The 106122-nt window shown below is 63.8% G+C and carries 90 protein-coding genes, 1 tRNA gene and 2 rRNA genes (2 of these 93 cut by a window edge); 54 read left to right on the top strand and 39 right to left on the bottom strand.

Going from position 1 to position 106122, the window contains the following annotated elements; translation table 11 throughout:
• The 3 genes from B015_RS0119975 to B015_RS0119965 form a co-directional block, all read left to right on the top strand.
• Positions 1–2679, top strand: a 23S ribosomal RNA gene (locus B015_RS0119975) (it extends 133 nt beyond the left edge of the window).
• 124 nt (positions 2680–2803) lie between these two features.
• Positions 2804–2918 (top strand): 5S ribosomal RNA (rrf, locus tag B015_RS0119970).
• A gap of 201 nt (positions 2919–3119) precedes the next feature.
• A tRNA-Met gene (locus B015_RS0119965) sits at positions 3120–3196 on the top strand.
• Positions 3197–3791: 595 nt separating this feature from the next.
• Here the strand turns inward: B015_RS0119965 and B015_RS0119960 are convergent.
• The gene (locus B015_RS0119960; protein ID WP_018429512.1) at positions 3792–4649 is read right to left on the bottom strand and encodes a MurR/RpiR family transcriptional regulator; all 858 of its coding nucleotides are present in this window, start codon (positions 4647–4649) and stop codon (positions 3792–3794) included.
• Between the two features lie 289 nt (positions 4650–4938).
• Between B015_RS0119960 and B015_RS0119955 the strand changes: the two genes are divergently transcribed.
• The 8 genes from B015_RS0119955 to B015_RS0119920 all read left to right on the top strand — a co-directional run bounded on the left by B015_RS0119955 (position 4939) and on the right by B015_RS0119920 (position 14583).
• Positions 4939–6528, top strand: coding sequence for an ABC transporter substrate-binding protein (locus B015_RS0119955; RefSeq protein ID WP_081623508.1), 1590 nt, complete (start codon positions 4939–4941; stop codon positions 6526–6528).
• A gap of 18 nt (positions 6529–6546) precedes the next feature.
• Entirely contained in the window at positions 6547–7473 is a 927-nt protein-coding gene (locus B015_RS0119950; protein ID WP_018429510.1) for an ABC transporter permease, read from the top strand.
• On the top strand, positions 7470–8321 hold the full coding sequence (locus B015_RS0119945) for an ABC transporter permease (RefSeq protein WP_018429509.1): 852 nt from the start codon (positions 7470–7472) through the stop codon (positions 8319–8321). The genes B015_RS0119950 and B015_RS0119945 overlap by 4 nt, the downstream gene beginning before the upstream one ends.
• Position 8322: 1 nt before the next feature.
• Positions 8323–9276: an ABC transporter ATP-binding protein gene (locus B015_RS0119940; RefSeq protein WP_018429508.1), complete on the top strand. Its 954-nt coding sequence runs from the start codon at positions 8323–8325 to the stop codon at positions 9274–9276.
• A complete protein-coding gene (locus B015_RS0119935; RefSeq protein ID WP_018429507.1) occupies positions 9273–10262 on the top strand; it encodes an ABC transporter ATP-binding protein in 990 nt (329 codons plus the stop codon). Before B015_RS0119940 ends, B015_RS0119935 begins: the two co-directional genes overlap by 4 nt.
• Positions 10263–10274: 12 nt before the next feature.
• On the top strand, positions 10275–11657 hold the full coding sequence (locus B015_RS31250) for a serine hydrolase domain-containing protein (protein WP_157632788.1): 1383 nt from the start codon (positions 10275–10277) through the stop codon (positions 11655–11657).
• A 147-nt stretch (positions 11658–11804) separates the two neighbouring features.
• Entirely contained in the window at positions 11805–13295 is a 1491-nt protein-coding gene (locus B015_RS0119925) for a M81 family metallopeptidase (RefSeq protein ID WP_018429505.1), read from the top strand.
• A gap of 28 nt (positions 13296–13323) precedes the next feature.
• A complete protein-coding gene (locus B015_RS0119920) occupies positions 13324–14583 on the top strand; it encodes an FAD-binding oxidoreductase (RefSeq protein ID WP_018429504.1) in 1260 nt (419 codons plus the stop codon).
• A 138-nt stretch (positions 14584–14721) separates the two neighbouring features.
• Here the strand turns inward: B015_RS0119920 and B015_RS32260 are convergent, their stop codons facing one another.
• The 8 genes from B015_RS32260 to B015_RS0119880 all read right to left on the bottom strand — a co-directional run bounded on the left by B015_RS32260 (position 14722) and on the right by B015_RS0119880 (position 23394).
• Complete coding sequence (locus tag B015_RS32260; RefSeq protein ID WP_018429503.1) at positions 14722–16092, bottom strand: serine hydrolase domain-containing protein; 1371 nt, start codon at positions 16090–16092, stop codon at positions 14722–14724.
• Between the two features lie 16 nt (positions 16093–16108).
• Positions 16109–17680 carry an ABC transporter substrate-binding protein gene (locus B015_RS0119910; protein ID WP_018429502.1) on the bottom strand — a complete coding sequence of 524 codons (1572 nt, stop codon included), beginning with the start codon at positions 17678–17680 and terminating at the stop codon, positions 16109–16111.
• A 50-nt stretch (positions 17681–17730) separates the two neighbouring features.
• Positions 17731–18600: a MurR/RpiR family transcriptional regulator gene (locus B015_RS0119905; RefSeq protein ID WP_026227519.1), complete on the bottom strand. Its 870-nt coding sequence runs from the start codon at positions 18598–18600 to the stop codon at positions 17731–17733.
• Positions 18601–18880: 280 nt separating this feature from the next.
• On the bottom strand, positions 18881–20011 hold the full coding sequence (locus B015_RS0119900; protein WP_018429500.1) for a Gfo/Idh/MocA family oxidoreductase: 1131 nt from the start codon (positions 20009–20011) through the stop codon (positions 18881–18883).
• Positions 20008–21084, bottom strand: a complete 1077-nt coding sequence (locus B015_RS0119895) for a Gfo/Idh/MocA family oxidoreductase (protein WP_018429499.1) — start codon at positions 21082–21084, stop codon at positions 20008–20010. Before B015_RS0119895 ends, B015_RS0119900 begins: the two co-directional genes overlap by 4 nt.
• A 43-nt stretch (positions 21085–21127) precedes the next feature.
• On the bottom strand, positions 21128–21937 hold the full coding sequence (locus B015_RS0119890) for a 3-methyl-2-oxobutanoate hydroxymethyltransferase (protein WP_018429498.1): 810 nt from the start codon (positions 21935–21937) through the stop codon (positions 21128–21130).
• A gap of 43 nt (positions 21938–21980) precedes the next feature.
• A complete protein-coding gene (locus B015_RS0119885; protein WP_018429497.1) occupies positions 21981–22298 on the bottom strand; it encodes a MocE family 2Fe-2S type ferredoxin in 318 nt (105 codons plus the stop codon).
• 16 nt (positions 22299–22314) lie between these two features.
• Positions 22315–23394, bottom strand: coding sequence for a fatty acid desaturase family protein (locus B015_RS0119880; RefSeq protein WP_198292866.1), 1080 nt, complete (start codon positions 23392–23394; stop codon positions 22315–22317).
• A gap of 271 nt (positions 23395–23665) precedes the next feature.
• Here B015_RS0119880 and B015_RS0119875 point away from each other — a divergent pair, with 271 nt between their 5' ends.
• The 9 genes from B015_RS0119875 to B015_RS0119835 all read left to right on the top strand — a co-directional run bounded on the left by B015_RS0119875 (position 23666) and on the right by B015_RS0119835 (position 35466).
• Complete coding sequence (locus B015_RS0119875) at positions 23666–24661, top strand: LacI family DNA-binding transcriptional regulator (RefSeq protein WP_018429495.1); 996 nt, start codon at positions 23666–23668, stop codon at positions 24659–24661.
• 49 nt (positions 24662–24710) lie between these two features.
• Positions 24711–25775, top strand: a complete 1065-nt coding sequence (locus B015_RS0119870; protein ID WP_018429494.1) for a hypothetical protein — start codon at positions 24711–24713, stop codon at positions 25773–25775.
• A gap of 383 nt (positions 25776–26158) precedes the next feature.
• Positions 26159–27091 (top strand): substrate-binding domain-containing protein, encoded by a 933-nt coding sequence (locus B015_RS0119865; protein ID WP_245262348.1) that lies wholly within the window; start codon positions 26159–26161, stop codon positions 27089–27091.
• A 181-nt stretch (positions 27092–27272) separates the two neighbouring features.
• Positions 27273–28259 carry an ABC transporter permease gene (locus B015_RS0119860; protein WP_026227517.1) on the top strand — a complete coding sequence of 329 codons (987 nt, stop codon included), beginning with the start codon at positions 27273–27275 and terminating at the stop codon, positions 28257–28259.
• 3 nt (positions 28260–28262) lie between these two features.
• Complete coding sequence (locus B015_RS0119855) at positions 28263–29036, top strand: ATP-binding cassette domain-containing protein (protein ID WP_018429491.1); 774 nt, start codon at positions 28263–28265, stop codon at positions 29034–29036.
• Positions 29037–29060: 24 nt separating this feature from the next.
• On the top strand, positions 29061–30092 hold the full coding sequence (locus B015_RS0119850) for a hydroxyacid dehydrogenase (RefSeq protein WP_018429490.1): 1032 nt from the start codon (positions 29061–29063) through the stop codon (positions 30090–30092).
• A 503-nt stretch (positions 30093–30595) separates the two neighbouring features.
• The gene (locus B015_RS0119845) at positions 30596–31969 is read left to right on the top strand and encodes a glutamate decarboxylase (protein ID WP_018429489.1); all 1374 of its coding nucleotides are present in this window, start codon (positions 30596–30598) and stop codon (positions 31967–31969) included.
• 80 nt (positions 31970–32049) lie between these two features.
• Positions 32050–33750 carry a hypothetical protein gene (locus B015_RS0119840; protein ID WP_018429488.1) on the top strand — a complete coding sequence of 567 codons (1701 nt, stop codon included), beginning with the start codon at positions 32050–32052 and terminating at the stop codon, positions 33748–33750.
• Positions 33751–33780: 30 nt separating this feature from the next.
• Positions 33781–35466: a TrkA C-terminal domain-containing protein gene (locus tag B015_RS0119835; protein WP_018429487.1), complete on the top strand. Its 1686-nt coding sequence runs from the start codon at positions 33781–33783 to the stop codon at positions 35464–35466.
• Positions 35467–35470: 4 nt separating this feature from the next.
• On the opposite strand, the gene B015_RS0119830 is transcribed toward B015_RS0119835, so the two are convergent.
• Positions 35471–36718: a tetracycline resistance MFS efflux pump gene (locus B015_RS0119830; protein ID WP_018429486.1), complete on the bottom strand. Its 1248-nt coding sequence runs from the start codon at positions 36716–36718 to the stop codon at positions 35471–35473.
• A gap of 219 nt (positions 36719–36937) precedes the next feature.
• On the opposite strand from B015_RS0119830, the gene B015_RS0119825 reads away from it, so the two are divergent.
• Positions 36938–38386, top strand: coding sequence for an aldehyde dehydrogenase family protein (locus B015_RS0119825; RefSeq protein ID WP_018429485.1), 1449 nt, complete (start codon positions 36938–36940; stop codon positions 38384–38386).
• An 80-nt stretch (positions 38387–38466) separates the two neighbouring features.
• On the opposite strand, the gene B015_RS0119820 is transcribed toward B015_RS0119825, so the two are convergent.
• From B015_RS0119820 to B015_RS0119810, 3 genes are all read right to left on the bottom strand, one after another.
• Positions 38467–39138: an MBL fold metallo-hydrolase gene (locus B015_RS0119820; protein ID WP_051091984.1), complete on the bottom strand. Its 672-nt coding sequence runs from the start codon at positions 39136–39138 to the stop codon at positions 38467–38469.
• 50 nt (positions 39139–39188) lie between these two features.
• Positions 39189–40355 (bottom strand): diphosphate--fructose-6-phosphate 1-phosphotransferase, encoded by a 1167-nt coding sequence (locus B015_RS0119815; protein ID WP_018429483.1) that lies wholly within the window; start codon positions 40353–40355, stop codon positions 39189–39191.
• Positions 40356–40477: 122 nt separating this feature from the next.
• Complete coding sequence (locus B015_RS0119810; protein ID WP_081623568.1) at positions 40478–41173, bottom strand: L,D-transpeptidase; 696 nt, start codon at positions 41171–41173, stop codon at positions 40478–40480.
• A 226-nt stretch (positions 41174–41399) separates the two neighbouring features.
• Here B015_RS0119810 and B015_RS0119805 point away from each other — a divergent pair, with 226 nt between their 5' ends.
• From B015_RS0119805 to xylB, 3 genes are all read left to right on the top strand, one after another.
• Positions 41400–42023: a LysE family translocator gene (locus B015_RS0119805; protein ID WP_018429481.1), complete on the top strand. Its 624-nt coding sequence runs from the start codon at positions 41400–41402 to the stop codon at positions 42021–42023.
• Positions 42024–42038: 15 nt separating this feature from the next.
• Positions 42039–43358: a tetratricopeptide repeat protein gene (locus B015_RS0119800; protein WP_018429480.1), complete on the top strand. Its 1320-nt coding sequence runs from the start codon at positions 42039–42041 to the stop codon at positions 43356–43358.
• Positions 43359–43574: 216 nt separating this feature from the next.
• The gene (gene xylB, locus B015_RS0119795; protein ID WP_018429479.1) at positions 43575–45026 is read left to right on the top strand and encodes a xylulokinase; all 1452 of its coding nucleotides are present in this window, start codon (positions 43575–43577) and stop codon (positions 45024–45026) included.
• A gap of 14 nt (positions 45027–45040) precedes the next feature.
• Here xylB and B015_RS0119790 read toward each other — a convergent pair whose 3' ends face one another.
• Complete coding sequence (locus B015_RS0119790; RefSeq protein WP_018429478.1) at positions 45041–45400, bottom strand: nuclear transport factor 2 family protein; 360 nt, start codon at positions 45398–45400, stop codon at positions 45041–45043.
• A gap of 151 nt (positions 45401–45551) precedes the next feature.
• Here B015_RS0119790 and xylA point away from each other — a divergent pair, with 151 nt between their 5' ends.
• The 5 genes from xylA (at position 45552) to B015_RS34150 (ending at position 48649) form a co-directional block, all read left to right on the top strand.
• A complete protein-coding gene (xylA, locus tag B015_RS0119785) occupies positions 45552–46877 on the top strand; it encodes a xylose isomerase (RefSeq protein ID WP_018429477.1) in 1326 nt (441 codons plus the stop codon).
• Between the two features lie 124 nt (positions 46878–47001).
• Positions 47002–47487 carry a GNAT family N-acetyltransferase gene (locus B015_RS0119780; RefSeq protein WP_018429476.1) on the top strand — a complete coding sequence of 162 codons (486 nt, stop codon included), beginning with the start codon at positions 47002–47004 and terminating at the stop codon, positions 47485–47487.
• 112 nt (positions 47488–47599) lie between these two features.
• Positions 47600–47830 carry a hypothetical protein gene (locus B015_RS0119775; protein WP_018429475.1) on the top strand — a complete coding sequence of 77 codons (231 nt, stop codon included), beginning with the start codon at positions 47600–47602 and terminating at the stop codon, positions 47828–47830.
• A gap of 50 nt (positions 47831–47880) precedes the next feature.
• Positions 47881–48246, top strand: coding sequence for a hypothetical protein (locus tag B015_RS34155; protein ID WP_081623506.1), 366 nt, complete (start codon positions 47881–47883; stop codon positions 48244–48246).
• 145 nt (positions 48247–48391) lie between these two features.
• Positions 48392–48649, top strand: a complete 258-nt coding sequence (locus tag B015_RS34150; RefSeq protein ID WP_157632787.1) for an HAD hydrolase-like protein — start codon at positions 48392–48394, stop codon at positions 48647–48649.
• On the opposite strand, the gene B015_RS0119755 is transcribed toward B015_RS34150, so the two are convergent.
• The gene (locus B015_RS0119755) at positions 48646–49626 is read right to left on the bottom strand and encodes a GlxA family transcriptional regulator (protein WP_026227513.1); all 981 of its coding nucleotides are present in this window, start codon (positions 49624–49626) and stop codon (positions 48646–48648) included. The two genes, B015_RS34150 and B015_RS0119755, sit on opposite strands and share 4 nt — an antisense overlap.
• A gap of 78 nt (positions 49627–49704) precedes the next feature.
• Here B015_RS0119755 and B015_RS0119750 point away from each other — a divergent pair, with 78 nt between their 5' ends.
• The 6 genes from B015_RS0119750 to B015_RS0119720 all read left to right on the top strand — a co-directional run bounded on the left by B015_RS0119750 (position 49705) and on the right by B015_RS0119720 (position 57268).
• A complete protein-coding gene (locus B015_RS0119750; RefSeq protein WP_018429472.1) occupies positions 49705–50622 on the top strand; it encodes a 3-keto-5-aminohexanoate cleavage protein in 918 nt (305 codons plus the stop codon).
• A 31-nt stretch (positions 50623–50653) separates the two neighbouring features.
• Entirely contained in the window at positions 50654–51745 is a 1092-nt protein-coding gene (locus B015_RS0119745) for a carnitine 3-dehydrogenase (protein ID WP_026227512.1), read from the top strand.
• A 3-nt stretch (positions 51746–51748) separates the two neighbouring features.
• Positions 51749–52912, top strand: a complete 1164-nt coding sequence (locus tag B015_RS0119740; protein ID WP_018429470.1) for an acyl-CoA dehydrogenase family protein — start codon at positions 51749–51751, stop codon at positions 52910–52912.
• An 81-nt stretch (positions 52913–52993) separates the two neighbouring features.
• The gene (locus B015_RS0119735) at positions 52994–55180 is read left to right on the top strand and encodes an acetate--CoA ligase family protein (protein ID WP_051091983.1); all 2187 of its coding nucleotides are present in this window, start codon (positions 52994–52996) and stop codon (positions 55178–55180) included.
• A 116-nt stretch (positions 55181–55296) separates the two neighbouring features.
• Positions 55297–56079, top strand: a complete 783-nt coding sequence (locus B015_RS0119730) for a carnitinyl-CoA dehydratase (protein WP_018429468.1) — start codon at positions 55297–55299, stop codon at positions 56077–56079.
• Positions 56080–56326: 247 nt separating this feature from the next.
• Positions 56327–57268, top strand: coding sequence for an alpha/beta hydrolase (locus tag B015_RS0119720; protein ID WP_018429466.1), 942 nt, complete (start codon positions 56327–56329; stop codon positions 57266–57268).
• A 198-nt stretch (positions 57269–57466) separates the two neighbouring features.
• Here the strand turns inward: B015_RS0119720 and B015_RS0119715 are convergent, their stop codons facing one another.
• From B015_RS0119715 to puuE, 9 genes are all read right to left on the bottom strand, one after another.
• Positions 57467–59149 carry an ABC transporter ATP-binding protein gene (locus B015_RS0119715; protein ID WP_026227511.1) on the bottom strand — a complete coding sequence of 561 codons (1683 nt, stop codon included), beginning with the start codon at positions 59147–59149 and terminating at the stop codon, positions 57467–57469.
• Positions 59142–59972: an ABC transporter permease gene (locus B015_RS0119710; protein WP_018429464.1), complete on the bottom strand. Its 831-nt coding sequence runs from the start codon at positions 59970–59972 to the stop codon at positions 59142–59144. Before B015_RS0119710 ends, B015_RS0119715 begins: the two co-directional genes overlap by 8 nt.
• Positions 59973–59981: 9 nt before the next feature.
• Positions 59982–60941, bottom strand: coding sequence for an ABC transporter permease (locus tag B015_RS0119705; RefSeq protein ID WP_018429463.1), 960 nt, complete (start codon positions 60939–60941; stop codon positions 59982–59984).
• Between the two features lie 16 nt (positions 60942–60957).
• On the bottom strand, positions 60958–62541 hold the full coding sequence (locus tag B015_RS0119700; RefSeq protein WP_018429462.1) for an ABC transporter substrate-binding protein: 1584 nt from the start codon (positions 62539–62541) through the stop codon (positions 60958–60960).
• 140 nt (positions 62542–62681) lie between these two features.
• Complete coding sequence (locus B015_RS0119695) at positions 62682–64682, bottom strand: CocE/NonD family hydrolase (RefSeq protein ID WP_018429461.1); 2001 nt, start codon at positions 64680–64682, stop codon at positions 62682–62684.
• Positions 64683–64872: 190 nt separating this feature from the next.
• Complete coding sequence (locus B015_RS0119690) at positions 64873–65466, bottom strand: nucleoside deaminase (protein WP_018429460.1); 594 nt, start codon at positions 65464–65466, stop codon at positions 64873–64875.
• 3 nt (positions 65467–65469) lie between these two features.
• A complete protein-coding gene (locus tag B015_RS0119685; protein ID WP_026227510.1) occupies positions 65470–65970 on the bottom strand; it encodes an ureidoglycolate lyase in 501 nt (166 codons plus the stop codon).
• A gap of 21 nt (positions 65971–65991) precedes the next feature.
• The gene (locus B015_RS0119680) at positions 65992–66837 is read right to left on the bottom strand and encodes a bifunctional allantoicase/(S)-ureidoglycine aminohydrolase (protein ID WP_018429458.1); all 846 of its coding nucleotides are present in this window, start codon (positions 66835–66837) and stop codon (positions 65992–65994) included.
• Positions 66838–66854: 17 nt separating this feature from the next.
• Positions 66855–68288 carry an allantoinase PuuE gene (puuE, locus tag B015_RS0119675; RefSeq protein WP_026227509.1) on the bottom strand — a complete coding sequence of 478 codons (1434 nt, stop codon included), beginning with the start codon at positions 68286–68288 and terminating at the stop codon, positions 66855–66857.
• A 179-nt stretch (positions 68289–68467) separates the two neighbouring features.
• On the opposite strand from puuE, the gene uraH reads away from it, so the two are divergent.
• From uraH to xdhC, 4 genes are read left to right on the top strand one after another with little or no spacing between them, the layout of a single operon-like run.
• The gene (gene uraH / locus B015_RS0119670) at positions 68468–68833 is read left to right on the top strand and encodes a hydroxyisourate hydrolase (RefSeq protein WP_018429456.1); all 366 of its coding nucleotides are present in this window, start codon (positions 68468–68470) and stop codon (positions 68831–68833) included.
• A 3-nt stretch (positions 68834–68836) separates the two neighbouring features.
• The gene (gene xdhA / locus B015_RS0119665; protein WP_018429455.1) at positions 68837–70318 is read left to right on the top strand and encodes a xanthine dehydrogenase small subunit; all 1482 of its coding nucleotides are present in this window, start codon (positions 68837–68839) and stop codon (positions 70316–70318) included.
• Position 70319: 1 nt separating this feature from the next.
• Complete coding sequence (xdhB, locus tag B015_RS0119660) at positions 70320–72680, top strand: xanthine dehydrogenase molybdopterin binding subunit (protein WP_018429454.1); 2361 nt, start codon at positions 70320–70322, stop codon at positions 72678–72680.
• Positions 72677–73570 carry a xanthine dehydrogenase accessory protein XdhC gene (xdhC, locus tag B015_RS0119655; RefSeq protein ID WP_018429453.1) on the top strand — a complete coding sequence of 298 codons (894 nt, stop codon included), beginning with the start codon at positions 72677–72679 and terminating at the stop codon, positions 73568–73570. Before xdhB ends, xdhC begins: the two co-directional genes overlap by 4 nt.
• Positions 73571–73582: 12 nt before the next feature.
• On the opposite strand, the gene dps is transcribed toward xdhC, so the two are convergent.
• Both dps and B015_RS0119645 read right to left on the bottom strand, forming a co-directional pair.
• Positions 73583–74071: a DNA starvation/stationary phase protection protein Dps gene (dps, locus tag B015_RS0119650; protein ID WP_018429452.1), complete on the bottom strand. Its 489-nt coding sequence runs from the start codon at positions 74069–74071 to the stop codon at positions 73583–73585.
• 121 nt (positions 74072–74192) lie between these two features.
• Positions 74193–74708: a helix-turn-helix domain-containing protein gene (locus tag B015_RS0119645; RefSeq protein WP_018429451.1), complete on the bottom strand. Its 516-nt coding sequence runs from the start codon at positions 74706–74708 to the stop codon at positions 74193–74195.
• 128 nt (positions 74709–74836) lie between these two features.
• On the opposite strand from B015_RS0119645, the gene B015_RS0119640 reads away from it, so the two are divergent.
• Complete coding sequence (locus B015_RS0119640) at positions 74837–76174, top strand: serine hydrolase domain-containing protein (protein ID WP_198292865.1); 1338 nt, start codon at positions 74837–74839, stop codon at positions 76172–76174.
• 17 nt (positions 76175–76191) lie between these two features.
• On the opposite strand, the gene B015_RS0119635 is transcribed toward B015_RS0119640, so the two are convergent.
• The gene (locus tag B015_RS0119635; protein ID WP_018429449.1) at positions 76192–77112 is read right to left on the bottom strand and encodes a LysR family transcriptional regulator; all 921 of its coding nucleotides are present in this window, start codon (positions 77110–77112) and stop codon (positions 76192–76194) included.
• A gap of 145 nt (positions 77113–77257) precedes the next feature.
• On the opposite strand from B015_RS0119635, the gene B015_RS0119630 reads away from it, so the two are divergent.
• The 4 genes from B015_RS0119630 (at position 77258) to B015_RS0119615 (ending at position 81877) form a co-directional block, all read left to right on the top strand.
• Positions 77258–78481, top strand: a complete 1224-nt coding sequence (locus B015_RS0119630; RefSeq protein ID WP_018429448.1) for a urate hydroxylase PuuD — start codon at positions 77258–77260, stop codon at positions 78479–78481.
• An 87-nt stretch (positions 78482–78568) separates the two neighbouring features.
• Entirely contained in the window at positions 78569–79888 is a 1320-nt protein-coding gene (gene guaD / locus B015_RS0119625) for a guanine deaminase (RefSeq protein ID WP_018429447.1), read from the top strand.
• A 58-nt stretch (positions 79889–79946) separates the two neighbouring features.
• Complete coding sequence (locus B015_RS0119620) at positions 79947–80444, top strand: heme-degrading domain-containing protein (RefSeq protein ID WP_018429446.1); 498 nt, start codon at positions 79947–79949, stop codon at positions 80442–80444.
• Positions 80445–80611: 167 nt separating this feature from the next.
• The gene (locus B015_RS0119615) at positions 80612–81877 is read left to right on the top strand and encodes a glycerate kinase (protein WP_018429445.1); all 1266 of its coding nucleotides are present in this window, start codon (positions 80612–80614) and stop codon (positions 81875–81877) included.
• Between the two features lie 92 nt (positions 81878–81969).
• Here the strand turns inward: B015_RS0119615 and B015_RS0119610 are convergent, their stop codons facing one another.
• The 4 genes from B015_RS0119610 to B015_RS0119595 form a co-directional block, all read right to left on the bottom strand.
• On the bottom strand, positions 81970–83421 hold the full coding sequence (locus B015_RS0119610) for a UdgX family uracil-DNA binding protein (protein WP_018429444.1): 1452 nt from the start codon (positions 83419–83421) through the stop codon (positions 81970–81972).
• Positions 83418–84656 (bottom strand): putative DNA modification/repair radical SAM protein, encoded by a 1239-nt coding sequence (locus B015_RS0119605; protein WP_018429443.1) that lies wholly within the window; start codon positions 84654–84656, stop codon positions 83418–83420. Before B015_RS0119605 ends, B015_RS0119610 begins: the two co-directional genes overlap by 4 nt.
• A gap of 113 nt (positions 84657–84769) precedes the next feature.
• On the bottom strand, positions 84770–86158 hold the full coding sequence (locus B015_RS0119600) for a glutamine synthetase family protein (protein WP_018429442.1): 1389 nt from the start codon (positions 86156–86158) through the stop codon (positions 84770–84772).
• Positions 86159–86188: 30 nt separating this feature from the next.
• Entirely contained in the window at positions 86189–87571 is a 1383-nt protein-coding gene (locus B015_RS0119595; protein WP_026227507.1) for an aspartate aminotransferase family protein, read from the bottom strand.
• A gap of 245 nt (positions 87572–87816) precedes the next feature.
• On the opposite strand from B015_RS0119595, the gene B015_RS0119590 reads away from it, so the two are divergent.
• Positions 87817–88176 (top strand): hypothetical protein, encoded by a 360-nt coding sequence (locus B015_RS0119590; protein ID WP_157632786.1) that lies wholly within the window; start codon positions 87817–87819, stop codon positions 88174–88176.
• A 26-nt stretch (positions 88177–88202) separates the two neighbouring features.
• Here the strand turns inward: B015_RS0119590 and B015_RS0119585 are convergent, their stop codons facing one another.
• Positions 88203–88634 (bottom strand): MarR family transcriptional regulator, encoded by a 432-nt coding sequence (locus B015_RS0119585; RefSeq protein ID WP_018429439.1) that lies wholly within the window; start codon positions 88632–88634, stop codon positions 88203–88205.
• A gap of 75 nt (positions 88635–88709) precedes the next feature.
• Between B015_RS0119585 and B015_RS0119580 the strand changes: the two genes are divergently transcribed.
• The gene (locus tag B015_RS0119580; RefSeq protein ID WP_040456954.1) at positions 88710–89162 is read left to right on the top strand and encodes a hypothetical protein; all 453 of its coding nucleotides are present in this window, start codon (positions 88710–88712) and stop codon (positions 89160–89162) included.
• 2 nt (positions 89163–89164) lie between these two features.
• On the opposite strand, the gene B015_RS0119575 is transcribed toward B015_RS0119580, so the two are convergent.
• Together B015_RS0119575 and B015_RS0119570 are read right to left on the bottom strand one after the other, a co-directional pair.
• Positions 89165–90139, bottom strand: a complete 975-nt coding sequence (locus tag B015_RS0119575) for a WD40 repeat domain-containing protein (RefSeq protein ID WP_018429437.1) — start codon at positions 90137–90139, stop codon at positions 89165–89167.
• A gap of 218 nt (positions 90140–90357) precedes the next feature.
• Positions 90358–91467 carry a GTP-binding protein gene (locus tag B015_RS0119570; RefSeq protein ID WP_018429436.1) on the bottom strand — a complete coding sequence of 370 codons (1110 nt, stop codon included), beginning with the start codon at positions 91465–91467 and terminating at the stop codon, positions 90358–90360.
• Positions 91468–91649: 182 nt separating this feature from the next.
• Between B015_RS0119570 and B015_RS0119565 the strand changes: the two genes are divergently transcribed.
• The 4 genes from B015_RS0119565 (at position 91650) to B015_RS0119550 (ending at position 95305) form a co-directional block, all read left to right on the top strand.
• On the top strand, positions 91650–92378 hold the full coding sequence (locus tag B015_RS0119565; RefSeq protein WP_018429435.1) for an intradiol ring-cleavage dioxygenase: 729 nt from the start codon (positions 91650–91652) through the stop codon (positions 92376–92378).
• 194 nt (positions 92379–92572) lie between these two features.
• The gene (locus B015_RS0119560) at positions 92573–93088 is read left to right on the top strand and encodes a MarR family transcriptional regulator (RefSeq protein WP_018429434.1); all 516 of its coding nucleotides are present in this window, start codon (positions 92573–92575) and stop codon (positions 93086–93088) included.
• A gap of 179 nt (positions 93089–93267) precedes the next feature.
• Entirely contained in the window at positions 93268–94206 is a 939-nt protein-coding gene (locus tag B015_RS0119555; protein ID WP_018429433.1) for a DMT family transporter, read from the top strand.
• A gap of 64 nt (positions 94207–94270) precedes the next feature.
• Complete coding sequence (locus B015_RS0119550; protein WP_018429432.1) at positions 94271–95305, top strand: LacI family DNA-binding transcriptional regulator; 1035 nt, start codon at positions 94271–94273, stop codon at positions 95303–95305.
• Between the two features lie 132 nt (positions 95306–95437).
• Here the strand turns inward: B015_RS0119550 and B015_RS0119545 are convergent, their stop codons facing one another.
• Positions 95438–96211 (bottom strand): gamma-glutamyl-gamma-aminobutyrate hydrolase family protein, encoded by a 774-nt coding sequence (locus B015_RS0119545; RefSeq protein WP_018429431.1) that lies wholly within the window; start codon positions 96209–96211, stop codon positions 95438–95440.
• A gap of 300 nt (positions 96212–96511) precedes the next feature.
• Here B015_RS0119545 and B015_RS0119540 point away from each other — a divergent pair, with 300 nt between their 5' ends.
• Positions 96512–97621, top strand: coding sequence for a TRAP transporter substrate-binding protein (locus tag B015_RS0119540; RefSeq protein WP_018429430.1), 1110 nt, complete (start codon positions 96512–96514; stop codon positions 97619–97621).
• Between the two features lie 62 nt (positions 97622–97683).
• Here the strand turns inward: B015_RS0119540 and B015_RS0119535 are convergent, their stop codons facing one another.
• The 4 genes from B015_RS0119535 to B015_RS0119520 form a co-directional block, all read right to left on the bottom strand.
• Positions 97684–98049, bottom strand: a complete 366-nt coding sequence (locus tag B015_RS0119535) for a VOC family protein (protein ID WP_018429429.1) — start codon at positions 98047–98049, stop codon at positions 97684–97686.
• Positions 98050–98427: 378 nt separating this feature from the next.
• Positions 98428–100149 (bottom strand): TRAP transporter large permease subunit, encoded by a 1722-nt coding sequence (locus B015_RS0119530; protein ID WP_026227504.1) that lies wholly within the window; start codon positions 100147–100149, stop codon positions 98428–98430.
• Positions 100146–100730, bottom strand: coding sequence for a TRAP transporter small permease subunit (locus B015_RS0119525; RefSeq protein WP_018429427.1), 585 nt, complete (start codon positions 100728–100730; stop codon positions 100146–100148). The genes B015_RS0119530 and B015_RS0119525 overlap by 4 nt, the downstream gene beginning before the upstream one ends.
• A 206-nt stretch (positions 100731–100936) precedes the next feature.
• Positions 100937–101842, bottom strand: coding sequence for a branched-chain amino acid ABC transporter permease (locus tag B015_RS0119520; protein WP_018429426.1), 906 nt, complete (start codon positions 101840–101842; stop codon positions 100937–100939).
• 94 nt (positions 101843–101936) lie between these two features.
• On the opposite strand from B015_RS0119520, the gene B015_RS0119515 reads away from it, so the two are divergent.
• From B015_RS0119515 to B015_RS0119505, 3 genes are all read left to right on the top strand, one after another.
• A complete protein-coding gene (locus B015_RS0119515; RefSeq protein WP_026227503.1) occupies positions 101937–102536 on the top strand; it encodes a CGNR zinc finger domain-containing protein in 600 nt (199 codons plus the stop codon).
• On the top strand, positions 102529–103062 hold the full coding sequence (locus B015_RS0119510) for a hypothetical protein (RefSeq protein ID WP_040456320.1): 534 nt from the start codon (positions 102529–102531) through the stop codon (positions 103060–103062). Before B015_RS0119515 ends, B015_RS0119510 begins: the two co-directional genes overlap by 8 nt.
• A 132-nt stretch (positions 103063–103194) precedes the next feature.
• On the top strand, positions 103195–106122 hold the 5' portion of the coding sequence (locus B015_RS0119505) for an indolepyruvate ferredoxin oxidoreductase family protein (RefSeq protein ID WP_026227502.1). 549 nt of this gene lie beyond the right edge of the window; the window shows 2928 of its 3477 coding nt (coding positions 1–2928); the start codon lies at positions 103195–103197; the stop codon falls past the right edge of the window.

The raw sequence follows: 106122 nt of genomic DNA, 5'->3' as shown, positions 1-106122 counted from the left end.
TAAGGTACTTGTAAAATCAGAGCAGTCGGCAAGCTTATGTTTGGCGGCTGTTGTGGTTTACAAGTATCGCTAATAGGTAACTTACCCTGAATAAAATAGGGGTAAAGTGGCGAACGCGGGGAACTGAAACATCTAAGTACCCGTAGGAAAGGACATCAACCGAGACTCCGCAAGTAGTGGCGAGCGAACGCGGACCAGGCCAGTGGCTTACATGAGACAAGCAAAACGATCTGGAAAGGTCGGCCATAGTGGGTGATAGCCCCGTATGCGTAATGCGAATGTAAGTCCTTGAGTAAGGCGGGACACGTGAAATCCTGTCTGAACATGGGGAGACCACTCTCCAAGCCTAAGTACTCGTGCATGACCGATAGCGAACTAGTACCGTGAGGGAAAGGTGAAAAGCACCCCGACAAGGGGAGTGAAAGAGTACCTGAAACCGGTTGCCTACAAACAGATGGAGCCTGAAATGGTGACATCGTACCTTTTGTATAATGGGTCAGCGACTTAGTGTGTCGAGCAAGCTTAAGCCGGTAGGTGTAGGCGCAGCGAAAGCGAGTCTGAACAGGGCGTTCAGTTCGACGCATTAGACCCGAAACCGAGTGATCTAGCCATGAGCAGGATGAAGGTAAGGTAACACTTACTGGAGGTCCGAACCCATAACTGTTGCAATAGTTCGGGATGACTTGTGGCTAGGGGTGAAAGGCCAATCAAACTCGGAAATAGCTGGTTCTCCGCGAAATCTATTTAGGTAGAGCGTCGACCGAATACCCTGGGGGGTAGAGCACTGGATGGGCTAGGGGTCCTCACCGGATTACCAAACCTAACCAAACTCCGAATACCCAGGAGTACTAGTCGGCAGACACACGGCGGGTGCTAACGTCCGTCGTGAAAAGGGAAACAACCCTGACCTACAGCTAAGGTCCCCAAGTTATGGCTAAGTGGGAAAGGATGTGAGGATCCCAAAACAACCAGGATGTTGGCTTAGAAGCAGCCATCATTTAAAGAAAGCGTAACAGCTCACTGGTCTAAATAAGGGTCTTTGCGCCGAAAATGTACCGGGGCTAAAGCCATACACCGAAGCTTAGGGTTTGCAGCTTGCTGCAAGCGGTAGCGGAGCGTTCTGTAAGCCAGTGAAGCCGTACCTGTGAGGGGCGGTGGAGGTATCAGAAGTGCGAATGCTGACATGAGTAACGTAAGGGGTGTGAGAGACACCCCCGCCGAAAGTCCAAGGGTTCCTGCTTAAAGCTAATCTGAGCAGGGTTAGCCGGCCCCTAAGTCGAGGCAGAAATGCGTAGACGATGGGAACCACGTTAATATTCGTGGGCCTGTGGGTAGTGACGGATCGCACAAGTTGTCGGGTCTTATTGGATTGATCCCGGCAGCGGAGCGGTTCCAGGAAATAGCTCCCACTTATAGACCGTACCCGAAACCGACACTGGTGGACTGGTAGAGTATACCAAGGCGCTTGAGAGAACTATGCTGAAGGAACTCGGCAAATTGCACGCGTAACTTCGGAAGAAGCGTGACCCTTTTGCGGGCAACCGTAAGAGGGTGGCACAGACCAGGGGGTAGCGACTGTTTATCAAAAACACAGGGCTCTGCGAAGTCGCAAGACGACGTATAGGGTCTGACGCCTGCCCGGTGCTGGAAGGTTAAGAGGAGAGGTGCAAGCTTTGAATCGAAGCCCCAGTAAACGGCGGCCGTAACTATAACGGTCCTAAGGTAGCGAAATTCCTTGTCGGGTAAGTTCCGACCTGCACGAATGGCGTAACGACTTCCCCGCTGTCTCCAGCATAGACTCAGTGAAATTGAATTCCCCGTGAAGATGCGGGGTTCCTGCGGTTAGACGGAAAGACCCCGTGCACCTTTACTATAGCTTTACATTGGCATTCGTAGTGGCATGTGTAGGATAGGTGGTAGGCTTTGAAGCCAGGGCGCCAGCCTTGGTGGAGCCACCCTTGAAATACCACCCTTATCTCTATGGATGTCTAACCGCGGCCCGTTATCCGGGTCCGGGACAATGTATGGTGGGTAGTTTGACTGGGGCGGTCGCCTCCTAAAGAGTAACGGAGGCGCGCGATGGTGGGCTCAGAACGGTCGGAAATCGTTCGCTGAGTGCAATGGCATAAGCCTGCCTGACTGCGAGACTGACAAGTCGAGCAGAGACGAAAGTCGGTCATAGTGATCCGGTGGTCCCGTGTGGAAGGGCCATCGCTCAACGGATAAAAGGTACGCCGGGGATAACAGGCTGATGACCCCCAAGAGTCCATATCGACGGGGTTGTTTGGCACCTCGATGTCGACTCATCGCATCCTGGGGCTGGAGCAGGTCCCAAGGGTATGGCTGTTCGCCATTTAAAGCGGTACGTGAGTTGGGTTCAGAACGTCGTGAGACAGTTCGGTCCCTATCTGCCGTGGGTGTAGGAATATTGAAAGGATCTGTCCCTAGTACGAGAGGACCGGGATGGACGGATCTCTGGTGGACCTGTTGTGGCGCCAGCCGCATAGCAGGGTAGCTATATCCGGACGGGATAACCGCTGAAGGCATCTAAGCGGGAAACCCACCTTAAAACGAGTATTCCCTGAGAACCGTGGAAGACGACCACGTTGATAGGCCGGGTGTGGAAGTGCGGCAACGCATGAAGCTTACCGGTACTAATAGTTCGATAGGCTTGATCGTTCTCATTACTTATGTTCATCGCCAACGCGATCAACGGCACGACAAAGACCAGCGAATAGAGAGTAGAGACTACTCAAAAACCCTATTCGCTCCAAAAGCTTCTCGAATACATGCCTTTTGCCGACCTGGTGGTTATGGCGGAGCGGCTGCACCCGATCCCATTCCGAACTCGGCCGTGAAACGCTCCAGCGCTGATGGTACTTCGTCTCAAGACGCGGGAGAGTAAGTCGCTGCCAGGTCTGCCAAGGGCATGTAAAAACATCGCAACGCGATGTCGGTCAATCAATCTTCTCTTTACAAAATGGCCCGCCAACGGGACCAACGGGCCGCGTAAGCGGCCCTTTCTGTTGGCAAAGCACAGAAACAAGGACATTTTGCCCAAGGCAGAAGTCCGATAACGCCCAAACAAGGACATTTTGCCTCCGGCAAAAGTCCGATGGCGCGGGGTGGAGCAGCCCGGTAGCTCGTCAGGCTCATAACCTGAAGGTCGTTGGTTCAAATCCAACCCCCGCAACCAAATCATAAAACGCCCGCTTGGTGAAAACCACGCGGGCGTTTGACGTTGAAGACCACACCATCAACGCCACGACAAAATCAACGCCAAGATCACATCACACACCAGCCAGACACGACAGCAAAACACCGCACAACAAAAAAACCACAACACCAAGAAAAACATATGGTCGCCCACGGCTTGGAGCAGCTGCGGCGGCCGACGCTAAGGGGGTAGGGGACTGCGGCCCCTAAGACCAGCCCCTGACAGAGGCGACTGGTTGTCTGGCGTTGCTTACCTGGCTGGGCTTGTGATGAGCGTGGATCGTCAGGTTCACGTGTCTGCCAGAGATCAGCTCGCTGGCGCTCTGGCGGCCAATTGGGCGCACTGTTGCTGAAACCGCACCCAATATGGAGCCCGTTACGATTGGCTGGCTGGCATCATGTTCCAGAGCCTCAGCCGCTATTCAGGCGCGTCGACTGCCCTGCCGGATCGAGCTCCGCGCGATCTGCTCCGGTGGACGCATCCTCACCGCTTCGCGACTATCGCGGGGGCCTCGATCGTATCAACGCCGCTACCAAGATCGGGCAGCGTGGTTAGGGGGCTCCGTTGCGTCTGTTCAGTCGCCGACGTAGCCGGTGATCTTGCCGTGGAGTTCTGAAACCCTGTTCATCCGGTCTTCGATCGTGACACCGAGTTCATTGAACACGCCGTTGATCAGCAGGTTGCCGAGGCTGGCCATCTGGGCAGTCGATTCCCAGAACATGCCGAACTCGGTCGGCACGACGAACATTTCGTCGACGAGGTCACGGCCCCAGTCGCAGAAGGCGTCGGTGACAAGCGTGATCGGGATCTTCGCCTTCTTGGCTTCCTGCGCCAGGATCAGGTTCAGACGCGAATAGCGGCGCGCCTCGAATATCACAAGGCAGGTGGATTTCGGCGGGCTCAGCAGAATCTCACTGAAGTTGCCGCCTGCGATGTCGGCGAGTTGGATGCCGGGCCGCAGATATTGCAGCTGGTTGGCGAAATACTGAGCGATGCCGCGTTCTGTCTGGAAGCCGGCGACAAACACCTGAGGCACAGTTGCTAGGCGCTTGACCGCGCGGTGCCATTCCTTGGTGCGCGCGATCTCGTAGATCCTCAGCAGACCGGCGATCTCCAGTTCCAGGCTGCGTGCCAGCGCATCACCTTCGCGGCTGCTGTCGCGGAATTCCTTCAGCCTGTCGCCGGCGAGCCAGGGCTGGGTGCCGATATTGTCCCTGAGGTCCGTCTTGAGGTCCTTGAAACGAGCATAGCCCAGTGCCCGGCAGAAACGCCCGACCGTCGGCTCGCTGACACCGACCTTGCTGGCCAGCGTGGCTGACGTCTCGAACGGCAGCCCGCTCAGATTGGCCAGCATGTAACTGGCCAGCGCCTTCTCGGCGTTGGTGGCGTTGGCGAGGCTGTCGGCAAGCCGCCGGCGGACCGATTCTGTCATGCTGATCTCCGTGGCTAATGGGGGTGTCTTGTAAGAATTCTATCACAGATGTGATTGACGTTTGTTTTTTTTCAAAATAGCTTGCCTCTGTCTCGTAGAGGAACGAGGAAGAGGATCGCTGCGATTTTTCCGACACCAGTCGGATCGTTGCAGCAATCGGGAGGAAGTATGCCCTGGAGTGACAGCTCATCTGTCATTGCGGGCTCGTGATTTCTTGGCCGTTACATCCAAAATGCTGCCTCCAAGCGGCAAGGCGGAGCTTTGTCAATTTACCAAAGGGAGGGTGGACATGAATCGACGTGAGTTTCTTGCATCGGTATCGGCTGTTACGCTGGCAGCTGGGCTGGGCCTGGATGCACGGCATTCAGCGAGGGCTTCGGAGAGCGAGGCGGTGTTCGTGCTTGCCAGTGCCGAGGTCGGCGCGGCGTCCCAGGATCCGATCCGGGCTACCTTGCTGAGCACCGTGGCGACGCTGATCTATGACCGGCTTATCGAACAGGATGTCGACCAGTCCTATCATCCCCACCTCGCAGAATCCTGGGAAACCAGCGCTGATGGCATGAGCTGGATCTTCAAGCTTCGGCAAGGTGTTCGCTTCCATGATGGTGAACCGTTCAACTCGGCAACCATAGCGTGGTGGATACCCAAGTTCAAAGGTACGCCCAACGAGTACCTGGTCGACGCCATCGATCGTGTCGATGCGGTCGACGACCAGACGTTCAAGTTTGTGATGAAGCGGGCGGATCCGAACCTGATCTTCAATCTGGCATCCGCTTTCATGGGGATACCTTCGCCGAAGGCCTACGATGCGGCGGGTGACAGCTATGGCGTGACGGAGGCCGTCGGTACCGGTCCCTACAAACTCGAGAGCTTTGCCGTCGGCCAGGAAGCTGTGCTGGTCGCCAATGAGGAGTACACTTGGGGCAGCGACCTCTCGGAGAACAAGGGCGCGCCCCACATCAAGCGGTTGACGATGCGCGAAATTCCCGACGCGTCGACCGCCTTCCTCGAGCTCAAGACCGGCGGCGTCGGCATGCTGCTGGGCGTGCCCAGCCAGTTCCTGCCGCAACTGGAAGCGGACGACAACATCAGCTTCCGCAGCCTGCCCGGTATGGGCGTGACCTATCTCGGCTTCAACACCCGCAAGGAGCCGTTCGACGACCTTGCCGTGCGCCAGGCAACCGCGCTGGCCGTCGACCAGGCCGCCATCCACAAGAGCGTCTTTAATGGTGTCGGTCTGGAATCGCACCAGTTCCTGATCAGTTCGCTGGCGGAATCGAAGATCGACCCGGCGCTGGAAATCCACCATGACCTGGGCAAGGCCAACGAGATTCTCGACAAGGCTGGATGGCAGCGCGGCAGCGACGGTGTCAGGACCAAGGACGGCAAGCCGCTGAAGATCAAGTTGACGGCACAGTCGGAGACCTCGTTCAAGCGCACCGCCGAAGTCGTCCAGGCACAGCTCAAGGCGATCGGCATGGATGTCGAGATCGTCATCTTCGACAACACATCCGTTGTCGACCAGCTCAAGAAAGGCGAGCACCAGCTCGCCGTGCGCCACTATGACTGGAACAACGCCGACATTCTCGACTGGTTCTTCAGCACGACCAACATTCCCTATCCGAATTCCACCGCTTGGCAGGACGAGAAGTCACAGTCGCTGCGCGACATCGCGATGACGCAGTCGAAGACGCCCGAAGAGCGCGTCGTGAATTTCAGGAAGTACCAGGAGAACCTGATCGCCAACTTCCTGTTCGCGCCGATCCATGAGCCGGTACAGAACTACGCCTTCAACAAGACGCTGCTCGACGTGCCGGAAAAGCTGCGCGGCACACAATTGGTGCAGGCGACAGTCGTCGACATCAAGGTAGTGGACTAGGCAGCCAGGCATAACGAAATGATCGGCTTTACATTGAGGCGGCTGCTTTTGCTGCTGCCCGTATTCTTTGTCGTCTCGCTGGTGGTGTTCTTCATCATCCACCTCGTGCCGGGCGACCCCATCGACAACCTGATGCGGGCCGGCTCATCGCCTGAGCAACGCCTCCAGATCGCCGCGAAGTACGGCCTCGACCGCAGCCTGGTCGAGCAGTACCTGACCTGGATGGGGCGGCTCCTGACCGGCGACCTCGGCACCTCGATCATCCAGGGGCGCCCGGTCAGTGCGCTGATCGCCTACAACCTGCCCTACAGTCTCCAGCTGGGCGGTGCGGCGCTGCTGTTTTCGACGCTGACCGGCATCGCTGCCGGGGTGATCGCGGCGAGCTATCAGGGCACCCGCATCGACGATGCCATCACCGGCTTCATCCTGCTCGGCTCGACGGTGCCGAGCTTCTGGCTCGGTCTGCTTTTGATCCTGGTCTTTGCCGTCTGGCTCGGCTGGGTCCCGGTTTCGGGTGCACGCGGATGGAACTCTCTCATCCTGCCGGTCATTGCCGCAGGGCTGGGGGGCATAGCACTTGTGGCGCGGGTGACGCGGATCGCCATGATCGAGACGGCGCGGCAGGATTTCGTCATGCTGCTGCACGCCAAGGGGCTGCCGCCGTTCATCATCCAGCTGCGCCATGTCCTGCGCCACGCCATGGTTCCTGTCGTGACGATCCTCAGTCTGCGCATCGGCTGGGTGCTCGGCGGCGCGGTGACCATCGAATACGTCTTTGCGCGACCAGGTCTCGGTGCGCTTTTGATCCGGGCGCTGAACCAGCGCGACTATCCCCTGGTTCAGGGTTGCCTGCTGATGCTGGCCATGGCCGTCATCATTGGCGCCCTGATCGGCGACATCGTCCAGGCGGCGATGGATCCCCGCCAGCGTGAGGCACGGTCATGACAAGCTCTCGTATTCGGGCCCTTCTCAAGGCAATCTCCACCTTCAAGGGCGGTATCTCCGGTGCGTTCCTGCTGCTTCTGGTCATCGGCGCCTTGTTTGCTCCGTGGCTGGCGCCTTACCCTTATGACCAGCAGGACCTGGGGATCATGAACCAGGCCCCGTCGATGACGCATCTGTTGGGCACCGACGAGTTCGGTCGCGATGTGCTGTCGCGCATGATCACAGGCGCTCGCACCTCGCTTTCGGTCAGCATCACCGCGATCGGCATCTCCGTGCTGCTCGGTCTGGTGCTGGGGGCAACCTGCGGCTACTTCGGCGGTGCGTTCGACCGCATGGTCATGACTGTGGTCGATCTGACCTGGTCATTCCCCGAAATCCTGATCGCGCTGATGCTGGTCGCCATCATCGGACCCGGCCTGGAAGGCGTGGTCATCGCTATCGCCATCGCTTATCTCGCCCAGTTCACGCGGCTGACGCGCACCCAGATCATGTCGCTCAAGAACGAAACCTATGTCGAGGCAACGGTCAGCCTCGGCGCTGGCCATACCCACATCCTGTTTTCGCATCTTCTGCCCAATGCGCTGGCGCCGGTGCTGGTGGCGGCGATGCTGGCGACGGGCGATGCCATCATCCTGGAGGCGACGCTCGGCTTCTTCGGCCTGGGCGCGCAGCCGCCGACGCCGAGTTGGGGCGCGATGATGAGTTCCGGCACGGCCCAGCTGTTCATTGCGCCATGGGTGATCCTGCTGCCGGGGCTCGCAGTGGCGCTGACGGTGGTCTTTCTCAATCTGTTCGGCGACGCGGTGATCGCAGCGCTCGACGTCCGCACCAAGTTGAGGGAGGCGTAAGATGCTGCTGGATCTGGACAGACTGAAGATCAGGTTCGGCGCGTTTTCGCCGGTCGACGAGGTCTCGTTGAAGGTCGATCGCGGCGAGATATTGGGCATTGTCGGCGAATCCGGCTCGGGCAAGTCTTTGACCGCAACCGCGATCATGGGACTGCTGCCACGCATCGGCGGCCAGGTCGCCGCGGGCACGATCCGTTTCGACGGCACCGAGCTGGTCGGCCTGCCCGAACGGCAACTGCGCCGGCTGCGCGGCGGGCGCATAGCGCTCATTACGCAAAACCCGATGACCTCGCTCGATGCCCTGATGCGGATCGGACCCCAGATCGACCAGGCGGCTCGACTGCATCTCGGCCTCGACCGCAGTGCGGCGCGGACCCGGAGCCTCGAACTGATGGCCGACCTCAGGATCCCGGATCCGACATCGGTCTATGAGCTCTTTCCGCACCAGCTTTCCGGCGGCATGAAGCAGCGCATCGTCATTGCCATGGCACTGGCCGGAGATCCTGAGCTGCTGATCGCCGACGAACCGACCACCGCGCTCGACGTCACTGTCCAGGCTCAGATCGTGCAGATCCTCGTTGACCTCGTGCGGCAGCGAGGGCTTGGTCTGATCCTGATCACCCATGACATGGGTGTCGTCGCCCAAGCCTGCGATCGCGTCGCGGTCATGTATTGCGGGCGCGTGGTCGAGTTGTCGGAGGTCGATGCGCTGTTCGAGCATCCCCGCCATCCCTACACGCAGGCGCTGATCCGCTGCATTCCGCGCCGCGACATGGCACCCGGTACGATGAATGCCATCCCCGGCTTTGTTCCGACCGCGATGACGCAGCCGCCAGGCTGCCGGTTCAACCCGCGCTGCGCCCACGCCATGGACCGTTGCCGCGTGCAGGCGCCGGAGCTTCAGGTCGCGTCAAGCGGCAACGGCGTGGCCTGCCATCTGGCGGAGGCAGCATGAGCGATCTTCTTACCGTCACTGGTCTCAGCCGCCGTTTTGCCGATGGCGGGCTGTTTCGCAAACGTAAGGTGTTCCACGCCGTCAGCGATGTCTCGTTCAGCCTGAAACGCGGCCAGATCCTCGGTGTCGTCGGTGAGTCCGGATGCGGCAAGTCCACGTTGGCGCGGCTTGTGCTGCGCCTGATCAACGCCAGCGAAGGACAGGTCACGTTCGACGGCGTGGACATGGGCGCACTGTCGCGCGGCGACTTGCGCCGCCTGCGACAGCGCATGCAGCTGGTCTTCCAGGACCCATATTCGGCAATCGACCCGCGTTATTCGGTCCGGGACGCGTTGCTCGAGCCGTTCAAGGTGCAGGGGGTGAAGCTCCAGGCGGCCGACGAGACAGTGGCATCGCTGCTCGACATGGTCGGGCTGAACACCTCGCTCGCCGGGAGCTATCCGCATCAATTGTCTGGCGGCCAGAAACAGCGCGTCGGCATCGCGCGGGCGCTAGCGCTCAATCCGTCGCTGGTGGTGCTCGACGAGCCGACTGCGTCGCTCGATGTTTCGGTGCAGGCGCAGATCGTTTCACTGCTGGAGCGGCTGCGGCGAGAGCTTGGGCTGACATATCTCTTCATCTCGCACGATCTCGGACTGGTTCGCTATTTCTGTGACCAGGTGCTTGTCATGTATCTCGGCCGCGTCGTCGAGGTCATGCCAAGCGATGCCGAGCCCAGCCATCCCTATACGCGAGCGCTGCTCGACAGCACGTTCGAGCCCGATCCGCGCCAGCGCCGCACCATCACCCGCCTCTCTGGCGAGGTCCCGAGCGGCTACGACCTGCCGTCCGGCTGCGCCTTCGCCAACCGTTGCCCGCGAGTTTCCGAGCTGTGCCGGCGCGTCCTGCCGCCGCTGGCGATGCAGGGCAATGGCCAGCAGGTCGCCTGCCATCATCCGCTCGCGCCTGAGCTCGATGAGGGCGCAGAACGCAGGTCGGTGGCGTGAGGAGCTGAGGTGATGGACTTGAAAACCAGGGAAATCGACATGGACCTGACTGAAGAACTCGACCGGTATCTCCAGGCAGAGGTGGAGAGCAGCCAGGTTCCGGGCCTTGGCGTTGCTGTCGTTCGCGAGGGCGAGATCGTCCACCTTGCTGGCTATGGCCTTGCCAATGTCGAGAACCGGGTGCCGGTGACACCTGATACCGTTTTCCACTCCGGCTCGACCGGCAAGATGTTTACCTCGGCGTCGGTGATGTTCCTGCTGCAGGACGGACGCATCAAGCTCGACGACCCGCTGAACCGCTACATTCCCGAGGGGCCGGAGAGCTGGGCTGGCATCACTATCCGTAATCTGTTGTCGATGATGGCCGGCTTCGGCAATTTCGACATCGTCTTTGCATCCGGGGTTGGCGGGGAGGGCGGTGCCGTGCCGCTCAATTTGTGGCAGGACCACAGCGATGAGCAGCTGATCGACCTGGCGCGCCGTTCGCCGTTCATGTTCCGGCCGGGCGAGGGCTATCGGTACAGCAATACCGGTTACATCCTGGTCGGGCTCGTCGTCGCGCGCATCGCGGGCAAACCTTATTACGAGCTGCTTCGCGAACGGCTGTTCGAGCCGATCGGTATGGCGACAGCGCGCGAGGCGTCGTGGTTCGACATCGTGCCGAACCGTGCTGCCGGCCACTGCATACGCGACGGCAGTTTGGAGAACCGCTACTGGGCCGCGCCTACGCTGCAGCGCACCGGCGACGGCGGGCTCTATTTCTCGCCGCGCGACATTGCCCATTGGTTGCTAGAGCTGGACAGCCCGACGGTGCTGTATCCCGATAGTGTCGCGCTGATGTCCGAGCCGGTGCTGATGAAGAACGGCCAGCCGTCGTTCAACAACTATGCCTTGGGCTGGCAGAATTCCGCGATCCGCGGCCATCGCAAGATCCGCCATGGCGGGACCTGGGACGGGTTCCGCGCCGAGATCGCGCGTTTTCCTGAGCGCAAGCTGTCGGTCTGCGTGCTCGCCAACACGGATGAGGCCCAGGTCGCCCGGATCGGCCAGAAGATCGCCGGGATCGTCGATCCGGCGCTGGCGCCGTATGAGCCGATTGCGGACGGCAACGAAGCTGTGACCAGACGCGACCACGAGTTGCTGCAGGCCATCGTCGATCGCCGCGCGCCGCGCGAAGGCTTTGCGGATGAAGCCTGGCGCCTTTGGAGCAATGGCTGGTTCGAGCAGATCGCCGCAAGCGGTGTGGCGGTGGCCGGCGTGCCGCTCGAGCTGACCGATCAGGAAGGCGACGGCGGCAGGCGCTACCGGCTGGAGATGGGCGGTTACCATCTGCATTGGACGATCAGCCGCGACACCGAGGGCCGGGTGAGCGATATGCGCTTCCACATGGAGTAACCGTAACTGACCTGGAGCGGCCTCTGTTCCAGTACGTCAACCAACTGCTCAGCCTGGTCAGGTGCTGCGTGTCCCTCGGCGAGGGACGCCACGGCGACGTGCGCCCGATCTATCCGAAACGCCTGAACGACCCCATGGAGACCGACAATGACCTTTCGTGTTCTGACTGCCGAATTCGCGCATGAGACCAACACGTTCAGCGTCCGCAAGACCGACTATGACGCGTTCACCGTCGAAGGCGTGTTGTTCGGCGACGACGCCATTCGCGCGCGCGGCGAAGCGAACACCGAGATCGCCGGCTTCCTCGACATCGGACGCAAATATGGCTGGGCCATCGAGCATGTGCTGAGCACCGCGGCCGAACCGGCGGGGCCGGTGACGCGCGATGCGTTCGACCGCATCGGCGGCGCCATTGTCAAGGCGGCGGCCAACAACAAGGGCCAGATCGACGGTATCCTGCTCGGCCTGCACGGCGCGATGGTCACCGACTTCTCGCCCGATGGCGAAGGCGAGCTGCTGGAGCGGCTGCGCGCCGTGGTCGGGCCGGAGTTGCCGATCGCCGTCACGCTTGATCCGCATGCCAATGTGACGGCCAAGATGTGCGAACTCGCCGATATCCTGATCTCGTTCAAGACCTATCCGCATATCGACATGCGCGAGATCGCGCACCACGCGGGCGAGCTCCTGCAGCAGACGATGGTCGGCGAAATCCGTCCCAGAACGCTTCTGGCGCGTCGGCCGATGCTGGAAGAGGCCAATGCGGGGCGCACCGACATCGGCCCGATGGTCGAGTGGATCGCGCGGGCGCGTGCCTATGAAGAGACTGCTGGTGCGCTGGCGGTCAGCATCAACGGCGCCTTTCCCAACGCCGACATTCCTGAAGTTGGCCCGACGGTGCTCGTCACCTATGACGGCGACCCGGCGCGGCATCAGGCCTTTGCGGAAAGCATCGCCGACGAGATCTGGGACAACCGTTTCAACGTGCTGAACACTTTCCATACGGTGATGCAGGCGGCTGAAATCGCGCATGACTATCGCGGCGACCGGCCGTTGATCATTGCCGACTATGCCGACAATCCCGGCGCCGGCGGCTATGGAGACGCGACGGCGTTGCTCGGAGCCCTGCTGGACGTGGGGATCAGCGATGCCTGCTTCGGTCCGATCGTCGATCCGGAGACGGCCAACCAGCTTCACCGCGCCACCGTCGGTGACACCGTCAAGCTCAGGCTCGGCGGCAAGACCGATCCGCGCTTCGGCGGCGATCCGCTCGAGGTGACAGGCAAGCTGCTGGTCATCAGCGACGGCAAGCTCATCGGCGATGGCGAGCAGCTGGGTGGGTTGGAGTTTTCGTTTGGCCCGACGGCCGTCGTGCAGATAGACGGCATCGCCGTGCTCGTCGTCACCGAGCCGTCGCAGATGCGCGATCTCCAGCAGTTCCGGGCCTTCGGCATTGATCCGGCGCACTATCGCGTCGTCGGGCTCAAGTCGATGCAGCATTTCCGCGCCGCTTTCGAACCCATCGCCGGCAAGGTCATCGTCTGCGACAGTGGCGCGCTCTGCACCATGGACTATTCCAGGATGCCGTATCGCAACGTTGCACGCCCGATCTTCCCGCTCGACCGCGACATGACACTCTGAGCGCATGGCAATGACATCAAGGAAGCCGATGACCGAGCCACATATCCAGCGAGCCGACGTTGTCGTTCTCGGTGCCGGCATCATCGGCGTATCGGTCGCGCTGCATCTGCAGCGGCGCGGCCGTTCGGTCGTCCTCGTCGATCGGCGTGATCCCGGGGAGGAGACGAGTTATGGCAATGCCGGTCTGATCGAACGCTCGAGCGTCGTGCCTTATGGAGCGCCGCGCGAGTTCGCGAAGCTGCTGACCTACGCGCTGAACCGTTCGGCGGACGTGCATTTCGACTGGCTTCATATGCCTCAGCTGGCGCCATGGCTCTGGCGCTTCTGGCGGGAGTCGGCGCCGAAACGGCTTGCGCGTGCCGCAGCGGACATGCGGCCGCTGATCGAGAACTCGGTCAGCGAGCACGAAGCGCTGATGGCGGAGGCGGGCGTGCTGCCGCAACTGCGCAAGACCGGCTGGATTGAGGGCTATAGAAGCGCGCGGGCATTCGAGCGCGGTTGCGTGGATGCCGCAGCCCTTCACCCTTTCGGCCTGAGCTATGAGGTGCTCGACCAGAAGGCACTGCAACAGCGCGAACCGCATCTGTCCGATACGCTGGTGGGTGGGGTGCATTGGCTCGACCCGGCCACGGTGGCCGATCCAGGGGCGCTGGTAAAAGCCTATGCAAGCCATTTTGTGGATCGCGGCGGGCTGCTCCTGCGCGGCGACGCGCGTGGCCTCAGGCAGGACGATGGCCAGTGGAGTGTGGCGACCGACAACGGGCCTGTGTACGCATCGGAAGTGGTGGTGGCCCTGGGACCGTGGTCCGGCACCATCTTAAGCTCGTTTGGTTACAACGTTCCGCTTGCGATGAAGCGTGGCTATCACGTCCATTTCGAAGCCGACGCGAACGCCTCGCTCAATCACCCGGTCGTCGATGTCGAAGGCGGCTTCGTGCTCGCGCCGATGGCCCAGGGCCTAAGACTGACGACGGGCGTCGAGTTCGCCTCGCGCGACAGCAGGCCGAACCCGGTCCAGCTCGACATGACCGAACCTCGCGCCAGGGAGATATTGCCGCTCACGCGTCGTATCGAGCCGACACCCTGGATGGGATCACGGCCGTGCCTGCCCGACATGCGTCCGGCGATCGGGCCCGGTTTACGCCACAAGGGGTTGTGGTTTGCCTTCGGTCACAATCACCACGGCCTGACGCTCGGCCCGGTTACCGGGCGGCTGCTGGCCGAAATGATGACAGGCGAACCGACCTTCACCGACCCGGCGCCTTATGCCCTGGGACGTTTCAGCTAGGGCCTGGAGGCAGACCTGTTGCCTCTTGGCCCGTCGCGCTCGCGATCCCACGGGCCATGAGCGCATGCCTATCCCGGATGTGAGGAGGTGGCCGATCATCGACCGGCCACCTCGAGAAATCCGCATTGGATCTGCTGGCTATTCCATATGGAAACGCATCACCGCGATGCGGCCATCGCCCTGCCGGTCGATTGTCCAGTGCATGTGGTAGCGACCTGTCGCGAGGCGATAGCGCCGCCGTGTCCCGGCGTCTTCGACAAGCTCCATGGGGGCTGCGCCAAGATCGGATTCGCTTTCGGCGATCACCTGGTCGAACCATTTGTCGGACCATTGCCGCCAGCATTCCTCGCTGAAGGCGTCAGCAGGTGCGGTGCGCGCGGCAATTGCCCTGATCAATGAGCTGTCGAGCCTGGTGAGCGCGGGATTGATGTCGGCGACGGGCTCATATGGCGCGACCGTTGCATCGACGAAGCCGGCGACCTTATGGGCGATGCGGGCGACCTGGGCGGAATCGATGTTGGCCAGCACTGCCACCGAAAGCCGCTGGGCCGGGAAGCGGGCGAGTTCGGCGCGGAAGCCATCCCAGGTGCCGCCGTGCCTGATCTTGCGATGACCTCGAACCTCAGAGTTCTGCCAGCCCAAGCCATAGCCGTTGATGGCGAGGCGACCATCGGACATCAGCGTCGGCTCGAACATCAGCTCGATCATGTCCGGCTGGAAAACCTGCGCCTGGTCCAGCTCGACGAACCAGTGGGCAATGTCGCGCGGCGAAAAATGCAGCCCGCCATCACCGGTGCGCAGCATGGTCGGTGCTGTCCAGTGGCTGTTGCGCAGCTGGCCAGCATCGAGGCTGTATCCGCTGGCCCGGTTCGGCACGATGTCGCGACCGCTGGCTTCGCGTGCGCTTGCCATGCACGCAGGGGCAAACAGCCTTTCGCGAAGCAAGGCGTAATAAGGTTTGCCGGCGACGCGCTGGACCACAAGCGACGCGACGATGTAGCTGATGTTGGAATAGAGGTAGCTTTCGCCCGGTGCGAAGGCCAGCGGCGACAGGCTGGCCAATGCAAGCAGCTGGGCGTCGCTGTGGTCCTGCCACAGATTGACCGGAACGACGTTGTTTTCGATCGGCGACGGCGCAAAGACGTCGCCGAAGTTGCCGAGGCCGCTGGTCATCGACAGCAGGTGGCGGATGGTCATGCCCGCCCAGCTTTTCGGCACCTCGGTCAGGTAGCGATCGACGGGATGGTCGAGTTGCACAAGCCCATCCTGCACCAGAAGAAGTACGGCGGCTGCTGTGAACATCTTGCCGGTCGAGCCGGAGTGGAAAATGGTGTCGGGCGTCGCCCTGGCGCCATGTTCGACATTGGCCAGCCCGTAACCCCCGAGATGCAGAATCTCGCCGTCGCGCACGATTGCGACACCCAAGCCCGGGATTCCGTGCGCTGCGATTTCGGCCTCGAGATAATGGTCCAGCTTGGCGGTGGTGTCGGGGTCTTTCATCATGTCCATGGTTCTGGCCTTGCTGTTACTGCGCCGGCTTGATGTCGACGATCGAATAGGGCGCGCGGAACGACTGGGGCGCTGCGAGGCGGGTCTTGTTGAATGCCATCGTCTGCGCCGGTTCGTGCACCGGGGCGGCGACGAAATTGGCCAGCAGATGGGCGTGGTAGTTGCGGAAGTTCGCCACGCGCTCGTCCCAGGTCCTGGAGCTGTACATTGCGAGGTCGTGCAACTCTTCGGATTTGGCGTCGTCCCACATCGACAGATTCCACGAATCCAGTCGCTTGGCGCTGAAGAACCAGTCGAGAATATCGGCGTTCGTCCATGAATAGGGCTGCAGCACGAGCTCGCGCTCGGGCCTGCGGAACTGATCGCGATAGGTGCCGGCGTCGAAGACTGTGATTTCGGTGGCGATCCCAATGGCTTTCAGCTGCGCCTGGATGATCTCGGCCGTGCGGCGGTACTCGGTGTCGGCCCTGGCCCAAAGCTTGACCTGCAGCGGCTTGCCGTCCTTGCTGCGGATGCCGTCGGCACCTGGCGCCCAACCTGCCTCATCGAGCAGCTTTGCGGCCCGGGCAGGATCGGAGCGGATCTCAATGGCCGGATCGACCTTGGATTCCTGCAAGGTGCTGACCAGCAGCTGGTGCGCTTCCTTGCCGACACCGCCATAGACGCTCTTGAGGATCGCGGCCTGGTCGATGGCGAGCGCGGTCGCCTGCCGCACGCGGATGTCGGTGAACGGCGCGGCCTGGGTGTTGATCGCGACGAAAGTGATGCCGTAGCCGGGCAGGTCGCGCATGTCGATGTCGGCCTCGGACCGGATCTGCGGCAGGAAGTCGGTCGGCAGATCTAGCAGCATGTCGACGCCCCCGGTCCTGAGTTCGAGGAAGGCGGTGGATGCGTCGGGGAGCTCGCGCACCGTCAGGCGCTTGATATGCGGCGCGCCCTGGTTTTCCGACAGCGGGCTGCCCCAGGCATAGTCCTCGTTGCTGACCAGTACGGTCTCCTGGCCAACCACGAAGTTCTCGAGCTTGTAAGGCCCGGTTCCCACGGCCTGGATCACGCCATAGTTGGTGCCTGCCGCGTCGAACGCCTTCGGACTGGGGATGCCCATATTCATCATGGCCAGATTGAAGATCAGGTTCGGCTCGGGCCGCTTCAGCACGAAGCGCACTGTGTGCTCGTCCATGGCCTCGACGCGGTCGATGGCGTCGACCATGTATTCGTTTTCGGTGCCCTTGAACTTGGGGATCCACCAGACGATCGTTGCTGCGTTGAACGGCTCGCCGTCAGTGAAGCTGACATTCTTGCGGAGCTTGAAGGTCCAGCTCATGCCATCGGCGCTGGTTTCCCAGGATTCTGCCAGATGGGGGTGATAGGACTGGTCGACGGCCTGTTCGATCAGGCGGTCGTAGATGAGGCCGGCAGCCATGTTCAGGGTCACGGCGCGGATCGGATCGTAGCTGGCGGCCCCCTGTTCCTGCCGGGCCAAAACGATGACGGCTTCCGTTGCGCTTGCTTGGGCTGACGTCATCAGGCCCGTCGCCGCGACGAGCGAAAGCAGCGATGCCGAAACAATGAGTTCACGTCGGTTCATGTCAAATCCTCCCTGATTTGCTGTTATGTGTTGTCTGGAAAATGAGCGCGTCAGCGTTCGGGTCGGCCGGCATGGCCGACGAACTCGCCATAGAGCTCGGACATGCGGTCGAGCCGGGCCTCGACGTCGGCCCCGAGTTCGCCGATGACGCCATTCAATATGAGATGGACAAGCGAGAGCATCGGCCCGTTGGTGTCCCAGAACAGGTTGATCTCCGACGGCAGCGCGAAGACCTCGGAGGTGGCGCCATGGGCCCAATCGCAGAACTGGTCGGTGATGAGCGTGACCGGCATGCCGGCATCGGTCGCGCGGCGCGCCAGAACGGCGGCCTGGCGGGAATAGCGCCTCGCATCGAACATCACGAGCGCCGTCTTGCTGGGATCGGCGAGCAGCACTTCCGAGAAATTGCCGGCGGAAAGATCGATGAGATGCACGCCGTCGCGCACATATTGCAGCAGGTGCGCCATCGTGACGGCGATGCCGCGCTCGCTCTGGAAGCCGATGATGAAGATGCGCTGGCACGCAGTAAGCCGATCGACGACTGCCTTGAAATGCGCCGATCCGGCCAGCTCGTAGACCTTCACCAGTGCTGCCATTTCCAGCTCCAGGCTTCTGGCAAGGTCGCCGCCGCCCTTCTTGCTCGTCGCCTGGAACTCGCGCAGCCGGTCGCCGATCAGCCATGGAGTGTCGGCGATGTTGGTTCTCAGATCCGCCTTGAGGTCCTTGAAATGCTGATAACCCAGCGACCGGCAGAAGCGGCCGACGGTCAGCTCGCTGACCCCCACCTTCTCGGCCATGCTCGAAGCTGTCTCGAATGGCAGCTCGGTGAGGTTGGTGATCATGTAGGTGGCGATGGTTCGGTTCGAGCGCGATCCCTGCTTCAAAGCGGCAGTCAATCGCTCGCGCACGGTTCCTGTCATCGTTCCCTCCTCGTTTTCGTCATCTGACATATTTCTATCATCGATGTAAAGAATGATAGTTTATTGTCATTTGGCAATCGAGGGGAGAACAAGCCCGCGCGCAGAAATGGCGCGGGCGTCTTGTGTTGCCAGGCGCGGAAATAGACGCTCAGCCAACCCGGAGCGGCAGTTCAGCTGACAGGCGACGGGTGCACAGGGTCAATCGCCCGCCGCGCCTGACCGCGCGGGCTTGATGGGCAAGATCACAGGTTCAATTCAGCCAACTGTCATTGGCTCAGCCTCAGGCAGCAGGGCGCCTGGCCTCAGTCAGGCTGCGAACAGTGCCAGGCACCATCGCTGCGTTGCGATGCATCGATGCGATCGCCGCAAAGGTTAGTGCCAGGCTCTGCAAATTGCCCCGCGCGCCGTTCAACGGTTCGCGCTCCTCCTCGATCGAAGCCAAAAGCTCCCCCATCGTCCCGCCAAAACCATCGTTGAACCAGCTGCCTTCTAGCGAAGGCCGAGCCGATCCGGCGACGGTTGTCAGCTCGACAGACTGGCTGCCGAGGTCGGGGCCGATGCTCGAGAGGCTGCCTAACGTGCCTGATATGTAGGTGCGGTCCTGCGGGCCGAAAGCAGTGGCGCCGTCGAAGACAAGCGATGCTTGTCCGCCTGGGAATTCGACCAGTGCCTGGGCGAGCAGGGGAGGTCTTGCTTCCTGGCCGGCGGCGCGGGCGCGGGTGGCGTGGACCGAGGTGGCGCGATTGCCGATCAGGCTCGCTAGGAAGTCGAACCAATGGACGCCGAAATCGTAGAGGACAAGGTCGTCGATCTTGTCGAAGGGCGTGCCCTTGATCCAGCCGTGGTTCCAGTGGATCGAGACGTGGCAGGAGACGAGCTCGCCGATCAGGCCGGTGCGAACTGCCTCGCGCATCCAGGCGAGATGTGGCGCCCAGCGGCCGTTCTGGTTGATGGCGAGCTTGACGCCTTGGCGATCGGCGAGATCGGCGAGGCGTTCGCCGGTGTCGAGATCGAGCACATAGGGCTTTTGCGACAGGACATGCTTGCCAGCGCGCAGCGCGCGCTCGATCATGTTTTCGCGCTCGGCCGGGTGCGTGGTGATGTCGACCACCTCGATGTCGTCGCGGGAAAGCACGTTGGCCAGGTCGTCGGTGATCGACGCCTCGGGGAAGAATTCGTCGCGACGGTCGGCGGCTTTTGAGAGCGTGCGGTTGCAGATGACGGCTACGTCGAAGCCTGCCTTGCGGTAGGCGTCGAGATGGGCGAACGAAATTCCACCGGCGCCGACCAAGGCGATGCGCGGCGCGTAGGTCTTTGGACGGGGTGGGCGATAGGCGAGATCAGGGGCCTCGACCAGCCTGGTTTCGGCGGACTTCAGCGCATAGGCGTCTTCCCCGGGCGTTCCGCTCATGGCAGCAGCTCGACGGTGCGCTTGAGCTCGGCCGCAAGGGCAGCGCTATCAGTAATCTGCTGGCCGACCCGCGACATCGCAGGTGAGAGCGGGCCGGTGATGAGCGTGTTGTTTGCGAGGCAATCCAGCACATATTCGACCGGCGCGCGGCGGCCGAGGGGCAGAATGTCGACCGGGATCTGGTGTGCCTCGGGATGGGCACGGGTCTGCAAGGTGACGTGTGGCTCGTAGTCGTAGCTCGAGATCGTGCCATCGGTGCCCAGGATGACGAAGCCGCATTTCGGCTGAGGCTGCAGCGTCCACGGGTCGGTGAAGGTGCCCCAGCGCGTTTCGAATTTGGACAGGCCGTTGGCATAGCGGCAGACGGTGATCGAATGCTGGTCGACCTCAATGCCCGGCGTCTGGTCGACGACTGACGTCACTTCGATCGGCTTCTCGCCATTGCGGAACCACGTGGCGAGAGTGACGCCATAACCGAGATAATCGCGCAGGCTGCCGCCGCCCGATGCCTTCTTGTACCACCAGGAGGAAGGCTTGGCCGCTTCGACTTCCTCCGGCGTCACCTCGACCTTGTCGGCGAGGTGATAGAGCGGGCCGCGGTTGCCGTCGTAGTAGTGGACCTCGATGACATCGCCGATGGCGCCGTCGTCGATCAGGCGCTTGGCGGTGTTGTGGCTCGGGTACCAGGCGAGTGGCCAGTTGATCGCCATCTGGCGGCCGGCTGACTTCATGGCCGCGATCATGCGGTCGGCGTCGGCAAGCGAGGAGGCAAAGGGCTTTTCGACCAGGACATGCACGCCGTGGCGCGCCACGCGCTCGACATGGTCGGCGTGCTCTGCTGTCGCCGCGCAGACGACGACCAGGTCGGGCTTCGTCGCCTCGATGCAGGCGTCCAGGTCGGTGAAGACGCGCTCGGCCGGGATGGAAAAATTGGCGATCGCGCCTGCCATGCGCGCGAAGTCCTTGTCGTAGATGCCGACGATCTCGGCTTCGGGGTGCTGGTGCACCTCGCGCAACAGGTCACCCATATGCATGTGGTCGAAATTGATGCCGGCGACGCGCCATCTGGCCATTCTTTTCCCTCCCCAGTATCGGCTCTCCCAAGCCGTTTCCCGATCAGACCTGCGGTGTCCTTGCCATCTCCGCCAGGAAGCGATCCTGCTCTGCCGCGTCCATGCGGACAAGATGGCCGGCTGCCGGATAGGCGCCGCTTGCCACATCGGCGGCATACTCGCGGAAGGCTGAGATGCGCTCCTGCTGGAGGCGCTGATATTGCGAATGGAAGTCGCGATAGACCTTGGAGTGACGCGGATAGTGGCCGTTGTGCTCACCGAGCACGTCGGTGGCGAAGAGATATTGCGCGTCGCAGCCGGCGCCTGCGCCCATCGAGATCATCAGCAGGCTGGTGCGTTTGGAGATCGCCTCGGCAATGGCCGGCGGCACGACCTCGATCTCGGCGGCAAACGCGCCAGCGTCTTCCAGCGCTTTTGTCTGCTGCCAGACCATCATGGCGCTATCGTAGGTCTTGCCCACGGCCTTGAAGCCGCCGGTCCAGGTGCGACGCGACGGGACCAGGCCGACATGGCCGACGACGGGAATGCCTTCGTCGCGCAGGCGCCTGACGATGCCGAGGCTCGCACCGCAATAGACGGCATTGGCTCCCAGCTTCAGCAGGCGGAAGGCAACACGGAGATAGTCGTCCTCGGTGATGTAGGCGCCGGGCTCGAGACCGCCGACGACGAAGGGATTGGGGCAGACGGCACGGAAACCCTCGAGCGCAAGCACCTCAGGCGGCACCGACAGCATGTCGATGCCGGCAGCGTTGGCGGCCGCGGCCTCGTCGAGCGACTCGACCCTGAGCTTGGTGAGCTGGCGCTTGCTCTTGAGCGCAAGCAGGTCGGCGACGGTGGGCTGGGAAGACTGCATCTTTGATCTCGCGGCTGACGTTCGGGCTGGCTTGGAAAGTTGCTCAGGCGAGCATGATCATCACGCGTCCGTCCTCGACCTTGACCGGGTAGGTGGCGAGGTCGACGCAGACCGGAGCGCCTTTGGCCTTGCCCGAGGTGAAGTCGAAGCGGCCATTGTGCTTGGGGCACTCGATGATGGTGCCCATCACCAGGCCGCCTGACAGATGCACCTTTTCATGCGTGCACAGGCCGTCGGTGGCGAAGAAGCGGTCGTCCTCGGTGCGGTAGAGCGCGAAGGTGCGGCCATCGTGATCGAAGCGGATCACGTCGTCCTGGTCGATGTCGTCTGCGTCGCAGGCGTTGATCCATTGTTCCGGCATGTGGGTCTCCGAAGGCCTATTCGGCCGGATTGATGATGGCGCCATGGTTGTAGGGCACGGGCACCTTGCCGTCGGGCAGGCGCCTGATGACGTGGTAGGCGGGTTCGCGCACCTGCCTGAAAATGGTCGGGATGATCTCGCGGTAGGCTGCGATGGTGCTTGGATAAGGTTCGGGGCAATCGGCCTTGATCGCCTGATGCAGCCGGGGCAACGCGTGATAGGGCACCATCGGGAACATGTGGTGCTCCACATGGTAGTTCATGTTCCAGTACAGGAAGCGGAACAGCGGGTTCATGTAGATGGTGCGGGTGTTGAGGCGGTGGTCGAGCACGTCCTCGGCGAGGCCGGCATGCTGGGTCAGGCCGAAATAGATGGTCATGAAGCCGCCGTAGAGGCTGGGCAGGCCGACCAGCATGGCCGGCAGGATGCTGCCTATCCAGAAGCAGGCGACGATGACCGTGGCAAAGATCGCGAGATAGATGCGCGCCACCAGATAGACTTTCCAGCGCTCCATCTCGGGGATGAAGGTCGCTTCATCCGGCTTCAGCCGGCCGGCGGCATGGATGAACAGCGACTTCAGCGTCATAAGGCTGCTCTTCAGGGCAAAGATGTTGAGCAGCAGGCCGGCGACGTCAGGCGGACGGGGCACGGCGATCTCAGGGTCGCGGCCGACGATGATGGTGTCGGTGTGGTGGCGGGTGTGGCTCCAGCGCCAGACGGTCGGCTCGCGCAGGATCATGAAGCTGGCGACGTAATAGAGCACGTCGTTCATCCAGCGTGTCTTGAACGCCGTACCGTGGCCTGCCTCATGCCAGCGGCTGTCGCTCGATGAGCCGTAAAGCACGCCGTAGACCAGGAAGAAGGGGACGGCCCACCAGCTGCCCCAGAAATAGATGCCGCCAGTGGCCGACAGGACAAGGGCCGCCACCCAGATGGCGGTGTCGCGCAGGGCAGGGCCGTCGCTGCGCTTCATCAGCTCCTTCAGCTGCTTGCGCTCGATGGGGCAGGAATACCATTCGGCGGCGGCGATGCCGTTGGCTTCGGCCAGCGCCGCGTCGCGCCCGATCAGGCTGTAGTCTCTCGGTGTCGGCGTCATGGGCAGCTCGGCGGAACTTTGGACTTGATGCATCATTATGATGTTTCATTTTGATGCTATCGACTGGAAATAGTATGCGTCAAGCCTTGGTGGAGGCAATTGCGGCCATGTTTCGTTGGGATTCTCGTGCTGTCGCTCTCAAATCGTCATTCCTCATCAAAAAGCATCATTTTGATATGAAGGTGACGTTGACCCATCGAAATGGCCGCCATAGTTTGCGCCTGTTGCAATGCCGGTGAGGGAACATCAGTTGGCCAGTTCGCGACCGAAAATGGATGAAATCGCGCGGCTGGCCGGCGTCTCGAAGGCGACGGTCGATCGGGTGCTCAACAACCGCGCCGGGGTGCAGGATCATACGCGCAAGCACGTGCTGGCGATCGCCGCCAACCTGGCCGGCGAACCGGCGCCTTCGTCGTCGGGCACAGTCTGTCTCGATTTCGTGCTGCCTGGCGGCAGCAATGCCTTCATGGCGGATCTGGTCAACCAGATCGAGCGGCGGGCGGAACTGCGCGGCGATGTCGATGTCGTCATTCATCGTGTTGCCGGCGTCGATCCCGAGCAGACGGCTGCCGCGCTCGGCGGCCTCAGGGCCAATTGCCAGGGTGTCGGGCTGATCGGGCTGGACAGTCCTTCGGTGCGCGAGGCGGTGCGGCGGCTGATTGCATCAGAAGTTCCTGTTCTGACGCTGGTGTCCGACATCAGCCATGTCGGGCGGATGAATTATGTCGGCATCGACAATCGCGCGGCGGGTCGCCTTGCCGGCTATCTCATCGGGCGGTTCCTGCCGGGCGCTTCCGGCAAGGTGGCGCTGCTCGCCGGTGCGCTTGCCTATCGCGGCCATGAGGAACGCGAAATGGGCTTCCGTCACGTGCTGTCGGAGAGTTTTCCGAAGCTTGATGTCGTCGCCGTGCGCGAGGTGCACGAGGATCCCGACAAGGCGCATGACGAGGTGCGGGCGCTGCTCGACGAGCACGATGATTTGCTCGCGATCTATTGCATTGGAGCAGGTCAGGACGGTGTGGCGCGGGCGCTTACGGAAACGGGGCGGGAAAAATCTGTGATCTTCATCGGTCACGACCTGACCGACCAGACCCGGCAATATCTGCTGAGCGGGGTGATGGATGCGGCGATCGACCAGAACGCCCAGGTGGAGGCGCGCGAGGCGATCGACCGGCTGGTGCGGGCCGTGCACAACGAGCCGAACATCCCGACAACGACCATCCGCATCCAGTCGGTGTTCCGGGAGAATATCCCCAGCGAGGTCTGAGCGCTGGGCTCTGATTTCGGTGTGGTTTCAGGGTCATAGGGCATTCCACATGGATCTGATCTCGGCCGACGGCATCTCGTTGCATTTCAATCGCGAAGGCGGGGTGATCGACGATCTGGCGATCGTTTCAGGCGGGCGGACGGTCCGGCCGCTGCATCGCGCGCCATGGCTGGACAGCGCCGAGACGCTGCCCGACAGCGTGGCGCCGGTGGAGCGGCGGCTGGCCGGCGATTTCTTCTGCGCGCCCTTTGCCCGCAGCGAGCCAGGCGTGCCGATTCATGGCTGGTCGGCCAATGGCGATTGGGAAGGCGGCGAACAGGCGGTCGTGGCCGGCGCCGTCGTGGCGAGCTACCGGCTGAAGCAGCAAGTGTCTGGTGCGCGGCTCGAGAAGACGATTGCCCTGCGGCCCGGCGAGCCGGTGGTCTACCAGACCCATGTGTTCGAGGGCGGGGCGGGCAGGTTGCCGGTGGCGCATCATGCCATGGTGCGCGTGCCGGGCGGAGCGCGGCTGAGCTTTTCGCAGAAGTCCGGCGGCAGGACCATGGCCGCACCGCCCGAGACCGACCCGGCGCGGGGCCGCTCGATCCTGCTCTATCCGCAATTCTTCACCGATCTCTCCGCCGTCCGTCAGCAGGACGGCGCAGTGGCGGATCTCGGTCGCTATCCGTTCCACCGGGGCCACGAGGACATCGTGGTGCTGTCCGAGCAGCCGGGGCGTCGCGTCGGCTGGTCGGCTGCGCTGGCTGCTTCCGATGGCTTTCTGTTTTTTGCGCTGAAGGATGCGCTGATGCTGCCGCAGACCGTGCTGTGGATGAGCAATGGCGGGCGCAGCTATGCGCCCTGGAATAGCCGTCATGTCGCCGTGCTGGGCGTTGAGGAAGCCGCGACCGATATTCATCTCCAGCCAGGTGAGGATCGGCCTGACGGGGTGCCGACCGAAGTCGAACTTGGCGCGGGGTGCACGGTCATCCGCTATGCCTTCGGCGCCGTCGTGCCGCCCCAGGGGTGGAGCGAGATTGCCGACATCACCGTTTCCGGCGACACGCTGACGCTGGTGGATCGTGGCGGCGGGCGGCTGATGCTGCCGTTCGACGGCGGTTTCTTCGCCGTCTGATCGGCCGCTCGCGCAGCAACTGTCCAGACCAGGCGACGAGTGCTGTGCCTCAAAATGAGGCGTGGCAGCGCATCTGTGCGTGCCCATCAGCGGGCTGAAATCCCGGCTTTCCATCTCGAGCCATCAAAACGCCTGCCGCGCGGGATTCGCGCTTGACTCACATCTGACCTTACGCCACTTTTCTAACATCAAAATGATCGTAAAAAAGCATCATTTTGATCATTCGTCGTACCGGAGGAATTGTGCGGCGGTGGAGGGCCAATCCATCAACGACAGTGCAGGCGTCCTGATCTCGGGCCGCTCGGCGATGTCGTTGGATTGAGGAGTGGAGCGGGGGCATCCCGCCCCGGATGAGGAGGAGAATAACCGTGCTGAAAAGGACAATTGCCGTCGTCTCGGCGGCGCTGGTGGCGACCAGCCTCGGGCTGGCAACGACCGCTTATGCGCAGGCCAAGAAGACATATTACTGGGTGTCGCATGGCTCGCCCGCCGACCCTGTCTGGACCTATTTCCTGGCGGGAGCCAAGCAGTGGGCCGACGACACCGGCAACACCGTCAATACGTCGTTCCACAACGGCGACGTGCCGGCGCATCAGGAGGCCATTCGCGCCGCGATCGCGGCCAAGGCGGCCGGCATCGTGACCTCGAGCCCGGATCCGGGCAGCCTGGTCAAGGTGGCGGAGGAAGCCCGCGCCGCGGGCATTCCGATCATCAACATGAACACGCCCGATCCGACCGCCAACTTCAACGCCTATGTCGGCGGCAACAACGTCGCCTTCGGCAGAGGCTGGGCGCAGTACCTGGTCGACAAGAAGCTGGTGAAGGAAGGCGACTTCGTCTGGATGCCGGTCGAGGTTCCGGGCGCCACCTATGGCGTGCAGGAGGAAGAAGGCATCGCCAGCGTCTTCAAGCCGCTGAACATTACTTGGGAAGTTACTGACGCCACGCTCGACCAGGCGGAGATCATCACCCGCATGGCCGACTACCTGACCGCCAACAAGGGCAAGGTAAAGGCGATCATCGGTCTCGGCGACCTCGTCACCGGCTCGATCAAGCGGGTCTTCGACCAGGCTGGCGTCAAACCGGGCGAAATCCCCGTCGTCGGCTGGGGCAATTCGCGCGACACCACCCAGGAGGTGCTCGAAGGTTACGTGAATGCCGCCCAGTGGCAGGACCCGCAGGCAACCAGCTACATGGCGCTGTCCATGGCTGCGATGGCTGCCAGCAAGATCCCGCCCGGCTTCGACATCATCGTCGGCTCGCTCTACGAAAAGGACCGGGCGCAGCTCTACGACGACATCCTGTCGGGCAAATAAGGCCAGCCAAGCCTCCGGCCCGGATGTCCGGGCCGGAGGATCTCCGACGATGCCATTCGGTCTTGCTGCAGCCGTTCCAGTGCCGCTCCAGCCCTAGGGCATGTGTCCTGCGCGGTGCGCACCCCACGCCGCCCGCGGCCAGCCATTCCACCTGACGACCAACGTCTTTCACGGATCAGTCATGGACAATCGATCACTAGTGCAGCGCTTCGTCGCGAAGCCTGAATTCGGGCCATTGGTCCTGCTCATCCTGGAAATTGCGATCTTCTGGTCGATCAATCCGGACTTCCTGTCACCGCTGAACATCTCCAACACGCTCGCCTTCACGGTCGAACTTGGCCTGATCGCGCTGGCCATGACGCTCTTGATGACCTCGGGAGAGTTCGACCTGTCGGTCGGCTCGGTGTTCGGCCTGTCGGCCGTGGTGATGTGGACGGTGTTCAACACCGGCCTTGCGCCGCTGCCGCTGGCCTTCCTGATCGCCATCGGCCTTGCCATGCTGATCGGCTTCGTCAATGGCTGGTTCGTCACCCGCCTTGCCATCCCATCCTTCCTGGTGACGCTGGGCATGCTGTTGATCGCGCGCGGCTCGGCGCTCTACATCACCGACGGTTTCCCCCAGCGCACCTGGAACGCCGAGGGACAGTGGCTGGCGCAATTGCTGGTCGGCGAGTTCTATGTCGGCGGCTTCCGCGTCTACATGTCGTTGCTGTGGTTTGCGCTGTTTGCCTTCCTTGCCCACTACCTGCTCACCCAGACAAAGGCCGGCAACTGGATCCAGGCGTCCGGCGGCAACCCCAACGCGGCCAGGGCGCGCGGCGTCAACGTCAACCGCACCAAGGTCGCGCTGTTCATGCTGTCGTCGGCGATGGCGGCCTTTGCCGGCATCATCAGCTCGATCCGCACTTCGGCGGCCAACCCCAATAGCGGCACCGGCTACGAGCTCGAGGTCATCGCCATGGTGGTGATCGGCGGCACGGTGCTGACCGGCGGCCGTGGCACCATCATCGGCACCGTGCTCGGCATCTTCATCCTGCGCATCATGCGCAACGGCATCGTCATGATCGGCGTGCCCGGACTTGCCTACAACATCTTCATCGGCGCGATCATCCTTGGCATGATGGCGCTGCATTCCTGGCTCGAACGCCGACACAATGCGGGAACCTGAGCGATGACCGAAGAACTCGTCCGCATGCAGAACATCAACAAGTTCTACGGCCGCATCCACGCGCTCCGTGACGTCTCGCTGACCGTCAACACCCACGAGGTGGTGGGCCTTCTCGGCGACAACGGCGCCGGCAAATCGACCTTGATCAAGGTGCTGTCGGGGGCGGTGCCGATGACCAGCGGCCAGATCTTCGTCAAGGGCAAGGAGGTGCAGATGAAAAGCACCACCGACGCCATCGAGAACGGCATCGAGACGATCTACCAGGACTCGGCCTTGGTGCCGCAGCTGTCGATCGCCCGCAACCTGTTCCTCGGCCGCGAGCCGATCAAGGGCTCGGCCCTGTTCAACCGCCTCGACCACGAGACGATGAACGAGGTTGCCCGCACCCTGCTCAAGCGCGTCGGAATCAGCAAGAACATCCCGCCGAACACGCCGATCGGGGCGCTGTCGGGCGGCGAGCGCCAGGCGGTGGCGATTGCGCGCGCCATGCATTTCGACAGCAACCTCATCATCCTGGACGAGCCCACCAACAATCTCGGTGTCGCCGAGACGCAAGGGGTGCTGCGTTTCGTGCGCGAGGTGCGCGACACCGGCCATTCCTGCATCTTCATCGCCCACAACATCCACCATGTCTTCCAGGTGGTGGACCGCATCGTGGTGATGCGCGGCGGCCAGGTGGTGGCCGACAACATCGATCCGAAACAGTCGACCATCGAGGAGGTCGAGCGGGTGATCACGGGCGAGCACCTGATCGAGGCGCTGGGCCTCGAACACTGAGTGCATCGGGCGGGAGAGCAAAGCATGCCAGACAACAAGAAGCCGCTTGTCCTCTCAGCACCCTGGCCACGGACGCTGGAACTGCTCTTCACGGCTCCGGCGCTGGCGAAGCTCAGGGCCGAAAACGAGGTGCTGGAGGTCGAGCCCGAGGAGATCTCAAGGCTCGCGCCCGAGGTACTCGGCCGCGCGCGCTATCTGATCGGCCAGCCGGCGCTTTCGCTCGAGATCTTACAGGCAATGGCGTCGCTGCACTGCATCTTCAATGTCGAGAGCAATCTCCTCGACAACATGCCTTACGATCACCTGTTTGTGCGCGGCGTGCATGTGGTGACGACCGGTCAGGTCTTCGCCGAGCCGGTGGCCGAGATTGGCCTCGGGCTTGCGCTCGACCTTGCCCGCGGCATCACCGATGCGGACCTCGCCTTTCGCGAGGGCCGCGAACTCTGGGGTGCCGACGGCAACGTTTCGGCCAGGCTCTTGTCCAGGGCCGATATCGGCTTCATCGGCTTCGGCGATCTCGGCAAGGCGCTGAACCGGTTGCTTCTGGGTTTCCGCACCCGCGTCAAGGCGTATGATCCTTGGCTGCCACCTTCCGTGCTCAGGGAAAATGGCGTCGAACCGGCATCGCTCGACGAGGTCCTGTCGGGCAGCGACGTCGTCTTTGTGGTGGCGTCGGTCACCAGCGAGAACCAGGGTTTTCTCGACGCGCATTCCTTCGCCCGCATGCGCAAGGGAGCAGCCCTCATCCTGCTCAGCCGAGCCGGCGTGGTCGATTTTCCCGATCTGATCGAAGCCGTGCGCAGCGGTCACATCGTGGCTGCCAGCGACGTCTTTCCCGAGGAGCCGCTGGCGCTCGATCATCCGGTGCGCAGGCTCAAGGGCTTCCTGCGCTCCGCCCACCGGGCAGGTGCGCTCGACGTCGCCTTCAAGCGCATGGGCGACATGGTGCTGGAGGACATGGCGCTGATGGATCGTGGACTGCCGCCGATGCGTTGCAAGCGGGCCGAACGTGAAACCGTCTCGCGCATGCGCTCGAAGCCGGTCGAGCGGAACTGACCAGCGCGCTTGGGATCGCGCGCGATGCGGCTGCGCCACCCATTGGCCAGCCGCTTGGCCTCATATTCAAGCTCTCCTGGTTGTGACGAAAGTACCGGTCAGCGACCATCGTTGATCCGCCCATTTTCGCGTTGTAACGCCTGCCGTTGCCGGGAAGCGCGTCGTCCAAAATCGTCACATCGCTGTGGCGATGGATCGTTAAGCACAGGTCATGTCTGGTTAATTTGTGCTGGACAGCCCGGCTTTCGATGCGCAACATCGGGCCTGATCTTGGAAAGTTACGTGCTGGAATTCTAATCTTTCGACTTCTGTCGAACTGAGAGGAGGCTGCAATGATCAACTTCCTGCGTCATGTTCACTACCGTTCGCTCAAGGAGCGGCCAAGTTGAACCCCGCCGCCCGATCGGGCGGCCCCCCTGCCATTCTCTGAGGTTTTCAAGCGGCCTTCGCGGCCGAACCCTTTCGCCTGAGCGTCCTTCCGGCATCTGCAAAGGAGTAGTCTTATGAGCAACCGGTCCCCCTTTGAGCGGCTTTACGACGAGTTCAACGAAGAGATTTCCGAGGATCATTTCCCGCGCAATGGCATCTCGGCCTTCGCCGCCAAGGCGATCGTCAACAGCGAGGCCTGGTCCGACGCCAACCCGGTGATGAACCTGTCGTCTTTCGTCACCACCTTCACCGAGCCCGAGGCGCTTGAGATCGGCCGCGAGCATTTCCTCAAGAACTACATCGACCACGACATGTATCCGCAGCTGTTTGCCATGGAGCAACGCATGGTGCGCTGGCTGCATGAGCTGTGGAACGGCCCCAAGGGTGTCGAACCCTATGGTACCGCGACAGTCGGATCGTCGGAAGCCTGCATGCTGGCCGGGCTTGCGCACAAGTGGAACTGGCGGCAGGCGCGCGAGGCTGCCGGCAAGGACGCCACCAGGCCGAACATGGTCACCGGCGGCAACGTCCAGATCGTGTGGAAGAAGTTCCTGCGCTATTTCGACGTCGAGCCGCGCATCGCGCCGCTGAAGCCTGGCAACTACCGCCTGACCACTGAGCATCTCGACAAGCTGGTCGATGAAAACACCATCGCTGTCGTCGCCATCGCCGGCCAGACCTTCACCGGCGAGGACGACGATTTCCAGGAAATCCACGACTGGCTCGACGCCTATGAAAAACGCACCGGCATCAACATTCCGATGCATATCGACGGCGCTTCGGGCGGATTCGTCAATCCGTTCCTCTACCCCGACTACGAGTGGGATTTCCGCCTGCCGCGGGTGCAGTCGATCAACGCATCCGGCCACAAATACGGTCTCGTGCCGCCGGGGCTCGGCTGGGTGATCTTCCGCGAACGCTCCGTCTTCAACGAGGACCTGATCTTCTACGTCAATTATCTCGGCGGCGAGATGCCGACGGCGACGCTCAATTTCAGCCGCAACGCGGCCCAGATCGCCTATCAGTATTATGCCTTCGTCCGGCTTGGTTTCGACGGCTATCGAGAGATCATGCAGCATACGGTCGAAAACGCCCAGCATCTGCGCGATGCGCTGGTTGCGAGTGGCTATTTCGACATCATGAACGACACGCAACGCATTCCTGTCGTGGCGCTGACGCTAAAGGACAAGTTCAAGAACTTCAACGAGTTCGACGTCTCGTCCAAGGTGCGCGAGCGTGGTTGGGTGCTGTCGGCCTATTCGATGCCGCCCAATGCCGAGACGGTGAACAGCCTGCGCATCGTGGTGCGGCCGCATCTCAACCGCAACGTCATCAATGGGCTCGCCAAGGACATCATCAATGCCTGCAACTGGCTGAAGGAGCATGGCGGCACCTCGACGCCGCCCAAGCTGCATGAGCATCACACCGCGACGGTGAGCAAGTGCTAGGCGGTGCCGTCACCTGAGCTGAATGAAGCCGGCACGAGCCTGCGCGGTCCAAGCGCAGGCTCGACTGCGAGGGATGTGTTATGGTCTCTTTCCTGCAATATCTGGCGGCCAACCCGTTTGTGCTGCTGTTCCTGGTGGTCGGGTTGGCAGTGTGGGCCGGCGGCTTCACCATCAAGGGCTATGGGCTCGGCTCGGTGGCCGGCGCCATCGTGGTGGGAGCCGGCATCTCTGCGCTGGCGGCTTCCTTTGGCGTCACCTTCAAGCTCGACGATTTTGCCAAGTCGCTGTTCTACTATCTGTTCATGTACGGCGTCGGTTTGCGTGTCGGGCCGTCCTTCCTCAACTCGCTCAATGCCGATGCGTTCAAATATGTGACGCTGGCGGTGATCTCATGCGGCCTGGCACTGGCGATCGTTGTGTTCGGGGTGCGTTACCTCGACCTGCCGACGGGCACCGCCGGCGGCATCCTGGCCGGCTCCAACACCATGTCGGCAGCCATCGGCTCGGCCGAGCAGGCGGTGACCTCGGGCATGGTGGTGCCGCCTGCCGGCGGCAGCGCCCAGCAGGTGAGCGCGATGATCGCGCTGTCCTACGGCATCACCTATATCTGGGGCACTGTCGGTATCGTGCTTCTGTGCAAATACCTGCCGCGCTGGTGGGGTCTGGACGCCAAGGTCGAGGCCCGGAAATACGAGGCCGAGCATGGCGTCAGCAATGCCGACGATCCCGGCCTGACCGCATTCCAGCCTTATGGCACGCGCGCCTACCGCCTGGAAAACACCGGCACGGCTGGCGAGACCATCCGGCAGTTCCGCGCCAGATATCCCGAATATGCGATCCTCAACGTGCGACGGCAGGACGAATTGCTGGGCGCCGATCCCGAGCTCGTTCTCAAGCTCGGCGACATCGTCGCTCTGGGCGGCGCTGCCGAAAACCTGACCAGCAACATGGGGGTGATCGGTCCAGAGGTTCCAGGCAATCGTGTTCTCAACATTCCCATCGACCAGGCCGAGATCCTGGTGACCCAGAAGGACATGATCGGCAGGAAGCTGGGCGAGTTGCAGACCAACGATCTGGCCGGCCAGATCCAGCTGACAAGGCTGGAGCGGGCAGGCCATCCGCAGCCGATCGGCCGCGACGTCAAGCTGCAGCGCCGCGACGTGCTCTATGTGACCGGGCTCAGGCCGGCGGTGGACGAAGCGGGAAAGATCCTCGGCGTCATTGCCCGGCACAATACCTCGACCGATCTGGTCACGCTCTCGGTCGGCATGATCCTGGGCTTTCTCATCGGGGCGATACAGTTTCCCGCCTTCGGCGCCTCGGTCGGCCTCGGCAATGCCGGCGGCCTGCTGCTGTCGGGCATCGTCGTCTCGTCGATCTCGTCGCGGCTCCGCTATTTCGGCAACACGCCGAATGCCGCCCGCAACATCCTCGAGGACATGGGGCTGATCGTCTTCGTTGCCATCGTCGGGGTGAATGCCGGGGCCGGGCTGATGTCGGAAATCACTGGTGATCTCGCCCTCAAGATCCTGATCCTGGGTTTCCTTGCCTGCACCATCCCGCCGATCGTCGTGTGGATCGTCGGCTATCACGTCTTCAAGATGAATGCGGCGCTGCTGATGGGGGCGACGGCCGGCGCGCGCAGCCATTCGGGACCGGCGCGCGAAGCGGCCAAGGAGGCCGACAGCAACGTGCCATGGCTTGGCTTTCCGGTGGCCTATGCGGTGTCGGGCGTGCTGCTGACCGTCGGTGGCTATTTCGCCATGGTCCTTGCCCGATAGGGGCGTTCGGGTTTCGGGGCGGGGGAACCAATGCTGGAAGTGTTGCGGCCGATCGTGCAATCGCCCGAGGCCATGCTGTTTCTCACGGTTGCGTTGGGCGTTCGCCTGGGGCGCCTCAAGCTTGGCGATTTCTCCTTCGGCAATGCCGCCGGCACCTTGATCGTCGGGACAATTCTGGGTGCGATCCTCGGCGGGGCGGTACCGGAGCTTTCGCCGACGCTCAAGTCGGTGGCGTTCCTGCTGTTTGTCTTCGCCGTCGGCTTCCAGAGCGGGCCGCAATTCTTCTCCTCGCTCGGGCGTCGCACATTGCCGCTGGCCGCGATTGCTCTCGTCGTCACGGCCACCGGGCTGGTGACGGCGCTTTCCATGGGGCGGCTGCTCGGCCTCGACCAGGGCAGTACGATCGGGCTGGCGGCCGGCAGCCTCAGCGAGACGGCGATGCTGGGCACCGCCTATGGCGCACTGAGCGGTCTCGGGCTGTCGCAGGATGCGTTGCTCGATGCGCAAGGGCAGGCGGCGGTGGCGTTTGCGCTGACTTATGTGTTCGGCACCATCGGCGTCATCCTGTTCTGCTCGCAGCTTGGGCCGCGGCTGATCGGCATCGACCTCAGGGAGGAAGGCCACAGGTTCGACGCCGAGCAAGCGCAGGTGGCGGTCGGCGGCGGGCAGCTGCTCGACGTGCGTTCGCTCGTCGCGCGCGCCTTTCGCGTCGACGCAGCCGACGGGGCAACCATCACGCAATTGCGCGACCGCATCGGCTCGCTGGTTTCGGTCCAGCGCGTCAGGCGCCACGGCAAGGATGTGGAGCTGTCGCCCGACCTGGAGCTGAAACGTGGCGACCTGATCGCCCTGCAAGGCTACCGTCCGGCGATCGTCCGGGCGGCGCCGCGCATCGGCAAGGAGGTGGTGGCGGACGAGCTGGTGCGCGATCTCCTGGGCCACGGCGCCGAGGTGGTCATTGCCCAGCGCTTCGCCGGCAAGACGTTGGCCGAGGCGGTGCAGCTGCTCGGCGATGCCGGGCGCGGCATCTTCCTGCGCGGCATCAAACGCCAGACACAGGAAATCCCGGTGACGGCGCAAACTGTGCTGCTGCCGGGCGACATTCTGAGTCTTGCCGGCCCGCCGGAGCGGCTTGAGGAGGCGCTGCCGCATGTCGGCGAGAGCGTGAACACCGGAAAGCGCTCGGATATCTCGTTTCTCGCCGCCGGGCTTTTTTGCGGGGCGCTGATCGGCCTCGCCACACTGATGGTCAATGGGCTGCCGATCACCCTGTCCGCGGGTGGCGGTGCGCTTGTCGCCGGGCTGGTGTTCGGCTGGTGGCATTCGCGCCATCCGGAGCGCTCCAACGTGCCGCTGGCGGCGACCCAGATCATGTGGGACTTCGGACTGGCGACCTTCTGCGCGCTGGTTGGACTGACGGCCGGCCCGCAAGCGGTGGCCGCCCTTGCCGCCAACGGGGCTCTGCTTCTGGGCGCAGGCGTGGTGGTCACGCTTGTGCCGCAGCTGGTGGGCCTTCTGGTCGGGCACTACTTGCTGAAGGTCGACCCGGTGCTGCTGTTCGGCGCGCTGGCCGGTGCGCAGACGCAGGACGCGGCGATGCTTGCCGCCAGCGACGTGGCCGAAAGCTCGGCCCCGGCGCTGGGCTTCACCGTGCCCTATGCGATCGGCAACATCCTGTTGACCATCATGGGACCGATCATCGTGGCGCTGACCTGAGGCTTCAGACTGCTTCGGAGGTGGCCTCTTCGGCACGCGTGGCTTTGCGTGCCACGATCCAGCCGACAATGGCCGCAAACAGCAGGACGGCTGCGGCGATGTAGAAGGCGAGACCCGGGAAGGGCATCGGCGTGCCGTCGCGCACCGTCCAGGCATAGAGCGCGCCGAAGAACAGCGGCGAGGCGACGCCGGCGATGCTGGCGACGCTCATATTGGCGCCCTGCAACTGGCCCTGTTCGGATTCGGAGACACGCTGGGTCATCAGCGACTGGGTCGTCGGCATGGCCAGGCCCCACAGCGCGTTGGGGATCATCGCCACAGTGAACCAGATACCCGTCGGCGCAAAGCCCATAAGGGCGAGGCCGATGGCGCCGCCGAACAGGCCGAACACCATGGTCGCCCGGTCGCCGAAGCGCTTGACGACAGGGCCAACGATCAGGCCCTGGACGATCATGTCGAGCACGCCGACCATGGCAAGCAACACGCCCACTTCCCAGGCATGCCAGTTGTAGCGGAAGGCGGCATAAAGCACGAAAACCGCCGAGAAGACGTGGTGGGAGAAGTGCAGGAGGAAGGTCACCGAGGCGAGGCCGGTGAGCTCGGGATGCGAGCGCAGCAGCATCATCGCGCCGAACGGATTGGCGCGGCGCCATGCGAAAGGCATGCGCTTTTCGGGCGCGAGCGACTCCGGCAGGACGAAGGCGCCATACAGGAACGCAAGGCCGCTCATGGCAGCCGCCACCCAGAAGGGCGCGCGTGGCGAGATTTCGCCAAGGAAGCCGCCCATCAACGGGCCGGCGACGAAACCGGCGCTGAAGGCAGCGCCGATCAGGCCGTAGGCGCGGGCGCGGCCCTCCGGCGGGGTGATGTCGGCCATGTAGGCAAAGACCGTGGTGAAGCTCGACGAGGTGACGCCTGCGACGATGCGGCCGAGCGCCAGCCACCACAGGTTTGGCGCTACCGCCATCAGCACATAGTCGGCGGCGAGGCCCGCGGTCGACAACAGAATGACCGGACGGCGGCCGTAACGATCGGACAGCGAACCGATGATCGGCGAGCAGACGAATTGCATGCCGGCCCAAAGCGCCACGAACACGCCATTGATCCAGCCGGCATCGGCGTTGGAGCCGGCGAACTCCTCGATCAGCGAGGGCAACACCGGAATGATGATGCCCATGGCGACGATGTCGAGAACGGCGGTGACGAAGATGAAGGCGATCGCCGCCTGGCGACGCGAACCTGTGATGGACATGCAACTGGCCTCGATGGAGGGGGGCTTATAAGGGTAACGCTGCGTACGATCCACCCGGCGCCCCCAAGATTAGCAAAACCTACTGACATTGTGGCACCGGTTGGCAAACGCTGACCCAGGTCTTCCCGCTCGAAGGTTGCCGGCCTAAAAATGCGGTCGGATTCAGGACACGGCTGTCGCATGCGCCGGTCTAGAACACTGTCAAACAGGGAGCCTGCCATGCTGCGCAAGACGAAGTTCTTCATTGACGGAAAGTGGGTCGCGCCCGATGTGGCGAAGGAGCTCGAGGTTATCAATCCTGCCGACGAGCAGCCCTTTGCGGTGATTTCGTTGGGTTCCGCCGCCGATGTCGACAAGGCCGTTGAGGCCGCACAGCGCGCCTTTCCGTCGTGGAGCACGACGAGCCGCAAGGAGCGGCTTGCCCTGCTCGAAAAGCTGCTCGCCGCCTACAACAGGCGCATGCGCGACATGGCCAATGCCATCTCGGCCGAGATGGGCGCGCCGATGAAGCTGGCGCTCGAATCCCAGGCGGCCTGCGGAGCCGGTCACATCAAGAGCTTCATCGAGGTGCTGCAGAAGTTCGAGTTCGAGGAGGCGCTGGACGAGAAGAACCCCGGGGAGCGCATCGTGCGCGAGCCGATCGGGGTGTGCGGCCTGATCACGCCGTGGAACTGGCCGATGAATCAGGTGACGCTGAAGGTGGTGCCTGCACTTGCCGCCGGCTGCACGGTGGTGCTGAAGCCGTCGGAGATCGCACCGATGTCCTCCATCGTCTTTGCCGAGATGATGGAGGAAGCCGGCTTCCCGGCCGGTGTGTTCAACATGGTCAATGGCGACGGCCCGAGCGTCGGCGAGGCGATGTCGCGCCATCCGGGTATCGACATGATGTCGTTCACCGGCTCGACTCGCGCCGGCATCGCCGTGACCAAGGCCGCGTCCGAGACGGTCAAGCGGGTGACCCTGGAGCTTGGCGGCAAGTCGCCCAACATCGTCTTCGCCGATGTCGATCTGGTGGATGCGGTGACGCGGGGGCTCGCCCACTGCTTCGAGAACACCGGCCAGTCGTGCAATGCGCCGACGCGCATGCTGGTCGAGCGCCCGGTCTACGACAAGGCTGTCGACATCGCCGCGAAATACACCGCGACGGTCAAGGTCGGCGATCCCTCTGAAGATGGCGACCATATTGGCCCGCTGGTCTCGGAAATGCAGTTCGACAAGGTGCAGGGGTTGATCGAGGCCGGCATGAAGGAAGGCGCGCGTGTCGTTGCCGGCGGGATCGGCCGTCCCGAGGGCTTTAACCGTGGCTATTTCGTGCGGCCGACGGTCTTTGCCGACGTCAACAACGAGATGCGTATCGCCCGTGAGGAGGTGTTCGGCCCGGTGCTGGCCATGATCCCGTTCGAGACCGAAGAGGAGGCAATCGCCATCGCCAATGACACGCCCTACGGCCTGTCGGCCTATGTGCAGTCGGCGGACAAGGCGCGCGCCCAGCGTGTCGCGCGCAAGCTCAGGGCCGGCATGGTGCAGATCAACGGCACCGACCGCCCCTATGGCAGCCCCTTCGGCGGCTACAAGCAGTCGGGCCTCGGCCGCGAGGGCGGCAAATGGGGGCTTGAGGACTTCCTCGAGGTCAAGGCGATCAGCGGGTTCGAGGAGGGGCTGGGCTGACATCCAGCGGGTCGTTGATCTCTACCATGCAAGTAGGTCCCCCTCACCGGCGAGGGGGGCTTGGCGCAATTTGAAGACCCTTATTCCTCATTCCGTCTCAGATAATCCTCTGCGATCTCGCGCATCCTGGTTCCGTCGATGCTGTCGGCGTGGCCGCCGTGAGCGATGCGAACCGGCAGGCCAATGAGCCGGCGCATGGTGGCGCAATAGGCTGTGCGGTTGGAATCCGGCATGTCGTCGACCAGGAAGCCGCCATGGATGGCGTCGCCCGAAAACAGCGTGCCGTTAAGTTCGTCGAACAGGCCGATGGACCCGGGCGAATGTCCGGGCAGGTGCAGCACGGTGAAGCTGCGGTCGCCGAGATCGATGACGTCGCCCTCGTCGAGCAGGCGCTGAAGTGGCGCCGGCGCGATCATGTAGTCGGCCGAGTGCCAGTCCGGGCAAGGCAACTCCGAAACCGCACCGGGGAAGTTGCGGAACATGTTGGCGTAGGTGGCCTCGTCCGGCATCGTTTCAAAGAATGAAGCCTCGATGCGCGGGCCAGCCCGCCAGCCAAATTCATGCAGCGAGCCGACATGGTCGAGATGGACGTGGGTGGCGACAGCGAGCAGCGGCTTGCCCTGTGTCGTCTCGATTTCGGGCGCAAGCGGGCAGATGCCCATACCGGTGTCGACCAGCAGGTCAATGTCGCTGCCGCGCACATGCCAGATGTTGGCGCGGCAATAATCGGTGACGAATGGCTCGGTCAGCATCGTCGTCGTGGTGTCGACGATGCTTTTCGAGAACCAGCCGGGGCGGCGGATCAAACGAAAGGCCTGCCGATATTGAAGCGGCCGGGCACCAGCCGGCGCAGATAGTCCATGCCCTTTTCCGACAGGTGGTTGGTGTCTTTCAGCATGAAGTCGTTGGGCATGTGGCGCGTCTTGCCGGCGACATTGGCGAGCGGCACCAGGCGGATCACTGTCTTGCCGTTTTCATATTTCAGCGCCACCGAACCGCCGCCCTTGTCGGCCGCCTCGACGGCGAAGGCGCCAGCGTCGAAGGCTTCCTGTGCATCGACGGCGTTGACCGCGCCGATATAGCCACGCGGCATGTAGCCCAGCGCATCGACGCGGGCGCGCTTGCCGGGCAGGCCTTCGGCCAGCGCCTGTTCGAAGGCACGCGGCAGATCGCTGCCCGACAGCTTGATGTTGCCGTGGGCGTCGCGTTCCAGCTTGTCCGCCGGCACGATGCTCTCGACCAGCGCGCGGCCGTCCTCTGTCGTAACGCCTTCAGAGACGGCAACGACGCAGCGGCGGTGGCGGGCGAGCGATGCCTTCACGTCGTCGATGAAGCGCGGCACAGAGAAGGCGCGCTCGGGCACGTAGACGAGGTGCGGGCCGTCGTCGTCATCCTGGCGCCAGGCAGCGGCGGCGGCGGTGAGGAAACCGGCATGGCGGCCCATGACGATGCCGACATAGATGCCGGGCAGGGCGCGGAAATCGAGGTCGACCGACAGGAAGGCGCCGGCGACGAATTCGGCGGCCGAGATGAAGCCCGGCACGTGGTCGTTTTCCTCAAGGTCGTTGTCGATGGTCTTGGGCGCATGCACGAAGGCGATGCTGCCTTGGGCAGCATCGCTCAGGATCTGCTGGGTGCCGGCGGTGTCGTTGCCGCCGATATAGATGAAGGCCTGCGCGTCGGCCTTCTTGAGGCCTTCGAGGATCACGTCGCAATAGGCGGCGTCGGGCTTGTCGCGGGTGCTGCCGAGCGCGGCACTCGGGGTTGCAGCGATGCGCAGGAGCTGCTCCTCGGCAATGTCGGTGAGGTCGACATAATCGCCGTCGCGAATGCCGCGGACGCCGTGGCGAGAGCCCAGTATGCGCGCCTTGGGGTGGCGGCGACGGATTTCGAGCACCGCGCCCGCCATCGTCTGGTTGATGACAGCGGTGGGCCCGCCGCCCTGGGCTATCACGAATGTCGAGGGCATGATGGTCGTCCTCCCAAGGGTGCCGTTTTTCGGCACATTCGCCCTTCTTATCTCAGGACGCAATGGGCAGATCGAGCTAGATTGAAGCTGTTACGCCGGGAAACGGATTTCCCGGCACAGGCTCAGCCGACGACGACAGGGGTCTTGCCGTTGACGCGGCTGTAGAGGTCGATGATGTCCTGGTTGATCAGGCGCACGCAGCCCGAAGACATGGCCTGGCCGATGCTCCACCATTCCGGCGAGCCGTGGACGCGGTAGCCGGTGTCCTGGCCGTTCTGGAAGATGTAGAGCGCACGCGCACCCAGCGGATTGTCGAGGCCGCCGGGCTGGCCGCCGGCCCACTTCACGAGCTCCGGCTTGCGCGCGATCATCTCGCGCGGCGGTGTCCAGGTCGGCCACTTCTTGCCGTACTGGATGTTGGCGCGGCCGGACCAGCGGAAGCCGTCGCGGCCGATGCCGACGCCGTAGCGGATGGCCTCGCCACCGGGCTGGACGAGATAGAGGAAACGTTCGTCGAGCTTGACGACGATGGTACCAGGAGCCTCGCCAGTCGGATCGACCACGATCTGGCGGCGATATTTGGGATCGACCTTCTTGTAGGGCACCTCAGGCAAGGTGAAGCCCTCGTCGGTGAACGAGGCATACATCACCTCGGGGCCGGTGACCTGCTTGTCGACGCTGATCTGCGGACGGATCGAACCGGTTGACGTGGTGTCCAGGCCCATGGCCGGAAGTTCGAAATCCATGCTGCGGCTGCAACCGGCGAGCAGGCCGGCGGCGCCGAGGCCGAACAGCACCTTGCGGCGTGATGCGATCATGGGTTCGGGGCGGTCGTTCGGGCCGGAGACCGGCGAAGCAGGCGATTTCGACACGGCACAATTCCACTCGTTGTACAGGGATCGGATGCATGGCGAAGTCCGACCAATAGGCGGCATTTTCACCATTCATGGTTGAGAAAGAGTGAATATGACGTGCCGCCCGTTAAGGGCTTTACAAGCGCGCGGAGCCGGAGCTTGATCCCGCTTCCAATGAAGGAGAGTTGTCATGTCGTTTGAAAGCTGGGTCGCCTTCGCTGCTGCGTCCGCGGTGCTTCTCGTCATTCCTGGCCCCACGATCCTGCTGGTCGTATCCTATGCGCTCGGCCAGGGCTGGCGCACGGCGTTACCGATGGCCGTCGGCGTGGCGCTGGGCGATTTCACCGCCATGACGCTTTCGATGCTGGGCATCGGCGCGCTGCTTGCAGCCTCGGCAACAGTCTTCACCATCGTCAAGTGGATCGGTGCGGCCTACCTTATCTATCTCGGCATCAAGCTGTTCCGCGCCGGCGGCACGCTCGACGCCAAGCCGCGCACCGATGCCGCGTCCGCCGTCAAGATGATGGCGCATGCCTGGATCGTCACGGCGCTGAACCCCAAGAGCATCACCTTCTTCGTCGCGTTCCTGCCGCAGTTCCTTGACCGCAACGGCGATTTCTGGACGCAGATGCTGATCTTTGAGCTGACCTTCCTGACGCTCGCCTTTGCCAATGCCTTCGGCTACGCGCTGGTGGCAGCTCGTGCCCGCAGCGTGGTGTCCAATCCGCGTGCGATCCGCATCTTCAACCGCACCGGGGGCACGCTGCTAGTCGGCGCGGGCATTGCCGCGGCTGCCGCGCGCTCGGGGCACTGAGGATTATTGGCCGTGATGAAGGATCGGCTCGGGCTCACGCTTTCAGGGGCGGACGAGACTGCCGCCGCCCATTACGAGCGCGGGGTAAGCGAACTCCAGCGCTTCGTAGGCGATCCGGTCGGCTCGGCTGACAAGGCGATTGCTGACGCGCCCGACTTCGTCATGGCGCATGTGCTGAAGGGCTGGCTCTATGGCCTGTCCACCGAACGCGAGGCGATGGCGATCGCGCGGGACTGCCATGCAGTCGCTGCCGGGCTCGCGGCAACGGCCCGCGAACAGGCGCATGTCGCGGCCCTCGGCCGTCTTGTCGACGGGCACTGGCACGATGCAGGCCATATCCTCGCAGAATTGACGGCGGAGCATCCCACCGATGCCCTGGCGCTGCAGGCCGGACACCAGATCGACTTCTTCACCGGCAATGCCCCGATGCTGCGCGACCGTATCGCCAGGGCGATGCCCGCGTGGGACAGCGGCATGCCCGGCTATCACGCCATCCTTGGCATGCAGGCCTTCGGCTTCGAGGAGATGGGCGATTATGCGCGTGCCGAAGCGCTGGGGCGCGAGGCGGTCGGGCTGGAACCGCGCGACGGCTGGGCCCAGCATGCGGTGGCGCATGTGATGGAGATGCAGAGCCGCCAGCGCGATGGCATCGCCTGGATGCGTGGCAACACCGAAGCCTGGACGAAGGATAGCTTTCTTCAGGTTCACAACTGGTGGCACCTGGCGTTGTTTCACTACGACCTCGGCGAGACGGGCGAGGTGCTGGCGCTTTATGACGGGCCGATCTACGGCGCGCAGTCGAAGCTGGCGCTCAACATGGTCGACGCCTCGGCGATCCTGTGGCGGCTCAATCTCGGTGGCGTCGATGTGGGGGCGCGCTGGGCCAGTCTTGCCGCGAATTGGGCACCCAAGGCGGCCGCCGGCAACTACGCCTTCAACGATGCGCATGCGATGATGGCCTTTGTCGGCGCCGGGCTCGAAGCGCCTGCGAAGGCGATGCTTTATGCCCAGCGCGAGGCGATCGCCCGCGATGACGACAATGCCGCCTTCACAAGGGATGTTGGCCATCCCATTTCACTGGCGATCAAGGCCTTTGGTGAAGGGCGCTATGGCGAGACCGTGCGGCTGCTCGAGCCGGTGAGATCCATCGCCCACCGCTTTGGCGGCAGCCACGCCCAGCGCGACGTGATCGATCTGACGCTGATCGAGGCGGCATTGCGCGACGGCAACGATGCGCTTGCCGTGAAGCTCGCCTCCGCGCGCAACCACGCGCGGCCGGCAAGCCCGCTGTCAGGCCTGTTCGTCCAGCGCGCTGCACTTCTGGCGCATGGCTGACTGAGGTCGAAAGCGCGCCAGCGAGGCGTCCGATTTATTTTTTACGAGTTCCGAAATAAATATCGACCCGACCCCGCAATGTTTGCTAATAAGCAGCGTCCGTCGGAGGAACGGGAAGTTGGCTTAGCCGTTTTCACCTGTTGGTGATGAAGGCCGGCCAGTGCGTGAGAGGATGGGCGCAACCAGCGTCCGCGTCGCTCATTCGGGAGGAATGGCATGTATCTCGGGCTTGATCTCGGCACATCTGGCGTGAAGGCGCTGCTGATGGATGCCGACCAGAAGATATCAGGCTCCGGCCATGGTTCACTCGATGTCTCCAGGCCGCATCACGGCTGGTCCGAGCAGGAGCCTGCCGACTGGATCCGCGCCACCGAGGAGGCGATCGCCGAACTCAAGGCGGCACATCCGCGGGAAATGGCTGCCGTGCGTGGCATCGGCCTGTCGGGCCAGATGCATGGCGCGACGCTGCTCGATGTCGCGGGCAAGGTGCTGCGCCCCTGCATCCTCTGGAACGACATGCGCAGCTTTGCCGAGGCGGCCAGGCTCGACGCCGATCCACGTTTCCGCAAGATAACAGGCAACATCGTTTTCCCCGGCTTCACCGCCCCCAAGCTTGCCTGGGTGAAGGCCAACGAGCCCGAAATTTTTGCCCGGGTGGCGAAGGTGCTGTTGCCCAAGGACTATCTCAGGCTCTGGCTGTCGGGCGAGTACATTTCCGAAATGTCCGACTCCGCCGGTACCTCCTGGCTCGACGTGGCAGTGCGGCGCTGGTCGCCAGAGCTTCTGAGCGCCACAGGTCTCGGCACCGAGCACATGCCGTCGCTGGTCGAGGGCACTGATCGAGCCGGGACGCTGCGCAGCGAACTGGCGGCGAAATGGGGCATGGGGCAGGGCGTGGCGATCGCAGGCGGTGCCGGCGACAACGCGGCTTCAGCCTGCGGCATGGGCACGGTCAAGCCAGGTGCTGCCTTCGTGTCGTTGGGCACTTCTGGCGTGCTGTTTGCCGCCAACGGCGCCTACCTGCCCAATCCGGAAAGTGCCGTCCACACCTTCTGTCACGCGCTGCCGCAGGCCTGGCACCAGATGGGCGTTATTCTGTCGGCGACGGATTCGCTCAACTGGCTGAGCGTGATCACGGGCAAGGATGCGGCCGAGTTGACCGGCGAACTCGGCGACGAACTGCGTGCTCCCACCGGCGTCACCTTCCTGCCTTATCTGTCGGGCGAGCGCACCCCGTACAACGATGCGGCGATCCGCGGCTCGTTCATCGGTCTCGCGCACGAGATCGACCGCGCGGGCTTGACCCAGGCCGTGCTCGAAGGTGTGGCCTTTGCTTTCCGTGACAGCCTGGAAGCCCTGGCCACGGCCGGAACGACGCTGACACGCGTGACCGCCATTGGCGGCGGCTCGCGTTCGCGTTACTGGCTGAAGTCGATCGCCACCGCACTCGGCCTGCCGGTCGACATTCCTGCCGACGGCGATTTCGGCGCGGCCTTCGGGGCCGCGCGCCTCGGTCTCATCGCAGCCGAAGGCGCCGACCCGCACCAGGTCTGCACGCCGCCTGCAACTGCCGAAACCATCGAGCCGGTGGCGGCGCTGGCAGGCGCCTATGACGAGGCCTACCAGCGTTACCGCAAGCTCTATCCGGCGATCCGGGGGACGATGTGAACGCCCAGGCCAGATCAGCCCGGCACCTTGTCGAGGAAGCCGGTGATGAGGCTCAGGCGCCCGTCCTTCAGGGTGGCGAAGTCGGAGCCTTCGATCACGGCTTCCGCGCCGTCAGGGCCGAGGCCCCAGGAAAAGCGGATGTTGTCGCCGAAGCCATCGGCCTTGCCCTTCAGCTTGAAGCGGAAGCCGGGGAATTGGCTGTGCACGCCCGCGATCAGCGTATCGATGCCAGCGTGGCCGTCGCCCTGCATGATCGGGTCGCGATAGCTCACGCCCGGGGCGAAGGCAGCGTCGACAAGCGCCTTGCGGGCGGCCGCATCGGTTTCGTTCCAGGCGGCGAAGTAGGCTTCGGCGATTGCGTTGTAGTCGGTCATTTCTGCTCTCCGTCAGGTTCGTCTTTGACAACGCGACCCTTTTCGCAGCAGCTCCGACTGAAACCAATTACGTCTCAGGTAATCGAATACGGAAATTCGGCGACTGCCCCGTGAGGGGCGGTCATGCGTACTCACTGAAAGGAGTTCTCCCATGAGCACCGGCTATTTCGGCGACATCAAGCCTGTCCGCTACGAAGGCCCCGACAGCACCAATCCGCTGGCCTATCGCCACTACAACGCCGACGAGGTGGTGCTGGGCAAAAGGCTGGAAGACCATCTGCGCTTCGCCGTCGCCTATTGGCACACATTCGCCTGGCCGGGCGGCGATCCGTTCGGCGGCCAGACCTTCGAGCGGCCCTGGTTTGCAAAGACTGGGTTCGGCGAGACGATGGAGAACGCCAAGCTGAAGGCTGACGTCGCCTTCGAGCTGTTCTCGCTGCTCGGCGTTCCCTATTACTGCTTCCACGACGCCGACGTGCGGCCCGAGGGTGCCAACTTTACTGAGAGTGCAAAGCGCCTCGACGAGATCGCCGACCATTTCGAAGCCAAGATGGCCAAGACCGGCGTCAAGCTGCTCTGGGGCACTGCCAATCTGTTCTCCAACCGCCGCTTCATGGCTGGCGCCGCGACCAACCCCGATCCCGACGTCTTTGCCTATGCGGCAGCGACGGTGAAGCACTGCATCGACGTCACCAAACGACTCGAGGGCGAGAACTACGTGCTGTGGGGCGGCCGCGAGGGCTATGAGACACTGCTCAACACCGACATGGGCCGCGAACTCGACCAGCTCGGCCGTTTCCTCAACCTTGTCGTCGACTACAAGCACAGAAGCGGCTTCACCGGCACCATCCTGATCGAGCCGAAGCCGCAGGAGCCGACCAAGCACCAGTATGACTACGACGTCGCCACCGTCTACGGCTTCCTGAGGAAGTACGGGCTGGAGAAGGAGGTGAAGGTCAACATCGAGCAGGGTCACGCGATCCTGGCCGGCCACTCCTTCGAACACGAGCTGGCGACCGCCAATGCGCTCGGCATCTTCGGCTCCATCGACATGAACCGCAACGACTATCAGTCGGGCTGGGACACCGATCAGTTCCCCAACAACGTGCCCGAGATGGCGCTGGCCTATTACCAGGTGCTGCTGGGCGGCGGCTTCAAGACGGGCGGCACCAATTTCGACGCCAAGCTGCGCCGCCAGTCGCTTGACCCTGAGGACCTGCTGGTCGCCCATATCGGCGGCATGGACGCTTGCGCCCGTGGCCTCAAGGCAGCTGCCAGGATGATCGAGGACAAGGCTCTGTCAGGTCCGCTCGACGCCCGCTACGCCGGCTGGAACTCGACGGAGGCCAAGGCGATGCTTGCGGGCGAACGCAGCCTCGAACAGATCGCCGCGCGCGTGGTCACCGATGGCATCGAGCCGCAGCCGAAGTCGGGCCGGCAGGAATATCTGGAGAACGTCGTCAACCGCTACGTCTGACGGCTTCGAACCGCGATGAATGATGGCGCCGGCCCCAGGGCTGGCGCCATTTTTTGTACACGCTGTCCGATGTTCAAAGGCAGGGCCGATGCTAGACGGACGCCTCAAGAGCAGGAGCGACAGCATGGACAAGCGTAACATCCTGGTGCGGCCGGCGAAGACAGCTGATTTCGCCCAAGTGAAGCAGGTGTTGGCCGACACGTTCGAAAGCACCTGGCGGCCGGAAATCAGCGCGGCGTCGGCCGGGCGCTATCTCTCATCCGATATCGGCGGCCGTTATGTCGATCAAAATGGTCTCGCCTTCTGGGTGGCCGAAGTCGACGGCCGTGTCGCCGGCATGGTCCACTGGAGCGGCGACTTCATAGAGGCGCTGCATGTTGCGGGGGCCTATCAGCGCCTTGGCCTCGGCCGGCAGCTTCTGGCGCGGGCAGAGCAGGAGATCGGCAAGGCCGGCTTGGAAAAAGTGCGGCTTGAAACCGACACCTTCAACCAGCAGAGCCAGACCTTCTACCGCGCCATGGGTTATGCCGAGACGGCGCGTTATCCCGACGAGGAGTGGGACAGCGGGCTGACCACCATATTGTTTGAAAAACCGCTGGTTGCGGGCTGAGGAACCGGCCAGGACTCGGCCTGATTGAGCCCGGCGGCGGCGCACACGCATGCCCCTGAATTGCCTCTTTCTCGCCCTTAAGAGGCCCGTCGAATCAGTGACTTAGCGTCCCATGAGACGGGAACAAAAGACTTTCACCAAAGATATCCATGACCCGGCGATCGATGCCCTGTTGAACACATCAGGGGATGCTTCGTTCGTCGACAGGCTGATGGCGTTGCCGCCGCCACTGGAGCCTGAACTGTCCGACGAGTGGACCCGGGCCGTGACGACGCGGCTTGAGGCCGTGCTGGCGCAGAGCATGCGCGCGCATATCGATACCGATGGTCGCGCCGTGGCCTGATCCCGACAGAGTGGTTTGACTGAGGGGGCGGGGACCGCCATGCTCCTCGCATGATACGCGCGGTTCTGCTCGACCTCTCGGGCGTCGTTTATGACGGCGATAGACCGATCCCGGGTGCTGTCGCGGCCATCGGGCGGCTTCGCGCCGAGGGCCTGCCGATCCGCTTCGTCAGCAACACGACGAGGTCGCCGCACCGGGCGATCGTTGCCCACTCGCGAGCCTTGGTGTTGCAGTCGACCGCGACGAGCTGTTCACCCCGGCGCGTGCCGCGGTCGATTGGCTCGCACGCGAAGGCTGCTCGGCGTATCTCCTGGTGCATCCCGATCTCGTGCCCGAATTCGCCGGCAACAAGTTTGGTGACAGGAGGGCGGTGGTGGTCGGCGATGCTGCCGAGGCCTTCACCTATGCGGCGATGAACGCCGTCTTCCGGCAACTGATCGACGGTGCCGAATTCCTCGCGCTTGCGGTCAATCGCACCTTCAAGGATGCCGATGGCGGGCCAGTCTCGATGCCGGGGCTTTCGTCGCAGCACTGGAATTCGCTGCCGGCAAGCAGGCGACGGTGCTGGGCAAGCCGTCTCGCGACTTCTTCCATGCCGCACTGGCCGGGTTGGATTGCCCGCCTGGTTTGGCGGTGATGGTCGGCGATGACGCCGAAAGCGACGTGTGCGGTGCCTTGAAGGCGGGGATCGGAACAGCCCTTCTGGTGCGAACCGGCAAGTACCGCGCTGGAGACGAAAGCCGCTACGCGCCGCATCCGACCGCCGTTGTCGACGATCTCGAGGCGGCGGTCGAGTGGATCCTCGCCCGTAGAGGTTAGCCCTTGCGCATCCTCACCGGTGCGGTGCCGAAGGCTTTCGAAAAGCTGCGGGAGAAGGCCGCGGCTGATGAAAATCCAGTGCGCTCCGCAACCTCGGCCATGCTGACGCGCGTGTCGACCACGAGCCGGCGCGCGGCGCTCAATCTCAGCCTGAGATAATAGGCCCCCGGCGTCTCGCCAATCGAGGCGCGGAAGATGCTTTCGAGCGTGCGCGCCGTCACGCCGGCGCGTTTTGCAATCGCGGCAATCGTCAGCGGCTGGTCAACATGCGCTTCCATCAGCCGGATCGCCTGGGCGAGGCGCGGGTCGTAGCCGTCGAGCCGGCCGAGCGAGACCAGCGGCTGTGCGTCGGTGGCGGCGCGCGACTGGTCGTAAATGAAGACGCTGGCGACATCGAGCGCGGTCGCCATGCCCAATCGCGAACGCACCAGATGCAGCATCAGGTCGAAAGTGGGGGCGGCGCCGCCCGAGGTGAAGACCGGGCCGTCGATGATGTAGCGGTCGGGGCGAACCTCGACGTCGGGAAAGGCAGAGGCAAAATCCTCCATGTCTTCCCAATGGGTGGTGGCGGCGCGGCCTTCCAAGAGCCCGGCGCGAGCGACCAGCCACGTGCCGGCCTCGATGCCGCCTGCGGCACGCGCCTTGCGGGCGCAGCGCCTTATGCCGCCGAGCAGCTTTGACGTGGCGTAGCCTTGCGTTCCGAAGCCGGCGATGACCATCAGCACGTCGCAGGCCCCGTCGGGGTCGAAGGCACCGGAGACTGCCACCGGCAGGCCGCAGGTGGTGATGGCCGGCTCGCCGGTGCTCGACACCAGCCGGTAGTCGAACAGGATTTCGCCCGAGACACGGTTGGCGGCGCGCAGCGGGTCGACGGCCGACGCCACACACATGATGGACGCGCCGGAGAAGACCAGCATCGTCACCTTGAGCGGTGTACGTTCTTCGCGAAAGATTGTCGGCTTTTCGCTTTTTACCATTTGCCTTTCGTAAAACGCAAAACAAGCCAGCGCAAGCAGCGCAATCATGGGTTCGGAATTGCTGCTGGGAGGAATGCGATGCCGCTCGAAATGAACCGCGAGGTCTTCATTACCTGTGCCGTGACCGGGTCCGGCGGCACGCAGGATCGCAGCCGGCTGGTGCCGCGTTCACCCAAGGAAATCGCCGACTCGGCCATCGAGGCAGCCAAGGCCGGTGCGGCCATCGTCCATTGCCATGTCCGTGACCCCGAGACCGGCAAGCCTCGCCGGGACATCCATCTTTACCGTGAGGTGACCGAGCGCATCCGCGAGGCAGACGTCGACGTGGTGCTGAACCTGACCGCCGGCATGGGTGGCGACATGGTGTTTGGCGACGTCGAAAACCCGCTGCCGCTGAAGCAGGCCGGCACCGACATGGGAGGTGCCACGAACCGCGTCGAGCATGTGCGCCAGTGTCTGCCCGAGATCTGCACGCTCGACTGCGGCACGATGAACTTCGCCGAGGCCGACTATGTCATGACCAACACACCGGGCATGCTGCGCGCCATGGGCGGCATGATGACCGCGATGGGCGTGAAGCCGGAGATTGAGGCCTTCGACACCGGCCATCTGTGGTTTGCCAAGCAGCTGGTGGAGGAGGGCGTGCTGGCGCCCGACGCACTGGTGCAGCTGTGCATGGGCGTGCCGTGGGGTGCGCCGGACGATCTCAACACCTTCATGGCGATGGTCAACAACGTGCCGAAGAGCTGGACCTTCTCGGCCTTCTCGCTAGGCCGCAACCAGATGGCCTATGCCGCTGCCGCGGTGCTCGCCGGCGGCAATGTGCGCGTCGGCCTCGAGGACAATCTCTGGCTCGACAAGGGCGTGCTCGCCACCAATGCGCAGCTGGTCGAGAAGGCGGTTACAGTCGTCGAGACCCTGGGTGCCAGGGTCATCGGGCCCGAAGAGGTGCGCAAGAAGCTCAACCTCGTGAAGCGCGCGCCGCTGGCGGTCTGATCGCTGACAATCTGCCGGGAGGGGCATGCTCATGAACACAATTTCCAAAGCAGCCGCCATTGGCGGCGGGGTGATCGGCGCGGGCTGGGTGGCGCGGCTTTTGCTCAACGGTATCGACGTGTCGATCTTCGATCCCGATCCGGAGGCCTCACGCAAGGTCGGCGAGGTGATGAAGGGCGCGCGGCGCGCCTACAGGCAGATGGTGCCAGGCGGCCTGCCCAAGGAAGGCAAGCTGACCTACGCCAAGACCATTGCCGAGGCCGTGGCCGACGCCGACTTCATCCAGGAAAGCGTGCCTGAGAGGCTCGACCTCAAGCACAAGGTGCTGGCCGAGATCGACATGCACGCGCCGGCCAATGCGATCATCGGCTCGTCGACCTCGGGTATCAAGCCGTCCGACATGCAGGTGGCGATGAAGAAGCACCCTGAAAGGCTGGTGGTCGGCCATCCGTTCAACCCGGTCTATCTCCTGCCCATCGTCGAGATCGTCGGTGGTAGCAAGACCTTCCCCGAGGCCATCGAGGTGGCCAAGGAGATCTATTCCTCCATCGGCATGAAGCCCGTGGTCATCCGCAAGGAGATCGAGGCCTTTGTCGGCGACCGCCTGCTGGAAGCGGCCTGGCGCGAGGCTTTGTGGCTGATCAAGGACGGCATCTGCTCGGTCGAAGAGCTCGACGACATCATGCGCTACGGCTTCGGCCTGCGCTGGGCCCAGATGGGCATGTTCCAGGTCTACCGCATCGCCGGTGGCGAGGCGGGCATGCGCCACTTCATGGCCCAGTTCGGCCCGTGCCTGGAGTGGCCATGGACCAAGCTGATGGATGTGCCGGAGTTCAACGACGAGCTGGTCGACTTGATCGCCGGCCAGTCCGACGACCAGTCGTCGAAATGGTCGATCCGCGAGCTGGAAAAGATCCGCGACGACAATCTGGTCGCAATCATGGATGCGCTGTCGAAGCAGAACAAGGGCAAGGGCTGGGGCGCCGGTGCGCTCTACAAGGACTACACCAAGCAGCTCGCCTCCCAGGCCAAACCCAAGGTTTCGAAAGCTGCTGAAAAGGCCAAGGCGAGCAAGCCGGTGAAGAAGGCGGCGAAAAAGGCTTCGGCCAAGAAGAAGGGCTAAGCCATGCATTTCGGTCTGTCCGAAGAACAGCAGCTGATCGTCGACACGACGCGCGCCTTCGTCGAGAACGAGCTTTATCCGCATGAGCAGGAGGTCGAGCGCACGGGCCATCTCAGGCGCGAGCTGATCGAGGAGATCAAGGGAAAGGCGATATCTGCCGGGCTCTATGCAGCCAACATGCCATCAGATGTCGGTGGCGCCGGGCTCGATACGCTGACCTGGCTGCTCTACGAGAAGGAGCTCGGCCGCGCCAACTATGCGCTGCATTGGACCTGCGTGGCGCGCCCTTCGAACATCCTTCTCGCCGGTACGGCGGAGCAGCGCGAAAAGTACCTTTTCCCCTGTATCCGCGGCGAAAAATCGGACTGTCTCGCCATGACCGAGCCGGGCGCCGGTTCGGACTTGCGCGGCATGAAGGCGAGCGCCGTCGAACAGGGCGGCGACTGGGTGCTCAACGGCACCAAGCATTTCATCTCCCACGCCGATATTGCCGATTTCGCCATCGTCTTCATGGCCTCGGGCGAGGAGGACAGTCCCCGTGGCAAACGCAAGAAGATCACCGCCTTCTTCGTCGACAAGGGCACCCCCGGCTTCACCGTGCGGGAGGGCTACCGCAACGTCTCGCATCGCGGCTACACCAATTCGGTGCTGGAGTTCGACGACTGCCGGTTGCCGGCGAGCCAGATCCTTGGCGAGGTGCACAAGGGGTTCGAGGTCGCGAACTCCTGGCTGGGGGCCACCCGCCTGCAGGTCGGTGCAACCTGTCTCGGCCGTGCCGAACGCGCGCTTGGCCATGCCATCGAATATGCCGCCCAACGCGAACAGTTCGGCCAGCAGATCGGCAAGTTCCAGGGCGTGTCCTTCAAGCTCGCCGACATGGCAACCGAGCTCAAGGCGGCCGAACTGATGGTCATGGAGGCCGGCTGGAAATACGACCAGGGCACGGTCACCGACCAGGACATGGCGATGGCCAAGCTCAAGGCCACCGAGATGCTGGCCTTCGTCGCCGACGAGGCGATCCAGATCCATGGCGGCATGGGCCTGATGGACGACCTGCCGCTGGAGCGCATCTGGCGCGACGCCCGCGTCGAGCGCATCTGGGAAGGCACGTCGGAAATCCAGCGACACATCATTTCGCGCGCGCTGCTCAGAGCGGTGGGCGGATGATTTTGAGGCTGCGGAAGCGGCAGACAAGTTTGACCTTGCTCTTCGGGGCAGGGTGGCCCGCAGGGCCGGGTGGGGGTGGAAATGAGTAGCTCGACTTTGACCACCTCCACCCCGAAGCCTTCAGGGCGAACGCGGCTCGAGCGCCTGCTACGGCCGAAGTCGATCGCCGTGTTCGGCGGCTCGCAGGCGGCGGCGGTGGTCAAGCAATGCCTGAAGATGGGGTTTGCCGGTGACATCTGGCCGGTGCATCCGACTAAGGACGAGGTCGAGGGCATCAGGACTTACCGCTCGGTCGCAGAGCTGCCCGGTGCCCCCGACGCCGCCTTCGTCGGCGTCAACCGCTTCCTGACCATCGAGGTGATCTCACAACTCTCCGCACGCGGCGCAGGCGGGGCGATCTGCTTTGCCTCGGGCTTCCTCGAGGCTGGCAACGACGATGCCGACGGCGAGCGGCTGCAGGTCGAGCTGGTGGCGGCGGCCGGTGGCATGCCCGTCATCGGACCCAATTGCTACGGCCTGATCAACTATGCCGACGGCGCATTGTTGTGGCCCGACCAGCATGGCGGCCGGAGGCTCGCGACTGGCGGGCGCGGCGTTGCCATCATAACGCAGTCGTCCAATATCGCCTGCAACCTGACCATGCAGAAGCGTGGCCTGCCGGTGGCCTTCCTGATGACGGCCGGTAACCAGGCGCAGACCGGACTCTCCGAGATGGCGCTTGGGCTGATCGAGGACGAGCGCGTGTCGTGCCTCGGGCTGCACATCGAGGGGTTCGATACCGTCGACGGCTTCGAGCGGTTGGCGGCGCGGGCGCGCGAACTGAATAAGCCGATCGTCGCCATGAAGGTCGGCCGCTCCGAACAGGCGCGCAAGGCGACGATCTCGCACACCGCGTCGCTCGCAGGCTCCGACGCCGCATCGGATGCCTTCCTCAGGCGGCTCGGCATCGCCCGCGTCGACACCATCCCGTCGCTGCTCGAAACGCTGAAGCTGCTGCACGCGATTGGCCCGCTGCCCGGCTTCGCGCTGTCGTCGATGAGTTGCTCGGGCGGCGAAGCCTCCGTCATGGCCGACAGCGCCGAGGAGCGACGGCTGCGTTTCCCTGCACTGACGCCTGAGCACTATGCGAGGGTCAAGTCGACGCTCGGCGCCTTCGTGGCGGTCGCCAATCCGCTCGACTACCACACCTTCATCTGGAACGACGAACCGGCGATGACGGCCACCTTCACGGCGATGGCGTCGGGCGGCTTCGACCTCAACATGCTGGTGCTCGACTTCCCACGCAACGACCGCTGCTCGGATGCCGACTGGTGGCCGACCGTGCGCGCTTTCGAGGCTGCGCTGAAGGCCAATGGCGCGCGCGGCGCCGTGGTGGCGTCGATGTCGGAGAACCTGACCGAAGAGCATGCCGCCGACCTGTTTTCGCGCGGGATCGTGCCCTTGCAGGGGATATCAGAGGCAATGGACGCGGCGGAGGCGGCGGCGGCGATTGGCGAGGCCTGGGCCAGGCCGATTGCAGCATCGATTGGCGGTGGCACCTGCACACCTCTCTCCGGCAGGCCAGAGGGGGACGTTTCCCGAACCACCTTCGATGAAGCCGCCGCCAAATTCCTGTTGCGCGACGCCGGCCTTGCTGTACCGTCGGGCCGACGCGCGGCAAGCGTGACCGAGGCCATCTCAGCCGCCGAGGCGCTGGGATATCCCGTGGCGCTCAAGGCACTCGGCGTTGCCCACAAGAGCGAACTCGGTGCCGTCAGGCTGAATCTGAAAACCGCCGAAGATGTCGGCACGGCAGCGGCAGCCCTGCTGCCGCTCGGCTCCGGCCTCTATGTCGAAAAGATGGTCTCGGGCGGTGTCGCCGAGCTGATCGTCGGCGTCACCAGTGATCCGCTGTTCGGCCCTGTCATGACCATCGGTACCGGCGGCGTGCTGGTCGAAATCATCAAGGACAGCGCGACGCTGCTCTTACCGGCCTCGCGCAGCGAGGTGGAGGCGGCGCTGCAGGGGCTGAAGATGTATCCGCTGCTCGACGGCTATCGCGGCCGCGCGAGGGCGGATGTTGGTGCTGCCGTTGATGCGATCATGGCGATCGCCGGCTTCGTGTCCAATTATGTCGAGGCAATCGAGGAACTCGACATCAACCCGCTGATCGTCTGTGGCGAAGGGCAGGGAGCCTGGATCGCGGACGCGCTGCTGGTCGTGAATGGCCCCTCTGCCGGACTTTCTTTCGGTGAAGGACGGGGAGAGGCAAGCCGGCCGCAACGTTGACGCCTCCTTCGCCCCATTCTTCACGGCGAGAGGGCAAGGGCGAGGGGCTATCCCGCCCACGGCTTTGAAAGGCTTGCCCAGGCATAGGTCTGGGCAAGGGCAATGGAGGAAAAAAAATGTCCGACGTCGTGAAAACCCGCAGGGAAGGTGTGATCCTCGAGGTCACGCTCGACCGGCCCAAGGCCAATGCCATCGACCTTGCGACCTCGCGGCTGCTGGGCGAGACGTTCAAGGCCTTCCGTGACGATGACAGCCTGCGTATCGCCATCGTGAAGACGGCGGGCGAGAAGTTCTTTTCCGCCGGCTGGGACCTGAAGGCGGCGGCCAGCGGCGACGCGGTCGACGGCGACTATGGCGTCGGCGGCTTCGGCGGGTTGCAGGAGTTGCGTGACCTCAACAAGCCCGTGATCGCCTGCGTCAACGGCATGGCGGTCGGCGGCGGCTTCGAACTGGCGCTATCCTGCGACCTGATCTACGCCTCCGAGCATTCGAGCTTCGCACTGCCCGAGATCCGCGCGGGCACGCTGGCTGATGCCGCGACGATCAAGTTGCCCAAGCGCATTCCCTATCACGTGGCGATGGATCTTCTGCTCACCGGCCGCTGGATGGACGTGGCCGAGGCCCATCGCTGGGGCCTGGTCAACGAGGTGCTGCCGGCCGACAAGCTGGAGGACCGCGTCTGGGAGATCGCCCGCCTGCTCGCCGGCGGCCCGCCGCTGGTCTTCGCTGCCATCAAGGAGGTGGCCCGCGCCGCCGAGGTGATGGGCTTCCAGGAAACGATGAACCGCATCACCAAGCGGCAATTCGCAACCGTGGACGAGCTCTACGCCTCGGAGGACAATCTCGAGGGCTTCAAGGCGTTTGCCGAGAAGCGCGACCCGGTGTGGAAGGGGAGGTAGGGATAGGAGGCATGGTGGAGTTTCTTCGCGCCCCTTTCTGGTCTGCCGGCCATCTCCCCCATGAGGGAGGAGATCACTCGCGTTGGCCTCCCGCCATTTCCTGCGGCGCAAAAGGGCCTCGACTGGCTGGGAGACTTGCGATTGGACGAGAGGCCGATGGTGGCCTGATCTCCCCCCTCGAGGGGGAGATGGCCGGCAGGCCAGAGGGGGGCGTGACGAGGCGCGACCCCTGCCAAGGGCCCCTCCAATGACCGACTACGCCACGCTCATCGACGCCGAGACCTGGGCCTTCATCGAGCGGACCAATTCCTACTATCCGCCTGACACCATCGACTACACCATCGCCCAGCAGCGCGAGATCTACGACCGCATGTGCCGGGAGTTCTTCGCCGGCTACCCCGATGGCGTGACGGTCGAGACGACCGCCATTCCTGCGTCTGGGCGGGACGTGCCGATCCGCATCTACCGCCTTGCCGATAAGGCCCCGCAGGCGATGCTGCTCTATTTCCACGGCGGCGGTTTCATCCTCGGCGGGCTCGACAGCCATGATGACGTTTGCGCCGAGCTGTGCGGGCGCACCGGCTACGAAGTCGTGTCGGTCGACTACAGGCTGGCGCCCGAGCACAAGCATCCGGCTGCCTTCGACGATGCCATGGCCGCCTTCGAATGGGCCGCGACCAGATACGGCCAGCCCATCGTGCTCGCCGGCGACAGCGCCGGCGGCAACATCGCGGCCGCCGCCAGTCATGCGACGCGTGGGCACGCCAGGCGCCCGGTCGGGCAAGTGCTGGTCTATCCGGGCCTTGGCGGGGATCGGATGCGCGGCTCCTACATCGTCCATGCCGAGGCGCCGATGCTGACCATGCGCGACCTCGAATTCTACAAGGACATCCGCACCGGCGGCGAGGACCGTACCGGCGACATCACGCTGTCGCCGCTGGCCGACGCCGATTTCGCCAATCTGCCGCCAACAGTCGTCATCACGGCCGAATGCGACCCGCTGTCATCAGATGGCGAGGCCTACGGCGAACGCATAGTCGCTGCCGGCGGCAAAGCCTTCTGGTTCGAGGAGCCGGGACTCGTCCACGGCTACCTGCGCGCCCGCCACACCGTCCGCCGCGCCCGCGCCAGCTTCACGCGCATCGTCGATGCGGCGGCGGCGCTGGGGCGGGGTGAGTGGGTATGGTGACGAACTTCCTTCTCCCCGTTCACGGGGAGGTAAGATAGGTCCGCGCAGCGGACGAAAAGCCAAATACTTGGCTTTTCGAGTATCGAACGCCGGCAGTCGGATGAGGGGCGGCGCCCAGCTTTCCGGCATAGAGCTGCCCCTCACCCGGCCGCTTCGTGGTCACCCTCTCCCCGTAAACGGGGCGAGGGAAGGGCGGCATCAATTCCCAGCGCTCGCCATCCTGCGTCCGCCGATGGCCTTTTCCAGCCAGCCGATTTCCATTTCCGGCACCGACGACAGCAGCAAGTCGGTATAGGCGTCGAAGGGCGGCTTCAGCACTTCCGACTTTGGGCCGTAGCGTACCACCTCGCCGCGATACATGACGGCGATGGAGTCGGCGATGGACTTCACCGTCGCCAGATCGTGGGTGATGAACAGATAGGCGACGCCTTCCTCGGCCTGCAGTCCGAGCAGCAGCTTGAGGATGCCGTTGGCGACCAGCGGATCCAGAGCGCTCGTCACCTCGTCGCAGATGATCAGCCTCGGCTTGGCCGCGAGCGCTCGCGCGATGCAGACACGCTGCTTCTGGCCGCCTGACAGTTCGGCCGGATATCGGTCGATGAAACCGCGGCCCATCTCGATCTTGTCGAGCAGTTCGGCGACCCTGGCATCGCGCTCCTTGCCGCTCATGCCGAAATAGAATTCCAGCGGCCGGCCGATGATCGTGCCCACAGTCTGGCGCGGGTTCATCGCCACGTCGGCCATCTGGTAGATCATCTGCAGCTCGCGCAGGTCGTCGCGGGTGCGGTCGGCGAGGCGATTGGACAGGGTACGGCCGGCAAAGGTAATGCTGCCCTGCTCGGGCGGCAACAGGCCCGTGATGGCGCGCGCAAGCGTCGACTTGCCAGAGCCGGATTCGCCGACGACGGCCAGCGTCTGGCCGGGCAGGATGTCGACCGAGACGTTCTTGAGCACCTTGATCTTGCCGCCGCCATAGGCAGCCGTCACGTCTCTGACCGAGAGGAAGGGGGCCGCGCCCGGTTTCTTTTCCTGATGCTCGATCTCGTGCACGGAGACGAGTGCCGAGGTGTATTCCTGGCGGGGCTCCTTGATGATCTGGCGCGTGCCGCCCCATTCGACCAGCCGGCCATGGCGCAGCACCATGATCTCGTCCGATACCTGGGCGACGACGGCTAGGTCGTGGCTGATGTAGAGCGCTGCCACGCCGGTGTCGCGGATGGCCTCCTTGATCGCCGCCAGCACGTCGATCTGGGTGGTGACATCAAGCGCCGTCGTCGGCTCGTCGAAGACGATCAGGTCGGGCTCGGAGCACAGCGCCATGGCTGTCATGACGCGCTGCAGCTGGCCGCCGGAAACCTGGTGCGGGAAGCGCTTGCCGATATTCTCGGGGTCGGGAAGACTGAGCTTCCTGAACAGCGCCACGGCGCGTTTCTCGGCCTCCTCGCGGGTCGTAACCCCATGCAGGATCGAGGCTTCCACCACCTGGTCCATCAGGCGATGGGCCGGGTTGAAGGCCGCCGCCGCCGATTGCGCAACATAGCAGACCTCACGGCCACGCAGGGCGCGCACGCCTTGCGTGCCGGCCTTGAGGATGTCGCGGCCGTTGAACACGACCTCGCCGCCGGTGATGCGCACGCCGCCGCGGCCATAAGCCATGGACGACAGGCCGATGGTCGACTTGCCCGCACCGGACTCGCCGATCAAGCCGAGCACCTGGCCGCGCTTGAGGCTGAGCGACACGTCGTGGACAAGCGTAATGGTGCGCGGCGCCTCGCCGGGCGGGAACACCTTGGCCTCGATCCTGAGGTTGCGGATGTCGAGCAGCGTGTCGGAGCCGTTGGTGCCGGGTTTTGCCTTGGCCTCCATTTTGGCATCAGCCATTGCCGCGTCCTCCCTTGAGATCGGTGGTGCGGTTGAGCACCCAGTCGGCGACGAGGTTGACCGAGATTGCAAGGGCTGCAATCGCGGCGGCGGGGATCAGGGCTGCGGGAATGCCAAAGACGATGCCGTCCTTGTTTTCCTTGACCATGCCGCCCCAGTCGGCATCCGGCGGCTGCACGCCGAGGCCGAGGAAGGACAGCGCAGAGAGGAACAGCACGGCATAGATGAAGCGCAGGCCGAGTTCGGAGACCAGCGGCGACAGCGCGTTGGGCAGGATCTCGCGGAAGATGATCCAGGCCTTGCCTTCGCCGCGCAGCTTGGCCGCCTCGACAAAGTCCATCACGTTGATGTCGACCGCCACCGCCCGCGACAGGCGGTAGACACGGGTGGCGTCGAGGATACCCATGACCAGGATCAGCGTGAGCAAGGTCGAAGGCAGGACCGACAGCACGACGAGCGCGAAGATCAGCGTCGGGATTGCCATCAGCAGGTCGACGAAGCGCGACATGGTGGTGTCGAGCCAGCCGCCGACGGTGGCTGCGGTAAAGCCGAGGATCGAACCGAGTGAGAACGACAGCGCGGTTGCCATCACGGCGATGAAGATCGTCGTGCGGGCGCCATAGATCATGCGTGAGAGCAGGTCGCGGCCGAGATTGTCGGTGCCGAGCCAGAACTGCGCGCTTGACGGCGCCCAGACGTCGCCGACGATTTCGGCCTTGCCGTAGGGGGCAACCCAGGGCGCGAACAGGGCCGCGAACAGGAAGCAGGCGGTAAGGACCAGTCCGATCCAGGCGCCCAGGGAGATGCGTTTGAAATCGAGCATGGCGCCGTCCTATTTCGGGTGCCGGAGGCGCGGGTTGGCGATGATGGCGGCGATGTCGGCGACCATGTTGAGACCGATATAGACCGCAGCGAAGATCAGTCCCACCGCCTGCACCACGGGCACGTCGCGCTTGGCGACATGGTCGACGAGATATTGCCCCATGCCGGGATAGACGAAGATGACTTCGATCACGACGACGCCGACGATGAGGAAGGCGAGGTTGAGCATGACCACGTTGATGATCGGCGCAATGGCATTGGGGAAGGCGTGCTTGCGGATGATGTCGAAGGGCGACAAGCCTTTGAGCTCGGCCGTCTCGATATAGGCCGACTGCATGACGTTCAGGATCGCTGCGCGCGTCATGCGCATCATGTGGGCGAGCACGACGAGCGTGAGCGCCGTTGCCGGCAGGGCGATCGCCTTCATGCGCTCGAGGAAGGGCATGCCGTCATAGACGGTGGAGATGCCGGGGAAGATCTGCCACTTCACGGCGAAGAAATAGACGAGCAGGTAACCGACGAAAAATTCCGGCAACGAGGTCGAGGCAAGCGCCAGGCCGGAGATGGTCTTGTCGATGAAACCGTTGCGGTAGCGCACCGCAAGCAGCCCGAGCAGGATGGCCAGCGGCACGGACACGACGGCCGCCCAGAAGGCGAGGAACAGCGTGTTCCAAAGGCGCGGGCCGATGGAGGCGGCGATGTCCTGCCGGCTCGACAGGGCCGTGCCGAGGTCGCCCGTCAGCACGCCGCCGAGCCACCTGAAGTACCTGATATAGGCCGGGTCGTTGAGCCCGAGGGACTCCCTGAGGTTGGCGAGCGCCTGGGGCGTGGCCGACTGGCCGAGAATGGATTGGGCGACGTCGCCGGGCAGGATCTGGGTGCCGGCGAAGATCAGGACCGAAACGGCCAGAAGCAGGAGAAGGCCCAGCGCAATGCGCTGGGCGATCAGTTTCAAGATCGGGTTGGACATGCCGCCGGCGCCTTGCTCAGGCGTTCAGCCAGCACTTCGACAGCGCGTAGCCGCCCATCATCTCCTGGTTGCCGTCATCGACCCAGCCGCCGACCTTGCCGCTGGTGGCGTCGATGAAGTCATTGAACATCGGCGTGATGACCCCGCCTTCGTCGCGGACGATCTGGCCCATGTCGGCATAGAGCTTCTTGCGCTTGTCCTTGTCGAGTTCGGCGCGTGCTGCAAACAGCATCTTGTCGAAGTCCTCGCGGAAGAAGCGCGTGTCGTTCCAGTCGGCCTTGGAGTAGTAGGCGGTGGAATACATCTGGTCCTGCGTCGGGCGCCCGCCCCAGTAGGAGGCCGAGAAGGGCTGCTTGTTCCAAACTTCCGACCAGTAGCCGTCGCCCGGCTCGCGCTTGACCTCGAGCGTGATGCCCGCCTTGGCGGCACTCTGCTGGTAGAGCTGGGCGGCATCCACGGCGCCGGGGAAGGCGACGTCGGAGGTGCGCAGCAGCACCGAGCCGGAATGGCCGGATTTCTTGTAATGGAAGGCGGCCTTGTCGGGATCGTACTTGCGCTGCTCCATCTCGGTGAACAGCGGATAAGCCTTGTTGATCGGGGTGTCGTTGCCGACCGAGCCGTAGCCCATCAGGATCTTCTGCAGCATCTCCTCGCGGTCGAGCGCATATTTCAGCGCCAACCTGAGATCGTTGTTGTCGAAAGGCGCGGTGTTGCAGTGGGCGATGAAGACATAGTGGCCGCGGCCGGCGACGTTGCGGATGACAACGCCGGGCACGCGCTTGATCAGCTCGACGATCTTCGGTTCGACGCGGTTGATAATGTCGACCTGGCCGCCCTGCAAGGCAGAGGTACGGGCCGTAGCGTCGTTGATGACGATGATCTCGATCTGGTCGGCGAAGCCGCGGTCGTCGCGCCAGTAGTTGGCGAACTTCTCGCCGCCAAGGCGCACGCCGGCCTCGTTGACGGTGACCTTGTAGGGCCCGGTGCCGATGCCGGCATCTGGCTTGTCCTTGCCGCCGTTCGGCTGGATCATCAGATGGTAGTCGTCGAGCAGGAAGGGCAGGTCGGCATTGGCGTCCTTCAGCTCGAAGACGACGTTCTGGCCGTCCTTCTTGACCGAGGCGATGCCGCCCATCAGGCCGAGTGCACCTGATTTCGCCTTCTCGTCGGAATGGCGCTCCATGGTCGCCACCACGTCGTCAGGCGTCATCTCCTTGCCGTTGTGGAACTGCACGCCCTTGCGGATCTTGAAGGTCCAGGTCTTGGCGTCGTCGGATGCGCCCCATTCTTCTGCAAGGGCAGGGTGCACTTCGCCGGTCGGCGAAATCTGCACGAGCTGCTCGCCCCACTGGCGGCCGAAGAAATAAGGCACCTGGCTCGACCAGGATGCCGGGTCGAGGCTGTCGGTGGCAGCACCCCCTTGCATGCCGGCGCGAAGGGTGCCGCCCTTGACAGGGCCTTCGGCCCTGGCGGCATTGGAAAGCAGCGTATTGGCGAAGGCTGCGGAGACACCGAGGGCTGCGGCGCGACCCAGAAAGTCGCGCCGGTTCAACTTGCCTTTGGCGACACGGCTGCTCAGGAATTCAAGTTCATTGGACATTGGAAGCTCCTCACTCTGGCGGTCGGTTATTGCTCGACTTCTGATGGCAATATTGACCGTAACGTAAGGGCATCGGCAAGGCCGAATGCGACATCAGGTGGCGCAATCCACGTGTCGCATTTGGACCAAAATCTTCTGCGTCAGATGTGGTCGCGGGCGACGATTTCGGTGAAATCGCGCTCGAAAACCAGTTTTTCTCCCTCATAGGCCTCGATGCGGCCGGTGAGATGGAAATTCTCGCCGTCCGCGCGCATGGTGGTGAAGGCTTCGGTCCTGACCGACCAGCTGTCGCGTTTCAACGTCTGGGTCCAATGGGTCTCGCCGTAGGCCGCCAGAGGGTCGGCAGGATCGATGGTCCAGGCCTCGCGGGCGACCTCGCCGACCGCCAGTCCGTGGTCGAGATCGCGGGTCTCGCCGAAGTCGTCGACGATGCTGAGCGTGACCTTGCCGTCCGTGCGCTCGATCTTGCGGCTGTGGCTGTCCTCGCGGATCGTCTCGATCTGCCAGGGGGTGGCACCCTCCGGTTCCTCGAACGTCCATTCGTTAACTTCGCCCGAGGGACGCACCGGCAGATCGATGGCGCCATCGTGGATCGTCAGCGTCACCTCTTCCGGTGATGGCCACACCAGCGGCCAGTAGGTCGAAGAGATGGAGACACGCAAGCGATTGCCCGCGGCTGCGCGGTAGGCGATGTCGTCGAGCTTGAAGGCGATATCCATCGCCTTGCCCGGCACCACGTCCTCCGGGAATTCGTGGCTGTTGCGATGACAGAGATTGAGCACGCCATAGGTGATGCGCGTCGAAGCGCCGTCCGGCTGGACGTCGCAGAGGCGCACGGCGACCATCGCCCGCCTGCGATTGGCCGCCAGCTTCAGCCTGATGACCGGGCTGCCGACGACGTCGAGCGGGGCGTCGAGCACGGCACCATCGAAGCAGGCCGATTTGGCGTCGTCGGTGCGCTGGTCTCCCGGCAGTTCCGGTCCAAGCCAGATGGCGCAATATTCACCGCCGTCCATGCCGCAATCCTGCGGCGAGTTGATCGATACGGTTGAGTCCAGCTTGCCACCCTCGGCAAGCGTGCCGTTCGCGCCGAGGGCCAGGGTCTTGATGGCGATGTCGGGCGAAGGCCATTGCTGTTCCGCGATCCAGCGTCCCTGGCGCTCGAGATACCATTCGCGCGGCGGTTCGGAATTCATGACGTAGAGCCGCATTGCCGGGTCGTCCTCGACGCCGGTTTCCTTGCCCTTGAGCCAGTGGTCCCACCAGCGCAGCGCCTCCTGCAGGAAACCGATGGCCGGCTTCGGTACGGCGAAATGTGGGTACTTGTGCACCCATGGGCCGGCGATGCCCTTGACCGGCGCCTTGAGGTTGCTGACCAGGCGCGAGACGGTGTTCTTGTAGGAATCGCCCCAGCCGCCGATGGCGAGCACCGCAGCCTTGATGGCTGAATAGTTTTCGTTGACCGAACCACGCTTCCAATAGGCGTCGCGGCGCTGGTGGTTCAGCCAGACGGCGGGCAGGAAGGGCTCGTGCTCAAGCCGGTCAAGCCACATGTCGCGCCAGGCGTCGCCGACCAGTGCCGGATCCGGCGGTCGCGACGAATAGGACAGCATGGTCGCGCCCCATCCCATGTTCTCGTTGAGCAGCAGGCCGCCCTTGTAGTGGATGTCGTCGGCGTAGCGGTCGTCGGTCGAGCACAACGTGATGATCGCCTTCAGCGCCTTGGGCTGAAGGGCCGCGACCTGCAGGCCGTTGAAGCCACCCCAGGAGATGCCCATCATGCCGACCTTGCCGTTGCACCAGGGTTGGCTTGCGGCCCAGGCGATGACGTCGCATGCATCCTGCCACTCCTGGTCGGAGTATTCGTCGTCCATCAGCCCTTCGGAATCGCCGTTGCCGCGCATGTCTACGCGGATCGAGGCATAGCCGTGGCCAGCGAAGTAGGGATGGGTCAGGCAGTCGCGCGTCGTGGTGCCGTCGCGCTTGCGATAGGGCAGGTGTTCTAGGATCGCCGGCACCGGGTCCTGGTCGGCATCCGCCGGCATCCACACCCGGGCCGACAGCCTGGTGCCATCGGGCATGACGATGCCCATGTCAGGAAATTCGACGATGTCGCGCGGAAACTCGGTGATGGTTTTCATGCTTGGCTCCCTGCGCCATCACTACAGCGCCGCGCGTCCTGTCGACGCGCAAAGGACGCTGTAGCACTTAAGTCTGTGCATGATCCTTGGCCGAAAATCGACCTCGATTTTGGGGCATGCACACGGCGCAGGGTGGCCGAAGCAAGGGCTAAGCGTGGGCCAGCGAACGGAATTCACTGGCCAATTCGCGTCAGTTCAGCGGGATGTCGTTGTCGCCCTTGCTTTCCTGATAGGTCTCCGACATCTCGTCGTAGCGCCTGGAGATCCTGGCGACGCGCTCTTCCAGCCGCTTGCGGTCGGCTTCGGGCAGTTCGCGCACCAGCTTGCGCAGGGAGAAGCTCTTCCAGTAGGCGTTCTCGGCGTTGTAGCCGCCCGGCTCCAGGGTGAAGACCTCTTTCAGGATCTTCAGGTCGTGCGGGATGGCGAAGCTGTCGCGCGAATCCTCGTGGCTGAAGAGGTAGTAGAAATTGTCGAAGCCGGCCCAGGTGATAGCCGACAGGCACAGCGAGCAGGGCTCGTGGGTCGACAGGAAGATCAGGTCCTTGGTTTCGGCGCGGGTCGCCTTGGGCATTTCGTAGAAGCGTTTCAGGCAATGCATCTCGCCGTGCCAGAGCGGATTTTCGAGCTCGTTGTTGGTCTCGGCGACGACAAGCGAGCGGTCGTCCTTGGCAAGCAAGGCGGCGCCGAAAAGCTTGTTGCCCTTCTTCACGCCTTCGGCAGTCTTGGGCACGATGTCGTGTTCGATGACGTCGAAGAGGCGTTCGATGAGCGAGAGTTCGGCCATGTGTCAGAAACCTTCCGGAAGGGTGATTTCGTAAGGGTGCGAGAAGTGGAACTCTTCGAGATTGGGGCCTGTGCCGCCGCGGTCGACGACGACGAAGTCCTGGTTTTCGCCGATTGGCGTCAGCACCGCATGCCAGAGGTTGCGTGGGTAGTTGACGCCCTGGCCGGGCGCCGTGACGAAGGCGTGTGGTTCGCCCGGGCCGTCGCCGATGTCGTGGCAGACGACGACGAGATAGGGGCGCGGGGTCAGCGGAATGAACGCCTGGCTGCCGAAGGGGTGTCGTTCGACCATCGAAAGCTTCAGCGGGAAGTCGTAGGGCGTTCCCTTGAAGATGTTGATGATGACATGGCCGTCGGGGCCGGCTGCCTCGGCGCGGGCGAGCGCATGGAAGCGCTCGCATTTGCCTGCATTGATCGGGTAGTGACTGTCGCAGTTGGTGTCGATGACCTCGCCGAACTCGGCGAAGTTTTCCCGCGTCAGCGGTTTTGCGACGATCCGCTTCATCTCACCCGACATGACTGATCCTCAGCGACGGCGCGTGGCGTTGAAGGCGCCGAGCTGCGCGTGGCGGTTGACGTCCTTGTAGAGCAGGTAGCGGAAGCGGCCAGGGCCGCCAGCATAACAGGCCTGCGGGCAGAAGGCGCGCAGCCACATGAAGTCGCCGGCCTCGACCTCGACCCAGTCGTTGTTCAGCCGGTAGACGGCCTTGCCTTCGAGCACGTAGAGGCCGTGCTCCATGACATGGGTTTCGGGGAAGGGGATGACGCCGCCCGGCTCGAAGGTCACGATCGTGACATGCATGTCGTGGCGCAGGTCGTTGGGATCGACAAAGCGTGTCGTCGCCCAGGTGCCGTTGGTGTCCGGCATGGCGTTCGGCTCGATGTCGTTGTCGTTGAGGAACAGCGGATCGGGCGCGTCGAGACCGTCTACATATTCATAGGCCTTGCGAACCCAGTGGAAGCGCGCGGTTTCCTGGCCTGCATTGCGCATCGTCCAGCCGCTTGCCGGCGGCAGGTAGGCATAACCACCAGGGGTTAGCACATGGCTTTTGCCTGATATGGTCACGGTCACTTCGCCTTCGACGACGAAGAACACGCCCTCGGCGCCTGCATCGGGTTCGGGCCGGTCGCTGCCGCCGCCGGGCTGCACCTCCATGATGTATTGCGAGAAGGTCTCAGCAAAGCCCGACAGCGGACGAGCGATGATCCACAGCCGGGTCTTGTCCCAGTTGGGCAGAAAGCTGGTGACGATGTCAGAGAACTCGCGCTTCGGGATCACCGCATAGGCTTCGGTGAAGACGGCGCGGTCGGTGATCAGGTCCGTCTGGGGAGGCAGGCCGCCTTTCGGCGCATAATAGGAGCGTTTTGTCATCTGTCTTAGCGTGGGTCTTAGCGGGGAAGGATGTCGTTGAGGCGATACCAGGCGATGCGCTCCACCTGCTTGCAGGCGGTGGCGAATTCCTGGTCACGGTCGTTGGCGATCCGGGTCTCGAATGCCTTCAGGATGCTCGCCTTGTCGTTGTCTCGCACGGCGATGATGAAGGGGAAGCCGAATTTCTGGACATAGGTGGCATTGAGCTCGGTGAAGCGGCTGCGCTCGGCGTCGGTGAGCGCGTCGAGGCCGGCGGATGCCTGCTCCTTGGTCGACTCCTCGGTCAGCCGCTTGGCCTGGGCCAGCTTGCCGGCAAGGTCAGGGTGGGCGGTCAGCACGCCAAGTCGCTCGGCATCGGTGCCAGTGCGGAAGGCGCGGCAGAGCGCGTTGTGCAGCCCACCGGCGCTGTCATGAGCGGGTCCGAGCTCGAGATCGAAGGCGCGTTCGGCGACCCAGGGCGAGTGCTCGAAGATCGAGCCGAAGCGCTGGACGAACTCCTGGCGCTCCATGCGAGAGGGGCGCAGCGCCTGCGGCTGGTAGGGATGGTTTTCGCGCCAGTGCCTGGCAATGTCGGTGCGGCGGGCGACCCAGACCTTGTCGTGGCTCTGCACATATTCGACAAAGCGGCGCAGTGCTTCGGCACGGCCGGGGCGGCCGACGAGACGGCAGTGCAGGCCGATGCTCATCATGCGTGGCCGGCCGGCGGCACCTTCGCGATAGAGCGTGTCGAAGCTGTCCTTCAGGTAAGCGTAGAACTGGTCGCCCGAGTTGAAGCCTTGAGCGGTTGCAAAACGCATGTCGTTGGCGTCGAGCGTGTAGGGAATGACCAGCTGCGGGGGAATGGCGTTGCCGTGGCCGTCATGGTCGAGCCAGTAAGGCAGCTCGTCGTCATAGGTGTCGGAAATCCAATCGAAACCGCCTTCGGCGGCAGCGAGGCGCACCGAATAGACCGAGGTACGGCCGAGATAGAGGCCGGTCGGGCGTTCGCCGACGACTTCGGTGTGCAGCCGGATGGCTTCGATCAGATCGGCGCGCTCGTCGGCTTCGGCATGGTCGCGATAGTCGATCCAGCGCAGGCCATGTGATGCGATTTCCCAGTCGGCCTCCTGCATCGCCGCCAGCTGGTCGGGCGAGCGGGCGAGCGCGGAAGCGACGCCATAGACGGTCACCGGTACATTGGTTTCGGTGAACATGCGGTGGAGCCGCCAGAAGCCGGCGCGGGCGCCGTATTCGTAGATCGATTCCATGTTCCAGTGGCGCTTGCCCGGCCACTGCGCCGCGCCGACGACCTCGGAGAGGAAAGCTTCCGACGCCGCGTCGCCATGCAGAATGTTGTTTTCGCCGCCCTCTTCGTAGTTGACCACGAATTGCACGCAGACATTGGCCCCACCGGGCCATTTCGGATCTGGTGGGTTCGCGCCATAGCCGCGCATATCTCTTACGTAACGCATGGTCCCTCGAAAGCGGTCTATTACTGCCACTTGAGCAGGATAGCGGAAGGTACGTCAGACATTCCCTCGAAAAATTTTGAAAGTCTTTTTGTAGCAGTCTTCTCGACCGCACCTTATGCAATGCCCTTAAATGGCGCAAAATCTATCGAGATGGCGCATGTCGCCAGTAGGGAGAGCGAATGACAAAGGCTGAAGGCGGACGCCTCACCACCCATGTCCTTGATACTGCAACCGGCAAGCCTGCCGAGGGGCTGTCGATCTCCCTGTTCCACATCGAAGGCAGTGCGCGCAGCTTGCTGAAGAAGGTCGCCACCAATTCCGACGGGCGCTGCGATGTGCCGCTGCTCGCAGGCGACGACTTCCGGACCGGCGAATACGAGCTCGTTTTCGAGGCCGGCGACTACCTGCGCCGCCAGGGCACGGAACTGCCGAAGCCGGCTTTCCTCGACGTTGTGCCGATCCGCTTTGGCATGGCCGAGCGGACGCATTATCATGTGCCCTTGCTGATTTCCCCCTACGGCTATTCCACCTACCGGGGCAGCTGAGCCATGGCGACGGTCAAGACACGCAACCATATCCGCTTCATCCTCAACGGCGAGGATATCAAGCTTGCCGATGTCGCGCCCGACGAGACGCTGCTCGACCATCTGCGTCTGCGCCGCTCCCTGCGCGGCACCAAGGAAGGCTGCGCCGAGGGCGACTGCGGCGCCTGCACGGTGCTGGTCGGACGGTTGTCCGGCGGCAAGCTGGTCTATGAAAGCGTCAATGCCTGCATCCGCTTTGTCGGCTCGCTGGATGGCTGCCATGTCGTGACCATCGAGCATCTCACTGGGGGTGGCGACAAGCTGCATCCGGTGCAGCAGGCCATGGTCGATTTCCATGGCTCGCAGTGCGGTTTCTGCACACCCGGCTTCGTCATGTCGCTCTACGGCCTGTGGATGGAGACCCCCAATCCCTCCGACCAGGCGATCGAAAAGGCACTGCAGGGCAATCTCTGCCGCTGCACCGGCTATGAGGCGATCATGCGCGCGGCGCGCGCCATTTCCGACTACGGCAAAGTGGCAAAGGATCCGCTGCTGGTCGAGCGCAAGGCGGTCACAGCCCGCCTCGAAGCCTTCAAGGACGGCACCCGCGTCGAGGTCGGCGAGGGCAAGAACCGCTTCGTCATCCCGGCCAGCGTCGACGACCTCGCCGACGTGCTCGAGGCAGAGCCGACCGCGACCGTCGTCGCCGGCTCGACCGACGTCGGCCTGTGGGTCACCAAGCACATGCGCAACATCTCGCCGGCCGTCTTCATCGCCAATATCGACGGCCTGCATAAACTTGATGAAGACAAGGGCGTCATCTCCATCGGCGCCGGCGTCACCTACACCGAAGCATTCGAGACGCTGTCGAAGCGCATTCCAGCACTCGGGCCGCTCATCGACCGCATCGGCGGCCAACAGGTGCGCAACATGGGCACCATCGGTGGCAACGTCGCCAACGGCTCGCCCATCGGCGACACGCCGCCGGCGCTGATTTCGCTCGGCGCGCAGCTTACGCTGCGAAAGGGCAAGGAGAGCCGCACCATCTTGTTGCAGGACTTCTTCATCGCCTATGGCAAGCAGGACCGCGCACCGGGCGAATTCGTCGCTGCCGTGCATGTGCCAGTGCCCGACAAAGACGACCACTTCGCCGTCTACAAGGTCACCAAGCGCCGCGACGAGGACATCACCGCCTCGCTCGGCGCGTTTTGGCTGCAACTTGCCAAGGATGGCACGGTGGCCGATGTGCGCATCACCTATGGCGGCATGGCGGCGACGCCGAAGCGCGCCAGCGCGGTGGAGAAGGCGCTGATCGGCCAGCCCTGGACCGAAGCGACCGTGGACGCGGCGATGGCCAAGTATGCCGAAGACTTCACGCCGCTGACCGACATGCGCGCCACCGCCGAATACCGTGCGCTGGTGGCCAAGAACCTGCTCCTGCGCTTCTACGCGGAAACCACCGGCACCAAGGCGCCTTTCACGGTGTCGAGATACGAGGCTGCGTGACATGACCCAGCATCAACCGAACCTCAAGGCTGCCAAGATCAAGGGTGGCGTGCATTCCGACCAGCGCCACGATTCCGCGCACAAGCATGTCGCCGGCGAAGCGATCTACATCGACGACATGCCCGAACCCGCAGGCACGCTGCATATCGGTCTTGGCCTGTCCAACGTTACCCATGCCACATTGAAGAGTGTCGACCTGTCGGCCGTTCGTGCCGCGCCCGGCGTCGTCGACGTGCTGACCTATGCTGACGTGCCCGGCGAAAACGACGTGTCGCCGAGCGGCATGCATGACGATCCGGTGCTGGCCGAAGGCAAGGTGCAGTTTCACGGCCAGCCGATCTTCGCCGTGGTCGCCAAGACCCGCGAGCAGGCTCGCCGGGCGGCACGCCTTGCCAAGATCGAATATGAAGAGCTGCCGGCGATCATCAGCATCTGGGACCTCGATCCCGAAAACGACAGGCAGGTGACGACGCCACTGACGCTGAAGCGCGGCGATGCGGCGGCTGCCATCGCCACGGCCCCGCGCAAGGTGAAGGCGCGGATGAAGCTCGGCGGCCAGGACCATTTTTATCTCGAAGGCCAGGTGTCGCTGGCAGTGCCCGGCGAAGACGACGAGGTCACCATTTATTGCTCGACGCAAGGACCGAGCGAGACCCAGCATCTCGTCTCCCATGTGCTCGGCGTGCCGAGCCACGCGGTGCAGGTCGAGGTGCGGCGCATGGGCGGCGGCTTCGGCGGCAAGGAAACCCAGGCCAACCAGTGCGCCGCGATCGCCGCGATCGCTGCCAAGAAGCACAAGCGCGCCGTCAAGGTCCGCCTCGACCGCGACGAGGACATGACCGCCACCGGCAAGCGCCACGACTTCGCCATCGACTACGAGGTCGGCTTCGACGACGAGGGCCGCATTCTTGGCGTCGACTTCATGTTCGCGCTCAACGCCGGCTTCTCGGCCGACCTGTCGGGCCCGGTTGGCGACCGCGCGCTGTTTCACTGCGACAACGCCTATTTTTATCCGAACGTGCACGCAAAGTCGGCGCCGCTCTACACCAACACGGTGTCGAACACGGCGTTCCGCGGCTTCGGCGGCCCGCAAGGCATGGTCGGTGCCGAGCGCGTCATCGAGGAAGTGGCGTTTGCGGTCGGCAAGGACCCGCTCGAAATCCGCAAGCTGAATTTCTACGACGCGATGGGCGAGGCGGGCGACCGCAACCTGACGCCCTATCACCAGAAGGTCGAAGACAACATCATCCACCGCATCGTGGCGGAACTGGAGCAGAGTGCGTCCTACGCCCGCCGCCGGCGCGAGATCGCCGCCTTCAACGCCAACAGCCGCTTCGTCAAGCGCGGCCTGGCGCTGACGCCGGTCAAGTTCGGCATCTCCTTCACCAAGACCGAGTCCAACCAGGCCGGCGCGCTGGTGCATGTCTATTCCGACGGTTCGGTGCACATGAACCATGGCGGCACCGAGATGGGGCAGGGCCTGCATCTCAAGGTGGCGCAGGTGGTTGCCGAAGAATTCCAGATCGATCTCGACAGGGTGAAGATCACGGCTACGACCACGGCCAAGGTGCCGAACACGGCGCCGACGGCAGCGTCCTCGGGCGCCGATCTCAACGGCATGGCGGCACAGGACGCGGCGCGGCAGATCCGCAAGCGCCTGACCGCCTTTGCCGCCGACAAATACCAGGTGCCTGCCGACCAGGTGGTATTCCTGCCTAACCGCGTTCGCGTCGGCAACCAGGAGATCGCCTTCAACGACCTGGTCAAGCAGGCCTATCTCAACCGCATCCAGCTGTCGGCCGCGGGCCACTACAAGACGCCCAAGATTCATTGGGACCGCAGCAAGGGCAGGGGCCACGCCTTCTATTATTACGCCTATGGTGCGGCCTGCGCGGAGGTGTCCGTCGACACGTTGACCGGCGAATATGTTATCGAACGTGCCGACATCCTGCACGACACCGGCCGGTCGCTGAACCGGGCCATCGACATCGGTCAGGTCGAGGGCGGCTTCGTCCAGGGCACCGGCTGGCTGACGACGGAGGAGCTGTGGTGGGATGGCAAGGGCCGGCTGCGCACCCATGCGCCGTCGACCTACAAGATCCCGCTCGCTTCCGACCGGCCCAAGATCTTCAATGTGGCGCTGACCGACTGGTCGGAAGCCTACGAGCCGACGATCCATCGCTCGAAGGCCGTCGGCGAGCCGCCGCTGCCGCTTGGCATCGCGGTGCTTCAGTCGCTGTCCGATGCTGTCGCCAGTGTCGCCGACCACAAGATCAGTCCGCGTCTGGACGCGCCGGCGACGCCGGAGCGGGTGCTGATGGCGATCGAACGCCTCCGGGCCGAGGCGGCCCAGGTCAAGTGAGCAAGACCGCCAAGAGCCTGCGGGCATTCCTCAAGACAGCGCCTTCGGCGGCGCTGGTCGAGGTGACCGAGGCCAAGGGCTCTACCCCACGCGAAAAGGGCGCGTGGATGCTGGTGTCACCGGAGCGCATCTTCGGCACCATCGGAGGCGGCCAGCTCGAATACATGGCCATCGACACCGCACGCGCGATGCTCAATGGCAATTCCAAGCGCAGCGCCGTGATGGAGCACGTGACCGGCGATCCGATCCCGGCGCGCTATCTGGAACCGCCGCATGAGGGCGACAAGGGCGTCACGCTCGACATTCCGCTCGGGCCTGAGATTGGCCAGTGCTGCGGCGGCCGCGTCGAAGTGGCCGTTCGCCATGTCGACGAGGCGATTGCCGCCGATCTGATGGCTTCGGCCGAGATGTCGGACGCTGCCCTGCCGCATGTGCTGGTGTTCGGCGGTGGCCATGTCGGCCATGCGCTGGCCTCGGCCTTCGCATTGCTGCCGTTGAACGTGGTGGTGGTCGAAACCCGCGCCGATGCGCTCGACGGCATGCCCGCGGGTATCGACACCAGGCTGACGCCGATGCCGGAGGAAATGGTGCGCGAGGCGCCGTCAGGATCTGCCTTCGTCGTCTTGACCCACGACCACGCGCTCGACTTCCTGATCGTTGCCGAGGCGCTGAAGCGCGACGACACCGGTTATGTCGGCATGATCGGCTCCAAGACCAAGAAGGCGACGTTCAGGAGCTGGTTCCTCAAGACCGCCGGCGGCAGCGAGGAGCAGTTCGCCCGGCTCGTCTGCCCGATCGGCGGCGAGGCGGTGAAAGACAAGCGCCCCGCCGTGATTGCTGCACTCGCCGCAGCCGAGATCATGACCGCGCTTGCGGTCAAGCCGGCCTGACGACCTTCCAGATTATTCGTTTTCCTGGGTGTGGGCTTCAAGGAACCACAGCGACTTGTCGAGCGCGCGCGAATAGGCCGTGAAGATGTCGGCAGTGTCGGCGTCGCCCGCTTCGCCTGCTTCATCGATGGCCGCGCGCGCCGAATGTGCTGCGTCGGCATAACGGTCGATGAGGGCCGCGAGGTGGTCCTTGGTCTTGTAGATGTCGGTGGGGTAGGGCTTCAGCTTGCTGGCCTCGGCCACCACCTGCGAGGTGCCAAGGGCTGTGCCGCCAAGCTGTACGGCGCGCTCGGCGATGGTGTCGACATGGCCGTCGAGTTCGGTGCGGAAGCCGTCGATCATTTCGTGCACGGCGATGAATTGCGGTCCCTTGATGTTCCAGTGCGCCTGCTTGGTCAGCAGCGCCAGATCGATCGCGTCGGCCAGCCTGGCGTTGAGCAGTTCGATCGAAACCTTCTTGGCGTTGGACTTGAGATCGTTGCGCGTGGGGTGGGATATCATCGGCTGCTCCTTGGTCTGGGTGGGTCGGAAAAGACCGGTGGCGCCGCACGGAGGGTCCGGCAGCGTACGCAGGCTACAACAGCCTCATGACAGTTCGGTTCCGGCCTGGCCCAGTCGATTTTCAGCCAGCGGCGGCGTTGCGGGCGACGACTTCCAGATAGGCGGCCTGCAATTCCTGGCGCACCGGCAGCCGCTTCTGCGCTGCTTCCGACAGCGGCACGCCGAGGTGGTCGGTGCGCAACTCCTCCATGAAGCGCTCCCACATTTCGGGGCCGCCCGTTTCAAGAAGCTCGGCGCGGATGCTGAGCTCTTCGCTGACCGGCAGCCATTTGCGGCCCCAGGCGGCAATGGCGGCAAAGACGGGCAGCAACTCGATGGCCATCTCGGTCAGGCTGTAGATTGCCTTTTGCTTGTGGCTGGGGTCGTCAGCCTTGCTGATCAAGCCCTCGGCCACCAGCCGCTTCAGCCGGTCGGCGAGGATGTTGGAGGCGATGCCTTCCTCCGACTGGGTGAGCAACTCGCGGAAATGCCTGCGGTTGCCGAACATCATGTCGCGCAGGACGATCAGGCTCCATTTGTCGCCGACCACCTCAAGGGTGAGGTTGATCGGACAACCCGACCGGTGATGCTCGCTCATGACAGATGCTCCAGAAAACCAGTTGCAATGTAAAATCGGTCGCCCTATCTTGCAACTGATTAGTAAATGCAATCGGTTTTGACCGGCGGTTCGCCGGTGACCTTGTACTGCGCCCCAAGGAGGCGAGGATGAACACGGGAATGGATCGCCGTACGGTGATGAAAGGTGCCGCCCTTTCGGCGCTTCTGGTCCCCACAATGGCATCGGCACAGCAGGAGCAGTCGGACGCGGGCGTGGCGACCGTGACTGCAAAATCAGGGATAACGACGATGACGACGGGCAATTTCTCCGCCGACCGGCTCGAGTGGATGCGCAAGGTGATGGCTGGGCATGTCGAAAGCGGTGATGTGCCCGGACTGGTGTGGGCGGTGAACCGTGGCGGCGAGACCCATATCGAGGCTGCCGGCACGCTTTCGCTCAACGACGGCAAGCCGATGCGCAGCGACACCATCTTCCGCATCGCTTCGCTGACCAAGCCGGTCACCGCGACAGCGGCCATGATCCTGGTCGAGGAAAGCCGCCTCAGGCTCGACGACCCCGTCGACAAGTGGCTGCCGGAACTAGCCGACCGCAAGGTGCTGAAGACGGTCGGCGGTCAGCTCACCGATACCGTGCCGGCCAGCCGCCCGGTCACGCTACGCGACCTGCTCACCTTGCGCTTCGGTCTGGGCGCGATCATGGTCTATCCCTTCGCCTATCCGCTGCAGTTTGCGATGGAAGAGGCTGGCATCGCCCCGAGCGCCGACCTGTTCAAGGGTTCACCCGACGCCTTCATGAAGGCTGTGGGCAGCCTGCCGCTCGCCCACCAGCCCGGTGAGGGTTGGCTCTACCACACCGGGCTCGACGTGGCCGGTGTGCTGGTCACGCGCGCCGCGGACCAACCGCTGTCCACCTTCATGCAGGAGCGTATCTTCGCGCCGCTCGGCATGAAGGACACCGGTTTCCATGTGCCTGCCGACAAGATCGGTCGGCTCGCCACTGCCTATTCGCGCGACTTCCAGACCGGCAAGCTCGGCGTCTATGACGAGGCATCGGGCGGCCGGTTTGCCAAGCCAGTCACGTTCGAATCCGGCGGCGGCGGCCTGGTCTCGACTGCCGAAGACTATCTCGCCTTCCAGCGGATGCTGCTCGGCAAAGGGCAGCTCGGCAGCGAGCGCATCCTGTCGCGCGCATCGGTCGAACTGATGACCACCGACCAGCTGACAGCAGAGCAGAAGGACAGCGCGGCTATGTTCTTCAACGGCAGTTCGGGCTGGGGGCTCGGCATGTCGGTGGCCCTCAAGCGTGACAATCTCTGGATGTCACCGGGGCGTTTCGGCTGGGACGGCGGCTATGGCACCTCTGCCTATGCCGATCCGGTCGAGGATCTGGCTGGCATCCTGCTCACCCAACGGCTGATGGATTCGCCGCAGGCGCCAGCGCATTACACCGACTTCTGGACCTCGGCCTATCAGGCCGTCGTCTAAGTGTTGACGCGGCTAGCCTACTTGCCGGCAAGGATGTCCTTGATCAGCTTGTGGCAGCGCTCCGCCATGAAGTCGAGAAGCAGCCGGACCTTCGGGTCCTGCAGCTTCTTGTGCGGATAGACCGCGGCGAACTGCACCGGCGTCGGCGGCGTCTGCGGCAGGATGACCTTGAGCCGCTGGTCACGGATGAAGGGCTCGACCTCGAAACGAGGTTTGTTGATGATGCCGCGGCCGGCAAGGGCCCAGCCGGTCAGCACGTCCCCGTCGTCCGAATCGAAGGGCCCGTGCACTTCGAACTTCGTCGGCCCGCCCGGTGTCTCCAGGGTCCAGAAGAACTCGCGCGCGCCGGGATAACGCAGCATCAGGCAGTCGTGCTTCTTGCCGATTAGTTCGTGCGGGCTCTGCGGCTCTCCGCGCCGCTCCAGATATTTCGGCGAGGCGACCAGAACGCGCTCGCACTCCATGATGCCGCGCATCCGGAGGCTGGAATCCTCGATCACGCCAAGCCGGAAGGCCACGTCGAGGCCTTCCTTGAGGATGTCTACATTGTGGTCGGACAAGCGGAGCCTGACCTCGATATCAGGGTACTTGTCGTGGAATTCAGGAATGCCCGAGGCAACCAGCCGCCGGCCGAGGCCGAGGGGTGCTGTGACACGGATGGTGCCGCGCGGCTGGCCGGAAAGAGCTGCGACCGCGGCCTCCGCCTCGGTGATGGCGTCCAGCACCTGCTTGGCGCCGGTGTAAAAGACGTTGCCGTGCTCGGTCGGCATCAGCTGGCGCGTCGTGCGGTTGAACAGGCGCACGCCGAGATGCTTTTCCAACTCCTTGATTCTGTTGGACGCGACGGCAGGCGAAATGCGCATGTCGCGGCCCGCGGCGGAAAGATTGCCGAGTTCCACGACGCGAACGAAGACAGCGATGTTATCAAGGTATGCCATGCGTGCCCCGGTTCCATAGCCGGCTTATGCCGCGCAATACCACGTTAGTATTTTCCAGATTTTTTTGAAAGTCATCGCGAATCCTTCCTCTTCCGCGAGGCATCAGGCATCGTAAGATCGCTGATGCTGCGAAAAGGGACGGCGGATGTACGACTTGGCGTTTTTCATGGAGTGGGCGAGCTTCGCCGTGCGGTGGCTGCATGTCATCACTGCGATGGCCTGGATCGGCTCATCATTCTATTTCATCGCGCTCGATCTCGGGCTGCGCAAGCATGACGCCTTGCCCGTGGGCGCCCATGGCGAGGAGTGGCAGGTCCACGGCGGCGGCTTCTACCACATTCAGAAATACCTGGTCGCGCCGGCGCAGATGCCGGAGCACCTGACATGGTTCAAGTGGGAGTCCTACGCCACCTGGCTGTCGGGCTTCACGCTGCTCTGCCTGGTCTATTACGGCGGCGCCGAACTGTTCCTGATCGACCGCAACGTGCTCGACGTGTCTGCGCCCATCGCCATCGCCATCTCGCTGGCTTCGATCGGCCTCGGCTGGATCATCTACGACCTGCTCTGCAAGTCGAAGCTCGGCGACCACGACACGCTTCTGATGATCATCCTCTATGCGGTGGTGGTGTTCATGAGCTGGGGCTACACGCAGCTGTTCACCGGCCGCGCCGCCTTCCTGCATCTCGGCGCCTTCACGGCGACGATCATGTCGGCCAACGTCTTCATGGTCATCATCCCGAACCAGAAGATCGTCGTCGCGGACCTCATCGCCGGCCGCAAGCCCGACCCGAAATACGGCAAGATCGCCAAGACACGCTCGACGCACAACAACTACCTGACCCTGCCGGTCGTGTTCCTGATGCTGTCGAACCACTACCCGCTGGCGTTCGGCACGCAGTTCAACTGGGTCATCGCCTCGCTGATCTTCATCATCGGCGTGCTGATCCGCCACTACTTCAACACCATCCACAAGCGCGCCGGCAACCCGCACTGGACCTGGCTGGCCGCCACCTTGCTGTTCATCATCATCATGTGGCTGTCGACGGTGCCCAAGGTTCTGACCGGCGAGGACAAGAACGCCGCCGTCACCACCACACCTTTCGTCGCGTCGGCCGAGTTCCCGAAGGTGCGCGACACCGTGCTCGGCCGGTGCGCCATGTGCCACGCCGCCGAACCATCCTATGAGGGCATCTACCACGCGCCGAAGGGTGTTATTCTCGAGACCGACGGCGCCATTGCCGAGCATGCCCGCGAGATCTATCTGCAGGCCGGCCGCAGCCACGCCATGCCGCCCGGAAACGTGACCCAGATCACACCGGAGGAGCGGGCACTGCTCGTCGCCTGGTACGAACAGGCCCGCAAGAACTGACGGCCCGGAACTGACCGGCTAGCGGCCGTTCGCAGACCTTGAGGCCGGCCACACCCAAGCTGGCCCGAACTGAAAGCTGGATTTGCCATGACCACGACCCTTCTCCGCGGCCGCACCCTGTCGTTCCGGCGCTGGCCCGACAGTGCCGACGACCATGCCGCCTACGCCTATGAGGAAGACGGCGCGGTGCTGATGCGGGACGGCAAGATCGCCGCGGTCGGCGGTTACGCCCAGGTCGCGGCCCAGGCCGGCAGCAATGTCCAGCTCATCGATCATCGCCCGCATCTCATCCTCCCAGGATTTATCGACGCGCATGTGCATGTGCCGCAGATGCAGATCATCGCCGCCTACGGCGCCGAGCTGCTGGAATGGCTGAACAAATATACCTTTCCGGAAGAGACCAAGTTCATCGACGCCCAGCACGGCCGTCGCATCGCGCGCCTGTTCCTCGACGAGGTGGTGCGCCAGGGCACGACGACGGTCGCCGCCTATTGCTCCGTTCACAAGCAGTCGGCCGAGGCGTTCTTCGCCGAATCGCATGACCGCAACATGCTCAATATCGCCGGCAAGGTGATGATGGACCGCAATGCGCCCGATGGCGTGCTCGACACGCCGCAGGCGAGCTATGACGACACCAAGGCGCTGATTGCGGAGTGGCACGGCAAGGGTCGCCAGCACTATGCGATCACCCCGCGCTTCGCCATCACATCGACGCCCGAGCAGATGGAGATGGCGGGGCAGCTGGCGAAGGAGCATCCCGGCTTGCACATCCAGACGCATCTGTCGGAGAACCACGCCGAGATTGCCTTCACCCAGGAACTTTACCCCTGGTCGCGCGACTACACCGACATCTACGACCACTACGGCCTGCTCGGTCAGCGCACGCTGCTCGGCCATTGCATCCATCTCGGCGAGCGCGAATCCGACGCGATCTCCGAACATGGCTCGATCGCCGTGTTCTGCCCGACCTCCAACCTGTTCCTTGGCTCGGGCCTCTTCGACTACCAGCGCTATCGCCGGCGTGAGAAGCCGTTGCGCATCGCGACTGCGACCGACGTCGGCGGCGGCACCAGCTATTCGATGCTGCGCACCATGGACGAAGCCTACAAGGTCATCGCGCTCAACGGCGAGAAGCTCAACCCGCTGGCGTCCTATTGGCAGCTGACGCGCGGCAACGCCGAGGCGCTGTCGATCTCCGACAAGGTTGGTACGCTCGACGTCGGCACCGACGCCGACATCGTCGTGCTCGATTCGCGCGCCACGCCGGGCATGCGGCTCAGGATGGAGCGCTGCGGCACGCTGGCCGAAGAGCTGTTCCTGCTGCAGACGATGGGCGACGACCGTGCCGTGGTCGAGGTCTATGTCGCGGGCGTGCCGGCAAAGTCGGTGATGGACAAGACGGCCTGACCTTGCGTCATTGGCCTGCGTCTGCCATGTGACCTCTGGTCTGAAGGAGGAGCGGACGATGGCAACTGCCGATGATGTGAAGAAGATCGCCGAGCAGGAGACCCGGCTGGTCTTCGATGGCTTCGACGAGGCGACAGCCTACGAGATCGGCTCGGCCATCCGCACCCGCGGGCTCACCGAGAAGTTCCCGATCGTGGTTGATATCAAGCTGTGGGACCGGACGCTGTTCTACTGCGCGCTGCCTGGCTCGACATCGAGCAATTCCGAGTGGACGCGCCGCAAGATCAATGTGGTCAAGATGTTCCATCGCAGCAGCTACCGCATGGTGCTGACCAAGGCGCGCGAAGATCGCACCTTCCCGGTGGGCGAGGCCCTGCCGATCGAGGACTATGTGCTCGCCGGCGGTGGATTCCCGATCCGGATCAAGGGCGTCGGCGTTATCGGCGTCGTTGCCGTGTCCGGCCTGCCGGAGCGGCAGGACCACGAGGTAGTCGTGGCGGCAATCGCCGACCATCTGGGTGTTCCGAGGCAGGAAGTGGCGCTCGGGCCGGTATGATTTGAATACAGCGTTGCCGCCACCTTTACCTTCTCCTCGTGAACGGCGGGGCGAGGGGGCGTCAACGTAGCCGCTTGCGCCTTAGGTGCCGGCCCTTCGACAAGCTCAGGACGGGACGAGTGGCGGCGCGACATGAACAGACAAAGCGACTGATAGTGAGAGTCCGGATGGCCATGACCGACCCCAAGCAGTTTCTGACTAGCATCTTCGAAGCGGCCGTCGCTGCTGCCGATCCGGAGCTCACCATCCGCCGCCACCTGCCGGAAAAGCCCAAGGGCCGGACCATCGTCATCGGCGCCGGCAAAGGCTCGGCCCAGATGGCGGCCGCATTCGAAAAAGCCTGGCAGGGGCCGCTGGAAGGCGTGGTGGTCACCCGCTACGGCTTTGCCGCCCCTTGCGAGCGCATCAGGATCGTCGAGGCCTCGCACCCGGTGCCGGACGCCAACGGCCTTGAGGCGGCGAAGCTTCTGCTCCAGACGGTTTCCGGCCTGACCGAGGACGATCTCGTCGTTGCGCTGGTCTCGGGCGGCGGCTCTGCGCTGCTGCCGTCGCCGGCCGGCAGCCTGACGCTTGCCGACGAGATTGCCGTCAACGAGGCGCTGCTCGCCTCCGGCGCGCCGATCTCGGCGATGAACACCATCCGCAAGCACATTTCGGGCATCAAAGGAGGCCGGCTGGCGGCCGCCGCTTGGCCGGCGCGCGTCGTCTCGCTGGTCGTCTCCGACATTCCCGGCGACAACCCGGCGCTCGTCGCCTCTGGGCCGACCGTGCCCGACGAGGCGTCCCGCGCCGACGCGCTTCGCCTGATCGAAACCTACCGCATCGCGCTGCCCGCCAATGTCATAGCCCACATCAACTCGGCTGCCGCCGATGCGCCACAGCCGACCGACCCGCGTTTTGCCCGCAACGAGGTGCATGTCATCGCTTCCGCCGCCGTGTCGCTCGACGCCGCCGCCGAGGCAGCACGCAAGCGGGGCGTTGAAACCGTCATCCTCTCCGACGCCATCGAAGGCGAGGCGCGCGAGGTCGGCGGCGTACATGCGGCCATCGCCCGCGAGGTCGCTACCCGCAACCGGCCATTCAGCAAGCCTGTGCTGATCCTGTCCGGCGGCGAGACGACCGTGACGCTCCGTGCCAAGGGCAAGGGTGGCCGCAACAGCGAATTCCTGCTCGCCTTCGCCATCGGTATCGACGGTCTTGAGGGCATCGACGCGCTGGCCGCCGACACCGACGGCATCGACGGCTCCGAAGACAATGCCGGCGCCTTTGCCGACGGCTCGACCGTCTCGCGCATGCATGGCGTTGACGTCGACGCCAAGGCGATGCTCGCCGGCAACAATGCTTGGACGGCGTTCAACTCGGTGGGCGATCTTTTCGTCCCTGGGCCAACCGGCACCAACGTCAACGACCTCAGGGCGATCCTCATCCGGTAGAAAGCTTCCGCCCTTCGTCTGAACGAGAGGGCGTTTCTCCGAGCCGGCGGCTCGTCCTGATATGATCTGGCCCGGCTCCGCTTGGCTCGGCGCTACGCGGCCATCATCGCCCGAACGGCCCTCATGTCCTCGGCGAAGCGGGTACGCTCGGCTGCCGCCTCCTGCGGGTCGCGGAGTCGCAGGATGTAGGACGGGTGAATCGTCAGGAACACCGCGAGCCCGTCGTCGCGTTCGATGGTCTGGCCGCGTTGCCGGGTGATCGCCACCGGCGCCTCCAGCAGCGACTGGGCCGCGGTCGCGCCGAGCGCCACCACCAGCTTCGGCTTCAGCAGCGTCAACTCCTGCGCCAGCCACCAGCGGCAGGCCTGCACCTCGCCGGCATTGGGCTTGCTGTGGATACGGCGCTTGCCGCGCGGCTCGAACTTGAAGTGCTTGACCGCGTTGGTGACATAGACCGCCGTGCGGTCGATGCCGGCTTCGCCGAGCACCGCGTCGAAGATCCTGCCGGCCGGGCCGACGAAGGGCCGGCCCTGCAGGTCTTCCTGGTCGCCGGGCTGCTCGCCGACGAACACCAGTTCGGCAATGTCAGGGCCTTCGCCGAACACCGTCTGCGTCGCTTCGCTCCACAGCGGGCAGCGCCGGCACTGGCTTGCCTGCTGGCGCAAAGCGTCGATAGATCGAGCCGCGGTCTCGGTAACAGCTTCGGCTGAGGGCCAGTGCCTGGCCTGTATCGCCTGGTGATGCGCTGCGGGCATGGTCGGCATCCTCGCGATCATCTCGCGGGCCGCCTCGTCGGCGCCAGCGATCAGATTCGGAATGAGCGAGGCCTCCGGCAGGTTCCGCCAGTATTTCTTGGGCATCTCCGATTGCATCGCCTTCACCTTCAGGCGGGCTGGGTTGAAGATGTTGGCGAAATAGGTCCGCCACATCTCCTCCGACTGGTCGGCGGTGGGCGCGTCGTTCCTAGAGGCACCGGGGCCGAACGCCAGTCTTTCGCGGTCCCACTCGGTCGAGCCACGGGGCGTCAGGATTGCCCAATGCATGCCGGTGAAGCGGCGCACGAAGAACGGGGCGGCCAGTTCGAGGATGAAATGATCGGGCTCGAACCAGGCGACGAAACGCTCGTCGTTTCCATCGCCGATCTTTCGGAAGCGGACGAAGGCGTGCATCTTGTGCTCGTCGCGCCGGACCGATTTCTCCATCGTCTCGAAACGGCGCACGTCCGGGTCGGAGGCGATCCGGAGCAAATGCGGTTCGCTGCGCTGCCGCCACAGCAACCGGTAGAGCAGGGCGAACCGCTCGCTGTCGCTGTGGCATGCGACGATGGTGGCACGCTCGACGAATTCTCGGGAGACCCTGAGTTCGACGCCCGGCGTCGGCGCCGGCAGTTCGTCGCCTTCGCCGCCGACATGCCACTCGATGTCCTCGGGCTTCACCTCGTTGGTGCTCAGCCTGCGCGCGGCATCGCGCCAGCCATCGAAGTCGGTCGGGCCGGCGAGGTGCACCGCATAGGCGGCCAGTGACAAAGCGGGCTGGCCGGTCATCGGAACAGCTCGAGCTGCTGCGGCTTCGGTGCGATCGTCTCGCGCAGCCGTGCCGCGTCGGTGGCGGCACCCGGTGACCAGCCGTCGGCGACGATGAACGGGCGCACCTTGGCGATGGATTGGCAGAGACGGCCGACATCTTCCAAGCGCAACCGCTTGAAGCGGCGCGTCTCGATGATGCGCTCGACGGCGCGCGTGCCGAAACCCGGGATGCGCAGCAGCCTCTCCTTGTCGGCGCGGTTGACGTCGACAGGGAACGAGGCACGGTTGCGCAGCGCCCAGGCAAGCTTGGGGTCGATTTCCAGGTCGAGCATGCCGTCTGGCTGGCCGTCGAGGATTTCGCCCTGGTCAAAGCCGTAGAAACGCATCAGCCAGTCGGCCTGGTAGAGCCGGTGCTCGCGCATCAGCGGCGGCTTCCTGAGGGGCAGGGCGGAGGAGGCGTCGGGGATCGGGCTGAAGGCCGAATAGTAGACGCGTCGCAGCTGGTAGCTGCCATAGAGCCGGGCGCTGGTCTTGAGGATGCCGGCATCCGGCGTGGCGTCGGCGCCGACGATCATCTGCGTCGACTGGCCTCCCGGGGCAAAGCGCTCACGCGTCTTCGTCCGTAGCGTCGGCTCCGCCTTCTCCTCGATCTTCGAGCGCAGCTTTGCCATCGAGACACGGATCGTCTCCGGCCGTTTCTCCGGCGCCAGCCGCTTCACGCCCTCGTCGGTCGGCAGCTCGACATTGATCGACAGGCGATCAGCATAGAGGCCGGCCTTCTCGATCAACTCGGCGGACGCCTCGGGGATGGTCTTGAGATGAATGTAGCCGCCGAATTTCTCGTCGAGCCTGAGCCGTCGTGCCACCTCCACCATCTCTCCCATGGTGTTGTCGGGCGAACGGACGACGCCCGACGACAGGAACAGCCCCTCGATGTAGTTGCGCTTGTAGAAGTCCATGGTCAGCCGCACCACCTCATCGACCGTGAAGCGGGCGCGGCGGACATTGGAGGAGGAGCGATTGATGCAGTAGCTGCAGTCGTAGATGCAGAAATTGGTCAGCAGGATCTTGAGCAGAGAGATGCAGCGGCCGTCGGGCGCGTAAGAGTGACAGATGCCCATGCCCTCGGTCGAGCCGATGCCGCCGGACTTGAGCGAGTCGCGCCCGCCGGCACCCGACGAGGCGCAGGAGGCGTCATATTTCGCGGCGTCGGAAAGGATCGCGAGTTTCTCGCGGGTCGAAAGAACTGCCATTTGTTCATGATATGTTCTTTTGACTGACGAGACCAGAGGCTTCGTCGGCGTGCGGCGAAATGTGATCGAAGCTGGGGAGGGATGGCGGGCGATTGTCCGCCATCCCCGGGGGATCACACCTCGTGTAGATAGAGGTGGTAGTCCAGCTCGCTGACCGTGCGGGCGACGCGGAAATATTCGCTTTCCTTGATCGCCGTGAACGTGCGGTGCAGGTCGTGGCCGAGTGCGGTGCGCAGGAATTCCGAGGCCTTGGCGGCCTCGATGGCCGAGCGCCAGTCCGGCGGCATCACGCTTTCGGTGCCTTCAGCCTGTTCGTAGCCGTTGCCTGAGGTTTCCGGGCCGGGATCGAGTTGTTCCTCCAGTCCCTTCGAGATGCCGGCGAGGATGGTCGCGGCGACAAGGTAGGGGTTGGCGTCGACGCCCGAGGGGCGGTGCTCGATGCGGCGGTTCTTGGCGTCGCCCGCCGGCACGCGCAGCGCCACCGAGCGGTTGTTGACGCCCCAGGTCGGCGCCACCGGTGCATAGGACTGTGACACGAAGCGGCGCCACGAGTTGGCGTGCGGGGCAAACACCAGCATCGATTCCGCCATCGTGTCGGCGAGGCCGCCGAGCGCGTGCAGCAGCTTCGGCTCCCAGGTGCCTTCCTCGGCTTCAGTGAAGACATTGCGACCGTCGCGGTCGAGCAGCGAGACGTGGAAATGCATGCCCGAGCCGGCATATTTCTCGATCGGCTTGGCCATGAAGCAGGCAGTCACCCCGTGGCGGCGAGCCTGGGCGCGCACCAGCCGCTTCAGCATCAGCAGGTCGTCAGCCGCCTGCATCACGTCCTTGCGGTAGCGCAAAGTGAGCTCGTATTGGCCCGGCGCGTATTCCGAGATGACCGTCTCGGCCGGGATGCATTGCACTTTTGCGGCAGCATAGATGTCGGAGAACAAAGGCTCCATGCCGTGCAGATGGTCGACCGAATAGACTTCGGTCTTGCCCGAGGCACGACCATCCAGCACTGCGCGGGCCGGCTGGACCTTGCCGTCGCCGTCGCGGTCGTTGGCGAGCAGGAAGAATTCGAGCTCGAAGGCGCCGGCGGGGTAAAGACCCTTTTCGGCCAGCCTGTCGACCTGGCGCTTCAGCGCCAGGCGGGGGTCCGAGGTCATCGGTGCGCCGTCGAGATGGAACATCGACATCAGCACCTGGCCGCGGGCCGGGCTGGTGCCATGCAACGGCTTCAGCGTGCCCGGGATCGGCCATGCACGCAGGTCACCGTCGCCGGAATCCCAGATCAGGCCGGTTTCGTGGACGTCCTCGCCTGTGATGTCGAGGCCGAGGATCGAGATCGGCAGGTGGCGTCCGCCTTCGTACAGTCCCATCAGTTCATGGCGGCGAATGATCTTGCCGCGGCCGACGCCATTGGCGTCTGTCAGAACGATGTCGAAGGCTTCGATATCAGGGTTCGCGTCGAGGAAGGCTCTGGCCTCTTCGATGGTCGAGCCGGAAGGTGATGTCATGATGTCACTCAATTGTCCTTGTGCCTTGTCTCATGCCGTAAGACGGGCGGCAATATCGCCGAAAGCTGCAACCAGTCTGTCGACCTGCCGCGCTGTCGTCACCGGAGAGACCAGCATCATGTTGTGGAACGGCGCGATCAGCACGCCGCGATTGACCAGCGCCACATGCACGGCAGCCTCCAGTCGGGAGGCATGTGCGTGCTCGGCCTCGCCGCCATTGCGGAGCGGGCCGGGGGCGCATATGAACTCGACACGGGCGCCGACACGCATCACGTGCCAGGGCAGTTTCCGTTTTCGGATCGCCTTGTCGAGGCCGGTTGCCAGCCGTTCGGCCAGCGTCTCCATGTGGGCGTAGTTTTCCTCGGTCATGACCTCTTCGAGCGTTGCGCGCATCGCCGCGAACTGGAGGGGATTGGCCGACAGCGTCGTGCCCATGCCGGAATAGCCCGGCTCCTTGGTGGCATTGTAGGCAGCGTAGCGGGCCGCGAGATCTTCGCTCATGCCCCACACGCTCGCCGGCACACCGCCGGCAACAGGCTTGCCGAGCACGAACAGGTCGGGCTCGAGATTGTGCTTTCTGGTGTAGCCGCCCGGGCCGGTCGAGATGGTGTGGGTCTCATCGATCAGAAGCAGCGTGCCGGCCTGCCGCGTCAGCGCGCGCACGCCTTCGAGGAAGCCGGGCTCGGGCAGCACCATGCAGGAGTTGGTCAATACAGGCTCAGTGATGACGCAGGCGACGTCGCCATGGCTCAGCGCCTTCTCCAGCGCCTCGAGATCGTTGAACTCGACAATACGCGTGCGCTGGGTGAGGTCGCGGAACTCGCCGGCGAGGCCAGGACGGTTGATCGGCTTGCCATCGTCGAGCCGCACCATCGTCTCGTCGACCGCGCCGTGGTAGCAGCCGTTGAAAACGAGGATCTTGTCGCGGCCGGTGACGGCGCGGGCGACGCGCAGCGCAAAGCGATTTGCGTCGGTCGCCGTCGTCGCGATCTGCCAGTGCGGCAGGCCGAAGCGTTTTGCCAAGAGCAGGCCAAGCGTGAGCGAATCCTCCGACGGCAGCATATAGGTCAGGCCGCGGGCAGCCTGGCGGCGGATGGCACGGGCGACGGGCGCCGGCGAATGGCCGAACATCGAGCCGGTGTCGCCGAGGCAGAAGTCGGCCAGCTTGTTGCCGTCGACGTCGGTGATGGTGGCACCGCTCGCCTTGTCGACCAGGATGGGGAAGGGCGTCGGCCAGTCTTTCATCCAGTGCATCGGGACGCCGTTGAAGAACCCTGCCATGCCGTTGCCCAATGCGGCCTCCGATTTGGGCCGGGCGTGGCGGAAGATTTCCGCCTCCGTCGCTGCAAGCTCTGCGATGCGCGACAGCGGCACGCCGCCTTCGGTGGTTTCGGGTCGTTCGATGCGGTTCATCATGGCTCCCATTGGACAGACGGGCGCCACTCTAGCCAGCCGCCCCTACAAACGGCAACTGGCCGTTGTGCAGGTCTCTGTTGGCTCAGCGCCGCCTTTCGGGCCGTAATCGCCGGCAACGATCATGACACTGTGCTTTGGGGGCAGGGGACGGTGCGTGTTATAGTATCACCATGTCGATCCTGCTTGTGGCAGGCCCGGCCGGTGCCTCTGGCGGGCTGTCATGCGGTGCCAAGGATGAGGCAGTGAAACTGACCATCGAGAGTGGTGTCACTCGTGGCATGGGGAGCCCCGTTTTCAATTTCCGGGGCGAGATCGAAATCCTCGACAAGAGCGTTGCCGAAGACCTGCGCAAGATCAGCTTCGACGGTTCGCATCTGGCGCAATACTGGCTCGACGGCGAGGAACTCAGGCTGATCGTCTATCGCGAGCGTGAGGCCGGCAAGCCGCACGGCTATGTTGAGGTCATGGTCAAGACCAGGTCGGGCGACGATGGCGACTACATCGGCCAGTACGCGGTCACCACCTACGACACGGACGGCACATCAGGCGGCGAAGGCAAGACCTTCAACTTTACCGGCCGGGCGACCTGCCTGGTGGAATAGGCTCGCGCTTGGCAAACTTCGCGTGATCAGTCCTGGTGCATGGCTGCGATAGCGCGCCGCATCAAAGCGAGGAATGTACGGCGTTCGTCTTCACTGAAGGCGGCGAGCGCTGCCTCATTTTGCGCCCGCGCCGCCTCGGTCGCGGGTCCACGCAGCGCCACGGCTCTCGGGGTCAGGTGAACGGACTGCGAGCGGCCATCGTCGGGCCGGGTGCGCCGCTCGATCAGCCCGTCGCGCTCCATCCGTGTCAGCGTGTTGGCCATGGTCGCCTGCTCGACGTCGAGCCGGCGCACCAGTTCGCTCTGGGTCAGCCCGTCCTCGTCCCACAGGGCCAGCAGGGTCATGAACTGCGCCGGCGCAAGGCCGAGCGGGCGGATGCGCTGTTGCAGGCCTTTGGCGAAGAGCCGCGCCATCTGGTTGGCGAGATAGCCGGCTGAGCGGTCTTTCTGGAAGGTCATGGCTTAGAAATAGCCATTGAATAGCATGCTATGCAATGGTATATAGCTTGCTATTGAAATCGGCGAGGCATGACGATGAAAGCCAAAGTCCATGCCGCGGCTGGTGCCGCGGCCCTGCTCGTCGTCGGCAGCTTCTGGCTGGCCACCGTTGCCACCGAGCTGTCCGGCAATCTCGAAACCGTAGCTATGGCCAAGGCGGGCATACTCGCCGGCATGGCGGTGCTCATCCCGCTGATGATCGTGGCCGGCGCCTCCGGCTTTTCGTTGGCGAAGGGATGGAAGAGCCCGGGGGTGCAGCGCAAGAAGCGTCGCATGCGCATCGTTGCTGCCAACGGCATTCTGGTGCTGCTGCCGTCGGCCTACGTGCTGGCCGGCTGGGCGGGGGAGGGCCGCTTCGACGCGGCCTTCGTCACCGTGCAGGTGCTGGAGCTTGCGGCCGGAGCCGTCAACATCGCGCTGTTGTCGCTCAACATGCGCGACGGCCTGGCATTGCGCCGCACGCCGCCGCGGGCGGTTCGCTATGGTTGAGATCAGCCCGCGATATCGATGACGCCGCAATCGCCGGCGGCACTGCCGAAGGCGATGCGGCGTTCGTCCTTGTCCCAGGCCATGGAGGTGATGGCGCCCTTGCCGGGGCGGCGCAAAAGCACCTCCTTGGAGTCGGCCAAACGCACCGCCAGCACCATGCCGTCGTCGAAGCCGACTGCGACGATGTCTTCGCTCGGATGGCACGAGACCGTGGTCACCATGGCGTTGGCGCGGGTGCCGAGTTCCAGAGGCGCCTTGCCCATCGGGCCGTCCTTGCCTGTGAATGGCCAGACGATGGCCGCCGGCGCGCCGGAGCTCGCCAGCCACTTGCCCTTGGCGCTCCACGACAGGCTCTTCACCTTGGCGGGATAGCCGGTCATGCGCATGTGCTTGCCGTCGGCGAGCTTCCAGCCATGCAGCGCGTTTTCCTGCATTGATGTCACGACATAGGCGCCGTCGGGCGAAAAGGTGATGCCGGTGTGTGCGCCGTCCCACTGCAGCTCGGTAGGTGCGCCCTCGGCGGCCGGGAAATGCAGGGTCGCGCCATTGTAGCGGGCGACGCCGATGCGCATGCCCTTGGGCGAAAAAGCGATGCCTTCGGCAGAGCGCGGGTGGGCATATTCCTTGATCTTGCCGTCGGCGAAGCGAACCCAGGCATTGCGGCCGCTGGCATAGGCGACCGCACCCTGCGGGCCTGAAGCCACCGACGTCACCCATTTGCGGCCGGCGCTGGCCAGCTCTTCGGCTGATCCCGCTGACGAAAGCGACATCACCTTGCCGTCCTCGCCGCCCGTGATCAGCAGGTCGTTCCTGGCTGTCGTGGTCGCCGCCAGCAGCCCGTCATGCAGCTTCAGCGACTTCTGGCCGTGGTCGAGCCAGTGCACCATGCCGTCGGCGAGCGCGAAGAAGGGGATGTTGTCGAGGAAGGCTGCAGCAACGCAATGGCCTTCGAGATCAAACGGGGCGACTGTCGGCATGATTTTGTAACGTCCGGTCGGGTTGCGGGTACTTGCAAGCACCCCTCACCGGGTCGCTGCGCTCGCCACCTCTCCCCCCTGCCCGGGGGAGAGAAAACGCCAATCGCCGAAGCAGCGATTCCTCGCCCTCACGAAATGGGGGGAGAGGTGGCGAGCGTAGCGACCCGGTGAGGGGGCCTTACTCGACCTCGTCAGCGCTAGCAAGGATTGAGGGCAGCTTACGCCGCCTGGCAGGCCTCGAAGCTACGCGTCAGGCGCTCGGCGTCGAGTTCGCGGCCGATGAACACCAGCCGGCTCTCGCGCTTCTCGCCATCCTTCCAGGCACGCTGGTGGTCGCCCTCGATGATCATGTGGACGCCCTGGAGCACATAGCGGTCCGGATCGTCCTTGATAGCGATGATACCCTTGAGGCGCAGGATGTTGGGGCCTTCCATCTGGGTGATCTTTTCGATCCAGGGGAAGAACTTCTTGGGGTCCATGTCGCCGCCGCGCAGCGACACCGACTTCACCGTCACATCGTGGATCGGCGACACCGCGCCATGGTCGTGATCGTGGTCATGGTCATGATCATGGTGGTGGTGATCATGGTGGTGGTGATCATGATCGTGGTGGTGATGATGGTCGTGGTCGCAGTTCGGGCCACATTCATGATCGTGGTCATGGTCGTGATCGTGCGCGTCGAGGAAATGCGGATCGTCGGCCAGGACGCGCTGCAGATCGAAGGCGCCGCGGTCGAGCACCTGGTCGAGCGCCACGCCGGCGCGGGTGGTGCGATGGATCTTGGCCGTCGGGTTGATGGCGCGGATGGTTGCCTCGACCTGGCGCAGCTCGTCCTCGTTGACGAGGTCGGTCTTGTTGAGAACGACGACGTCGGCGAAGGCGATCTGGTCCTCGGCCTCGCGAGAATCTTTCAGGCGCAGCGGCAGGTGCTTGGCGTCGACCAGGGCGACAACGGCGTCGAGCTTGGTCTTGGAGCGGACGTCGTCGTCCATGAAGAAGGTCTGGGCAACCGGTACCGGGTCGGCAAGGCCGGTGGTCTCGACGACGATGGCGTCGAAACGGCCGGGCCGGCGCATCAGGCCTTCGACGACGCGGATCAGGTCGCCGCGCACGGTGCAGCAGACGCAGCCATTGTTCATCTCGTAGATTTCCTCGTCGGATTCCACGATCAGGTCGTTGTCGATGCCGATCTCGCCGAATTCGTTGACGATGACCGCATAACGCTTGCCGTGGTTCTCGGACAGGATGCGGTTGAGCAGGGTCGTCTTGCCGGAGCCGAGATAGCCGGTCAGCACGGTGACGGGGATTTGGGTCTGAGCTTCGGTCATGGTCGTCCTCGGGGTCGAATAGAGGCTCCATATAGGATGCCGGAGAGGCTTTTGCACGTCTCAAACGGCAGTAGAGTTTCGGCCAGAGAGATTACCGAAAATTCATTAGGCCCGCGGCCCGGCCGTTCCTAGATTGCCTCACGGGGCGGGGGCACCGACCCCAACAAAGGAGCCGGGCGCCCATGCCTGAAAAACCTGTCAATCTTTCGCGCCGCCGGGCGCTTGGCCTGATCGCGGTAACGGCTGGCGGCAGTGCCTTGCTGTCGGCGCGCGCCTTTGCCCAGCAGGCCTCGCCGCAGGCAGGCACGTCGCTGCTCATGCCCGGGGCGGGTGTCTGCATGCTGACGCCCGAGACGACGGAAGGTCCGTATTATTTCGATCCGGCGCTTGAGCGCGCCGACATCACCGAAGGACGCAAGGGCATCGACCTGATGGTGCGGCTGCAGGTGGTCGACCAGGACTGCCGGCCGATCGAGAGCGCCCGCGTCGACCTCTGGCATTGCGATGCCAAGGGGCATTATTCCGGCTATCCCGGCCAGGGCGACAAGCGCGATGTCGACACGTCGGGCGAAAAATTCCTGCGCGGCTGGCAAAGCACCGGCAAGGACGGCATCGTCGCCTTCAGGACGATCTATCCCGGCTGGTATCGCGGCCGCACCACCCATATCCACTTCAAGGCGGTGCCCAGGGACGGCGAGGTGCTGACCGGGCAGATGTTCTTCCCCGACGATCTCAGCGAACACATCTACATGACCGCTCCGCCCTACAACGAGCGGCAGGGCGTGCGCGACACCATGAATGTCGACGACGGCATCCTGCGCCGGGCCGGGCAGGGCGTGCAGAGTGCCGTGCGTGAAGTCGATGCCGCCTACGAGGCGCTGATGATCATTGCGGTGAAGCGCGCCGGCTAAGTCTTTTTGCCGGAAATTTGCCGGCGAAGCATTCCTGTCATCGAACTGTAACATCCGTCTGGCAAGACGCGCTCGCAGGTGGTTGGTTGCCGGCAAAGCGACATGGCAACGATCGCACGCGAAGGTGATTGCCAACGGCCGCGCGGTAACTATTCTCGACCATCACGGTGCGAGGCGTGGCGCAGGAGATGCGGATGTCCAAGTCCAACAAAGGCGCGGCGATGAACCGGCTTCACCATGTGGCCCGGCTGGCGCGCACGACGCTCGCTGCGCGGCTGCTCACGCATGGTTTCTACGCTGGCCAGGACCAGATCATGCTGTCGCTGCACGACGAGGACGGCCAGACGCCCGGCCAGCTCGCCTCGCGCCTCGGCGTTCGTCCGCCGACCATCACCAAGACCATCAACCGGCTGCAGGCGCAGGGCTTTCTCGAAAAGCGCGCCTCCGACACCGATGCGCGCCAGGCCCACATCTACCTGACCGATACCGGCAGGGACGCCATCCGTGCCGTCGAGAAGTCGGTCAAGAAGACCGAGAAGCAGGCGCTCAGGGGCCTGGACAAGAAGGACGTGAAGCAACTGACCAAGCTGTTGCTGCGTATCGAGGCCAATCTGTCGGATCTCGCCATCATTGACGACGAGGTCACCGGCAGCGACGCTGAGCCGGCTGCCGAAGCCGAGCACGAAGTCGAGGCCGAAGCGGCCGAATAGGCCGTTTCTCGATTGGACCACCAGTTTTGCCTTGCCGGGCGGCGGTCATTGGCGCATTAGAGCGCCGGGCGTCGGAAAGGACGCGCTAAGGACGTTCCAACTTGTTGAATCGGCGCATCGTGCCTTCCTGGCCGATGCGCTAGCCTGATGACCTCCGTCCCATTTTCCGGCCCGCCAGCGTGACCTCCCAAAAACCAGCAGAAACCGCAACGCCGACCTCGGCGATCCTGCTGATATTCGCCTCGGGCCTGGTCTTCTCCTTCCTCGATACCAGTGCCAAGCACCTGGTCACCTCGGGCCTGGCCGCACCTTTCGTCACCTGGGTGCGCTTCGCCGTCCATGCCGTGCTGGTGCTCGTGCTGTTCAAGGCCTGGCGGCGGCCGGAGCGGTTGGTGCCTCAGAGCCTGTCAATGCAGATCCTGCGCGCCGTCTTCATGTTCGGCTCGACGATCTTCAACTTTGCCGCCCTGCAGACGCTGCAACTGGCCGAGACTGTGTCGATCAATTTCGCCAGTCCCATGGTCATCACCGCACTCGCCGGCCCGATGCTGGGCGAATGGGCCGGCTGGCGGCGCTGGCTTGCTGTCGGCGTCGGCTTCCTCGGCGTCATCGTCATCACCCGGCCGGGTTTTGGCGGCTTCGGCATCGGTCACCTGTTTTCGATCTGCGCGATGCTGAGTTCGTCGCTCTACAACATCCTGACCCGCAAGATGGGCGGTACCGAAACGGCTGAAAGCCTGATCCTCTATTCGGCGGTCGTGCCGGCCATCTTCATGCTGCCGGCGCTGCCGCTGGCAGGCTCGATGCCCGCCCATCTCTATGACTGGCTGGTACTGTTCGGGCTCGGCGTTTTCGGCGGCTTCGGCCATTGGCTGCTGATCAAGGCCTACATGCGTGCCACTGCCACGGCACTTGCGCCCTATCCCTATCTGCAGATGGTGTGGATGATCATTCTGGGCTGGCTGGTGTTCGACCAGCTACCCGACCGCTGGACCCTTGCCGGGGCTACGATCATCGTCGGCAGCGGCCTCTATATAGTCCATCGCGAGCACACGCTGCGGGTCCGTAACCGTGCGGCACTCAATGCCGAGGCCGAGGAGCTGGCAAAAAAGCTTTGATTTGCCGTTGAACAATGGCATAGGGCTTTAAACGGTTTAAAAGACCGTCCGTTCACGCTTGCGGATGGAGGGCCCGCTGGCTCAGAAGATCAAGCTTTCGACGATTGCCGACGCACTCGGAGTCTCGACCGCGACTGTGTCGCTCGCCTTGCGCGACAGCCCGCTTGTTGCCGACGTCACCCGTGACCGCATCAAGCAGCACGCCCGCGAGATCGGTTACATCTACAACCGCCGTGCAGCCAGCCTGCGCACCTCGCGCTCCGGCATCGTCGGGGTCGTCGTGCACGACATCATGAACCCGTTCTATGCCGAGATCCTGCGCTCGATCGAGAGCGAGCTGGACCGCAGCCGGCAGACCTTCATCCTGTCGAATCACTATGACGATCTTGAAAAGCAGCGCACCTTCGTCGACACGCTGCTGCAACTCGGCGCCGATGGCGTGATCATGTCGCCGGCCATCGGCACGCCGCCCGAGGACATCATCATGGCCGAGGAGAACGGACTGCCGGCGGTGCTGATCGCGCGCTCCGTCGAGGGCGCCGAGGTTCCTGTCTTCCGCGGCGACGATGCCTATGGCACCGCGCTCGCCACCAATCATCTGATCTCGCTCGGCCATAAGCGCATCGCCATGATCGGCGGCACCGACCAGACCTCGACCGGCCGCCATCGTTATCAGGGCTATCTCAATGCGATGGAGGCAGCCGGGCTCGAAGTGCTGCCGTCATGGCGCATCGCCGGCCCGCGCACCAAGCAGGGCGGGTTCGAGGCGGCGGGGCAGTTCCTGGCGCTCAAGGACAAGCCGACGGCTGCCTGTTGCTGGAACGATCTCGTCGCCATCGGCCTGATGAACGGCATCGCCCGTGCCGGTCTGGTGCCGGGCATCGACGTTTCCGTCACCGGCTATGACGACCTCGAGGAAGCCGAGATCGCAACGCCGGCGCTGACCACCGTCTGGAACGGTCAGCGCGAGGTCGGCCGCCGTGCGGCAAGCGCCCTGCTCGACAAACTCAATGGTCAGCAGGTGCGCCCCTCGCAGGAGCTCATCAAGCCGGAACTGCATGTCCGCCAGTCGACGGGCAAGCCTAGGGAACGAGCATAGGTCAGCGGCCTTGTAGCGCTTGGGTTCGTAGCGCTTGGGTTCCTCGCCCCGCGAAATGGGGAGGGGTGGTTCGCGCAGAGAACCGGAGAGGAGAGTTGCCAAAGCGGAGGCCGCATTGGCAACACGCGGATACTACTCCGCAGCAGCCCTTGCCGCCTGACGCGCCACCGCATGCGCCCGCACGGCATCGCCAAACGCCTTGAAGATGCGCTGCGAGATATCGTCCGACTTGACCCAATATTCGGGGTGCCACTGCACGCCGACGGCAAAGGCCCTGGAATCGCGCACCGACACGGCTTCGACCGTGCCGTCGGGCGCTATGGCCTCGACCTGCAGCTTGGCACCGAGCCGCTCGACTGCCTGGCGGTGGACCGAGTTGACCAGGATGTCGCCGGGGCCGAATACACCGGCCAGGCAGCTGCCCGGCTTGATCGTCGCCGTCTGGCGAATGGCGAAACGTTCGTCCTGGTTGTCGCTGACGGGGGCGCGGTGGTCGTCGATGCCGTCGCGCTCCTGGATTTCGGTGGCGAGCGAGCCGCCAAGGGCGACGTTGAGCTCCTGGATGCCGCGGCAGATGGCAAGCAGCGGCACGCCGCGCTCGATCGCCTTGCGGATCAGGGGCATGGTGGTGGAATCGCGGGCGAAGTCGTAGGGCCCGTTGGCTTCCGTCGCCTCTTCGCCGTAAAGGCGCGGATCGACATTGGACTTGGAGCCGGTCAGCATGACGCCGTCGACCGACGACAACAGCTCGTCGAGGTCGAGGCGATCGCCGAAGGACGGCACCAGCACAGGCAGCACGCCGGCACCCGAAATTGCCGCCTCCAGATATTGCTGGGGCGCTGCATGCCAAGTGTAGTTCTCGAACTGCTTGACGTCTGTCGACACGGCGACGAGCGGCTGGTGCATGATGGGGCTCAAATCCTCTTGGAAAGCAGGCTGCTTCCTTGCCCACAAAATAGGCGATCCCAAGGCATTTATCCAACACAAGTTTGCATATCTCGCATGTGCTCGGCGCGCGGGATTAGACTATAGTTTTAGATGCTTGCGCCGGGTTCATATTTTCCGCGGTTCGCTCGCAAACGCTCAGTTTCGCGCGCTTTACTCGCTTCCTTCGCCGTGTATTGTCGGCGGCGGCGTCAGTCTTGGGAGGCCGATAATGTCCCCAACGCCGCATATGTTCTTACGGTCCAGCATGGGAGGATTTTGATGGATCGCCGTTCATTTATCAGGAAAGCCGGCACGACTGGCGTCGGAGCGGCAGCAGCCGCTGCGACGCTCGCCGCTCCGGCCATTGCCCAGTCCAATCCGAAAGTGACCTGGCGTCTGGCCTCGTCGTTCCCGAAGTCGCTCGACACGATCTACGGTGGCGCCGAAGTGCTGTCGAAGTACCTGTCGGAAGCGACGGACGGCAACTTCACGATCCAGCCCTTTGCCGCCGGCGAAATCGTTCCCGGACTGCAGGCAGCTGACGCGGCCGCTGCGGGCACCGTCGAAGCCTGCCACACGGTGGCATACTACTACTGGGGCAAGGACCCCACGTGGGCACTGGGTGCGGCCGTGCCGTTCTCGCTCAATGCGCGCGGCATCAATGCCTGGCATTATCACGGCGGCGGTATCGACCTGTTCAACGAGTTCCTCGCGACCCAGGGCCTCTACGGCCTGCCCGGCGGCAACACCGGCGTGCAGATGGGCGGCTGGTTCCGCAAGGAGATCAACACTGTCGAGGATCTCAAGGGCCTCAAGTTCCGCGTCGGCGGCTTTGCCGGCAAGGTGCTGGAGAAGCTCGGCGTCGTGCCGCAGCAGCTCGCCGGTGGCGACATCTATCCGGCGCTCGAAAAGGGCACGATCGATGCTGCCGAGTGGGTCGGTCCCTATGACGACGAGAAGCTCGGCTTCCACAAGGTCGCGCCCTACTACTACTATCCCGGCTGGTGGGAAGGTGGCCCGACTGTTCATTTCATGTTCAACAAGGCCAAGGTCGAGGAACTCAGCCCGGCATACAAGTCGCTGCTGCGCACGGCTGCCCAGGCGGCAGACGCCAACATGCTGCAGAAGTACGACCACCTGAACCCGACCGCGATCAAGAGCCTGGTTGCCAACGGCGCGCAGCTGCGTCCGTTCAGCCCGGAAATCCTCTCGGCCTGCTTCGAAGCGGCCAACGGCGTCTACGCCGAAATGGAAGCTTCGAATGCTGGCTTCAAGAAGGTCTGGGACTCGATCAAGGCGTTCCGCAAGGACCACTATCTGTGGGCCCAGATCGCCGAGTACAACTACGACACCTTCATGATGATCCAGCAGCGCAACGGCAAGCTCTAAGCTCGCCGCCACGCCTTGCATCGGAAAGCCCGGGGCTCGCGCCTCGGGCTTTCTCTTTGGGGTCAGGACGAGGCGACTTCGACCAGAACGCCGCCGGGGGCGTTGCAGTAGAAGGTTGTCGACCTTGTGCCGCCGCGGGTCAGTTCCTGGATCTCGCCCGGGGCGAAGCCGGCTGCAGCCAGCTCGGCCTGCTTGACGCGGACAAGCTCCGGACTTTCGACGAAGAAGCCGACATGGAAACCTGCGGGGTAGGGGCCGTCGCTGGTCCCGGGCTTCATCAGGTTGAGCGCGAAGCCGTCGCTGCCGGTCAGGACGGCAAAGGCATCCCGGCCGCGTATGGCGTCGAGCCGGAAGCCGAAATGATCGGCGAAGAATCCGGCGAGGGCCGCCACATCGGACGTGGCGAGGTTGGCGTGGTTGAGTTTCATTGAAGTCTCCTGTTCGGGTTGAATGCGGACAGGATGTGCCGTGCGACCGGAGATCGTGCGCCCCCGAAACAGGGATTGCCATAGACCCGCCGGCCACGCGGCAAATGCCATCGCGGTCCGGCCGTGGGTCCTCCCGCAAGGCGGTGGGCAGGCTTCCCCTGGAGGGAAGTGACCGGACTTACCGAACCGGCCATGTCTTTTTCGGCGAAGGCTGGATAGCAGCATTCCGAAGTTCTGGCAAAGGCGACATCGGGCGGGTGGCTTATGCCTCCCATGTCCATTCGGCCTTTGAGCCGAGGTTAAACACAGGCTGCCATGGCCGGCACTCATCTCCGAGCAAAGAAAAGGCGCCTTTCGGCGCCCTTTTTGCTTTGCGGATCAGTTGAAGCTCGGCGGCTTCGTGAGATCGTTGGCGGGCGCCGGCTGCGCGGGCGCGGTGCCGCCGGCAGGTGCGCCGAGCGGGGGCAGGCCGAGACCGCCACCGAGCCCGGGCATGTCGGGCATCTTGATCTCGATGGTGCTCGGATCGACCACCTTGCCCTTGTAGTGCATCACCATCTGCGGGAAGGCGATGGTCAGGCCGATCATGATGATCTGGATGCAGACGAAGGGCACGGCTCCCCAGTAGATCTGGCCCGTCGTCACCGGCTGGATGTTCTTGCCGGTGATGCGATCGAGATAGGGCACGCGGGCCGCGACCGAGCGCAGATAGAACAGCGCGAAGCCGAAGGGCGGATGCATGAAGCTGGTCTGCATGTTGACGCCCAAGAGCACGCCGAACCAGATCAGGTCGATGCCGAGCTTGTCGGCTGCGGGCGCCAGCAGCGGCACGATGATGAAGGCGAGCTCGAAGAAATCGAGGAAGAACGCCAGCAGGAAGACAAGGATGTTCACTGCGATCAGGAAGCCGATCTCGCCGCCAGGCAACGACACCAGGAGGTGCTCGACCCAGAGGTGGCCGTTGACGCCATAGAACGTCAGCGAGAAGACGCGGGCGCCGATCAGGATGAAGATGACGAAAGACGACAGGCGCGTGGTCGAGGCCAGCGCCTGCTTGATGACGTCGAGGTTGAGCCTGCCCTTGGCGGCGGCCATGACCAACGCGCCGACCGAACCCATGGCGCCGCCTTCCGTCGGCGTGGCGATGCCGAGGAAGATGGTGCCGAGCACCAGGAATATCAGGGCCAGCGGCGGGATCAGCACGATGATGACCTGCTGGGCCAGCCGCGACATCATGTTGAACTTCAGGCCGCGGTCGGCGATGGCGACGACGTAAATGAAGATGATGCCGACGCAGGCGCCGAGGATGTCGGCGTTGGCGCCGTGGGTGGGCGATAGGTAGACATGCGCCGCGTAGGCGATGACAGCGGCCACCGCGAGCGCTACGAACAGAGAGGTCACGCCATGGCCGAGCGTGCGGGCTTCCAGTGGAAGCGCTGGCATCGATTTCGGCCGGATGATCGACATCAGCAGGATGTAGCCCATATAGAGGCCGGTGAGCACGAGGCCGGGGATCAGCGCGCCCTTGTACATGTCGCCGACCGAACGGCCGAGCTGGTCGGCCAGCACGATGAGCACGAGTGAGGGCGGGATGATCTGGGCGAGCGTGCCGGACGCCGCGATGACGCCCGATGCAAGCCTGCGGTCATAGCCGTAGCGCAGCATGATCGGCAGCGAGATCAGGCCCATGGCGATGACCGATGCTGCGACCACGCCCGTGGTGGCTGCCAGAAGCGCTCCGACGAAGATGACGGCATAGGCAAGACCGCCGCGGATCGGGCCGAACAGCTGGCCGATGGTGTCGAGCAGGTCCTCGGCCATGCCGGAGCGTTCGAGCACGATGCCCATGAATGTGAAGAACGGGATCGCCAGCAGCGTCTCGTTCGCCATCACCCCCCAGAAACGTTCGGGCAAGGCATAGAGCAATGGCCAGGAAAGATTGATCGAGCCGCCCGACAGCGGGGCGAGTTCGACGCCGATGAGGAAGAACAGCAGGCCGTTGGCGGCCAGCGAAAAGGCAACGGGATAGCCGATCAGCAGAAAGATGATCAGCGAGAGGAACATGATCGGCGCCATGTTCTGGGCGATGAACTCCATCATGAGCGCACCTCGTCGGCCAGGGCCTTGCCTTCGAGTTCGGCGGCCTCATGGGCCGAAACGAAAGGATTGGGGTCCTCCAGGTCGCCGCGCATGATTGCAATCTTCTTGATGATCTCGGACACGCCCTGGAAGAATAGCTGGATGAAGCCCACCAGCAGCAGCGCCTTGGCCGGCCACAGGATCAGGCCGCCGGCGCTGGACGACATTTCGCCCGAGCGGAACGACAGGCTGACATAGGGGACGAAGTAGAAGATCATCAGGATGACGAAGGGCATCAGGAACAGCAGGTGCCCGAGCAGGTCGATCCAGTGCTGCACCCGGCGCGAGAACATGCCGTAAACGATGTCGATGCGGATGTGCTCGTTCTGCTTCAGCGTGTAGGCGGCGGCCAGCATGAAGGCGGCGCCGAACAGGTACCACTGCAGTTCCAGCCAAGCGTTGGAAGACATGTTGAAGGTCTTGCGAACGATCGCATTGCCGGCGCTGACCAGGATGGCGACCAGGATCGCCCAGGAAATGGTTTTGCCGATTATCTCATTTATGCGGTCAATAAGTCTGGATAGAGCCAGCAGCCCTGCCATGCATTCCTCCCTTATTTAGCGGGGCGGCGTTGGCTCCCCGTTGTGGTTTTTTGAGCATGCCCCTTGGTGTTCATGGGTATGCTGCCCGTGGGTGCCGCGTCAACATAACGGGCTTGTGTCGTCAACCGCGACAAAGGCCGCAAAACCGGGGAAAAGGTGGGCTAACCGGAGGGTATTCGACCAAAGTCGCAGCTGTTTTCCATGCCTCAGGCGGAGGCCGGGGCGTCGCGTCGGTCGGCGGTCAGGACCAGCATGGCGGCGAGCAGGCCATACATCCAGGCGTCGCGCCATTCGATCGGGAAGTAGCCGGCCCAGAGTGATTCAGCGATACCGAAGAAAGCCGCGCCGATCGCTGCCCTTGACGGTGCGTAGTAGCTGCCGACAGCTGTGATAAACAGGATCTTCAGGCCGTAGACCAGCCCGGCGCCGAAACCGAGATTGCCGTAATAGAGCGCGGCAAGCACGCCTGCGATGGCTGCACACAGGCCGCCCAACAGAAGCGCGCGATGGAAGACACGACTGACGTCGAGGCCGCAGAGTTCGGCGGCGAACGGATCGTCGGACACGGCCCGCCAATACCGGCCGAAGCGCGAGCGCGACAGATAGATCGCGCCTGCGACGATGAGGCCCGAGGCAATCGCCACATTGATCAGCTGGATGAAGGTCAGCGTCGCCACGAAGGTGCTGCCGCCGGCGAAAACGACAGGCGTTGCCAGTATCGGCGGCAGCCAGAAATCATGGGTGTCGGCCGAGATGCGGCTCAGTTCCATCAGCACGATGAGCACACCGAGCGTGGCGGCGACGATGGAGTTGGGCGATTGGCTGGCCAGCGGCAGGAAGACGGAGCGCGAAAGGAAGCGGCTAAGCAGTGCCGCATAAGCGAGCGCAATCGCGATGCCGAAGGCAATTGTCGCCGGCAATGTCAGCCACAACACCTGATAGCCGTAGACGGCAGCCAGGATCATGGTCTGGCCGCAGAAGGCGAAGAGGCCGCCATAGGCGAGATTGGTCCGCTTGAGCAGCCCGTTGCCCAGCGCATAGCCAAAGGCGAGCAGGCCATAGATGGCCGCCGAATGCACGCCGTTGAGGATCTGTTGCAGGAAGTAGAGCATGCACGTTCCGGCGCGGCGGGATCATCCCCCGCCTCGTGAAATTGCGCTTATGAATCTAACTTGTCAAATTGAGTTTACCAGTTAGATTTGAGCCATGACGGTTTCGTGGACACCTCATCGTTTCTCAGGTGGCGTGCTGGCGCTTGATACGGCCAACACGGTCGTGTTGCGCGGCGATGCCGAGCGCAGTTTCGATCGCTTCGCCGACACGGCCGAGATCCGTCGCTTCGCAGCCGCCGCCAACGAGTTCCGCGCCGACGAGCTGCGGGGCAGGGCACTTGCCGCCGATGATCCGCAGGCGATTGCCGGAAAGGTGATCGCCATTCGCGAGGCGACGGACCGCCTGTTCCGCCGGGCTGCTGCCGACGGAGAGCTGGCAGCTGCGGAGCTGCCAGCGTTTCTCGATGCCTGTGCCCGGGGGCTCGCCGGCTCGGAAGAAACGTTCGCGCCAGGGGCGCCGTTCGGCCGCTCACCGGGGCCGCTCGCCTTCGAGGCCGGGCTCGCGGTCTCGGCGTTGTCGTTGATGTCGGCCGAAAATCTCGCCCGGCTGCGCATCTGCCCGAACTGCCGCTGGCTGTTCATCGACCGCAGCCGCAACGGCAGCCGCATGTGGTGCGACATGGCCGTGTGCGGCAACCGGCAGAAGGCCAGGCGCCACTACAACAGACGCAAGGAGGAGGTGCTCAATGCGTGACCGGACACTCTTGCGCCTTGCCCTGGGATGCGCCGCCCTCGCATTCGTGGCGCTCGCCGGCTGTCGCGAAAGCGGTGGGGAAGGTGAGTTCTTCGAGCTGTCCGGCCGGCTGTTCGTCTTCAACTACCGGGTCGCAACCGTGCGCTACATGGTGACGCTGAAGCCGCTGAGGCCGGTCGGCAACGACGAGGTGGCGGTAGCGAGTTTCGAGAACCCGGCCGGCGGTGAGGCGATCGTCGTGCGCCAGAAGATCTGGCCGATGAACGACAAGGTGACCATCGAAAGCCCGCCGCTGGAATGCCTCGTCAAGGACCGGCCCTACAAGGTGTCGATCGTGATCGAGGACGCCGAGGGCAAGAAAAAACAATCGATCGAAACCACCATGGCCTCGACGCAGGACCAGTCTGACCTGCCCGACAAGCCGCTCGCCGTCGGGCCGTTCTACGACCCCAATCCCGAGCTCAAGGGCCATCCCGACGGGCGGCTGCCGCAAGGGCGCGGCGTCACCTGTCCGCCCGCCGCCTGAGGCCATAGTCGTATCAGAACCGGTGCACGGAATTGGTTTGACGCGACAGGCGCGCCCGGAAAAGCTATTCCTGAGCTACCCATGGTCAGCCACTGCACCGAATCGAGCGCGGCTGGGGCACAGGAAATGCGCATGACCCTTCACGACGTGGCTCTCGACGACAAGTTCGATCTTGGCAAGGAGCGTGTCTTTCTCTCCGGTGCCCAGGCCGTTGTGCGCATGCTCTTGATGCAGCGCGAGCGCGACCGTCTTGCCGGCCTCGACACTGCGGGCTTCGTCTCGGGCTATCGCGGCTCGCCGCTCGGCGGGCTCGACATGCAATTGTGGAAGGCCAAGTCCCAGCTCGCCCAGTCCAACGTTGTCTTCCAGCCCGGCCTCAACGAGGAGCTGGCCGCGACGGCCTGCTGGGGTTCGCAGCAGGCAGAACTGCTCGGCGAAGGCAAGCACGACGGCGTCTTCTCGGTCTGGTACGGCAAGGGCCCCGGCGTCGACCGCTCGGGCGACGTGTTCCGTCATGCCAATCTCGCCGGCTCGTCGAAGCACGGTGGCGTTTTGGCGCTGATGGGCGACGACCACATGGCCGAGTCCTCGACCAATGCGCATGCGACCGAGTTCCTGTTTGTCGACACGATGATCCCGATCCTCAACCCGGGTGGGGTGCAGGAGCTGATCGACTACGGCCTCTACGGCTTTGCCCTGTCGCGCTTCGCCGGCACCTGGACTGCAATCAAATGCGTCAAGGACAACATCGAATCCACGGCTTCCGTCGATGCATCGCTCGAACGGCTGAACATTGTCCTGCCCGAGTTCGACATGCCGCCGGGCGGGCTCAACATCCGCAACGAGCTCGACCAGCTCGGCCAGGAAGCGCGGCTGCACGAATACAAGCGTGCGGCAGCAGCGGCCTTCATCCGTGTCAACAACATCAACCGCATCGTCTATTCCGGCGGCCGCAAGGCCAGGCTCGGCATCATCACCACAGGCAAGAGTTTCCTGGATGTTCGCCAGGCGCTCGACGATCTCGGCATCGACGAAAAGAAGGCAGGCCAGCTCGGCATCCGGCTTTTCAAGGTCGGCTGTTCGTGGCCGCTCGACCTCGAGCACATCAAGGATTTCGCCAGCGGCCTCGAGACGATCATCGTCGTCGAGGAAAAACGCTCGCTCATCGAAACCCAGGTGCGCGAGGTGCTCTACGGCACCTCGATGCAGCCCAAGGTCGTCGGCAAGAAGGACGAACGCGGCGAGTGGCTGTTCCCGGCCAAGGGTGCGCTCGACCCCAACGATATCGCGATTGCCATCGGCGAGCGCGTTCTCAAGACCATCGGTCCGTCGGAGGAGATCGCCGGCCGCGTCGGTCGGCTGCGGCAATACCAGGCCATGCTGGCCGACACCAAGGACATCGCCGGGCGCACGCCGTTCTTCTGCTCCGGCTGCCCGCACAACACCTCGACCAAGGTGCCGGACGGGTCGATCGCCGGAGCCGGCATTGGCTGTCACTTCATGTCGCTATGGATGGACCGCAACACCGTCGGTTTCACCGCCATGGGCGGGGAGGGCGCGCAATGGATAGGGCAGGCGCCGTTCTCCAAGCGCAAGCACCTGTTCCAGAATTTGGGCGACGGCACCTACAATCACTCGGGCACGCTGGCGATCCGCTTCGCGCTCGCCTCGAAGGCCAACATTACCTACAAGATCCTCTACAACGACGCTGTCGCCATGACCGGCGGCCAGCCGCATGAAGGCAGCCTGACCGTCGACATGATCGCCCGCCAGATCCGGGCCGAGGGCGTCGAGCGCATCGCCGTCGTCACCGACGAGCCGGACAAATATGGCAGCCGTGCACAATTCCCCGCGGATACCAGTTTCCATCATCGCGACGACCTCGACTTCGTGCAGCGCGAGCTGCGCGACATCGATGGCGTTACCGTGCTGCTTTATGACCAGACCTGCGCTGCCGAAAAGCGGCGTCGGCGCAAGCGCGGCACCTTCCCCGATCCCGACAAGCGCGTCTTCATCAACGAGCTGGTGTGCGAGGGCTGCGGCGACTGCGGGGTGAAATCCAACTGCGTCTCGATCCAGCCTGTCGAGACCGAGTTCGGCCGCAAGCGCAAGATCGACCAGTCGAGCTGCAACAAGGATTTCTCCTGCCTCGGCGGCTTCTGCCCGTCCTTCGTGACGGTGCATGGCGCCAAGATCCGCAAGGCCGACGGTGTTGCCGGCGCCAGTGATCCGCTGCAGGGCGTGGCCGAGCCAAAGCCGTTTGCGATCGACCGCAATGGCTGGGCAGCGATCATCGACGGTGTTGGTGGCACCGGCGTCGTCACCGTGGGCGCCATCCTCGGCATGGCGGCGCATCTCGAAGGCAAGGGCTGCGGCATGATCGACATGGCCGGCCTCGCCCAGAAGGGCGGCTCGGTGTTCAGCCATGTCCGCATTGCGCCGACGCCCGCCGACATCAACGCCATCCGCGTCTCGGCCGGCAAGGCCGACCTGATCCTGGGCTGCGACCTTGTGGTGTCAGGCGCCAAGAAGGTGCTGGCTGCCGTACGCGAGAACCATACGATCTTCGTCTCCAACACATCGGAGGTGATGCCCGGCGAGTTCACACGCTCGGCCGATTTCACCTTGCCGACCGAACGCCTGAAGAAGGCGATCCGGGCCGCTGCAGGCGAGGCGAACGTGCATTTCTTCGACGCCTCACGTGCAGCAACCGCCCTGTTCGGCAATTCGCTCGGCGCCAACATGTTCCTGCTTGGGCTTGCCTTCCAGCGTGGCGGCCTGCCCCTGTCCGGAGACGCGATCGAGCGGGCGATCGAACTCAACGGCGAAGCGGTGGCGATGAACATTTCGGCGTTCCGCTGGGGCCGTCGTGCCGGCCACGAGCCCGACTTCGTGCGCGCCATGGTGGAGAGTTCAAGCCGCGGCGACGAGCAACCCGTTGCGCAGACACTGGACGAGATCGTCGCCAGGCGCGCCGAGTTCCTTGCCGCCTACCAGAACGCTGCCTATGCGGATCGCTACAGGTCACGGATCGCAGCCATCCGCGCAGCCGAAGACAAG

This window comes from Hoeflea sp. 108 (assembly GCF_000372965.1).
Classification (GTDB): domain Bacteria; phylum Pseudomonadota; class Alphaproteobacteria; order Rhizobiales; family Rhizobiaceae; genus Aminobacter.
This window is presented reverse-complemented; position numbering and strand designations above follow the sequence as displayed.

What these genes read in the sequence shown, in the direction of transcription:
- B015_RS0119780 (WP_018429476.1), top strand. Translation starts at nt 47,002, where the DNA reads ATGGACAAGCGTAACATCCTGGTGCGGCCGGCGAAGACAGCTGATTTC.
- B015_RS0119630 (WP_018429448.1), top strand. Translation starts at nt 77,258, where the DNA reads ATGTACGACTTGGCGTTTTTCATGGAGTGGGCGAGCTTCGCCGTGCGG.
- B015_RS0119805 (WP_018429481.1), top strand. Translation starts at nt 41,400, where the DNA reads ATGTCGTTTGAAAGCTGGGTCGCCTTCGCTGCTGCGTCCGCGGTGCTT.
- xdhA (WP_018429455.1), top strand. Translation starts at nt 68,837, where the DNA reads ATGGCGACGGTCAAGACACGCAACCATATCCGCTTCATCCTCAACGGC.
- B015_RS0119855 (WP_018429491.1), top strand. Translation starts at nt 28,263, where the DNA reads ATGACCGAAGAACTCGTCCGCATGCAGAACATCAACAAGTTCTACGGC.
- xdhB (WP_018429454.1), top strand. Translation starts at nt 70,320, where the DNA reads ATGACCCAGCATCAACCGAACCTCAAGGCTGCCAAGATCAAGGGTGGC.
- B015_RS0119945 (WP_018429509.1), top strand. Translation starts at nt 7,470, where the DNA reads ATGACAAGCTCTCGTATTCGGGCCCTTCTCAAGGCAATCTCCACCTTC.
- B015_RS0119720 (WP_018429466.1), top strand. Translation starts at nt 56,327, where the DNA reads ATGACCGACTACGCCACGCTCATCGACGCCGAGACCTGGGCCTTCATC.
- B015_RS0119730 (WP_018429468.1), top strand. Translation starts at nt 55,297, where the DNA reads ATGTCCGACGTCGTGAAAACCCGCAGGGAAGGTGTGATCCTCGAGGTC.
- B015_RS0119860 (WP_026227517.1), top strand. Translation starts at nt 27,273, where the DNA reads ATGGACAATCGATCACTAGTGCAGCGCTTCGTCGCGAAGCCTGAATTC.
- B015_RS0119940 (WP_018429508.1), top strand. Translation starts at nt 8,323, where the DNA reads ATGCTGCTGGATCTGGACAGACTGAAGATCAGGTTCGGCGCGTTTTCG.
- B015_RS0119510 (WP_040456320.1), top strand. Translation starts at nt 102,529, where the DNA reads ATGCGTGACCGGACACTCTTGCGCCTTGCCCTGGGATGCGCCGCCCTC.
- B015_RS0119620 (WP_018429446.1), top strand. Translation starts at nt 79,947, where the DNA reads ATGGCAACTGCCGATGATGTGAAGAAGATCGCCGAGCAGGAGACCCGG.
- B015_RS0119775 (WP_018429475.1), top strand. Translation starts at nt 47,600, where the DNA reads ATGAGACGGGAACAAAAGACTTTCACCAAAGATATCCATGACCCGGCG.
- B015_RS31250 (WP_157632788.1), top strand. Translation starts at nt 10,275, where the DNA reads ATGGACTTGAAAACCAGGGAAATCGACATGGACCTGACTGAAGAACTC.
- B015_RS0119520 (WP_018429426.1), bottom strand. Translation starts at nt 101,842, where the DNA reads ATGCTCTACTTCCTGCAACAGATCCTCAACGGCGTGCATTCGGCGGCC.
- B015_RS0119535 (WP_018429429.1), bottom strand. Translation starts at nt 98,049, where the DNA reads ATGAAACTCAACCACGCCAACCTCGCCACGTCCGATGTGGCGGCCCTC.
- B015_RS0119570 (WP_018429436.1), bottom strand. Translation starts at nt 91,467, where the DNA reads ATGACCGAAGCTCAGACCCAAATCCCCGTCACCGTGCTGACCGGCTAT.
- B015_RS0119745 (WP_026227512.1), top strand. Translation starts at nt 50,654, where the DNA reads ATGAACACAATTTCCAAAGCAGCCGCCATTGGCGGCGGGGTGATCGGC.
- B015_RS0119890 (WP_018429498.1), bottom strand. Translation starts at nt 21,937, where the DNA reads ATGCAGTCTTCCCAGCCCACCGTCGCCGACCTGCTTGCGCTCAAGAGC.
- B015_RS0119635 (WP_018429449.1), bottom strand. Translation starts at nt 77,112, where the DNA reads ATGGCATACCTTGATAACATCGCTGTCTTCGTTCGCGTCGTGGAACTC.
- B015_RS0119685 (WP_026227510.1), bottom strand. Translation starts at nt 65,970, where the DNA reads ATGAAGCGGATCGTCGCAAAACCGCTGACGCGGGAAAACTTCGCCGAG.
- B015_RS0119755 (WP_026227513.1), bottom strand. Translation starts at nt 49,626, where the DNA reads ATGGTAAAAAGCGAAAAGCCGACAATCTTTCGCGAAGAACGTACACCG.
- B015_RS0119750 (WP_018429472.1), top strand. Translation starts at nt 49,705, where the DNA reads ATGCCGCTCGAAATGAACCGCGAGGTCTTCATTACCTGTGCCGTGACC.
- B015_RS0119530 (WP_026227504.1), bottom strand. Translation starts at nt 100,149, where the DNA reads ATGATGGAGTTCATCGCCCAGAACATGGCGCCGATCATGTTCCTCTCG.
- B015_RS0119830 (WP_018429486.1), bottom strand. Translation starts at nt 36,718, where the DNA reads ATGTCCATCACAGGTTCGCGTCGCCAGGCGGCGATCGCCTTCATCTTC.
- B015_RS0119615 (WP_018429445.1), top strand. Translation starts at nt 80,612, where the DNA reads ATGGCCATGACCGACCCCAAGCAGTTTCTGACTAGCATCTTCGAAGCG.
- B015_RS0119695 (WP_018429461.1), bottom strand. Translation starts at nt 64,682, where the DNA reads ATGAAAACCATCACCGAGTTTCCGCGCGACATCGTCGAATTTCCTGAC.
- B015_RS32260 (WP_018429503.1), bottom strand. Translation starts at nt 16,092, where the DNA reads ATGGACATGATGAAAGACCCCGACACCACCGCCAAGCTGGACCATTAT.
- B015_RS0119920 (WP_018429504.1), top strand. Translation starts at nt 13,324, where the DNA reads ATGACCGAGCCACATATCCAGCGAGCCGACGTTGTCGTTCTCGGTGCC.
- B015_RS0119715 (WP_026227511.1), bottom strand. Translation starts at nt 59,149, where the DNA reads ATGGCTGATGCCAAAATGGAGGCCAAGGCAAAACCCGGCACCAACGGC.
- B015_RS0119840 (WP_018429488.1), top strand. Translation starts at nt 32,050, where the DNA reads ATGGTCTCTTTCCTGCAATATCTGGCGGCCAACCCGTTTGTGCTGCTG.
- B015_RS0119835 (WP_018429487.1), top strand. Translation starts at nt 33,781, where the DNA reads ATGCTGGAAGTGTTGCGGCCGATCGTGCAATCGCCCGAGGCCATGCTG.
- B015_RS0119550 (WP_018429432.1), top strand. Translation starts at nt 94,271, where the DNA reads ATGGAGGGCCCGCTGGCTCAGAAGATCAAGCTTTCGACGATTGCCGAC.
- B015_RS0119810 (WP_081623568.1), bottom strand. Translation starts at nt 41,173, where the DNA reads ATGATCGCATCACGCCGCAAGGTGCTGTTCGGCCTCGGCGCCGCCGGC.
- B015_RS0119845 (WP_018429489.1), top strand. Translation starts at nt 30,596, where the DNA reads ATGAGCAACCGGTCCCCCTTTGAGCGGCTTTACGACGAGTTCAACGAA.
- B015_RS0119895 (WP_018429499.1), bottom strand. Translation starts at nt 21,084, where the DNA reads ATGGCCAGATGGCGCGTCGCCGGCATCAATTTCGACCACATGCATATG.
- B015_RS0119735 (WP_051091983.1), top strand. Translation starts at nt 52,994, where the DNA reads ATGAGTAGCTCGACTTTGACCACCTCCACCCCGAAGCCTTCAGGGCGA.
- guaD (WP_018429447.1), top strand. Translation starts at nt 78,569, where the DNA reads ATGACCACGACCCTTCTCCGCGGCCGCACCCTGTCGTTCCGGCGCTGG.
- B015_RS0119565 (WP_018429435.1), top strand. Translation starts at nt 91,650, where the DNA reads ATGCCTGAAAAACCTGTCAATCTTTCGCGCCGCCGGGCGCTTGGCCTG.
- B015_RS0119955 (WP_081623508.1), top strand. Translation starts at nt 4,939, where the DNA reads ATGAATCGACGTGAGTTTCTTGCATCGGTATCGGCTGTTACGCTGGCA.
- B015_RS0119870 (WP_018429494.1), top strand. Translation starts at nt 24,711, where the DNA reads ATGGATCTGATCTCGGCCGACGGCATCTCGTTGCATTTCAATCGCGAA.
- B015_RS0119560 (WP_018429434.1), top strand. Translation starts at nt 92,573, where the DNA reads ATGTCCAAGTCCAACAAAGGCGCGGCGATGAACCGGCTTCACCATGTG.
- B015_RS0119825 (WP_018429485.1), top strand. Translation starts at nt 36,938, where the DNA reads ATGCTGCGCAAGACGAAGTTCTTCATTGACGGAAAGTGGGTCGCGCCC.
- B015_RS0119705 (WP_018429463.1), bottom strand. Translation starts at nt 60,941, where the DNA reads ATGTCCAACCCGATCTTGAAACTGATCGCCCAGCGCATTGCGCTGGGC.
- puuE (WP_026227509.1), bottom strand. Translation starts at nt 68,288, where the DNA reads ATGCGTTACGTAAGAGATATGCGCGGCTATGGCGCGAACCCACCAGAT.
- B015_RS34155 (WP_081623506.1), top strand. Translation starts at nt 47,881, where the DNA reads ATGATACGCGCGGTTCTGCTCGACCTCTCGGGCGTCGTTTATGACGGC.
- B015_RS0119710 (WP_018429464.1), bottom strand. Translation starts at nt 59,972, where the DNA reads ATGCTCGATTTCAAACGCATCTCCCTGGGCGCCTGGATCGGACTGGTC.
- B015_RS0119800 (WP_018429480.1), top strand. Translation starts at nt 42,039, where the DNA reads ATGAAGGATCGGCTCGGGCTCACGCTTTCAGGGGCGGACGAGACTGCC.
- B015_RS0119900 (WP_018429500.1), bottom strand. Translation starts at nt 20,011, where the DNA reads ATGAGCGGAACGCCCGGGGAAGACGCCTATGCGCTGAAGTCCGCCGAA.
- B015_RS0119595 (WP_026227507.1), bottom strand. Translation starts at nt 87,571, where the DNA reads ATGAACCGCATCGAACGACCCGAAACCACCGAAGGCGGCGTGCCGCTG.
- dps (WP_018429452.1), bottom strand. Translation starts at nt 74,071, where the DNA reads ATGATATCCCACCCCACGCGCAACGATCTCAAGTCCAACGCCAAGAAG.
- B015_RS0119700 (WP_018429462.1), bottom strand. Translation starts at nt 62,541, where the DNA reads ATGTCCAATGAACTTGAATTCCTGAGCAGCCGTGTCGCCAAAGGCAAG.
- B015_RS0119600 (WP_018429442.1), bottom strand. Translation starts at nt 86,158, where the DNA reads ATGACATCACCTTCCGGCTCGACCATCGAAGAGGCCAGAGCCTTCCTC.
- B015_RS0119610 (WP_018429444.1), bottom strand. Translation starts at nt 83,421, where the DNA reads ATGACCGGCCAGCCCGCTTTGTCACTGGCCGCCTATGCGGTGCACCTC.
- B015_RS0119680 (WP_018429458.1), bottom strand. Translation starts at nt 66,837, where the DNA reads ATGACAAAACGCTCCTATTATGCGCCGAAAGGCGGCCTGCCTCCCCAG.
- B015_RS0119950 (WP_018429510.1), top strand. Translation starts at nt 6,547, where the DNA reads ATGATCGGCTTTACATTGAGGCGGCTGCTTTTGCTGCTGCCCGTATTC.
- B015_RS0119545 (WP_018429431.1), bottom strand. Translation starts at nt 96,211, where the DNA reads ATGCACCAGCCGCTCGTCGCCGTGTCGACAGACGTCAAGCAGTTCGAG.
- B015_RS0119605 (WP_018429443.1), bottom strand. Translation starts at nt 84,656, where the DNA reads ATGGCAGTTCTTTCGACCCGCGAGAAACTCGCGATCCTTTCCGACGCC.
- B015_RS0119585 (WP_018429439.1), bottom strand. Translation starts at nt 88,634, where the DNA reads ATGACCTTCCAGAAAGACCGCTCAGCCGGCTATCTCGCCAACCAGATG.
- B015_RS0119575 (WP_018429437.1), bottom strand. Translation starts at nt 90,139, where the DNA reads ATGCCGACAGTCGCCCCGTTTGATCTCGAAGGCCATTGCGTTGCTGCA.
- B015_RS0119925 (WP_018429505.1), top strand. Translation starts at nt 11,805, where the DNA reads ATGACCTTTCGTGTTCTGACTGCCGAATTCGCGCATGAGACCAACACG.
- B015_RS0119820 (WP_051091984.1), bottom strand. Translation starts at nt 39,138, where the DNA reads ATGCTGACCGAGCCATTCGTCACCGATTATTGCCGCGCCAACATCTGG.
- B015_RS0119515 (WP_026227503.1), top strand. Translation starts at nt 101,937, where the DNA reads ATGACGGTTTCGTGGACACCTCATCGTTTCTCAGGTGGCGTGCTGGCG.
- B015_RS0119580 (WP_040456954.1), top strand. Translation starts at nt 88,710, where the DNA reads ATGAAAGCCAAAGTCCATGCCGCGGCTGGTGCCGCGGCCCTGCTCGTC.
- B015_RS0119525 (WP_018429427.1), bottom strand. Translation starts at nt 100,730, where the DNA reads ATGGCAGGGCTGCTGGCTCTATCCAGACTTATTGACCGCATAAATGAG.
- B015_RS0119960 (WP_018429512.1), bottom strand. Translation starts at nt 4,649, where the DNA reads ATGACAGAATCGGTCCGCCGGCGGCTTGCCGACAGCCTCGCCAACGCC.
- B015_RS0119880 (WP_198292866.1), bottom strand. Translation starts at nt 23,394, where the DNA reads ATGACGCCGACACCGAGAGACTACAGCCTGATCGGGCGCGACGCGGCG.
- B015_RS0119875 (WP_018429495.1), top strand. Translation starts at nt 23,666, where the DNA reads ATGGATGAAATCGCGCGGCTGGCCGGCGTCTCGAAGGCGACGGTCGAT.
- xylA (WP_018429477.1), top strand. Translation starts at nt 45,552, where the DNA reads ATGAGCACCGGCTATTTCGGCGACATCAAGCCTGTCCGCTACGAAGGC.
- B015_RS0119790 (WP_018429478.1), bottom strand. Translation starts at nt 45,400, where the DNA reads ATGACCGACTACAACGCAATCGCCGAAGCCTACTTCGCCGCCTGGAAC.
- uraH (WP_018429456.1), top strand. Translation starts at nt 68,468, where the DNA reads ATGACAAAGGCTGAAGGCGGACGCCTCACCACCCATGTCCTTGATACT.
- B015_RS0119885 (WP_018429497.1), bottom strand. Translation starts at nt 22,298, where the DNA reads ATGCCGGAACAATGGATCAACGCCTGCGACGCAGACGACATCGACCAG.
- B015_RS0119690 (WP_018429460.1), bottom strand. Translation starts at nt 65,466, where the DNA reads ATGGCCGAACTCTCGCTCATCGAACGCCTCTTCGACGTCATCGAACAC.
- B015_RS0119540 (WP_018429430.1), top strand. Translation starts at nt 96,512, where the DNA reads ATGGATCGCCGTTCATTTATCAGGAAAGCCGGCACGACTGGCGTCGGA.
- B015_RS0119740 (WP_018429470.1), top strand. Translation starts at nt 51,749, where the DNA reads ATGCATTTCGGTCTGTCCGAAGAACAGCAGCTGATCGTCGACACGACG.
- B015_RS0119815 (WP_018429483.1), bottom strand. Translation starts at nt 40,355, where the DNA reads ATGCCCTCGACATTCGTGATAGCCCAGGGCGGCGGGCCCACCGCTGTC.
- B015_RS0119935 (WP_018429507.1), top strand. Translation starts at nt 9,273, where the DNA reads ATGAGCGATCTTCTTACCGTCACTGGTCTCAGCCGCCGTTTTGCCGAT.
- B015_RS0119905 (WP_026227519.1), bottom strand. Translation starts at nt 18,600, where the DNA reads ATGACAGGAACCGTGCGCGAGCGATTGACTGCCGCTTTGAAGCAGGGA.
- B015_RS0119640 (WP_198292865.1), top strand. Translation starts at nt 74,837, where the DNA reads ATGAACACGGGAATGGATCGCCGTACGGTGATGAAAGGTGCCGCCCTT.
- xylB (WP_018429479.1), top strand. Translation starts at nt 43,575, where the DNA reads ATGTATCTCGGGCTTGATCTCGGCACATCTGGCGTGAAGGCGCTGCTG.
- B015_RS0119645 (WP_018429451.1), bottom strand. Translation starts at nt 74,708, where the DNA reads ATGAGCGAGCATCACCGGTCGGGTTGTCCGATCAACCTCACCCTTGAG.
- B015_RS0119910 (WP_018429502.1), bottom strand. Translation starts at nt 17,680, where the DNA reads ATGAACCGACGTGAACTCATTGTTTCGGCATCGCTGCTTTCGCTCGTC.
- B015_RS0119850 (WP_018429490.1), top strand. Translation starts at nt 29,061, where the DNA reads ATGCCAGACAACAAGAAGCCGCTTGTCCTCTCAGCACCCTGGCCACGG.